The following is an 81121-nucleotide window of genomic DNA, read 5'->3' on the forward strand; positions in this document are numbered from 1 at the left end:
AGACCCCGGAAGGTCAGCGCCGTGCCGGGCTTCAGCGCCCCCACCATCACCGCGTTGCGCAGCCGGGCATAGGCATGCTCCTGGGTTGTCATGCCTTCGGCGGGCGGGATCTCGGGCAACGGGAAATCGGTCATCTGGGCCTTGGGATGCGGCGGTGCGGGGCACAATGGCCCGGGGCGGCGCTTGACTCAAGGAGAAATTCCTATCACAAACGGAAAAAGCTATCACAAAATATCAGGGAGTATCACAATGAAGCCCGAGGAGGCGACGGCCTGGCTGGCCGACCGACCCGAAATCGAGACGATCTTCGCCTGCATCTGCGACCTGAACGGCGTGATGCGGGGCAAGCGCGTGCCGGTCGACCAGGTCGAGAAGATCGTTTCCGGCGGGCTGCGGATGCCGCTGTCGCTTCTGGGCATGGATATCTGGGGCGAGGACATCGAGGGCAACGAACTGGTGTGGGACACCGGCGATGCCGACGGGCTGTGCGATTTCACCGGCCGGCCGCTGATCCCGGTCGACTGGACGGCGCGGCCGGCGGCCTTTGCGCAGCTGTGGATGCGGACCGAGAACGGCGAGCCGTTTCCGGGTGATCCGCGCCGCGCGCTCGCCGCGATCGTCGAGCGCTACAAGGCGCTTGGCCTGACGCCGGTGGTCGCGACCGAGCTCGAATTCTACGTCGTCGATCCCTCGAATGCCGCGCCGCAGCCGCCGTGCTCGCCGGTCACCGGCAAGCGGCTCGACAGTGACGGGGCGTTGTCGCTCGACGAATTGCAGCATTTCGACGCCTTCCTGAACGAGGTCTATGACGCCTGTGCGGCGCAGGGCATTCCGGCCGATGCGGCGATTTCCGAGAACGGGGCAGGGCAGTTCGAGATCAACCTGATGCATGTGGCCGACCCGCTGGAGGCGGCCGACGATGCGGTGCTGTTCAAGCGGCTGGTGCGCGGCATCGCCCGCAAGCACGGGTTCGCGGCGACCTTCATGGCGAAACCCTATGGCGACCGGGCCGGTTCGGGGATGCATGTGCATTTCTCGCTGGTCGATGCCGAGGGCCGCAACGTCTTCGACAATGGCGGCGAGGAGGGCACCGAGCGGATGCGCCACGCCGTCGCCGGTCTGATCCGGACGATGGCCGAGAACACGCTGGTCTTCGCGCCGCACGAGAACTCCTATCGCCGGCTGCTGCCGGGCTCGCATGCGCCGTCCTCGGTCGCCTGGGGCTATGAAAACCGCACCGTGGCGATCCGGATTCCGGGCGGCAGCCACAAGGCGCGGCGGATCGAGCACCGCGTGGCCGGCGCCGATGCCAACCCCTATCTGGTGCTCGCCTCGATCCTCGGGGGCGCGCTGCTGGGCATCGAGGGGCAGTGGGAGCCGCCGGCACCGATCCTCGGCGACGCCTATTCGCAGGTGATCGAGACCCTGCCGCCCGACTGGGCCTCGGCGATCGAGGCCTTCGAGAAGGGCGGGCATGTCGAGCAGATCTATTCGAAGCGCCTGCGCCGGATGTTCGTGCAGTGCAAGCTGCAGGAGCTGCGCCGCTTCACCCGCCACGTCACCGATTTCGAATACCACTCCTACCTGGAGGCCGTCTGATGAACGCCCAGCCCACCTTCCCGAACCACCCCTATGCGGGCAACGGCGCCCATACCGGCAGCTATTATGCCGCCTCGGCCAACCCCGCGCCGCTGCGGCCCGAGCTGGTGGGCACGCATGAGACCGACGTCTGTGTGCTGGGCGCGGGCTTCTCGGGCCTGTCGACGGCGCTGCACCTGGCCGAGAAGGGCTACAAGGTGACGGTGGTCGAGGGCGCGCGGATCGGCTGGGGCGCGTCCGGCCGCAACGGCGGGCAGATCGTGAACGGGCTGAACGCGAGCTTGCAGACGATCGGCCGGCGCTATGGCGCGGATGCGGCGAAGTTCGTCGCAAGCCTCGTCACCGAGGGCGGCGACATCATCCGCGAGCGGATCGCCACCTATGACATCAAGTGCGATCTGAAGCAGGGCAACGTCTTTGCCGGGCTGACGCAGGCGCACATGCGCGAGCTCGAGGCGCGGCGCAAGCTGTGGCGCAGCTATGGCATCGAGAGCCAGGAGATGCTGAGCCGCGACGAGATGCGCCAGCACGCCGCCTCGGACCTCTACACGGGCGGGATGATCGACCACAAGGGCGGCCACATGCACCCGCTGAACCTCGCCCTTGGCGAGGCGGCGGCGATCGAGCGGCTTGGCGGCACGGTCTTCGAGATGTCGCCGGTGATCTCGGTCGACACCGCCTCGGCGCGGCCCTCGCTGAGCACGGCGAAGGGCAAGGTCGTGGCGAAGGTCATGGTGCTGTGCGGCAACGCCTATCTCGGCCATGTGGTGCCGACGCTCGAGTGGCGGGTGATGCCGGTCTCGACCCAGGTGATGGCGACCGAGCCGCTTGGCGAGACGCTGGCGCGGCAGCTGATGCCGTCGGACGTCTGCATCGAGGATGTGCGCTATATCCTTGATTACTATCGCATGTCGGCGGACAACCGGCTCCTGTTCGGCGGCGGCACCGTCTATGGCGGCACCGATCCCAAGGACATCAAGGCGAAGCTGTGGAAGAACCTCGAGAAGGTCTTCCCGCAGCTCAAGGGCACGAAGATCGACTATGCCTGGTCGGGGAATTTCGCGCTCTCGTTCTCGCGCGTGCCGCAGATGGGCCGGCTTGGCGCCAATACCTATTTCGCGCATGGCTATTCGGGCCATGGCGTGACCGGCTCGCACACCTTCGGGCGGATCCTGTCCGAGGCGATCCACGGCGACCAGAGCCGCTTCGACATGTTCGCCAAGATGCCCTGGATCCCGTTCCCGGGCGGGCGGATGTTCCGCGTGCCCTATTCGGTCATCGGCTCGTGGTGGTACGCGGTGCGCGACCGGCTGGGCGTGTAAGGCGGCCGGTAGGGCAGGGGGGCAGGGCCCCCCGGCTGATTAGCCCGGGACCGGCATCTTGCGCGTGGCATCGGGCGACAGCACGGTCGCCACGATCCGGTCCCGGAACAGCTCGACATGGCGGGCGGCGACACGTTCGGCGCTTTCGGTATCCTGATCGCGGATGAAGGCGACCATCTCGCGGTGATCGGCAATGGTCAGGTCGAGATGGTGCTGCAGCCGCGCCTTGCTGCCGTCATGCTCGATGAAGCTGACATGTCCCACCCGCATCCCCTCGATCAGCGCGCGCTCGTAGGCGTGGTGCAGATGGCGCGAATGCGCGGCCTCGCTGATCGCGAGGTGAAAGCGGAAGTTCATCTCGTTGAGCGCATCGACATCGCGCCGCGGCGCGGCCTGTTCGAAGCCCTGCGCGGCGGCCTCGATCTCGCGCAGCTGCGCGGGGGTGCGGCGCAGCGCGGCAAGGGTCGTCTGTGACCGTTGCAGCAGGTCGAGCGATTCGAAGAAATCCCGCAGATCGAAGAGATTCATCGCCGCCACGCGCGAGCCGCGGCCGCGCACCGCCTGCACCAGGCCCTCGGCGGTGAGCCGGATCAGCGCCTCGCGGACCGGGGTCCGGGAGACTTCGTAGCGGGCCGAGATTTCCAGCTCGTCGAGATCCGAGCCGGGCTTCAGCTCCAGCCGCAGAATCGCCTGTCGCAGCATGCGGTAGACATGTTCCGCCCCGCGTTCCGCTGCCGGTTTCGTCGCCGCGGCTTTTTTTGCCATGTTCCCGCTCTCGCTGCACGCTTTCCAAGCGCTTGTATACAGCTGCGCATGTGCATTTTCCAAGATGGAATGGCGCGGAATGCAAGTTGTTGACAGCATCATATTATACAGTGTGTATTTTTATGAAATACTGGAAGGATGCATGATATGTCCGAAACTTGGACGATCGGCGTCGATGTCGGGGGCACGTTCACCGATCTCTGCGCCATCGAGAGCGGCAGCGGGCGCATTGCCCTGAACAAGGTGTCGAGCACGCCCGCCAACCCGGCCGAGGCGATCATCGCGGGGCTGGATGCGCTGGCGCAAAAGGCGGGGTTCGACCTTGGCGACGTCCGCGCCATCGGACATGGCACGACGGTGGCGACCAATGCGCTGATCCAGCGCACCGGCGCCAAGGTGGCGATGGTGACCACCCGCAATTTCCGCGATCTGGTCGAGATCGGCCGGCAGATCCGGCCGAAGATGTATGATCTGAAGGCCGATTTCCCGCCGCCGCTGGCGCCGCGCCACCTGCGTTTCGAGGTGAGCGAGCGGGTGGGCGCCGACGGTGCCGTGGTCGAGCCGCTGGACATGGACAGCGTCGATGCGGTGATCGAGGCGTTGCGCGCCGAAGAGGTCGAGGCGGTCGCCATCGCCTTCCTCTTCGCCTATCTCAACCCGGCGCATGAGCAGGCGGTGAAGGCGCGCATCGCGGCGGCGATGCCGGGCGTGGCGGTCTCGGCCTCGTCGGACGTGATGCCGGAATTCCGCGAATACGAGCGCTCGTCCACCACCTTGCTCAACGCCTATCTGCAGCCGGCCTTCGCGCAATATATGCGCACGCTCGAGCGCGAGGTCGCGGCGCGCTCGCCGGTCTCGAGCCTCGGGGTGAACCAGTCGAGCGGCGGGCTGATGTCGGTCGAGACGGCGCGCGAGTTCCCGATCCGCACTGCGATGTCGGGTCCGGCGGCGGGGGCGAACGGCGCCATTCACACCGCCCTGCAATCGGGCGTGGCCAATGTCATCACCTTCGACGTCGGCGGCACCAGCGCCGATGTGGCGCTGATCCGCGACCGCGCGATCGGGCTTGCCTTCGACCGCGACGTGGCGGGCTTCCCGGTCCGCATGGCGATGGTCGACATCAACACCGTGGGGGCGGGCGGCGGCTCTCTGGCCTGGTTCGACCGCGACGGGCTGATGAAAGTGGGCCCGGCCAGCGCCGGCGCCCGGCCCGGCCCGGCCTGCTATGGCCGCGGTGGCGATCAGGCGACGGTGACCGATGCCAATGTGGTGCTGGGCCGGCTGTCGACCAGCGGCCTTCTGGGCGGCGACATGTCGCTCGATGTCGACGCCTCCTTCCGCGTCGTGGGCGTGGTGGCCGCGCGGCTCGGCTGCACGGTCGAGACCGCGGCGCGCGGCATCCTGGACGTGATGGCCGCCAACATGGTGCGGGCGATCCGGGCGATCTCGGTCGAGCGCGGCCATGACCCGCGCGATTTCGTGCTGATGCCTTTCGGCGGTGCCGGGCCGCTGCATGCCGAGGCCTGTGCGCGCGCGCTCGGGATCCGGCAGATCCTGGTGCCGCTCTCGCCCGGCATCCTGTGCGCGCAGGGGCTGCTGGTCGCGGGGCGGTCGGAAAGCCTCGTGCGTTCGCAGCGCATCGCGCTGAACGCGGCGGCGGGGGCGGTGCTGTCGCGGCTGGCCGAGGAGATGCGCGCCGAGGCCGGGACCTGGTTCGAGGCCGAGGCCATTCCCGAAGCCGAGCGCAGCGCGACGCTGGTCGCCGACATGCGCTATACCAGCCAGAACTACGAGCTGCAGATCCCGGTCACCGGCGCGCTGACCGACCTTGACGCACTGAGGCAGGCGTTCTTCGAGGCCCATGCCCGGGCTTACGGCTTCTTCAACCCGGAGGACCCGGTCGAGGTGATGGCGCTGCGCATGACCCCGCAGGGGGCACGGCCGAAGATCGGCGCGCCGCCGCAGCGCGACACCGCCTCGCGCACGCCGCAGCCCAAGGCCCGGCGTCCGGTCTGGTTCAGCGGTCCGGCCGCGCTCGAGACCCCGGTCTATGACCGGGCCGAGCTGGCCGCCGGCGCCGAGCTGACCGGCCCCGCCGTGATCGACCAGTTCGATTCCACCCTGCTGCTGTTCCCGGGCGACGTCGCGCGTGTCGACGAAGCCCGCAACATCCTGATCACCCGCGGAGAGACCGAGCTTTGACCCTTCACGACACCCGCACCGCCTCTGCCGCCGCGCCGCAGGGCGGGCCCGATCCGATCACCGTCGAGATCGTCGCCTCGGCCTTCCGCTCGGTGGTGGACGAGACCTTCATCGCGCTGATGAAAAGCGCCTATTCGACCAACATCAAGGAACGCCACGACCATTCGACGGCGATCTGTGACCGCGAGGGGCGGCTGATCGTGCAGGCCGAGATGTCGCTGCCGATCCATCTGGCCTCGATGACCGGGCTGATGCAGGCGGTGCTGTCGCGCTATGCGCCCGAGGAGATCCGCGAGGGCGACATCTTCGTGGCGAACGATCCGCATGTGGCGGGCGGCACCCATCTGCCCGACATCAACTATGCCGCGCCGATCTTCGTCGAGGGCCGGCTTCTGGGCTTCGTGTGCAACATCGCCCATCACGCCGACATCGGCGGCATGGTGCCCGGCTCGATGGCCGGCGGCATGTCGGAGATCTATCAGGAGGGGCTGCGGATCCCGGTGGTGCGGCTGTTCCGGGCGGGCGAGCTGCAGCAGGACATTCTCGATCTGCTCTTGCTCAATGCCCGGATCCCCGAGGAACGCCGGGGCGACCACTTCGCGCAGATCGCCGCCTGCCGCCTCGGCCTGCGCCGGGTCGGCGAGATCGCCGGGCGCTATGGCGCGGCGCTGATCGAGCAGGTCTGGGCCTCGCTGCTGAGCCGCACGCATGCCCGGATGCGCGCCGCCATCGCCGGTCTGCCCGACGGCACCTATCGCTTCGAGGATGTGATGGACGATGATGGTTGCGGCACCTCGGACATTCCGCTCCGGCTCGAGATCACCGTGAGCGGCGACCGGGCGGTGTTCGACCTGCGCGGATCGGCACCGCAGGTGCAGGGCAACATCAACCTGACCCGCAACGCCGCCAAGGCCGCGGTCGCCTATGCGCTGCGCACGCTGCTGGACCCCGAGATCGCGAACAACGAGGGTATTCTCGAGTGCTGCGAACTGCTGACCGAGCCGGGCAGCATCGTCGACTGCATCGCCCCGGCGCCGGTGGCGCAGCGGCTCAACACCTCGCAGCGGCTGGTGGACGTCATCATCGGCGCGCTGGCCCCGGCACTGCCCGAGGCCGCGGTCGGCGCCGCCAATGGCGCCAACACCACCGCGGTGTTTTCCGGGATCGACCCGCGCAACGGCAAGCCTTATCTCTATCTCGAGACGCTCGGCGGGGGCGCCGGCGGGCGCAATGACCGCGACGGCAAGGACGGCGTGCAGGTGCATATCACCAATACCTCGAACCTGCCGATCGAGGCGATCGAGACCGAATATCCGCTGCGGGTGCTCAGCTACGGGTTCGTCGAGGATTCCGGCGGGGCAGGGCGCTATCGCGGTGGCGCGGGGCTGCGCCGGGTGATCGCGCCGGTGGATCACGACTGCACCTTCAACGGCGCGGGCGAACGGTTCGCCCACGCGCCCTGGGGGATCTTCGGCGGGGGTGCCGGGCGGCCCGGGCGCTTCGTGCTGAAGGGCGGGGCGGGGGAGACGGTGCTGGTCGCCAAGCCCTCGGCGGTGCCGCTGCGCCGCGATCAGGTCATCGTGGTCGAGACCCCGGGCTCGGGCGGCTATGGCCCCGCGGACGAGCGCAGCGCCGCGGCGGTGGCCGAGGACGCGCTGTCGGGCAAATACAGCCCCGGCTTCCTCGACCGGAACTATCCCGCGCAACGACGCGGATGAGCGCAGCCGGGGCGGTGGCCGCCGCCCCGGTTCCACCGAACACGAAAAACCAACAGGGAAATCGAGACATGCTGAAAATGCTGACCAAACCTCTTCTTGCCGGGGCGCTCGCCCTTGCCGCGCTGCCGGCCTGGGCGCAATCGGTCACCTGGGATCTGGCGAACGAATACCCGCCGAATTCGGTCCATGCGCAATCCGCCGACACCTTCATCGAGACGCTGAAGGCGGTCTCGGGTGGCGACATCGTGGTGACCGCGCATCACGGTGCGGCGCTCGGCTACAAGTCGCTCGATCAGTATGACGCGGTCGGCGACGGGGCGCTCGACCTTGCCTCGTCCTTCGCGACGCCGTGGTCGGGGATCAACCCGGTCTTCGTGCTGTCCTCGATTCCCTTCCTGGTGACCACCCCGGCCGAGGAACGCACGCTCTACGAGATCGCCAAGCCCTATTACGAGGCGGTGCTCGAGCGCGACAACCAGGTGCTGCTGTTCGCCACGCCCTGGCCGCCGAGCGGGCTGTGGGGCAACAAGCCGCTCGATTCGATGGAGGCGCTCGCCGGCGTCAAGCTGCGCACCTATGACGCGAATGGCACGATCACCTTCGGCAATACCCCCGCGACGCCGGTGCAGCTGAGCTGGGCCGATACCGTGCCGCAGCTCTCGACCGGGGCGATCGACGCGGTGCTGACCTCGGCCGATGGCGGCTCTGCCTCGCAGCTGTGGGAACAGCAGTCGCATTTCACCGAGGTGAACTATGCGATGCCGCTGCAATTCGTGCACATGAACCGCGATGCCTACGAGGCGCTGAGCGACGAGCAGAAGGCCTGGGTCGCCGAGGCGGCGAAGGCGGCCGAGGATTTCGGCTGGAACCTGCTCGCCGACCGGGTGTCGCAGAACTATGCCGAGATGAAGAGCCACGGCATGACCGTCGTCACCGATGTCGATCCGGCCTATATCGCGGCGCTGACCGAGGCGGCGAAGCCCGCGCTTGAGGAGTGGAAGGCGAAGATGGGTCCCGATGCCGACGCGATCCTGTCCGCCTTCGACGCGAAACGCGCGCAATGATGAGCGCGTCCGACACCCGCGACATCGCCGGCCGGAACCGGCCGGCGATGCTCTTCCAGCGCGGCGTCTATGCGCTGTCGCAGGCCGCCGCGGCGGTGGCGGCGCTGCTGGTCGTCGGCATGGTGCTGCACATCCTGTTGGAGATCGCGTTGCGGATGGTCGACCGCTCGACCTTCGTGCTGGACGAGGTGGTGGGCTATGCGATCGCCGGGGCCACCTTCCTGTCGCTCGGCTATGCCTTCGAGCATTCGGCGCTGGTCCGCGTCGGGCTGCTGGTCGACCGGCTGTCGGGCCGCCCGCGGCGGGCGCTCGAGACGATCTGCGGCCTCGCCACGCTGGCGGTGACCTCGCAGATCGCGCTGGTGATCGGCCGGACGGCGCTGCGCAGTTTCGAGCGCGGGCGCACCTCCAGCTCGGTCGCCGAGATCCCGCTCTGGATCCCCGAGGCGGTCTGCGCCGCGGGGATGACGATCTTCAGCCTCCAGGTCCTGGCCTGGACCCTGCGGCAGATCTTCGACCTGCCCGGCCCGGTGCCGCCGGGAGAGATCGACCCACTTCAGAACGACCTGTAACGACAGGCAGAAAGGGAATACATGGACCCGCTCGTTTCCGGCCTGGCCCTGATCGCGATGCTTGTCCTGACCCTCGGCAGCGGGGTCTGGATCTTTGCCGGGCTGCTGCTTGTCTCCTTCGCCGGCCTGCATTTCCTGGTCGGCATGCCGCTGGAGCGCGTCTTCACCATCGCCGGCACGATCACCTATCGCAGTGCTTCCACCTGGGAGATGGCGGCGGTGCCGCTGTTCATCTGGGTGGCCGAGCTGATCTTCCGCTCCTCGGTCTCGTCGCGGCTGTTCCGTGGGCTGGCCCCCTTCGTCGACCGGATCCCCGGGCGGCTCCTGCACACCAACGTTCTGGGCTGCACGCTGTTCGCCGCGGTTAGCGGCTCGTCGGCCGCGACCACCGCGACGGTCGGCAAGATCACCTCGAAGGAGCTGGTCGCGCGTGGCTATGACCAGAACCTTGCGGTCGGCTCGCTGGCCGGGGCGGGCAGTCTCGGGCTGCTGCTGCCGCCCTCGATCGCGATGATCATCTATGGCATTCTCGCCGAGGTCTCGGTCAGCCGGCTGTTCGCCGCAGGGGTGCTGCCGGGGCTGATGGTCTCGGGGCTCTATTCCGGTTTCATCATGCTGATGGCGCTGCTGCGCCCGGGCATCGCTCCGGCCGGGCATCAGGAGTTCGCCTTGCGCGACTATCTGCGGGCGGCGGTGGATCTGCTGCCGGTGGTGGCGCTGATGGGGATCGTTCTGGGCGCGATCTATTCCGGCATCGCCACCCCCTCCGAGGCGGCGGCGGTCGGGGTGCTGGCCGCCTTCGTGGTGCTGGCGCTGCTGCGCGAGCTGAGCTGGGAGCTGATCCGGGTCAGCCTGATGGGCACGGTGCGGACCAGCGCGATGGTCTGCATCATCCTGGTCTCGGCCTCGCTGCTCTCGACGACGCTCGGCTATCTGCACCTGCCGCAGGAGCTGGGCGCCGCGATCGGCGCGATGAACCTCGATCCGCTGGCGCTGATCGTGCTGCTGGCGGTGTTCTACCTGCTGCTCGGGATCTTCGTCGACGGGGTGGCGATCATCGTCATGACGCTGCCGATGACCCTGCCGCTGGTGACGGCGGCTGGATACGACCCGGTCTGGTTCGGTGTCTTCCTGGTGCTGATGGTCGAGATCGGGTTGCTGACGCCGCCGGTGGGGATCAACCTCTTCGTGCTGCAGGGGCTGACGAACTGGCCGCTCGGGCGGGTGGCGCGGGCCTCGGTGCCGTTCTTCCTGCTGTTCGGGCTGGCGGTGCTGCTGCTGGTGCTGTTCCCGCAGCTTGCGCTGTGGCTGCCGGACCTGCTTTACGGCGCATGACCGGCCCGCCGGGGCCCTCGTGGCCCCGGCGTGATCCCGTGCCGGGCGCGGCCCGAAGGCGGTTTCCGGCGGCGACCGGAGCGTGCCACCCAACCGGGCCCCATTGCTGAAACACGACAGGTTCCCGCGGCGCGCTCCCGTGCTTCGCTTTGCGGAGACGGGATGACGCCGCATCGCGAAGGCGGGGCGGCCCTGTTGTTTCCGAGTGCAGGGCGGACCTTGCTGTGATGCTTCCCGCGGCCCGCTCCGCTCCGGCCGGCGGCGACGGGGCCGCGGCCGATGCAACAGGGCACAGCTGACGCTGATCTGCGTCAGGTCTGACATCGAGATGAGAAATGGCACGAATCGCCTGCTGCCGGATCTCATCATCCTTGAGAAGGTCTCGTTCGTGTCACCCTGTTTCCGGCCTGGCGGCCCCCATACCGGCGCCATCCGCAAGAGTGCTGTGCGCGCGCGATTTTGTGGGTGATATGGGGGCGTACGATGGCTGATGTTTTCGGCACCAGCGGCAACGATACTTGGACCAACGACAATACCAACGACCGGTATTTCGGCGGCGACGGCAATGACACGATGACCGGCGGCAACGGCACGCAGGTGCTGTTTCCCGGGTCGAACCCCGCCGCCAATGGCGAGTGGATCTATGGCGGCAACGGCAACGACGTCTATTACGGCAATGGCAGCAATGACGTTCTGGTCGAATACGAGACCACCACCGGCCGCGACACGATGTATGGCGGTGACGGCAATGACACAATGTCTGGTGGTGCCGACAACGACTTCATGAGCGGGGACGCCGGCAACGACAACCTGACCGGCGGGACCGGCAACGACAGCATGCTGGGCGGCATCGGGAACGATTCCCTTTTTGGCGACGCCGGCAACGACACCCTCTACGGCGGCGATGACGCGGATTACCTCGATGGTGGGGCGGACAACGACACGCTCTACGGGGGTACCGGAAACGATACAATCGGCGGGGACACCGGGGACGATCTGCTCTTTGGCGACGACGGGGCTGATGTGCTCGCCGCTGGCATCGGGACGGATACGCTCTATGGTGGAACCGGCAACGACACGCTCTGGGGAATGGGCGGTGCCGACCTGGTCTATGGTGGGACTGGTAACGACCGGATCTACGGCGAAGATAACGATACGGTCACCGGATACAACGACAGCCTCTATGGCGATGACGGCAATGACAGCATCTTCGGTTACGGCGGCGATGACAGCATCGACGGCGGGAACGGCAGCGATTCGCTCGTCGGCGGCGACGGCAGTGACACCATCTTCGGGGATGCTGCGAGTGATACGCTGCCCGGCAATGACACGCTTGATGGCGGTGCCGGGGCTGATATCCTGCGCGGCGGCGCGGGCGATGACCTGGTCTATGGTGGCGCAGACAACGACAGCATGACCGGCAATGCCGGCAACGACACGCTCTATGGCGGCACCGGCGACGATGTGATCGACGGCGGCGATAGCCTCAACCCGACCGGCGATGACCTCGTCTATGGCGGCGATGGCAACGACACGATCTGGGGCACGGCCGGTTTCGATACTCTCTACGGCGACGCTGGCAATGATGTGCTCGATGGCGGCGATGATGCGGATTCGCTGCAAGGCGGTATCGGCGCGGATACGCTCTATGGCGGCGCCGGCAATGACACGCTCTGGGCCGGGACGGGCGACGGGGTCACCGACACCGCCGGGAACTCCCTCGATGGCGGCGACGGCAATGATTCCCTTGTCGGCGAGGCCGGCAATGACACGCTCTGGGGCGGGACCGGCGACGACACCCTCCTGGGCGGGAGCGGCGACGACAATCTCTTCGGTGAAGCCGGGGCGGACTCGCTGGACGGCGGCGATGGCAATGACACCGTGTGGGGCGGCGATGGCGCCGGCGGGCCTGACGGGAACGATACGCTCTCTGGTGGTGCCGGCGATGACATCATTCTTGGCGAAGGCGGCAACGACGTGCTGTCCGGTGACGCGGGCAACGACACGCTCTGGGGGGATGACGGCAACGACACGCTGACCGGCGGAACCGGCGACGACTACTTCGTCTGGGATGGCGCCAGCGATGATGTCATCACCGATTTCGGTACCGACAGCGGCGGACCCTACACCGATGGCAACCAGTCGAACAACGACTTCGTCGATCTGAGCGGCATCTTCAACGATGCGACGCTTGCGGCCTACAACGCGGCGAACGGCACGAATTTCGTCCAGCCGATCATGGCGATGAACCACGATCTGGCCGATGGCGTCATCAGCTTCAACGGCACCGACATGAGCGGGCCGACGCTGACCATGACCGGCATCACCGGCGGGCTGACCTGGGATCAGACCAATGTCGTCTGCTTCGCCTCGGGCACGCGGATCAAGACGCGGCACGGCGAGGTCGCGGTCGAGGATCTCCAGCCCGGTGCGCAGGTGCTGACGCTCGATTCGGGCTATCAGCCGCTGCGCTGGATCGGCGGGCGCCAGGTCGGGGCGGCGGAGCTGGTGCAGCATCCGAAGCTGCGGCCGATCCGGATCCGGGCCGGCGTTCTGGGGCTGAACCAGCCCGAGCGCGACCTGCTCGTCTCGCCCCAGCACCGGGTGCTTGTCCGTTCCCGCGTCGCCGAGCGGATGTTCGGCGAGGCCGAGGTGCTCGTCGCGGCGAAGCATCTGCTGGCCCTCGACGGGGTCGAGGTTGCCGAGGACGTGACCGAGGTGACCTATTGGCACTTCCTCTTCGACACGCATCAGGTCGTGTTCTCGAATGGTGCGGCGACGGAAAGCCTGTTCACCGGCCCCGAGGCACTGAAGGCGGTCAGCCCCGAGGTCCGCGAGGAAATCCTGGCGCTGTTCCCCGAACTCGCCCTCGGCCTTGGTGCCGAGACCGAGGCGGTGCGCCGCCTCGTCCCGGGGCGTGCGGCCCGGCAGCTGGCGGAGCGTGTCTTGCGCAACCGCAAGCCGCTGGTCGCCTGATCGCCCGGACACGGGCCACGCTTGCCGTGGCCCGCACCTTGCATGGATGGACTGCGAATGGATGTTGGCATCACCCTGGAGCGCCCTGACTACAGCCTGAAATCCGGGCCGGTGACGGTGGGCTGGTTCCTGCTCGAGGACAGCGGCTCGGCGGTGCTGTTCCCGCCCGAACGGCTGAGCAATCGGGGGGCGAACCGGACCCATGCAAAATCCGCCGCCCGCTGTCCCGGCGTGGTGCAGCTGGAAAGCCGGTATTTCGTGCTGCGCTGCCCCTATGATCTGCATATCGGCTTCGAACGCGATGCGCAGGGCGTCGCGCGGCTGGTCAACCGGGCAGGGCCGCAGGGCGCGGTGCGCGCCGGTAAGCTCGGCAAGATCCTGCATCTGGTGAACGAGGCGGAGTGGCGCTTTCCGGATCGCCCGACGGTCCAGCTCAACCTTGGCTATTGCTTCGCGGCCGAAGAGATCTGCTATGTCACGCAGCTCGACGCTTTCGCGCATTACCGCCCCACGCCGCTGCCCGGGACGATCTTCGGCGGGCGGTTCCCGATCCATGCCTGGGTGCGGCCGCTGATGTGGGCCTTTGAATGGCACGACACCGGCAAGGACCTTGTGCTCAAGCGCGGCGATCCGCTGTGCTATTGCCAGTTCGAGGCCGATGGCCCCGACCGTCCGATCCAGCTGATCGCGGTCGAACGCACGCCCGAGCTCGAACGCTGGGTCGCCTCGATGCAAGGGGTGGCCTCGATGATCAATCAGACCTTCAGCCTGTTTCGCGCGACGGAGCAGGCGCGTCCGGCGAAGCTGCTGGTGCCGAAGTCATGACGCGCTTTTGACGGCGACAGGTGAACGCTTGCGAGCGGGCAGCCCGGAGCCCGCTCGCCTTCAACTTCATTCAGCAACCAGAAGGTGAAACATGGCGACGTATGACATGTGGGCGTGGTACGGCATCGGGTTGGTGCCCCAGGTCGGCGACAATGATCTCCGGTCGGGTCTGAACGGGACGACCTATGCAGCGGGCGCGAACTTCGACTACTACCGCTACGGCGCCATGCAGATGATCGACGGGGACAATGACGGCACCCTGCGTGACAATGACGCCGATGACGGCTCGACCGCCGGGAGCGATCGGATCGTCACCCCGGACGGCGTCCCGCGCATCGTCAACGAAGTCGCACTCTACAGCAACAGCGTCCTCACCTACACGGATTTCAACGGCGATACCCAGACCTGGACGATGACGCTCACCACCTGGCAGCTCCAGAATGGCGATATGGTCTTCCGGATCAACAATGCGCTGAACGCCACCTGGCCGACGGATTTCTATCCGGGCAATATCGTGAGCATCCAGCTCGGCACCTGGAACGGTACCGAATACAGTGGCGGGACGATCTCTGCGAACATCGACAGTCCCGTCGTGCCGTGCTTTTCGGCCGGAACCCTGATCCGGACGCCGCGAGGCGAGGTCAGTGTCGAAACCCTGCGCTGTGGCGATCTGGTGCTCACGCTCGACAGCGGCGCGTGCGCGCTGTGCTGGATCGGGGCGCGTCATCTCGGCCCGGCCGAGCTGGAGGCCTGGCCAAATCTGCGTCCGATCCGGATCCGTGCCGGCGCGCTCGGGCCGAACCAGCCCGAACGGGATCTGGTCGTCTCGCCGCAGCACAGGGTGCTGGTCCGCTCGTCGATCGCGCGGCGCATGTTCGGCGAGGCGGAGGTTCTGGTCGCCGCCAAGCACCTGCTCGGTCTCGCGGGGGTCGAGATCGCCACGGATCTGGCCGAGGTGACCTATTGGCATTTCCTGCTTGACGGTCATCACCTCGTGTTCTCGAACGGCACGCTGACCGAGAGCTTCCTTGCCGGCCGGCAGGCGCTGAAATCGCTGCCCTCCGGGGCGCTCGACGAAATCGCGGCGCTTTTTCCAGAGCTCGTCGCCGCACCGCAGTCAGAGGCAGATACGGCGCGCAGGGCCATTGCCAGGTCCAGGGCGCAGCGTCTGGTCGAGCGGCATCAGCGCAACAACCGGGCCCTCATCCTCTGAGCGCGGGCCGCGTCCTTTGAGCAAACGCCATTTGCCGCGGCGGTGACCGGCGGCAGGGCCTTCTTCAGGGGGTCACGCGCTGCCCGGAGCCGGGCGGCCACCGGCTTCCGGGCGGTGAGTCCGGCCGGGCCGGCGCACGGCGGAAAACTCTTCTCCCTGCTGCGCCCCGGAGCGCGGTTTTCAGCTCCAAACCCGGGGGAGTTTGGAATGGCGACAGAGCGGCCCCGACTTTATCAATTATCTACAGATAAAGTCGTCATTTGGAGCCGCCATGTCCGGTCCCCGTTTCGCTGCCTTTGCCGGTTCCTGGAGCCGGCCGTCGAAGACCCGCGCGCTGGTCGAGGCCGCTGCCGCCCGTGCCACCGCCCGTTTCGGCGGCCAGGCCCATGTCTTCGATGTCGATGACCTCGGCCCCGGCTTCGGCGCCCTGCGCGAGGGCGGGGAGGCCGCGCTCGACCGCCATCGCGCGGCCTTCCTCGCGGCCGATGCGCTGATCGTCGCAAGCCCGGTGTTCAAGGGCAGCTACACCGGCCTTTTCAAGCATTTCCTCGACCTGATCGAGCCCGAGGCGCTGGCCGGCAAGCCGGTCCTGCTGGCGGCCTGCGGTGGCGGCGAGCGCCACGCGCTGGTGATCGAACACCAGCTGCGGCCGCTCTTCGGCTTCTTCGAGGCGATCACCCTGCCGACCGGGCTCTATGCCTCGGCGGCCGACTTCTCGGCGGCCGGGCTGACCGCCGGCCCGATCCTCGAACGCCTTGACCGCGCGGTGGCGCAATTCGCCCCGCACCTTCCCCACGCCCTTGCCGCGCCGTTGCGCGTGGCCGGCTGAGACCGGAGTTCCCGATGACCACCCAAGCGAAGAAACGCATCATCCTCAACGCCTTCGACATGACCTGCGTCGGTCATCAGGCGGCCGGCACCTGGCGGCATCCGTCGAGCCAGGCGTCGCGCTACAATGACCTCGAATATTGGACCAACCTCGCGATCGAGCTGGAACGGGGCGCTTTCGACAGCCTGTTCATCGCCGATGTCGTGGGGGTCTACGACGTCTATCGCGGCTCGGCCGAGGCGGCGCTGCATGACGCGGCGCAGGTGCCGGTGAACGACCCGTTCGGCGCGATCTCGGCGATGGCGGCGGTGACCCGCAACCTCGGCTTCGGCATCACCGCGGCGGTGACCTTCGAGCATCCCTATCTGCTGGCCCGCCGGCTCTCGACGCTCGATCACCTGACCAAGGGGCGCGTCGCGTGGAACGTGGTGTCGTCCTATCTCGACAGCGCGGCGCGCAACATCGGCCTTGACCGGCAGATCGGCCATGACGCGCGCTATGACCTTGCCGAGGAATACATGGAAGTCACCTACAAGCTGTGGGAGGGCAGCTGGGAAGAGGGCGCGGTGCTGCGCGACAAGGAGAAGGGGATCTTCACCGATGCCACGAAGGTGCACCCGATCCGCCACGAGGGCGAGTATTTCAAGGTGCCGGGCTTCCACCTGTGCGAACCCTCGCCGCAGCGCACGCCGGTGATCTTCCAGGCCGGGGCAAGCGCGCGCGGCCGCCAGTTCGCCGCGCGCCATGCCGAGGCGATGTTCGTGCTGGCGACCAGCCCCGAGACGGCGAAGAAGCTGACCGACGCGATCCGCGCCGAGGTGGCCGCGGCCGGGCGCGAAGCCGACAGCCTGAAGATTTTTGCACTGCTCACCGTCATCACCGGCCCGACCGACGAGGCGGCGCAGCGCAAATATGAGGAATACCTCGATTATGCCAGCGCCGAGGGGGCGCTTGCGCTCTATGGCGGCTGGACCGGGCTCGATTTCTCGACGCTCGATCCCGATCAGCCGCTGACTGCGGTCGAGAACGACAGCCTGCGCACCACGCTCGAATCCCTTGCCGCCGATGGCGAGGCCTGGACGGTGCGCGACGTAATCCGCAAGCGGTCGATCGGCGGGCTTGGCCCGGTGCTGGTTGGCGGGCCGCAGACGGTGGCCGATGCGCTCGAACGCTGGGTCGACGAGGGCGGCATCGACGGCTTCAACCTCGCCTATGCGATCACCCCGGCCTCGACCACGGATTTCATCGACTTCGTGGTGCCGGAGCTGCGCAAGCGCGGCCGCGCGCAGCAGGGCTATGCCCCCGGCACGCTGCGCGAGAAGCTGTTGGGCGATGCGGGCGGTCTGGCCCGCGACAGCCACCCCACCGCGCAGTGGCGCCGCCATTACATCGGCCGCGAGAGCGTCGCCGACGCCTCGCGCCCCTCGGCCTTCGAAGGGCTGGGCCATGTCTCGGAGGCGGCGGAATGAGCGCGCCCGAGATCTTCTGGTTCCTGCCCACCTCGGGCGACACGCGCTATCTTGGCACCTCGGACTTCGGCCGGGCGCCCGAGCCCGACTATCTGCGGGACATCGCCACCACCGCCGACCGGCTGGGCTATGACGGGATGCTGATCCCGACCGGGGCAAGCTGCCTCGACCCCTGGGTGGCGGCGGCGGCGCTGGCGCCGGTGACGCGGCGGCTGAAGCTGCTGGTGGCGCTGCGCACCTCGATCAGCGGCCCGACGGCGGCGGCGCGGCAGGCGGCGACGCTGGATGCGGTGCTTGGTGGCCGGCTCCTGCTCAATGTCGTGCCGGGCGGCGACCCGCGCGAGCTTGCCGCCGACGGCGCCTTCTTCAGCCATGACGGGCGGTACGAGAATGCCGGGGAATTCCTGACCGTGTGGAAGCGGCTGATGGCCGGCGAGACGGTCGATTTCGAGGGCCGGCATATCCGGGTCGAGGGAGCGCGGAACTTTCATCCCGGCCCGCAGCGCCCGCACCCGCCGCTCTACTTCGGCGGCTCGTCGCCCGCGGCGCATGCGCTGGCCGCGCAGCATGTCGATGCCTATCTGACCTGGGGCGAGCCGCCCGAGGCGGTGGCGCAGAAGATCGCCGACGTGCGCGCGCAGGCGGCGGCGCAGGGGCGCAAGCTGCGCTTCGGCATTCGACTGCATGCCATCGTGCGCGAGACCGAGGCCGAGGCCTGGGCCGAGGCGGAGCGGCTGATCAGCCGGCTCACCGACGATGACATCGCCCGCGCCCAGGCGAATTACGCGCGCATGGACTCGGTCGGGCAGGGTCGGATGGCGGCGCTGCACGGCGGCCGGCGCGACCGGCTCGAGGTGGCGCCCAACCTCTGGGCCGGGGTCGGTCTGGTGCGCGGCGGCGCGGGCACCGCCCTCGTCGGCGACCCCGACACGGTGGTTGCGCGGATGCGCGAGTACCAGGCGCTTGGCATCGAGACCTTCGTGATGTCGGGCTATCCGCATCTCGAGGAGGCGATCCGCTTCGCCGAACTGATCTTCCCGCGCATCGGCAAGGCTGCCGTCACGGAGCAGGGCACCAGCCAGACCGGCGGCGCCTTCGACGTGCGGGCGCGGGCCACTTCCTGAGGACAAAGCCATGACCTTTCCCGTCATCGACATGCGCTGCCGCCCGGCCTTCCTGCACGATTTCTTCGGCAGGACGCCCGGCACGCCCGACTTCGACACCGTGCGCTGGCTCAACCGCCGCGTCGGCACCCGCGGGCCGGACACCCATTTCACCCGTTCCGCGACCGAGGCGGGCTTTCTGGCCGAGATCGGCGACGCGGGCCTGACGCGCGCCGTGGTCGTCGGCCGTCACACCCCGACGCAGCATCTGCCGAATGACGAGATCGCGCGCATCGTTGCGCTCGATCCCGCCCGGCTGAGCGGCATCGGTGCGGTCGATCCGGTGTTGCAGGGGCCCGAGGGGGCGATCGCCGAGGCAAGCCGCGCGGTGGGGCCGCTCGGGCTGCGCGGCATCGACCTCGAGCCCGGTTTCGGCACGCCGCCGCGGCACCCCGACGATCCGGCCTATCTGCCGGTCTACGAATGGGCCGCGGCCGAGGGCGTGCCGGTCTTCCTGATGAGCGGGCCGACGACGCCGGCGCCGCGGTTCAACGACCCGGCCGGGCTGGCTGCCGTGGCGCGGCTGTTCCCGGCGCTGAAGATCGGCGTCTTCCACGGCTACTGGCCGAATGTGCAGGACATCCTCGGCCTCGCCTTCCGGCACGAGACGATCCACATCATCCCGGACATGTATCTCTTCCAGGCCGGCAGTCAGGCCTATGTCGAGGCCGCGAACGGCTGGCTTGGCGACCAGTTGTTGTTCGGCTCGTCCTATCCGTTCCGCCCGATCGGGCAGAGCGTCGAGGACGCGCTGCAGCTCGGCCTGCGCGAGCAGGTGCTCGGCCGGTTCTTCCACGACAACGCGGCGCGGCTTCTGGGCCTCGCGGCCGGCTGAAAGGGGAACCACGATGACTGACATCCGCTTTTCCGCACGCGATGCGCAGATCCGTCTGGCGCCCGCCCGCCGGCACGACATTCGGCAGCGGGCGATCACCGATCTGATCGCCTGGCGCGAAGCCGTGCCGGTCGGGGCCGTGGCATGAGCGCGGCCGCGGATCTGCCGGTGGTGGCGATCATCGGTGGCGGTTTCACCGGGGCGAGCACGGCCTTTCATCTGGCGCGCGCGCTGAACACCCCGGCGCGGATCGTGGTGATCGAGCCGCGGGCGCAGCTTGGCCAGGGGCTGGCCTATGCGACCCGCGACCCGAGCCACCGCATCAACGTGCCGGCCGTGCGGATGACGATGGACAGTGCCGCGCCGGGCGGATTGCAGACCTGGATCGAGGCGCAGCGGCCCGCGCTTTCGGCCGGGACGCAGCTGGCCACGGGCGAGCTTTTCGTGCAGCGCGGCCTTGTCGGCGAGTACGTGGCGGGGGCGCTGGCGCCGCTGCTGGCCGCGGGGCGGGTCGAGCATCTGCGGGCGCGAGCGGTGACACTTGCGCGCAGCACGCGCTTCACCCTCGGCTGCGACGACGGCCGCAGGCTGGTGGCCGATCTGGTGGTGCTTGCCACCAGCCATCCGCCGCCCGGCGTGCCTGCGGTCCTTGCGCCGCTCGCCGGTTCGGCGCGGCTGATCGCCGACAGCAGCGACGGTGCGCGGCTGCGCGCGCTGGCGCGGGACGCGCGCAACCTGCTGATCGTCGGCACCGGGCTGACCTCGGCCGACGTGATCGCCAGCCTCGACCGACAGGGCTTTGGCGGCCGGATCGTCGCGCTGTCGCGGCGCGGGCTGCGCTCGCGCGGGCATGCCTTCGGCCATCCCGACTCGCCGGCCGATTTCGCCGCCGATCCCGCCCGCACCGCGCTGGCGTTGCTGCGCCGGATCCGGGCGGCGGTGCGGGCGGATGCTGCGGCGGGCCTGCCCTGGCAGGCGGCGCTCGACAACGTGCGCCGCGACGGCCCGGCGATCTGGGCGGCGCTGCCGCCGGGAGAGCGCGCGCGGCTGGTGTGCCGGCTGCGGGTGTGGTGGGACGTGCACCGCTTCCGCATCGCGCCGCAGCTCGAAGCGGTGATCGAACGCCGCCTTGCCGAGGGGCGGCTTGCGATCGTGGCGGGGCGTCTGCTGTCGGCGCAGGAGAGCGAGGCGGGGATCGAGGTGCAGTGGCGCGGCCGCGGTGCAGGCCCCGGCCACGCGCGGTTCGATGCGGTGATCCTGACCACCGGCCCGGCGCATGGCGCGATCGTGCACGAGATGCCGCTCTTTGCCGCGATGGCCGCGGCCGGGCTGATCCGCGCTGATGCGCTGCAGCTCGGGCTCGATGTGACCGAGGGCTGCCGCGCCGTCGGACAGGACGGCAGGCCGGTGCCCGGCCTGTTCGTCGCGGGCCCCCTGGCGCGCGGGCATGTGGGCGAGCTGATGGGCATTCCCGAGGTGACGCAGCACGCCGAGCTGGTCGCTGCCCGTCTGGCGCAGGCGCTGGCCGCGCGGGTGCACCCGGTCACCCAAAGCGCCTGACCCGATCGAAATCGCCCGCCGGAGCGGGCGCCCGGCCGATCCCCCATGCCCGCCGGACCGGCCGGGCCAGACAGGAGACGACCATGACCTTGCATGACACCTGGGCCGAGATCCCCGACACCGCGGCGCTGAAGGCCCGGTTCCGGCCCGTCTTCGACCGCATCGCCGCGGGCGCGCTGCGCCGCGAGCGCAAGCGCGAATTGCCCTTCGAGGAGATCGGCTGGCTCAAGCAGAGCGGCTTCACCGCGCTGCGCGTGCCGGTCGACTACGGCGGGGCAGGGGGGGGCGACCTTCGCGAGAGGCCGGCGGGATCAGACCCCGCGCCGCTCAGCCGGCGCTGAAGCGCAGCGACATCTGTGCGCGATAGGGCGTGCCGGGGCGCAAGATGGGGGAGAGTGCGCCGCGCTCGGGCGGCATGTTCACCGCATCTGGCCAGGTCTGCGGCTCGAGGCAGATCGCATCCTGGCGGGCATAGGCGCGGCCGTTCTTGCCGCGCACCGAGCCGTCGAGCGCGTCGCCGGTATAGACCTGCAGTCCCGGCTGATCGGTGCACAGCGTCATCCGGCGCCCGGTCACCGGGTCGAACAGCTCTGCCTGACCGGCGTCGAGGCACAGGCAATGGTCATATCCGCCGATCACGCCGCTGCGCACCGCGGTCACCGGCAGGCGGCCGGTGCGGAAGTCGAAGGGGGTGGCGCCGACCGGCGCGGGGGCGCGCGGGATCGCGCGCGCGTCGACCGGCAGATAGCGCGAGGCCGCCACCGTCAGCCGGTAGTCGAGCGCCGAGCGCGGCCGCGCCGCCAGACCGCGCGCCCCGGCGAGCGCGAAGAAGCTGTGATGGGTCATCGCGACCGGCGTCGGCGCGTCGGTCTGCGCCTCGTGGGTGATGCTCAGCACTGCGGCGCCGGCCTCGGTGCTCAGGGCATAAGTGACGCGGGCATGCACCCGGCCCGGAAAGCCCTGATCGCCGGCGGGCGAGACGAGGCCGAGCCGGACCGCGCCGGGGCTTTCGGCCTCGATCTGCCACAACCGGCGGTCCCAGCCGTCGGGGCCGCCGTGCAAGGTGGTGCTGCCCTCGTTCACCGCAAGCCGCACCTCGCGCCCGTCGAGGGTGAAGCGCCCGTCGGCGATGCGGTTCGCGACCCGGCCGATGGTGGCGCCGAAGAAGCTGCGATGCGCCAGATAGCCCGCCAGCCCGTCGTGGCCCAGAACGACGTCGTCCGGTGTGCCCGTCCGGTCGGGTACGAGCAGGGCCTGCAGCGCCGCCCCGAAGGTGATGATCCGCGCCGTCACCCCGCCGGCGGCCAGGGTGAGGCGCTCGACCTCGCGGCCGTCAGGCAGGGTGCCGAAGGGCTCTCTCATCCGTCGAAGGCCTCGACCAGACGCCGCTCGCCCAGCAGGAAGATGTCGGCCACGAGCTGCAGCGGCGCCAGGTCGACCTCGGAGGCGCCGGCGGCGATCAGCTCGGCAAAGCGGGCGTAGAGGCGGGGATATTCCGCATCCCCGGCGGCGATCTGCGTCTGGCCGCCGACGCTCAGCGTCGCACCGCCATCGCTCAGCACGATCTCGGGCCCGTCGCAGAGCACCCGGATCTCCCAGGTCTGCGGGCCGGTCTGGCGCCAGTCGAAATCGGCCCCGACCGGCACGCCCGAGGCGGTGCGCATCCGGATCTGGGCGGCGATCGGGGTCTGGCGGTTGGCGGGAACCTCGAGCACCGCGGCCATCGGGTGCAGCCGTTCGGGCAGGATCTGCGTCACCACCGAGAGTGCGTTGATGCCCGGATCGAAGACACCGAGCCCGCCCGGCTGCCAGATCCAGTCCTGGCCCGGATGCCAGCGGCGCACGTCCTCCTTCCAGGTGATCTCGACCGCGCGGATCGTGGCCTGGGCAAGGCGGCGGCGCGCCTCCTCGACCGCGGCGGCGGCGCGGCTGTGCCAGGTGGCAAACAGCGTCACGCCGCGCGCGCGCGCCAGTGCGGCCAGGGTCTCGACCTCGCTGACCGAGGGGCCCGGCGGCTTTTCCAGCATCACGTGGCGGCCAGCGCGGATCGCCGCCGCGGCCTGGTCGAAGCGGCCCTGCGGCGGCGTGCACAGGGTGAGCGCGGCGATCTCCGGCTCGGCCGCCAGCAGGGCGTCGATATCGGGATAGGCGGGCAGGCCGTCGAGGCCGCCCGCGGGGTCGGCGATCGCCACAAGGCGCAGCGCCGGGGTGGCGGCGAGCGCCGGCAGGTGCTGCTTGCGGGCGATGGTGCCAAGGCCGGCGAGGCCGATCGGGGTGGGGGTCATCTGGGGTCTCCGTGCAGTCGGAAGGCGGGTTCCGGCCGGCCCTGCCGGCCGTCGGTGCGGCAGAAGGTGGCACCCGAAAGCGGCGCGGCGGTGAGGGCCTCGGGCGACAGGTCCTGTGTGGCCGAGGTGCAGAACAGCGTGCGGAAGTCCGGCCCGCCATAGGCGGGGCAGGTGACATGGGGGGCGGGCAGCGGGTCGCGCGCGCCGATCTCGCCGCTGGCCGAGACGGTCAGCACCGCCCCCGCCCCCCACAGCGCGATGCGCAATGTGCCATCGGCAAGCGTCACCGCGCCATCGGGCCAGAGCCCGGCGGCGGCGAAATCGACGAAGACCTCGGGCGCGGCGGCAGGCCAGCCCTGCGCGTCGAGCACGACGCGGAACAACAGGCCGCGCGCGGTGTCGGCGAAATAGCCCTGCGTCCGGTCCGGCGCGAAGCACAGCGCGTTCGGGATGGTGAGACCGGCCACGACCGGTCGCAGCCGGCCCTCGAACAGGCGGTGGATCGCCCCGGCCCCGGGGGCGGCGTCCTTCGCCATGGTGCCGATCCAGAACCCGCCCCAGGGGTCGGCACGGCCGTCGTTCGAGCGGGTCTCGGGGCGGTCGGCCTCGAGATCCGCCAGCCGTCGCGTGCACCGTCCGGCCGGGATGTCGAACACCGACAGCCCGGTTTCGGAGGCGATCAGCAGCCGGTCGTGGTCGATCCAGGCGGCGGCGGAACAGATCTCGGGCAGGGCCCATTCGCCGGTCTCGCCGGTTTCGGGCATGCGCGACAGCAGCCGGCGGCCGCTGACATCGAACCAGAACAGCGTGCCGCGGCCGGGGTGCCACAGGGCGCCCTCGCCAAGCGCGCAGATCCGGGGGTCGAACGGATCGCTCATGCCGGCCCTCCGGCCGCGTCATAGGCGACGACCACCGCGCGTGCCCGCGCCGCGACCGCATCCGCCGTCAGGCCGGGGGCATAAAGCGCGGTGCCGAGACCGAAGCCGTCGGCCCCGGCGGCCCGCCAGGCGGCGAAGTTCCCGGGCCCGGCTCCGCCCACGGCATAGACCTGCGTTGCGGGTGGCAGCACCGCGCGCAGCGCCCGCAGCCCCTCGGGGCCGGCCAGCGCGCCGGGGAACAGCTTCAGCCCGGTCGCGCCCGCGCGCAGCGCCGCGAAGGCTTCGGTCGGGGTGAACACCCCGGGCCAGCAGTCCAGTCCCTGCGCCACCGCTGCGCCGATCACCTGCGCATCGGTGTTGGGCGAGACGATCAGCCGCCCCCCCGCGGCGCGGACCTGCGCCACCTCCTGCGCCGTCAGCACGGTGCCGGCGCCGATGCGGACCTCGCCGCGCCCGGCAAAGGCCTGCGCCAGCCGCGCGATCGAGACCAGCGGCTCGGGCGAGTTCAGCGGCACCTCGATCGTCGTGATGCCGGCATCGACGAGCGCCTGCCCGACGGCAATGGCGTCGCCGGGCGGCAGCCCGCGCAGGATCGCGATCAGCTTGCGTGTCATGTCATTCCTCCGTTCCGGGCAAGGGCGAGGCCGCGGCACACCAGCGCCCCGGCCCCGATCGCGCGCGCCGCGATGCCCGCCTGTGCCAGTGCGTCGAGATAGGCCCGGGCCAGCGCCTCGGCGCCGATCACCACGCAGTCTTGCGCGGGCGGCTGCGCGGCAAGCTCGGCGCCGATCAGCAGGCCCGAGAGCCGCGCCCGCGCCGCCACCGGATCGAGCCCGGCGAGCAGCGCCTCGGCGCGCAGTGCGAAGAGCCCGGCGAGGCCGCCGCCGTCGAGCCCCTGTCGCACCCCGTGCCGGAATGCGGCCGGATCCGTGCCGGCCGGCGCGAGCGTCAGGCGCAGCACCGATTGCGTCGCGAGCAGGGCGAACAGCTCTCCGGTCATCCAGGTGGTGAAGCCGGTGACGAGGCCACCGGCAACGCGCACGTGTTTCGAATGCGTGCCGGGCAGGATCAGGGTGCCGGCGAAACCGGGTTCCTCGGCCAGAAACCCGGCGATCTGGGTTTCCTCGCCGCGCATCACGTCGGCGGGGGTGTGCTGGCACAGGCCCGGCACGATCTCGACGGCAAGGCGCGGATCGCGGGCGCGCAGGCGCAGTGTCTCGCCCGCGGCGACGGGCGGGCAGGGGACGGGGCGATAGGGCGCCTCGGCCCAGCCCTGCCGGGCGCCGACCATGCCGCAGGCGATGACCGGTGTCGTGCCGGGGCCGAGCCAGGGCCCGACGAGGCGCAGCAGCGCCGGCTCGAAACCGTCGGGCGCCAGGCTGGCCATGCCCTCGGCCGAGGCGGCCTCGGCGATCTGTGCCGTGCCGCGCATGGCGAAGGCGCGCAGCGCCGAGGTGCCCCAGTCGACCGCGATCCAGTCCGGCGTGATCCGCGCAGAAGCCATCGTGCTGTCCTGTCCTTGCCGCTGTGCGGCGGCCGGTGCCGGCCGGGGCGCCGCGCTCAATGCGCTTCCTTGCCGACCGCGTTGCCGCGGCAGCCGACGAGGAAGTCGAGGTCGGCCCCGGTCTCGGCGCCCTGCACATGGGTCTGGTGCAGCCAGGCATAGCCGCTTTGCGGCGCCTCCTCGGCCGGTCGCCACGCGGCCAGACGCGCGGCCAGCTCGGCCTCGGAGATGTCCAGATGCAGGCGCCGGTTCGGCACGTCGAGCTCGATCATATCGCCGTCGCGCACCACCGCGAGCGGCCCGCCCGCCGCCGCCTCGGGCGCGGTGTGCAGCACCACGGTGCCATAGGCGGTGCCCGACATCCGGGCGTCGGAAATCCGCACCATGTCGGTGATCCCCTTCCTCAGCACCTTGGCGGGCAGGCCCATGTTGCCGACCTCGGCCATGCCGGGATAGCCCTTCGGGCCGCAGTTTTTCAGCACCATCACGCAGGTCTCGTCGATGTCGAGCGCATCATCGTCGATCCGCGCCTTGTAATCGTCGATGTCCTCGAACACGACGGCGCGGCCGCGATGCACCAGCAGATGGGCCGAGGCCGCCGAGGGTTTCAGCACCGCGCCGTTCGGCGCGAGGTTGCCCTTCAGCACGGCGATTCCGCCCTGCGCGGTCAGGGGCCGGTCGGCGGGCAGGATCACGTCCTCGTTCCAGTTCCGCACCTCTTTCACCTCGTCCCAGATCGAGCGGCCGGAGACCGTCAGCGCGTCCTTGTGCAGGGTGCCGTTCTCGCCCAGGCGTCGGATCACCACCGGCAGGCCGCCGGCATAGAAGAACTCTTCCATCAGGTATTTGCCCGAGGGCATCAGGTTGACGATGGTGGCGACGTCGCGGCCGCAGCGGTCCCAGTCGTCGAGCGTCAGCTCGACGCCGACGCGGCCGGCAAGCGCGAGCAGGTGGATCACCGCATTGGTCGAGCCGCCGATCGCGCCATTGGTGCGGATCGCGTTCTCGAAGGCCTGTTTGGTCAGGATGTCCGAGGGTTTCAGGTCGTCCTTCACCATCTGCACGATGCGCCGCCCGGAGACCTGCGCCATCACCCGCCGGCGCGAGTCGACGGCCGGGATCGCGGCGTTGCCCGACAGCGCCATGCCGAGCGCCTCGGCCATCGAGGCCATCGTCGAGGCGGTGCCCATCGTGTTGCAGGTGCCCGAGGAGCGGCTCATCGAGGCCTCGGCCTCGAGAAACTCGGCCTGGGTCATCTCGCCGGCCTTCACCGCCTCGGAGAATTTCCACAGATGCGTGCCCGAGCCCACCCGCTCGCCGCGGAACCAGCCGTTCAGCATCGGCCCGCCGGTGACCACGATCGAGGGGATGTCGCAGCTTGCCGCCGCCATCATCAGCGAGGGCGTGGTCTTGTCGCAGCCGACAAGCAGCACTGCGCCGTCGATCGGCTGGCCGCGGATGGTTTCCTCGATCGCGAGGGCGGCGAGGTTGCGAAACATCATCGCCGTCGGCCGGAAGGTGTTTTCCGAGGCCGAGAATACCGGCACCTCGACCGGGAAGCCGCCCGCCTCCCAGACCCCGGCCTTCACCTTCTCGGCGAGTTCGCGCAGATGGCCGTTGCAGGGCGTCAGGTCGGACCAGGTGTTCAGGATGCCGATGATCGGCCGGCCGTCGAACAGATCGTGCGGGTAGCCCTGATTTTTCAGCCAGCCGCGGTGATAGATGACGTCGCGGGACTCGCCGCCATACCAGGCTTGCGAGCGCAGCGGGCGCGGCCAGGGGGCGGGGGTGAAGGAGCGGGCGGACATTGGGAAACCCTCCGGATCTTGCGGGGTTGTCTTACAGGGAGTGAACGACGGCGGGGCCGGTGGCGGGCGCCACCGCGAGCGGGTTGCGCAGCGGCAGGCCGAACTGCGGCGAGGAAATCTCGAACACGTCGCCCGGCTGGGCCGTCAGCTGCGCGGCAAAGCTGAGCGTGGCGGTGCCGAACATGTGCACGTGCAGATCGCCCGGGCGCCGGAACGGGGCGTATTTGAAATGGTGGTGCTCGAGATTGGCGATCGTGTGCGACATGTTCTCCTCGCCCGACAGGAAGGGCTGGTCGAAGATCACCGTATCGCCGCGCAGGATGCGCGAGCGGCCCTCGACATGCGCGGGCAGCGCGCCGAGCCGCAGCTCCGGGCCGAAGCTCGCCGGGCGGAGTTTCGAATGGGCGAGGAACAGATAGTTGATCCGTTCCGTCACATGGTCGGAGAACTCGTTGGCGAGGCTGAAGCCGAGACGGTTCGGCACGCCGTCGGGGCCGATCACATAGAAGCCGGCGATCTCCGGCTCCTCGCCGCCATCGAGGGCGAAGGCGGGCGAGGTCAGCGGGTCGCCAGGCGCCACGGCCTCGGTCCCGGGGCCCTTGTAGAACCATTCGGGCTGCACCCCGATCCCGCCCGCGGCGGGCTTGCCGCCCTCGAGCCCCATGCGGAACATCTTCATCGAGTCGGAGAGCTGCTCGCTGGTGCCGGCGTGCATCGCATCGCGCGTCGCCGCCGAGCCGAGATGCGTCAGCCCGGTGCCGCACAGATACATCCGCGCGGGCTCGGGGTGTCGCACCGGCACGTCGATCGCCCCGGCGGCGAGCAGCGCCGGCAGGTCCACCGTCTCGCCGCCCGCGGGCAGCAGATCGGCCAGGCCCGCCCCGGCCGCGATCGCCGCCTGGGCAAGCGCGTAGGTCGAGCTCAGGCCGGGCAGCAGCCGCGCCTGCGCGCCCTCGCGGACGATCACGCCGCCGGTTTTCAACTGGCTCAGGAAGGTCATGGCTCAGCCCTGCTTTCTCTTGTTGTAGACGTCGAAGATCACCGCGGAGAGCAGCACCAGGCCCTTGATCATCTGCTGGTAGTCGATGCCGATGCCCATGATCGACATGCCGTTGTTCATCACCCCCATGATGAAGGCGCCGACGACCGCGCCGATCACCTTGCCGGTGCCGCCCGAGGCCGAGGCGCCGCCGATGAACACCGCTGCGATCACGTCAAGCTCGAGCCCGTAGCCGCCCTTCGGCGTCGCGGTGTTCAGCCGCGCGGCAAAGATCAGCCCGGCCAGCGCGGCAAGGAAGCCCATGTTGACGAAGGCGAGGAAGGTCAGCCGCTCGGTCTTGATCCCCGAGAGCTTGGCCGCCTTGGCGTTGCCGCCGAGCGCGTAGATCCGCCGGCCGATCACCGTGTTCTGGGTGACGAAGGCGTAGATCAGCGTCAGCACCGCCATCGAGATCAGCACGTTGGGCAGGCCGCGGAAGGTGGCGAGCTTGTAGCACAGGAACAGCAGCGCGCCGATGACGACGAGGGTGCGCAGCCAGAACACGTTCGCGGGTTCGCTCACCGTGCCATAACGGGCCTCGCGCGCGCGCCCCTTCAGCCCGGTCCAGACGATCGCCACCGAGGCGATGACGCCGAGTGCCATGCACAGGAGGTTCAGGTTGCGCTCGCCGAACAGCGCGCCCGCGGCATTGGTCAGGCCGGTCGGGAAGATGTCGGGGACGAAGCCCGTCGACAGCATCTGGAAGGACATCGGGAACGGCCCCACCGACTGCCCGTTCAGCAGCCACAGTGAGGCGCCGCGGAACACCAGCATCCCGGCCAGCGTGACGATGAAGGACGGGATCTTCCAATAGGCGACCCAATAGCCCTGCGCCGCTCCGATCACCATGCCGAGCACCAGCGCGATCACGATCGTGACCGGCACCGGCAGGTGGTATTCGACGATCAGCACCGCCGCGAGGGCGCCGATGAAGCCCATCACCGAGCCCACCGACAGGTCGATGTTGCCCGAGACGATGACGATCAGCATGCCGAGCGCCATGATGATGATGTAGCTGTTTTGCAAGAACAGGTTGGTGATGTTGACCGGGCGCATCAGCGTGCCCGCGGTCACGATCTGGAAGAACAGCATGATCGCGATCAGGGCGACCAGCAGGCCGTAATCGCGCATGTGCGATTTCAGATAGGCCTTCAGCGCGCCGCCGTTCGAGACGGTCCCGGTGGATTGCATCGTCATTTCCTCACTCCGTGACGATGAGCGACATGATGCGCTCCTGATTGGCCTCGGAGGCGATCAGCTCGCCGACGAAGGCCCCTTCGTTCATGACATAGATCCGGTCGCACATGCCGAGCAGTTCCGGCATCTCGGACGAGATCATCACCACCGCCTTGCCCTGCGTGGCCAGGTCGTTGATGATCGTGTAGATTTCATACTTGGCACCGACGTCGATGCCGCGCGTCGGCTCGTCGAGGAGCAGCACCTTCGGCCCGGTGAACAGCCATTTCGCCAGCACCACCTTCTGCTGGTTGCCGCCCGACAGGTTGCCCACGGCCTGCATCACCGTCGGGGTGCGGGTCGCCATCGCCTTGCGATAGCGCTCGGCCACGGCGGTTTCCTCGGCCTCGTTCAGCACCCCGGCCCGCGACACCTCGCCGAGGTTCGCGAGGGTGTTGTTGAAGCGGATGCTTTCCTCGAGCACCAGGCCAAGCTGCTTGCGGTCTTCGGTCACATAGGCGAGGCCGGCGTCGATCGCCTTCGAGACGGTGGACAGGTCCCGGGGCGCGCCGTCGATCTGCACCTCGCCCGAGATGTTGCGGCCCCAGCTGCGCCCGAAGATCGACATCGCAAGCTCGGTGCGCCCCGAGCCCATCAGCCCGGCGATGCCGACGACCTCGCCCGCGCGCACGCTGAAGGAGATGTCGCGGATCACCCGCCGGTTCTGGTCCGGATGCCAGACGTTCCAGCCGCTGACCTGCATCGCCACCGCGCCGGGGGCGGGGTGGCGTTCGGGGTAGCGGTGCGACATGTCGCGCCCGACCATGTCGCGCACGATGCGGTTTTCGGACAGGCCGGCCGCCGCGTCGAGACGCGACACCGTGGTGCCGTCGCGGATCACCGTCACCGTGTCGGCGACATAGCGCACCTCATTCAGCTTGTGGCTGATGATGATGCAGGTGACGCCCTGCGATTTCAGTTCCTTCATCAGGTCGAGCAGCTTGCGGCTGTCATTTTCCTGAAGCGCCGCCGTCGGTTCGTCGAGGATCAGAAGTTTCACGTTCTTCGACAGCGCCTTGGCGATTTCGACGAGCTGCTGCTTGCCGACGCCGATGGTCTCGACGATGGTGCCGGGCGGGTCCTTCAGCCCGACCTTGGCAAGCAGCTCTTCGGTGCGGCGGAAGGTCTCGGCCCAGTCGATCACGCCGTTGCGGGCGCGTTCGTTGCCCAGGAAGATATTCTCGGCGATCGAGAGCTGCGGGATCAGCGCAAGCTCCTGGTGGATGATGACGATGCCGCGCGATTCACTGTCGTTCAGGGTGCGGAACTGCGCCAGGGCGCCGTCATAATGGATCTCGCCGTCATAGCTGCCGGCCGGGTAGACGCCGGACAGCACCTTCATCAGCGTCGATTTTCCCGCGCCGTTCTCGCCGCAGATGGCGTGGATCTCGCCCGTCGCGACCGAGAGGTTCACCCGGTCGAGTGCCTTGACGCCGGGGAATTCCTTCGTGATGTCGCGCATTTCTAGGAGGGTGGTCATGGTCCTGCTCCTGCCGGGCCCGGAGGCCGGAGGTGGAGGCTGCCCGGGACGAAGCCGGGCGGCCGGGCCGTCTCATTTCAGCTGATCGGCGGTGTAGTAGCCGGACTCGACGAGGATCTTCTCGTAGTTGCTGGCGTCGATTTCGATCGGCTGCAGCAGGTAGGAGGGCACGACCTTGACGCCGTTGTTGTAGGTCGTGGTGTCGTTCACCTCGGGCTGTCCGCCCTTCATCATCGCGTCGACCATCGAGACGGTGACCCGGGCAAGTTCGCGGGTGTCCTTGAACACGCTGGAATACTGCTCGCCCGCCTTGATCGACTTGACCGACTGCACCTCGCAGTCCTGGCCGGTGACGATCGGCATCTTCAGGTCGCCCGAGCCGTAGCCGACGCCCTTGAGCGAGGACAGGATCCCGATCGACAGCCCGTCATAGGGCGAGAGCACGCCGTTCACATGCTTTTGCGTGTAGGTGGCGGACAGGATGTTGTCCATCCGCGCCTGTGCCACCGCGCCGTCCCAGCGGAGCGTGCCGACCTTGTCCATGCCGGTCTGGCCCGAGCCGATCACCACATCCCCGGCGTCGATCAGCGGCTGCAGGACCGACATCGCGCCATTGTAGAAGAAGTAGGCGTTGTTGTCGTCGGGCGAGCCGCCGAACAGCTCGACATTCCACGGGTGCACGTCAGGGAAGCGCGCCTTCAGCCCGTCGACGAGCGAGCTGGCCTGGATCACGCCGACCTTGAAATTGTCGAAGGTGGCGTAATAGTCGACGTTGCCGCTGTCGCGGATCAGCCGGTCATAGGCGATGACCTTGACCCCGGCCGCCGCCGCATTGTCGAGTGCATTCGACAGCGTGGTGCCGTCGATCGCCGCGATCACCAGCACGTTGACGCCCTTGGTCACCATGTTCTCGATCTGGGCGAGCTGGTTCGGGATGTCGTCCTCGGCATATTGCAGGTCGGTGTCATAGCCCGCCGCCTGGAACTGCTTGACCATGTTGTTGCCGTCATCGATCCAGCGTGCCGAGGATTTCGTCGGCATCGAGATGCCGATCAGCCCCTTGCCTTCCGCCTGGACCTGCGAGGTCAGCGCCAACGCGCTGACGGCGAGCGCACCCGCCAGTTTGAGCAATTTCATCTTGTCCTCCCATGGCGGGGCCTCCTCGCCCCGCGTACCTCCCGCGCGGGAGGTATCTTGGGATACATCGGGAGTGACATGGCGTTCAAATATCAATACACGTAAAGAACATTCCAATAATGGTATGCTGCATGGCGGAATTTTTACAAAACATGCGTCCCGCGCAAAGCCGTCTTGTGCTGGAGGTCGCCACCCACGGCCAATTGCAGGTCGCGGCGGTGGTCTGCGGGATGACGCAGCCGGCCGCCTCGCGGATGCTGGCCGAGATCGAGGCGCAGCTCGGCGTGCGGCTGTTCCTGCGCACACCGAAGGGGATGGAGCCGACGCCGGAAGGTGCGCTGATCGCCCATCATGCCCGCCGCATCGTGCACGACCATGCGCTGATGAGCGCCGAGTTCGACGAGATGGCGGCGGGGCGGGGCGGGGCGGTGCGGGTCGGCGCGGTGACCGGACCGGCGCTCGGTCAGCTGGTGCCGGCGATCCGCTGGCTGAAGGCGCGCGCGCCGCAGATCGACGTGAGCGTGGAAGTGGCGCCCTCGGGCGTGCTGGTGCAGGCGCTCGAGCGGGGCGATCTCGATTTCGCGCTGGCCCGGCTGCCGCCGCGGGTCGACGACAGGGCGTTCGAGCTCGAGCCCGCGCGCGACGAGATCGTGCGGCTGATGGTGCGCGACGGCCATCCGCATCTGGGCCGCGGGCCGGTCTCGGTGCGCGACCTGCATGGGCTGCCGTGGATCTTGCAAGACCATGGTACGCCGATTCGCCTTGCGATCGACAGCGCCTTTCACGACGAGGGGTTGGCCTCGCCGGCCAATGTCATCACCGCCTCGTCGCTGCTGGTGATCGTCGCGCTGCTGCGCGAGACGGATTCGGTGGCGCCGATGTCGCAGGAGGTGATGGACCTGATGCTCGACCCGCCGGTGTCCGCCGGGTTCCGCCGGCTCGAACTGAACCGGCTGATGACGGTGGAGCCCTACATGATCTTGCGGGCGAAGGGGCGGACGATGCCGCGCGCCGCCGAGATGCTGTTCGACCGGGTGCGGGCCTCGATCCGTCAGTTCTAGCGCGGCCGGCTCAGCTGCCCGCCGGCAAGATCTTCAGCCGGGCGGCAAAGGCGCTGCGGCTGTGGTCGCGCGGCCCGGCACCGAGAATGCCCTCGGCCCCAGAAGGGCCAAGAAATCCTGCAACTCTTCCAGCGGGGCATGGAGGAGCGGTTGCAGACCTCTCGCCATGAACCCATGTGGTCAGACGGGTCAGCCCATTGGTGCCGATGGCGCAAAATGTGTGGGAGGCATTCCGCCAGCGCTCCGAAACCATCGGGTTCCGAGAGGAGCGGAAACCGCCGCTGCACCGGGGGCGTCCTCGCTGGACAGCCCCGCTGCAACCTCCCGCCAGAACCGGCAAAATGCTCACGCTGCCGGACTCGCGGCTGACCTGGCGAGGATAATTTGCGCCGGGGCGAGCGCGCAGACTTCCGTCTTCCTGTCGTCGACGACGCCCCCAGCATCAGGGTGTTGCGACGACCGGTTGAATCCGTCTGGTCCCGCATCAAGCCATTGGCGCGAACATAGCCTTCGCGGACTGGCGTCGCTGATGGATGGCGATAGCGAATTGTTGAGGGGATGAGCATCAGCCACCGTTTCAGGTGACGCGGAGGTTGTCTTGATTTTGGAGGCGCTGGCCACCCCAGCAGCACCATTCGCGCCATGGGAGGAGTAGCCCGTGAGGATGTGGGGGGAGACCGCACCTCAGCAGGGTTTGCATCTATCCCGGTCTGCAATGTGCGTCGAACGCCACAGGGAGCCTGTCAGATGGCCAACGGCACTGTCGGAACCGATACACTCACCGGCTCGGCCAATAGCGAGACGATTCACGGGTGTGGGGGGCAACGGCCTCATGGCCGGTAGCAACCTGACTTGCGGCGGCGCCGGTATGCCTGCCTCGTTGATGCCGTGGGCAATGCTCCTTTGTGCGGCCAGCGCGGCAGAGATGATCTGGAACTTGGAATGTTCAGTTTAGGGTTTGGGAGATCCACATGGCGAACATTTATGGCGGCCTTGGGAACGATTCCCTCAACGGGACTACCGGCAGCGATTCGATTTTCGCCTATGGCGGCGACGACACGGTCACCGGCGGCCTCGGCAACGATGTGATCGTCGGCGGCCTCGGCAACGACCGACTGTTTGGGGAGGACGGCAACGATTCGATTTGGGGTGAGGCTGGCAACGACACGATCGTCGGCGGCCTCGGCGATGACGCGCTGTTCGGGCAGGACGGCAACGATTCGATTTGGGGTGCAGTCGGCAACGATTCCATCATCGGCGGCCTCGGCGATGACGGGCTGTTTGGGGGGGACGGCAGCGATTCGATTTGGGGTGAAGCCGGCAATGATACGATCGGCGGCGGCGCCGGCAACGATTCCATCTATGGTGGGATCGGAAATGATTCCATCGACGGTAACGACGGCAATGATTCCATCGACGGGGGCGACGGCAGTGATTCGCTCCTCGGCGGAACCGGGGATGACACGATCTGGGGCGACGGCAACGATGCCCTCATGGTTGGGGATGACACCATCGACGGCGGGCTCGGGAACGATGTTCTGCGCGGTGGCGCCGGGAATGACTCCATCTTGGGCGGCGACGGCAACGATTCGATTGCCGGCAATCTCGGAAATGACACGATCTACGGTGGTCTCGGCGACGATTTGATCGACGGCGGCGATGTCTCTGACCCGATCAGCGACGATCTGGTCTATGGCGGCGACGGCAATGACACGATCTGGGGCTCTGCCGGCAATGATACGCTCAGCGGGGATGCCGGCAATGACACGATTACGGGCGGCAGCGGCAACGACACGATCTACGGCGGGACCGGCGATGATAATATCGACGGTGGCGATAACACCAACCCGCTGGGCGATGACCTCGTCTATGGCGGCGATGGCAACGACACGATCTGGGGCACGGCCGGTTTCGATACTCTCTACGGCGACGCTGGCAATGATGTGCTCGATGGCGGCGATGATGCGGATTCGCTGCAAGGCGGTATCGGCGCGGATACGCTCTATGGCGGCGCCGGCAATGACACGCTCTGGGCCGGGACGGGCGACGGGGTCACCGACACCGCCGGGAACTCCCTCGATGGCGGCGACGGCAATGATTCCCTTGTCGGCGAGGCCGGCAATGACACGCTCTGGGGCGGGACCGGCGACGACACCCTCCTGGGCGGGAGCGGCGACGACAATCTCTTCGGTGAAGCCGGGGCGGACTCGCTGGACGGCGGCGATGGCAATGACACCGTGTGGGGCGGCGATGGCGCCGGCGGGCCTGACGGGAACGATACGCTCTCTGGTGGTGCCGGCGATGACATCATTCTTGGCGAAGGCGGCAACGACGTGCTGTCCGGTGACGCGGGCAACGACACGCTCTGGGGGGATGACGGCAACGACACGCTGACCGGCGGAACCGGCGACGACTACTTCGTCTGGGATGGCGCCAGCGATGATGTCATCACCGATTTCGGTACCGACAGCGGCGGACCCTACACCGATGGCAACCAGTCGAACAACGACTTCGTCGATCTGAGCGGCATCTTCAACGATGCGACGCTTGCGGCCTACAACGCGGCGAACGGCACGAATTTCGTCCAGCCGATCATGGCGATGAACCACGATCTGGCCGATGGCGTCATCAGCTTCAACGGCACCGACATGAGCGGGCCGACGCTGACCATGACCGGCATCACCGGCGGGCTGACCTGGGATCAGACCAATGTCGTCTGCTTCGCCTCGGGCACGCGGATCATGACACCGGACGGCGAGGTGATGATCGAAGATCTTCATGCGGGCGATGTGGTCATGACGGTCGACAACGGCGCCCAGGAGATCCGCTGGATCGGGTCGCGCCACATCGATGCCGAGCGCCTTGCTGCCGAGCCGACACTTCGGCCGATCCGCATCCGCAAGGGCGCGCTCGGCGGCGGGCTGCCTGAGAGTGATCTTCTGGTCTCGCCGCAGCACCGCGTGCTGATCCGCTCGAAAGTGGCGAAGCGCATGTTCGGCGAAAGCGAAGTCCTTGCGGCCGCCAAGCAATTGCTGACGATCGACGGGGTCGAGGTGGCGCATGATGTGACTGAGGTGACCTATTGGCACTTCCTGTGCAGCCGGCACGAGGTGGTCTTTTCCAACGGCGCCATGACGGAGTCGCTTTACACCGGGGCGCAGGCGCTCAAGTCGTTCCCGTTTGAGGTCATCGAAGAGATCTTCTCGATCTTTCCCGAACTGAAGACCTGGGAGGAGGAAGCGTGCCCGGACGGCGCCCGCATTCTGTTGAGAGGGCGCGAGGCACGCAGCCTTGCAGAGCGCATCGCGAAGAACAACAAGTCGCTTCTTGAGGCCGCATGACAGCAACGTGGGGTCCAAGACGCTTCTGGTGCCGAAGGGCAGGGGACAGGCCGGCGCCTGACAGGCAACGTTTCGCCGCGCTCGGCCGCGCGACCGCTCCGGTATGAGCCGGTTTCCCACCATAGCGATCAGGACAACGCCGGCAGATCTGTCGGCTGCGATGGTATTCGGCGAGCGCAATTCCGGCACCAACCACGCAATGGAGCTGGTCCGGCGAAACTTTCCGGCGTTTGCCGACAGCCCGGGGGACAGGATCGGCCCTTTCGGCTTTCGCTACGGTTGGAAACACGCCTTCCCGCAGATGCTGGCCGCGCCGGTCACCACCCTCGCAATCGGGGTGTTCCGTGAGCCCGAGGCCTGGCTGCGCAGCATGCACCGGCGGCCGTGGCATGCGGACCCGCAGCTTCGCATCCTGCCCTTTCAGGCGTTCCTGCGCGCGCAATGGGTATCCCGGGCAGATGAGCTGAATTTCGGTCTCGGCGAAGACGACCCGGCCCTGGGGGCCGAGATGCAATGGGACCGCCATCCGCTGACCGGAGAGAGGTTCGCCAATATCTGCGCCCTGCGCACCGCCAAAAATGCCGGTTTCCTGTCTTTGCCGCACCGATTCGGCAATTGTATTCTGGTCAGGCATGAAGACGTGGCAGATGACCCGGAAGGGTTCATTCAGGCTATTTCTGAATGGTATGGTGTCCTGAAGGTGCCGGATTTCGAACCCGTTCCCCTGCGCCGCGGGCGCCAGAGCGAAGGGCTGTTCGCGGCGGGGGAATATGAGCCGCTAGATGCAGCGGATCGCGACTTTTTGTGGGGCCAGCTTGACCCTCAACAGGAAGCGACCTTGGGCTATCATCGCAAGGACGTGGCTCAGGGGACCGGACCCTTGCAACGTCGCGACAACCAACCGGCAAGACCCGCGAAGGCATCGGCGCAAGCCTCCGGTCTCACCCAAGCTGTGACATCCCAATTGCGATCACTGGCTGAGCGGGAGCCATCGATCCGGTCTCTGAGCCAGGCCTACAGGCTATTGGCGAAATGGCGCGCGCACTTGATCGAAAACACGCTGGTTCGGCGGCAGGGCACCGTGGTCGGGAGCGGTCCTTTCGCCGGAATGGAATACGGTATTGCCGCGACCGAAGGGGCGCGCGTCGCACGCCTGCTGGGCTGCTACGAGGCCTCTTTGGCGCCGATCATCAAAACCATCGTCGCGCGCGCCTATGATCTGGTGATCGATATTGGCTGTGCCGAAGGCTATTATGCCGTCGGTCTGGCCCGGAGGCTGCCCGGGGCGAAAGTGATCGCACGCGATGCCAGTCCGGCCGCGCGCGAGGCTTGCGCGGCGCTTGCTCGGCGCAACGGCGTGTTCGACCGCATCGAGATCGGTGGCGAATGGGGGCATGAGCATTTCGACATCTGCCAGAATGCCAGAAGCGTCGTTATTTGCGACATTGAGGGGGCCGAGGACGGCTTGCTGGACCCGTCCCGGGCGGTGGGTCTGCGTGACGCCGATATCCTTGTCGAGGTCCATGACTGCGATCGTCCCGGACTGTCGGATGCGATCGCCACGCGGTTTGCGTCCACCCATCGGGTGACGAAGCTTGCTCGGCGCATTGAAGCCGGCGTGCTGCCCGACTGGATGGAAGAACTCAGCGACCTCGATCGCCTGACCGCACTTTGGGAGTGGCGCAAAGGACCAACTCCCTGGCTATGGATGGAACACATTGAGTAAGGCCAGCCGAAACGCCGCCATTTGGTATGCTAGCGATGGCTATGATCCCGGCACGAACGGGGTCAACGGACGCCGCATGGTGGGCGAGTCATTCCTCAAGGGCTTCTTCCGCCATGCCGATGTGGATGAATTTGTATCCCTGACACAGGGGCACAGCGGCAGAAAAGACTTTGCCCTGGTCAAGGATCGGTATGCTCCCACGAAGCCTCACCGCGCCGTATTTCACGGCCAGACTCCCCAAATCGCACCGGTCGGAACCCTGTATTTTCCTGCTCCGAACTTTTCCGACCTTTGTTGGCAGCGCCAAGCGTTCGGGATGAATCGCTATTCGATCTGCGGGCTCACGCACACCACCGCGACGCAGATGGTCATGCGCGGTTTTTTCGATCTCCGGGCGGGACCGCAGGCCGAGTGGGACGGCGTGATCTGCACATCGCGCGCGGTCCGTGCCGCGACGGTTCGCAACATTGAGATCGCCGAGGCTTTCTTGCGCAACCGCTTTGGCAGCGTTCCGCCCCGCCCGCAACTGCCGGTCATTCCACTTGGCATCAACAGCGACGATTTCACTGCTGACGCGCAGGCCAGGGCGAGCCTGCGCGAACAGATGAAATGGGATGAAGACGATATCGCGGTGGTCACGATCGCGCGGCTGCTGCCTTACGGCAAGTTCGATCCCGGCCCCCTGTTCATCGCGCTGCAAAAGGCACAGGAGCAGCTGGGAAAGGAAAAACGGCTGCATTTCATCGCCTGTGGCATCTTCGGTGACAGCCACAGCGAGACGGTCTTCAACAATTGTGCGCAAAACCTGATGCCGTCGGTCACCTTCCATCATCTGCCCGGTGACGACCCGGTCTGCCGCAAGCAGACGCTGTCGGCCGGGGATATTTTCGCCTTTTCGATCGACAACATTCAAGAGACCTTTGGTCTCTCGCCGATCGAGGCAATGGCCGCGGGACTGCCGGTGGTGGCCTCGGACTGGGATGGGATGCGCGACACCGTTTCACCCGATGTTGGCATCAGGGTTCCGACCCGCAGTGTCGGAGCCGACGCCAGCCAGCCAGAGGCGGCAGGCTACCTGTCTGGCGAGTTTTCCTATGCGCAATATGGCAACCGGCTCTCCATGCTGACCCAGATCGACCTGCGCCAGATGACCGAGGCTTTCGTTGCGCTGGCACGCGACGCGCAAATGCGTCGGCGCATGGGCGCTGCCGGAATGCGTCGCGTCAAAAACGAGTACGATTGGAGCGTGATTGTCCCGAAGCTTCAGGACTTCTGGGAAGAGCTGAATTCCATTCGCCTGATCTCGGGCAATCCCGAAGGCAGAGGCTCACACCATAATCCCGTCGGTACGGCGCCAATGGATATCTTCGGAAACTATCCGACGGTGCTCGCAAACCGTTCGGATGACAGGATGGTTGCCGTTGGCGATGCCGCCCGTCTCAAACTGATTTTTGAAGTGCGCCGCTATGACAGGTTGGGCTGGCCCGCTGAGAAAATGTCAACGCTGGAAGGAGCACTGGCGGCGCTGATCGCACGTGGCGCATCAGGCGGCACGATAGATGAACTGGCGGCCGATCTCGGCTGGAACAAACTCACGGTCGAGCGTTGCACGCTGTTTCTGCAGAAATATGGATTGGCGGAATAAAGGCTGCAGGCACGACTGATCTGGGGCGGTCACCTCATCAATTCCGCCAGCATTCCGACGGTCAACGGGCCGGCTCCGGGCCTGGGTGACGGATCACGACCGCATGCGCCGGCTGGTCGAAATCCATCAGCGAATTGAAATTCAATGATCTTGTTCAGGTTCGGCCACGGCGATGTCCAGGAAATGGTTGTCGGGTGGGCAAGAAACGGGCCCGAATGGTCATCATTTCAGTGGTCGGACAGCCAGATCAGCCCAAAGGCATCGTGATCCGTATAAGCAAGAAAGTGTATTTTTGCGATGCACACAAGAAAATCTTGTGGAACCCCACAACCCATTGAAAAAATGGACATCGGCAAGGGCTGATCTAGTGGGTCATTTTATGTAGGGCAGGGCGCCTAGACACAAGACGCATAATCTGCGCGCAAATTTGCACAACTCTACCTCCGGTTGCACCACGGCACGAACGCACGACCCGTGCCGCCGCCCTTCTTAGGGTCCGGGCGGCGCTTACAGGTCTCAGGCTTGGGGGGAGACATATCGAGCGCGCGCGGCTCTTCACGCCGCGACGGCACCACGCGCTGAACTGCGGCGGGAGCCGCCGAGCGTGTGGCCTCCTGTTCATCCGCCAGCCGCGCAATCGACAGCGCGCGCCGCCGAGGAAGAGACGAAACAACCACATCGGGCAGTGTATCAGCAAGCACCCGATGTGCGCGCGCGACACGAAAGGTCGAGCGCGCGGAACCGTCGTTGCGGTCCCGCGTCAGATCGCGGGCCAGCCGCTCGCGAGGATTGCGCCGTCTCATATCTTACCCTCCAAGTCACTGAGCCGAATAATACCATCAGGAGCATCTTGGAGCAACCGCTCCACAAAATCTAGTTGTCTCAGGCGATCGCCGCGCATCATATCGGCCTTCTGCTCAGAAATACGCTGCGAAAATTCCTCATCCGCGGCGCGTTGCTCCTCCAGCGGCAACGCCTCGCGCCAGTCGCGCTCACGCTGCAACGCCTGTTTCTCAAACGACCGCCCGACCCACTCGGACATTTTAGGAAGATCATCGGGGCTCGTGGTAATCGCGTTGAGATAATCCCGGCGCGTCGCGCCGGTCATCAGATAAGGCTTGTCGCGGCTACCGCCCGGGGGAAGATATTCGAACGACGAGGGCAGAACGCCCAACTCCCGCGCCCTGGCGGCCTTGCGTGCAAACCACTCGGCGCCAAGCGCCGGCTTCTTCGAAAGCGAGAACCACGCATTGTTCTTGTCCTCCTGAAGCAGATATTTGCACACGTACCGCGCGGATTTTTCAGAGGCGGACCAATCCACCTTAATGTGGCCATGAGGCCACTCGCGAATGTGAACCATTCGCTTTTGCGGTATCTCGCGACAGAAGGGACCATCATAAGAACCGTAAACGGGGACCGGCCCGCGATCCCCGAGCGGTTCAAGATGCTGGAAAAACAGGATCGCATGAAAATGCGCTCTGTCCCGAAGTTCACCATATTCACCAGAGACGAGATACCTAACTTTGTGACCCGCCCGGCGAAGCAACTTCATAAAAAGCTGGAAATGACGCGGATACAGCACTTTATCCGCGAGATCATCACGCGGCGCATAGGTCAAGCTCACCGTCGCACAAATCTGCGACACCGACGCTTCGGCCATACAGCGCGCCACGTAGTCATTCACCCGATTTTGCCTGCACCGCCAGCATTGGCGGCAGGCCACGGGTTGTTGCTCCCATTTCGGCCCGCGTTGAACCCAAACATAGTTCGGAGAAATACACATTTTCGGTCCCGTTCTTGGCGTGTCACTAAAAGGGTATGTGCATCAAGTAAGCATACCCCGCCCCGCGCCTCTCTGATCGAGAGGCGCGGGGCTGCATGGGGGCGCATCGCTAGCGCTGACGGTTCCTGCAAGCAGGAAAAAACCATTTCCCATGCGGATTTAGGGGTCTGGAAGACCCCACCCCCTTGCGACTGCGCCCCCGCCCGTGCGGGGGCTGTCGCTAAAAAAGAGCGCAAAAGGCCCAGCGTAGCGCGCTTAACAGACCGGAGAAGCCGGGCTAACTACGACACAGGCCTACGCTCAAATGGATAAGACAGGACTGCGCAAACGCGGGGCGGCTTCCGCCCCGCTTCTTTATTTGCGCAGATCACAGAACAGCCGTAGCGGCTCCGCCGCTGCAAAATGCAACGACAGCACATAGAAGAGCCCTCGGCTTGAAGCAGGCTACCGATACCGGGCAAGAATGGCCCGGGGTGTCAAATGCACCATGGGACCGGCCTCGATTTCACGAGTCCGTCGCCGATAGTCGGTGATTTCCCAATGGGCAGGGTCCCAAGAGAAGCGATCGCCGGGGCCGTCATTGCCGCCCCATGTCAAGCTCAGCTTCTCGGCCTTCTTCAGCGGCGCGTTGACGCGATCAAGCGCCAGACGGCCCAACACGCCGAGGAACTGCCATTCCTGCGGCGTGAGTTGCCAATGGTAAACCCCGTGGACGATATCGACGGCCTCACCGATGCAATGCGCAGAGCGCGGCCACGGCGCCTTAGAAGCACCGTCACGCACCGCCTTCACCTGTTGCTCGCGCGTCCGAAAGGCGCTGTGCACATAGAGCGGCACGCCGCGCTTGCGCGCGAGTTCAACGAAGGCAGCGGCCCACCGCATCAGACGCGGGTCACAATGCTGCCAATCGGCCCGGCCATATTGCCGCAACGCGGCATCCGTGAGGATGAAGCCGGGAGCCTTCAGACGTTCCGGAGCGGCCCAAGTAGGACCGTCCTGAGGATCATCAAGAAAGCGCAGGTAGGCCTGCGCAGGATCGGGATTTTCGCGCTTGGCAGACCGGAAAAGGTCTTGGGGCGTCCGAAGACGCCCCCCGACATACTCTTGCCACCAGCGCGTGAGCACTTGGCCGGGCCTCATTCCTCGCCCTCCACGGAAACGGCGCCGTCGCCTGCGCCATCATCATCGGCGGACGCCACCGACTGCGCAGCCGGCGCCAGACGCGCCTTGCGCTGCTCGGCGCGGATCTCCGCAATCGACGCGCGCCGGGCAAATTCGAGCTCACGCAGCGCCCGCCGCACTTCCATGACGGTGCCGCTCTCATCCGGCAACCGGTCGATATTGGTGAAGACCTCACCGACAGCCGGAACGGCGGTCCGGCTTTCGACCTGGCGGAACACGCGCAGGCCTTTCAGCCCCTCAGCGCGGAACGTCCCCGCGTCCGAAACCTCGAGGTCGAACGCCGCGCCATAACCGGCGAGGGCTTCGACCCCTTCGCAGGTGACGAAGAGCGCGGCGGGCGCCGAGAACCGCAGGCACAAGCGCCCTTTCGCGAACGGGATTTCTGCATTGGCTTTGACCTCATTCCAACCGAAAACGTCGAATTTCATGTGAACCTCCTCAGACGCCAGCCGAAACGACAGCGTCGTAATCGTCGGAGTTCTCGGCGAGCACGTCGCCAATCTGCGTCAGGCCGACGATAGACACCGAATGACGCGCGACGAACTCGAAAGCGTCGGCGGTCGTGTCGGAAAAAACGTCATGCGGGAAATCCGCCGGCGCGAGATAGTGCGTCGCCGAGAATGTCGGATTGACGATTTCCGTCTGCCAGATCGCGGCGCGGTTTTCCGTCCAGCCCGCGCCCGGCGTGGCCTGATAGAAAACACCGCCCAGCCGGGTGAAATCCCGGTTCCACACGTCATTCATCGGCTCATAGCCGTAAAGCTGCCCGGGCTGCGCATGTTTGGCGTCGACGCGGCGATTTTTCACCAGATCGACCGGTTCGACGCGCTGAACATCGCGCAGAGCATTCGGGAACTGATCGAAGTTGTTAAAGAACAGCCACTCGTCAGTCATCCGTTCGTCAATCCGCTCGGGCAGAACCTCGACGGTGACGATCACCACGCCGCCCACATCATTGCGCGGAACGTTCAGCGACAGCGACGCCGACGCGAGGCCCTGCGTCACCGACTGGTCAAGATTTGCCGCATCCGTCGCAAAACGCTCGGCAAAGTCCACCGGCACCCGCTTGCTATCCAGCAACCACGGGCGCTTGAACTGCTCATCGGGCACCGACAGCCCCATCATCAGCAGCGCAACGAGCGTGTCGTCATTGTCGAAACCCGTCGCGTCGTTCCCGGCGTAGGCCGTCCGCAGTTTGGCAAACGCCTGCGTCGTGCGTGCCTTGTCGATATCCGCGAGCGACACGCCCAAAGTCTGACCGGCCATTTCGGCCCACACCTCAGGATAACCGCTGGCATTCTCGCGCAAATAACGCTCGGTGTTGCTGTCATTGAAGCCGCGACCGGTCGCGTAAGTCGCCGTCTTCCCACCGGTTTCCTTCACCGACACACCGAGAGCGATCGACCCGCCGTCCGCACGCTGGCCGATACCCGTAACCGGCAGGCGACCGGCGATCACGTCGAGATCGAGGGACCCGACGACGAGCGCCCGCTCATAATCCGGCACGACACGCGAGAACCGGGGCGACGGCCAGAACGCAGGCGGAAGCGACGTCGCCTGTGCAAGGTCTTCCACCGCATATTTCCGGCGCGGCAAACGCGACGAATGCGCGGCCAGCCGGAAATTGTAGACCAGATTGAAAGCGTCGATGAGATCGGTGTTCATCGACGCGCCGGTGAAGCCATGCAGACCGAGCGTCCGATACAGCGCGGACGCATAGACAACGTCGCGCGCCGTGCCGCTCAAAACGTTGAAATACGGCGGCGGCATGCGATCCGCCGCACCAAGCGTTTTGATCGCCTCGCCGGTCATCGCGTGCATCAGTTCATCGCGGCCCGAGAACTGCGGAAACGCCGATTTGGGCACGAACCACGCCTGAAAATTAGCGGTGACGCCGTTCAGCAGCGGCTTCGGCATTTCGGCCAACTGCACATCGACGCCGACGCGCCCCGAGGCGCTGTCACCCGGCAGCAGCGGGAAATAGGTCACGGGCACGACCACACCGGCACGACCGCTCGACATGGTCACCGCGCGGTCAATGCGGGTGGACGGCGAAAAAGAGACCGGCGTCGTGGATTGACGGGACATAGGGTTTCCTTTCGTGGAAATCAGCGAAACCGCACCGTCGCCCCGGTCTGAACCGAGTGGCGACGATAGAACGGATTGTTCGAGGAGTAGTGATAGGGGCGGGCCTCAGTAGAGGCATTACGCGGCTCTTGCGCGTAATAACTTCCCGTCGATTTTCATCACGGGAACGCCCTGTGCTTTCAGCTTTTTGGCTTCGGCAGCAGTGAACATACGGCCAAGCGTAGTCACCACAGCATCGCCAGATGCGGCAATGCCGCCAACGCCAGAGATAACTTCACCCCCGGCGTCCTCGAAAACTTGACCACTGGACGTAGCGCCGGACCCGACAAAGGTCTTGCCAAACAAACGAAAAGCCGGAATGCCCGCCTTATTGGCGACCGTTACAGGGTCGTTGTCAGCGCCGACAGCATACCCATCAGGGAAGCGAGCAGGCACACCCAAAGAAACACTCGCAGCATCAGAACCCCCCGCTTGCCCTCGGGGTCGGACATTACCGACAGCCGAGCCACCGGGCAATACCGTAACGGCGGTGCGCCCGAGAGGCGAACCGCCGCCGATGGCGCCGGCAGCGCTGCCCGGCGCATAGGCAACACCCGACCGGGCCTGTTCCAGCTTGAGCTTGGCGAGATCAAGATTCAGTTGATCCGCCTCGCGCTTGATCGCCCGTTCTTCACGGGCTTCCGGGGACAGCGCGTCGAGGCCGGCCGAGATCATTTCGAACGACGCCAGCGGCGGCCCCGAGCTACCGCCACCGAGGGCACCACCCGGCTGGCCATATTGCAGCATGGTCAGCGGATTGAAGCCATAGCGCTCGGCAGCCTGCCGGGCGCCCTTCGCCTGCGAATTGATATTCGACGCGGGAGACGCGGACTTTTTCTTACCGAAAAGCCCGCCGATACCGCCCAGAATACTGCCGATACCGCTCAGAGCACCGCCGGCGGATGCAAGGCCTGCAAACATGCTCACCTCCGGATCGGGCCGCGCACCGAACCGGCGCGACGAAGAGGCGGGGGAGCCGAGGACCGGCGCGCCTGCGGAATGTCCGCGAAAAACGCGCGCAGCTTCCGGCACAGGTCTGCCGGGCTAATCCAGAACATATCGCACGCGAACTGCGCCGCCTGCGGCAGGTCGGCGTCAGGATCGAAGATGTATTCTTCGGGCCGCGTGTAGCGCAGAAGCCACAGCAAGGCGTCTTCCAGCGTCGAAACGGAAAGCGGGGCGTGCATCACAGCCCCCCAACGCCAGCGCAGAACGGCGCGTGGAACTCAGGGAAAGTCATCGCCAGCAGCGTACCGAGCACGCCCAGAAGCGGGGGAAGAGCCACCCGGAGGGTGGAAAACGAAAAGGACTTCAAAAAAGCCTCCTAGGGTTACGAGCCGAACCGGCTCGCCCCTAGATAAGCACAAGGCGCATAAGCAAGATTATGTCAAGATTGAGCCGGAATCAGGTCGGCGCTGAGCTCGTGCAGGCGCTGCGTGATCGCGTGCATCTTCTCGATCTCGGTGGGGCTGAACGGACCCGCGCTGCGGGTGAAGCCGGAGATCGAGCGGTCGCCCGCCGGGCCCACGGCACAGGTCAGCCCGTTGCGGATGCCGTGTTGTGCGGCCTCGGCCAGGATGCCGTCCGGGTCCTCGAGATCCTTCCACAGCACCGAGCCGGTGTGGTGGAAGCCCCACACCACCACCGGGTCGCGCAACATCATGCCCATTTCGCTGTAATGGTCGATCCAGTCCTGCGCATAGGTGCGGAACAGCAGGCCCGGCCGGGTGAAGCGGATATGCAGCGCGAGCGCATAGCCGGTGTCGCACAGCTCACCCAGCTCTGACAGGATCGCGTCAAGTTGTGCTTTGTTTCCGGTTCCCATGTCCTGATTTCCGCTTTAGGTTGTCGCGCGCAGCGGACATTTCCGTCTGCCGCGAAAGATATTGAGCGCATTTTGCGAGCGCAAGCTGTTTGCCGGGCCAATGAACCTGTCTAAAAGTCGAAACACGCTGGAACAGATCGCCCCTGCGGGTTTCTACGTGGCGCTGCGCGTGGGGTATTCCTTCCCGGAAGAAGAGCTGAACGGTCTCGATCCGGGCTGGATCGAGACGTACACCCAGCTGGGTCTCGTCATGCAGGATCCGTCGATGCGGTGGGTCTATGCCCATAACGGGGCGGTGCGCTGGTCTGAGCTCGAGCTGCCAGATCCGGCCGGGGTGATCGGGCTGGCGCGCAAGGCGGGGCTGAACTGGGGCGCGACCGTCGCCTTCTGCCGGCCCGAGGACGCCGGGCGGCGCAGCTATGCGATGCTGTTCCGCGCCGATCGCAATTTCACCCAGGACGAGCTCGACGCGGCCTATGCGCTGCTTCGTGACCTGCATCTGGGGGCCGGGCGGGAGGCGGGGCCGGCCCTGACCGAGGCCGAGCTCGAGGCGATCCGGCTGCGCGCGGGCGGCAAGCTGCTGAAACAGATCGCCGCCGAGATCGGGATCTCGGAAAGCGCCGTGAAGGCGCGTCTGGCCTCGGCCTGCCGCAAGACCGGGGCGAAAAATGCCATCGAATTGCTCTCGATTGCCACCACGAGGCGAATGATCTGAGCACAGGCACCCCTCAAGGGTGAAAACGTTGCCCAATCGTGCTTCAGCTTGCCTATCCAGAAGGAGGCAAGCATGGAAAACATCACTTTCAAATTCGCCGATCTGCATCGTCACGGTCCGGCGTTCTACGACTTCCTGCGGCTGCGCAAGGAGGTCTTCGTCGACGAGCTCGGCTGGGACGTGCCGCATGACGACGAGGTCGAGATGGACCAGTATGACACCCCCGTTGCGCATTACTCGCTGGTGCTGTCGGGCGGGGCGGTCGTGGGCGGCGCGCGGGCGATGTCGACCGAGGCGATCTGGGGCCCGAACACCTACATGCTGCGCGACGCGCATCGCGGCAAGCTCGAGCATATCCCGCCCACCGTGCTGCCCGACGAGATCGCCTCGCCGCAGGTGTGGGAATGCACGCGGCTGGTGATCTCGTCGCGGCTGACGACCAATGACGAGCGGCGCACCTGCTTGCGGCTGATCGTCGACGGTCTGGTCGAGCAGGCCCGCGCGCGCGGTGCCGAGACGCTGATCTGTCTGTCGTCGCATGCGCTGATGCGGACGCTGCGCCAGCTCGGCTACGAGGTCACCCGGATCGGGCCGAGCTATCGCAACGACGAGGACGGGCGGCTCTATGCGGTGCTGGCGATGCCGGCCGAGTTCTCGACCGCGCGGCGCGAGGACTGGGCGCCGGCGCATCTGCCGATCGCACCCGCCGCGACGATCGCGGCGCGTGCGGTCTGAGACCGGCAGGCGGGGGGGGGGGCGGTCCCTTCCCCGCTTGCGGCCCTTGACAGCGGGCGCGGCACGGTCTCACCGTCGCCGCCATGTTCGGCTTTCGCGATATCGAGATCATCCGCGCCATCGTGCGCCACGGCGGCTTCCGGGCGGCCTCTGACGCCACCGGGCTGGCGCAATCGGCGATCTCGCGCCGGGTGCACCACCTCGAGGACCGGATGAAGATCACCATCTTCGAGCGCGACGGCCGTGGCGTGCGGCTGAGCGCGGCGGGGCGGCGCTTTTGCGAGGAGGCCGAGCTGCTGGTGGCGCAGCGCGACCGGATCCTCGGCGAGCTGACGCAGGGCCAGATGGCGGGCGTGGTGCGGCTTGGCGTGGCCGAGACGATCACCCACACCCTGTTGCCGCGGCTGCTGACGGCGCTGCGGGCGCGCCATCCGCTGCTGCGCTTCGAGATCTCGGTCGACACTTCGGACCAGATGGCGCACGAGCTGAGCGCCGACGGGCTCGATGTGGCGATCATGCTGCGCGACGAGGCGCCGCGGGGCATGGTGCTGACCGCACTGCCGCCGGTGAGCCTTGGCTGGTTCTGCTCGCCCGCGCATTTCACCCTGCCGCGGCCGGCGGGGATCGACGATCTTGCCGCGCTGCCGATCGTGTCCTTCCCGAAGACCACGATCCCGCACCGGCGCGTGCTCGATCTGCTGACCCCGGTGCGGCGCAAGGTGGCCGAGGTGCATGGCTCGGCCTCGCTCGCCACGGTGCTGCATCTGGTGGCGCAGGGCTTCGGCATCGGCACGATCCCGCATGACATCGTCGCCTCCTGGCCCGATGCCGGGATCGAGGAGATCGAGGTGACGCCCGAGGCGCGGCTGCCCGATCTGGAATTCGCGATCTGCTACATGCCCGAGCGCAACGAGGAGATCGGCCGCGAGCTGACCCGGGCGGCGGTTGCCGCCTCGGTTGTATGATCTCAAAAACAGATCAATACTGCGCATGACTGAACTCTTGATCTAATCGGTCGCCTTGCGGAATCTTCTCCGATCCGAAGGAGACCCGAGATGACCGATCAAGACGCCCTGCTGTCCGACCCGCGTGCGCTGCGCGCCGAGATCCGTGCGGGGCGGTTCGAGCGGCCGACCGCCGGCTTTGGCGGCGATGCGCTGCAGGCCAATCTGGTGATCCTGCCGGCGCCCGAGGCGGCCGAGTTCCTGCGCTTTGCCCAGGCGAACCCGCGCCCCTGCCCGCTGCTGGCGGTGAGCGAGCCGGGCAATCCGGCGCTGGACCTGCTCGGCGCCGGCATCGACCTGCGCCACGACCTGCCGCGCTATCGGGTCTGGCGCCATGGCGCGCTGGTGAGCGAGCCCGCCGACATCGCCGATCTGTGGCAGGACGATTTCGTCGCCTTCGCGATCGGCTGTTCGTTCAGCTTCGAGGATGCGCTGGTGCGCGCCGGCATCCCGGTGCGCCATCAGGCGGCCGGCCGCAACGTGCCGATGTATCGCACCTCGATCCCGACCCGGCCGGCCGGGCAGTTCTCGGGCCCGCTCGTGGTGTCGATGCGGCCGATGCCGATGGCCGACGCGATCGAGACGGTGAAGATCTGCGACCGCTTCCCGCTGGCCCATGGCGCGCCGGTGCATATCGGCGACCCCGCCGCGATCGGCATCGCCGACATCACCCGCCCCGATTACGGCGACGCCCCCGACATCCGGCCGGGCGACGTGCCGGTGTTCACCGCCTGCGGCGTGACCCCCCAGGCGGCGATTGCCGCTGCCCGCCCCGCCCTCGCCATCACCCACGCCCCGGGCTACATGCTCGTCACCGATATCCCGGCGGGCGCCGCCTGGCGGGAGCTGACCGGCGTGGGCATGGCGCAGTAACCAACAACAAAAGCACCCCAACAGGAGAGACCCGATGAAGAAGATGATCGCCGCATTCATGGCCGGCACCCTGCTCGCCGCCCCCGCGATGGCCGAGGAACAGCTCTCGGTGGTCGGCAGCTGGAGCAACCTGCCGCTCTACAAGGCCTTCGAGACCCCGTTCTGGACCGAAAAGCTGCCCGGGATGACCGGCGGCGCCTTCACCGCGCAGCTGACCAGCTTCGACCAGATGGGCATTGCCGGCGCCGACGTCTACCGGATGCTGGGCGACGGTGTCTTCGACATCGGCGCGACGGTCGCCGATTACACCGTGGGCGACGCGCCCGAGCTGGAAGGGCTCGACGTGCCGTTGCTCGCCACCACCGCGGACGAGGCGAAGAAACTGGTCGATGCCGCCCGCCCGATGGTCGCCGACATCATGCGCGCGCGCTTCAACGCGCAGCTTCTGGGCATCGCGCCCTATCCGCCGCAGGTGGTGTTCTGCCGCGGCGACGTCACCTCGCTGGCCGGTCTCAAGGGCAAGAAGGTGCGCGGCTCGGGCCGGATGACGACGAAATTCCTCGAGGCGCTTGGCGCCGAGGGCGTGAACATCGCCTTCTCGGAAGTGCCCGGCTCGCTCGAGCGCGGGGTGATCGACTGTGCCGTGACCGGCGCCGGTTCGGGCTATTCGGCGGGCTGGTGGGAGGTCTCGGACCACCTGCTGACGCTGCCGCTTGGCGGTTGGGACCCGGTGGTGATCGCGATGAACGCCGATCGCTGGGACGGGCTCTCGGCCGAGGAACAGGCGACGCTGGAAAAGGCCGTGACCGAGGGGCTCGAGACCCCGGCCTGGGCCGCGGCGCAGGGCGGGCTCACGACCGACATCGCCTGCCTGACCGGCAAGGGCGAGTGCCCGGCGGGCAAGGCAGCCTCGATGACGCTGGTCGAGGCGACCCCGGCCGACATGGCGCAGGCGCGCCAGATCCTGACCGAGGTCGTGCTGCCCGACTGGGCCGGCCGCGCCGGCAAGGACTGGGTCGCGCGCTGGAACGACACCGTCGGCGCCGCCGCCGGCGTGACGATCGCGCAGTAACGGCGGGGCGGGCGCGATGGTCGCGAAACTGCACGGCGCGCTTTTGCGCGCCAACCGCCTCGTCGCGCTCGTCCTGGGCGCGGCGCTGATCGCCACGGTGCTGTTCATCCTGGTCGATGTGGTGCTGCGCAAGCTGGGCGCGGGCTCGCTTGGCGGCTCGGACGAGCTCTCGGGCTATGTCATGGCCGCGGTCGCAAGCTGGGGCCTCGCCTGTGCACTGGTCGAGCGGGCGCATGTCCGCATCGACGTGCTGCGGCTGCGGCTGACCGCGCCCGGGCGGGCGCTGCTGGACATCTTCGCGATGATCGTCACCAACGGCATCGTGCTGCTGATCGCCTGGCATTGCTGGCCGGTGCTGGAAAAGACGCTGGCACGCGGCTCGCGGGCGAACACCCCGCTCGAGACGCCGCTGTGGATCCCGCAGGGGATCTGGTTTGCCGGCTGGGCCTGGTTCGCCGTCAGCGCGACGGCGCTGACGCTGATCGGGCTCGCCTATTTCCTCTCCGGCCAGCGCGCGCGCTTCGATGCGACGCTGGGCCTCGGATCGGAGCTTGACGCATGATCTGGACCGTTGCCGTTTCGCTTCTGGGGCTGATGGCCCTGTCGATCCCGGTGGGGATCGTGCTCTTCGTGCTGGGCATCGGGGTCGGGCAGTTCTATTCCGCCTTCCCGCTGCTGCGCGGGCTGGGCCAGGTGGTCTGGTCCTCCTCGGCCTCGGCGACGCTGATCGCGATTCCGCTCTTCGTCCTGCTGGGCGAGATCCTGGTCCGCGGCGGGGTGGCCGCGCGCACCTATGGCGCGCTCGACAAATGGCTGAGCTGGCTGCCGGGCGGGCTGGTGCACGCCAATATCGCCACCGCGACGATGTTTTCGGCGACCTCGGGCTCGTCGGTCGCGACCGCCGCCACCGTCGCTACCGTGGCGATGCCGCAGGCCGAGCGGCTGAACTATGACCCGAAGCTCTTCTCGGGCGCGATCGCCGCGGGCGGCACGCTCGGCATCCTGATCCCGCCCTCGATCAACCTGATCGTCTATGGCTTCCTGACCGAGACCTCGATCCCGCAGCTCTTTTCGGCGGGGCTGGTGCCGGGTGTGCTGATGGCGCTCGCTTTCGTCGCCGTCACCGCGGCGATCTGCGCGGTGCGCCCCGATCTGGGCGGCCCGTCGCGCCGCTTCAGCTGGGGCGAGCGGCTGGCGAGCCTGGTGCAGCTGGTGCCGATCGTGATCCTCTTCACCGTGGTCATCGGCTCGATCTATGCCGGCTGGGCCACGCCCACGGAATCGGCGGCGATCGGGGTCGCCATCGCGGCGCTGATCGCGGTGGGGCTGGGCGAGGGGCTGAGCCTGCGCACCCTCGGCGCTGCGCTGATCGGCACGGTGCGGATCTCGGCGATGATCATGCTGGTGATTACCGGCGCCTATTTCCTGAACTTCGCGATGACCTCGGCCGGGCTCGGGCGCGAGCTTGGCGCGCTGATCCGCGACTCGGGGCTCTCGCCCTTCGGCACGCTGCTGCTGGTGGTGGCGCTCTATCTCGTGCTCGGCTTCTTCATCGAGACGCTGTCGCTGATGGTGGCGACGATCCCGATCGTGGTGCCGATCATCGCCGGGCTTGGCTATGACAAGGTCTGGTTCGGGGTGCTGATGATCGTGCTGATCGAGATGGCGCTGATTACCCCGCCGGTCGGGCTGAACCTCTTCGTGGTGCAAAGCACGCGGCGCAGCGGCACGATGAACGAGGTGATCCTCGGCGCGATCCCCTACGTGCTGGTGATGCTGTGCATGATCGCGGCGCTGATCGCGCTGCCGTCGCTTGCGCTCTGGCTGCCCTCCCACCTCTGATTTCCTGAAAGGACACCCCATGCGTTTCCTCAACGGCGAGTCGCCGATCGACCTCGATTTCTCTCATCTCGTCGTTGCCGGCTGGACCGGACGCGACCAGAAGGCCATCGCCCATCACATCGACGAGCTTGCGGCGCTTGGCGTCGCGCCACCCTCGGCAACGCCGCTTTACTACCGCGTTGCCGCCGCCACGCTGACCACCGCGCCGCGGATCGAGGTGGTGGGCACGGGCTCCTCGGGCGAGGTCGAGCCGATGGTGGTGCAGCATGGCGCGCGCCGTTTCCTCGGCCTTGGCTCCGACCACACCGACCGCGCGCTCGAGGCGCATTCGGTGGCGCTGTCGAAGCAGGTCTGCGCCAAGCCCTGCGCCGCCGCGCTCTGGCCCTGGGAGGAGGTCGAGGACCGTCTCGACCGGCTGGTCTGCGAAAGCTGGATCTGCGAGAACGGCAGCTGGGTCGCCTATCAGGCCGGCACGCTCGCCTCGATCCGGCCGCTGGCCGAACTTGCCGCCGGGGCGGGGCTGAACGTGCTGGGCGTCGACGGGCCGGTGGCAATGCTGTGCGGCACCTTCGGCGCGATCGGCGGGGTGCGGCCGGCCCGCCGCTTCCGGATGCGGCTGAGCGACCCCGACCGCAACCGCGCGATCGGGCATGAATATGAAACCATCGTTCTGCCCGAGGTGGCCTGAGATGAGCGCTTTCCTGACCCGCGTCGAGGACGCGATCGCCCGCACCGAGGCCCTGCCCGCCGCGACCCGCCGCGCGATCTTCACCGAATTCACCCCGGCGCGGATCCGTGCCGAGGCGGCCGCGCTTGCGGCGCGCGCCGCGGCGGGCGAGGCGATGCCGCTTTTCGGCACGCTGATCTCGGTCAAGGACCTTTACGACGAGGCCGGGCAGGTCACCGGCGCGGGCTCGCGCCTGCTGGCCGAGCGCGGCAGCGTGGCCGCCGTGGATGCCGTCGTCGTCGCCCGGCTGCGCCGCGCCGGCGCGCTGATGTTTGGCCGCACCTCGATGTCGGAATTCGCCTATTCCGGCGTCGGGCTGAACCCGCATCACGGCACCCCGGAAAGCGCGCTGGCGGCCGGGGTGATCCCGGGCGGCTCGTCCTCGGGCGCGGCGGTGAGCGTGGCGCTTGGCCTATGCGACGCGGCGCTTGGCACCGACACCGGCGGTTCGCTGCGGATTCCGGCGGCGGCGAACGGGCTGTGGGGGCTGAAGCCGAGTGCGGATCTCATTGACGCGACCGGCATCTTCCCGCTGGCCGGCACCTTCGACAGCGCCGGCGCGATGGCCGGCACCGAGGCCCTGCTGCGGCAGGTGACCGAGGTGATGGCGGGCGCCCCGCTCGACGCGCCCGCGCCCGGCCGGCTGCGTCTCGGCCTGCCGACCGGCGCCTTCACCGAGGGTCTCTCGCCCGAGGTCGCCACGCTTTTCGCCGCCGAGACCGCGCGGATCGCGGCGCTTGGCCACGAGATCGTGCCGGTCGAGATGGCCGAGATCGGCGCCGGCATCGGGCTGAACAAGATCATCGTCGCGGCCGAGGCGCTGGCGATCCACCACGCCGATCTTGACCGCCTGGAAACGGTGGGCGACCCGCGCGTTCTGTCGCGCATCCGCTTCGCGCTGACGCTCACCCCTGGGGCGCTCGACGCGGCGCTGACCGAGCGGGCGCGGCTTGTGGCGCTCTTCGAGGCGCGGATGCAGGGGCTCGATGCGCTTCTCGTGCCGACGCTGATGCAGCTGCCGCCGATGATCGCCGCGGTCGAGGCGGATTTCGACGCGCTGAACGCGGCGATGCTGCGCAACACCTCGCTGGTCAATCTGGTTGACGGTTGCGCCGTGGCGCTGCCCACGCCGGGGGCCGAACCGCGCTGGTCGATGACGATGCTGGTGGGCCGCAAGGGCGCCGATGCGGCGCTTCTGGCCGCGGCGCGCGCAATCGCGTGAGGCGGCGATGACCGAGGACGCGCCCCTCTCGCCCGAGTTGCTGCCCGCCGGCCCCGACGGGATCGAGCTGCGCTTTGCCCGCCGGCCCGAGCCCGCGGCGATGGCGGCGGTGCAGGTGCTGGCGGCCGAGATCGCCGCGGCCCCGCCCGAGGGGCTGCGCGAGCTGGTGCCGGGGCTCGTCTCGGTGCTGCTGCGGCTTGACCCGGCGGCGGTGGCGGCGGTCGGGCCGGGGCTTCTGGCGCGCGCCCGCGCCATCGCCGCGACCCGCCCGGCGCTCCCCGCCCCCACCCGGCGCTGGACGATCCCGGCGGCCTTCGGCGGTGCCGAGGGGCCGGATCTGGCCGCGGTGGCGGCGCGCCTTGGCCAGAGCGAAGCGGCCGCCGCGGCCGAGATCTGCGCGGCCGAGCTGCGGGTGCTGACCATCGGCTTCGCCCCCGGCCAGCCCTATATCGGCCTGCTGCCCGAGGCCTGGAACCTGCCGCGCCTGCCCGAGCTGACGCCCAGCGCGCCGGCGGGCGCGCTGGTCGTCGCGGTGCGGCAGCTGGTGCTCTTCGGTGCCACCTCGGCGACCGGCTGGCGGCAGGTGGCGCAGGTGGCCTTCCGCCCGTTCCGCCCCGAGCGGGCCGAACCGATGCCGCTGCGCGCGGGCGATGCGATCCGTTTTGCCGCTGCGCCTGCCGATCAGATCGCGGCACTTGCGGGCGATCCGCAGGGCCTTGGCGGGGCCCGGCTGGAGGTTCTGGCATGAGCACGCTCACCCTTCACCGCGTCGACGGCATCGTGACCGTGCAGGACATGGGCCGGCCCGGCCATCTGGCGCAGGGCCTGTCGCGCGGCGGCGCGGCCGACCGGCTGGCGCTGATCGAGGCGGCGGCGCTTCTGGGCGCGCGTGCACCGCTTGCCGGGCTCGAGATGGCCGGCGCCGGCGGGGTCTTCTCGGGCGATGCGCCGATGCGCGTCGCGCTGACCGGCGCGCCGATGGCGGCGACGCTGGACGGTGTGCCGCTGCGCTGGAACGCCACGCACCGGATCGAGCCGGGCGCACGGCTGCGCATCGCCGGGGCCGAGGCCGGGGTCTATGGCTATCTGGTGCCGGCGGGCGGGCTGGCGACGCCCGACTGGCTGGGCAGCCGCGCCGCGCATCTGGCGATCGGCATCGGTGCGCCGCTGACCGCGGGCGCGGTGCTCGCCGTGACCCCCGATCCCGCGCCCGAGACCGAGGCCCGCGTCATCGCCGTGGCGAACCGCTTTCAGGGCGGCACCGCGCGGCTGATGGACGGGCCGCAGACCGGGCTGTTCGACGCCGAAACCCTCGACGCCTTCTGCACCACCGCCTTTCGCCGCGGCACCCGCGGCAACCGGCAGGGCGTGCAGCTGAGTGCCGGGGCGCGCTTTGTCTCGGCCGAGGCGGCGGGGCTGGCCTCGGACCTGATCGGGCCGGGCGACGTGCAAAGCACCGGCGACGGCGTGCCCTATGTGCTGCTCGCCGAATGCCAGACCGTCGGCGGCTACCCGCGCCTTGGCACGGTGGTGGCCGAGGACCTGCCGCTGATCGCGCAGGCGGCCCCGGGCACGGTCTTGCGCTTTCGCCGCGTGGGGGCCGAGGAGGCCGCCCGCGCCTGCCGCGACGAGACGGTGTTGTTGCGCGAGGCGGCGGCGCGCTGTAGCAGCCTCGTGCGGGACCCGGCATTGATCCCGGACCTTCTGTCCTATCAGCTGATCGGCGGGGTGACCCGCGGCGACGACCTGGAGCAAGACGATGCGCGTTGACCTGAATGCGGACATGGGCGAGGGCTTCGGCCCCTGGCGGATGGGCGACGACGCGGCGCTTCTGGGCGTGGTGACCTCGGCCAATATCGCCTGCGGCATGCATGCGGGCGACGCGAATGTGATGGCCGGGGTGATGCGGGCGGCGGCGGCGCAGGATGTGGGCATCGGCGCGCATCCGGGCTTTGCCGATCTGCAGGGCTTTGGCCGGCGGCGACTGAAACTGTCTGCCGAGGAGCTGGCGAACCTTGTCGCCTATCAGCTCGGCGCGGCGCAGGGCATGGCGCGGCTTGCCGGCACCCGGGTGCGGCATCTCAAGCTGCACGGGGCGCTCTCCAACATGGCGGCCGAGGATGCGGCGATCGCGCGCGCCTGCTATGGCGCGGCGGTGGCGCTCGATCCCGGGATCATCCTGGTCGCGCAGGCCGCGACCGCGATGGAGGCGGTGGCGCGCGAGATCGGCGCGACCTGGGTCGGCGAGATCTTTGCCGACCGCGCCTATAATGACGACGGCACGCTTCTCGACCGCAGCCGCCCGGGCGCGGTGCTGCACGATCCGGCCGAGGTCGGCCGGCGCATGGAAGAGATGATCCGCGCCCGCGCGATTATCACCGCCAGCGGCCGCCAGCTGCCGGCCCGCATCGACACGATCTGCGTGCATGGCGACAGCCCGGCGGCGGTGACGATGGCGGCCACGCTGCGCGCCCATCTCGAGACGGCGGGGATCACCGTCACCCGGTTCTGAGAAAACGCCCCCCGGCGCAGCGGCCGGAGGGCGCGGGGTCACGCGGCGGGGCGGGCGGCGGCGATCGCCGCCTCGATCACCCGGCGGTCGCCGATGTGATTGGCCAGCAGCAGCGCGAGCTTGGCCCAGACCTTCAGGCTGTCCTCCTCGCTCAGACCCTCGTGCAGCGCGACGAGGGATTGATAGAGGTCGTCGTGCCCGCTCAGATTGGGCGTCAGGGTCAGTGCAGACATGCGTCACCTTTCAGCAGGGCGCCGCGGGCGCGCGACAGCGCGGCGGCGATGGCCTCGGTCGTGGGGTGCTGCCAGCGCGCCGCCACATATTGATCGGGACGCACCAGCGTGGCGCCGCCTTCGGGCAGCGCGAGCCGCTCGGCCGCAAGGCCCGAGACCTCGAGCCGCATGAGCCCCTCGGGCGCCGTGCCGTCCCAGCCGTGGGAGATCAGCACGAAATCGTCGCCAAGCGCATCGAGCAGCCAGCCGTCTTCCAGCGGTGCATCTAGCACCGGGCTGCCCGGTGGCACACCGCCCGCCCAGGTCTCGGCATCGGGGGTCGAGAGCAGCGAGGTGGGATAGCTGACCGCGGTCGAGAGCCGCCCCGAGTTCACGAAGGGCCGCGCGAAGGCATGCTCGCCCGCCAGTTCGAGCACCGCGTCGCGCAGCGCCCGGCTGGCCGTCGATTTCGGCGTCAGGAAATCGGTCGAGCGGGTCGAGTTCAGGATGTTCTCGTCCGCCGTGGCGATCGCCTCGTCGTTATAGGTCTCGATCAGCGCCGCATCGGCCGCGCCGCGCAGCACGAGGTCAAGCTTCCAGCCGAGGTTGTCGATATCGGCAAAGCCGCCGTTGCAGCCGCGCGCGCCGAAGGGCGAGACCAGATGCGCGGAATCGCCGGCGAAGATCACCCGCCCATGCACGAAGCGCGCCATGCGCCGGCACTGGAAGGTATAGACCGAATACCATTCGCGTTCGAAGGCGACACCCTCGCCCAGCATGGCGCGCACGAAGGGCTCGACGTTCTCCGGGCGGATCGCCGCCTCGCGGTCGATGTTCCAGCCGAGCTGGAAATCCAGCCGCCAGACGTCATCGGGCTGGCGGTGCATCAGCGCCGAGCGGCCGGGGTTGAACGGCGGGTCGAACCAGAACCAGCGTTCGGGCGGCATCTCGTGCGTCATCCGGATGTCGGCAATGAGGAAGTTGTCCTCGAACACCCGGCCCTCGAAATCGAGGCCCATCTTCTCGCGCACGGTCGAGCGCGAGCCGTCGCAGGCGATCAGCCAGCCCGCATGAAGCCGATAGCCCTGCCCGCCCGCGGTCACATCGAGCGTCACGCCCTCGGGTCCGGGGGTCACGTCCTCGACCGCATGGCCCCAGCGGATCTCCACATTGGGCAGCTTCGACACTTCGTCGAGCAGGTAATCCTCGACGTAATATTGCTGGATGTTGACGAAGCCCGGACGCTTTTGATCCTTCACCGGCAGCATGTCGAACTGATAGACCGGCGCGTCGTCGCCGCCCCAGAACACCTTGCCGATGTTCCACACGACGCCCTTGTCGGTCACCGCATCGCCCGCGCCGAGCCGGTCGAGAATGTCGAGCGATCGCTTCGAGAAGCAGATCGCCTTCGAGCAATGCGCGACGAAATCGAGCCGGTTCAGCACCGTCACCGCATGGCCGCGCCGGCCGAGGTCGAGCGCCATCGCCAGGCCCACGGGCCCGGCGCCGACGATGACCACCGGCGCGCTGTCGGTGTCGGTGGCCGGCGCCGGGGTGGCGCCAATCTCCTTGTAGACGGGAATTCCCGCAACGTTTGCCATGATCTCCTCCCTCGTCCGCGCTCAGCCCTGCAGCTTCGCCCAGACCTCGCGGTCGCGCTCGGCGGTCCAGATCCGCGGGTTCTCGATGCCGTCGAACTCGTCCCACAGGCGCTGCACGTCGAAGGGTAGGCAGTGCTCGAAGATCGGCCATTGGCCGAAGTCGGGGGCGAGCGCGGCATGGGTCGCCTCGAACGCCTCCTTCAGCGTGCCGCCGGCGCGGTGCACGGGGCCGACATTCTCGATCATGCCATTGAGGAACTTGCGGGTCTGCTCGACCGCGGCATCGGTTTCCGCGACGCCGCGCGCCACCGCGCCACGCCCGCCGATCAGGTTCTCGGAGCGATACGCCTTGACCGCGTCGAGCGTCTTCGTCGCCCAGTCGAAGTGATAGGCGTCGCCGGTGTAGAGCGCGGCCTTCGCCTCGACGAGGTCGCCCGCGAAGAGGGTCCGGGTCTTGTCGTGCCACACCACGATGTCGCCGCCGGTATGGCCGCGGCCGAGGAAACGCAGATCGAGCGTGCCGCGGTCGCCGCCAAGCGGGATCGAGTATTCCGTGTCGAAGGTGATCGTCGGCCAGGTCAGCCCGGGCACCTCCTCGGCGTTCTTCGCCAGTCGCGGCATCCGGCCGAATTCGCTTTTCCAATCCTCTTCGCCGCGTTCGGCCACCAGATCGCGCGAGGCATTCGACATGATGATGTCGCCCGCCTCGAAGGCCGAGGCGCCGAGCACCCGCACCGCGTGGTAATGCGTCAGGATCAGATAGCGCACCGGCTTGTCGGTCTGCTCGCGCAGGATCTTCAGCCAGTCGCGCGAGGCCGAGGGGGTGGCGCGCGATTCGATCGCGACGAGGAAATCCTCGCCTTCGATCGCGCCGACGTTCGGGTCACCCTCGGCGGTCAGCGCATAGACGCCGTCCCCCAGGATTTCCAGCGTATCGGTCTTGAGTTCGGTGTCGGCCGAGGATGCGAAAGGTTTCGTCATGGGTCTCCCTCCCCTTGATTTCTTGCGTTCTCACGCTCAGGATCGTTTCTAGGGAAACGAAATCGGGCCGTCTGTCATCAGATCTGAGGACAGGCCCGAAAGGGAGGATCGGATGCAGACGGCGGGGTTGATCGACCCGGACCGGGCGGCGGCGTTGCTTGAGGCGCGCGACCCGGCCCTGTTCGCCGAGCGGCTGCTCGAGCTTGCGCATTCAGCGGCCGGGGTCGAGGAGCTTTTCGCCTATCGCGTGGGTGACGGCGCGCCGCAGGCGCTGGCCTCGTCGAGCGGGCTTGGCGATGTGCGCGAGCGGGCCGAGGCCTATGCGCGGCGCTTCCATGCCTCGGACCCGGTGGCCGCGGCGCGGCGCGCGGCACGGCCCGGCAGCGGCTTTGCCTGCCGGATTCCGGCCGAGGCGATCGAGCTTGGCGCCTATCGCCGGCTGTGTTTCGAGCGGCCGCGCTTTGCCGAGAAGATCTGCTTCGGCTGGCGCAAGCCCGAGGCGACGACGGTCGTCACCTTCTATGCCCGTTCGGGCGGCGCCGCGCCCGACATGGCGCAGCTTGGCGCGCTGGCGCAATTGGCGATCACCGGGCTCATGCGCAACGCCGCGCCCCAGGTGCCGCTGGTCGAGGAGGTCGAGCGCCGCCTTGCCGCCGCCCACCCCTCCCTCACCGGGCGCGAGCGCGGCGTCTGCGCCCGCAGCCTGACCGGCGAGACCGCGCGCGAGATCGGCCAGGCGCTTGGCCTCAGCCCGGCGACCGTGCTGACCTATCGTCAGCGCGCCTATCAGAAGCTCGGCCACTCCAAGGCGCACGATCTGCTGGCGGCGGTGATGGGCTAGCCGTTCACCCGGGGGTTGATTCTTCGGCCGGACCGGGGCAAATGTTGCATTTGAAACAGTTTTCGGAAGTGGCCGGGGCCCGTCATGCGTATCGAGGCGTTCTTTCCCTACAGGCTGGCCGTGGTGGCCGAGGCCTTTTCGCGTCAGCTGGTGGCGGTCTATGGCCGCGAATACGGGCTCTCGCGCGAGGAATGGCGGCTGCTGTTCCTGCTCGAGGATGCCGGCTCGCTCGATTCGCTGCAGCTCGCGCAGCGCACCTCGCTCGACAAGGTGCAGGTCAGCCGGGCGGCCTCGCGGCTCGAGGAGAAGGCGCTGATCACCCGCACCGTGCTGGGCTCTGACCGGCGGCTGCGCAATTACGCGATCACCGAGGCCGGGCGCGACCTCTTCCGCCGCGCCTTCGATCGGGTCGGCGCGCGGGCGGACGAGATCCTCGAGGCGATGCCGGCGCGCGACCGGGCGGCGCTCGAACGCGGGGTCGCGGCGCTGGACCGCGCGATCGCCCGGGTCACCGAGCCCGAGACCGGCCACGGCACCGCCTTCCCGCGCCCGGGCCCGATCGAGGATTAACCCTCGCCCGCGAGCCGGGTCAGCGCCGCGGCGAAGGCCTCGGCACCGGGGCCGAGTTCGGCGCAAAGCTCGGCCTGGAATCGCGCCGCGATCGCGCCAAGCCGCGCCATCAGCGCCTCGCCCTCGGGGGTCAGTTCCAGCACGATCAGCCGCCGGTCGGTCTCGTGTTCCGACTTGCGCAGCCAACCCGCCGCCTCGAGCCGCGAGGCGGCCCGGCTGACCACCGACTTGTCGAGGGCGACGCGCTCGTGGATGTCGCGTACGCTGACCGAGCCCGAGCGCGCAAGATGCGCCAGCACCCGCCATTCCGGGATCGTCAGCCCCGCCTCGGCCTCGTAGAGCGCGGCGAATCGCCGGCTGACCCGCGCCGCGGCAACGCTGAGCCGATAGGGCAGGAACCCGTCCAGATCGAAGCTCATCGGCCCCTCCTTTTGCCGCCAGATCAGCAGAAATTCGTTGCACAAACAACGACAAATGCGCGGGCCGCGAAATCTCCGTTGACATCGTTGCATCAACAACGACATGTTCGTTGCAGAAGCAATGACTTTCATCTGCGAAGGGAGGACGTGGAATGACCAGCCAGACGCTGCCCACGGGCATGATCCGCGCGACCGGCACGACCGGCACGCACGAGGGCTACATGCCCGGTTTCGGCAATGACTTCGAGACCGAGGCCCTGCCCGGCGCGCTGCCGCAGGGGCAGAACAGCCCGCAGAAATGCAATTACGGCCTCTATGCCGAACAGCTCTCGGGCACCGCCTTCACCGCGCCGCGCGGCCAGAACGAGCGCACCTGGTGCTATCGCATCCGCCCCTCGGTCAAGCACACCGGCCGGTTTGCCGAGATCGACGTGCCCTATTGGAAGACCGCGCCGAATGTGGTGCCGAAGGTGACGAGCCTTGGCCAGTATCGCTGGGACCCGGTGCCGATGCCGGCCGCGGGCGAGGCGCTGACCTGGATCACCGGCATGCGCACGATCACTACCGCGGGCGACGTGAACACCCAGGTCGGCATGGCGAGCCACATCTACCTCGTCACCCGCTCGATGCAGGACGAATATTTCTTCTCGGCCGACAGCGAGCTGCTGGTGGTGCCGCAGGAGGGCCGGCTGCGGTTCTGCACCGAGCTCGGCGTGATCGACCTCGAGCCCAAGGAAATCGCCATCCTGCCGCGCGGCCTCGTCTATCGGGTCGAGGTGCTGGACGGCCCCGCCCGCGGCTTCGTGTGCGAGAATTACGGCCAGAAGTTCGACCTGCCCGGCCGCGGCCCGATCGGCGCGAACTGCCTCGCCAACCCGCGCGACTTCAAATGCCCCGTCGCCGCCTTCGAGGACCGCGAGGCGCGTTCGCGCGTGGTCATCAAGTGGTGCGGCAGCTTCCACGAGACCTGGATCGATCACAGCCCGCTCGACGTCGTCGCCTGGCACGGCAATTACTGCGCCTACAAATACGATCTGCGCACCTACAGCCCGGTGGGTTCGATCCTGTTCGACCATCCCGATCCGTCGATCTTCACCGTGCTGACCGCGCCCTCGGGTCAGGAAGGCACCGCCAACATCGATTTCGTGCTGTTCCGCGAGCGCTGGATGGTGGCCGAGCACAGCTTCCGCCCGCCGTGGTATCACAAGAACATCATGTCCGAGCTGATGGGCAACATCTATGGCATCTATGACGCCAAGCCGAAGGGCTTCGTCCCGGGCGGCATGAGCCTGCACAACTGCATGCTGCCGCACGGGCCCGACCGCGCCGCCTTCGAGCATGGTTCGACCGAGCCGATGGTGCCGGTCTATCAGGCCGAGACGATGCAGTTCATGTTCGAGACCCGCTTCCCGCAGCACCTGACCGCCTTCGCCGCGACCGAGGCGCCGATGCAGGACGATTACATCGATTGCTGGGACAGCCTCGAGAAGAAGTTCGACGGCACCCCCGGGGTGAAGTAAACCGCGCAGCTCGCGAGACATCAATCGAACGGCCGGGCGGCATTGCTGCCCGGCCGTTTTCCGTCATCCCCTTGCAGCATTGACGGGAAACGCCGCTCCGTCCCGGGATTTCGTTTCATGTGACACAAGTTTTTCGTCATTTTGCGGCCAAAATACATCTTTGACGGTTGCAAATGAAACAAGTCGTGGTAAGGATTCGGGGCAGTGACACGGCCTGCGCAACTTCGCCGCGGGCCTGTCCGGGGGGATCATAAGACAGGAGACGGATGGTGCCGACGGTGGAGAAGCCGTTGCGCAGCTGGATTGCGGCTGCCAACGAAGCGGGATGCGATTTTCCGGTGCAGAACCTGCCCTACGGGGTGTTTTCGACCGCAGGCACGGCGCCGCGCTGTGGCGTGGCGATCGGGGACCGCATCCTCGACCTCGCCGCCTGCGAGGCGCGCGGCCTGATCGACGCGAAGGGCGCCTTCGCGGAACCGGCGCTCAATGCCTTCATCGCGCAGGGCCGCGCCAGATGGGCCGAGATCCGCGCCCGCCTGACCGAGATCCTGGCCGAGGGCGGCGACGAGACCGCGCCCACCGTGGCGATGTCTGACGCCACCCTGCACCTGCCGGTCAAGGTCACCGAATTCACCGATTTCTACGCCTCGAAGAACCACGCCTTCAACGTCGGCGTGCTGTTCCGCGGCCCCGAGAACGCGCTGCCGCCGCAGTGGACCCACATGCCGATCGGCTATAACGGCCGCGCCTCGTCGGTCGTCGTCACCGGCACCCCGATCCGCCGCCCGATGGGCCAGGTGAAGGGCGAGACGGGGCCGGTCTGGTCGCCCTGCCGCCGGCTGGATCTGGAGCTTGAACTCGGTGCCATCGTCGGCGCCGACAGCCAGATGGGCGAGCGCGTCAGCGTCGCCGAGGCTGACGAGATGATCTTCGGCTATGTGCTGCTGAACGACTGGTCGGCGCGCGACATCCAGGCCTGGGAATATGCGCCGCTGGGGCCGTTCCAGTCGAAGGCGCTCGGCACCACGATCGGCGCCTGGATCGTGCCGCAGGCGGCGCTCGAGCCCTTCCGCTGTGCCGGGGCCGAGCGGGTGAACCCGCTCCTGCCCTATCTGCAGGAGGACAAGCCCGGCTTCTTCGATCTGACCATCGGTTGGACGATGAACGGCGCGCCGATGGGGCGGACGAATTACAACGTGATGTATTATTCGAGCGCGCAGCAGCTCGCCCATCACACCGAATCGGGCTGCCCGATGCGGGTGGGCGATCTGCTCGGCTCGGGCACGATTTCGGGGCCGACGCCCGACCAGACCGGCGCGCTGCTCGAGATGACCCAGGCCGGCAAGCTGCCGGTGACGGTGAACGGCGAGAGCCGCACCTTCATCGAGGATGGCGACGAGATCGGCCTTTACGCCTTTGCCGAGGGCGAGGGCTATCGCATCGGCTTCGGCCCCTGCACCGGGCGGATCACGCCCGCGAAGGCCTGACGATGACGGTGCAGGTCCCGGTCACCGATGTCGTTCTCTACGACTACTGGCGGTCCTCGGCCTCGTACCGGGTGCGGATCGCGCTCGGGCTGAAGGGCGTGCCCTTCGCCCGGGTGCCGGTCGATCTGGTGGCGGGCGCACAGCGCGCCCCCGCCCATCTGCGGATCAATCCGCAGGGGCTGGTGCCGGCGCTGGCGATCGATGGTCATGTGCTGACGCAATCGCTCGCGATCCTCGAATATCTCGAGGAGACCCGCCCCGCCGCGCCGCTCCTGCCCGAGGGCGAGGAGGCGCGCGCCCATGTCCGCGCCCTGGCCCTCGCGCTTGCCTGCGAGGTGCATCCGGTCTCGAACCTCGGCGTTCTGGCCCGGGTCGAGCGGCTGGCCGGCCCCGAGGCGCGGGCAAGCTGGAACCGCGACAACATCGAGGCGGGGCTTGCCGCCTTCGAGAGGATGCTCGACCATCCGGGCTTCACCGGGCAGTTCTGCCACGGCGGCACCCCGGGCATGGCCGACTGCACGCTGATCCCCCAGCTTTACAACGCGGCCCGCTGGGGGGTGGGCTTCGATCACCTCGCGCGCATTTCCGCCGTGGCGCGGTCCTGCGCCGCGCTGCCCGCCTTCGCGGCCGCGCACCCCGATCAATTCGACCCTTCGCGGGAGGCGAAGGCCATTCAGGGAGAGACCCGATGAAATCGCTGAAACTGGCGCTTGCGGCGCTGCTGCTCACCTCGGCCCCGGCGCTGGCCGAGGAACTGATCATGTCGTCCTGGCTGCCGCCCAAGCACCCGGTCGTGGTCAACGCCTTCAAGCCCTGGGCGGCCGAGGTCGAGAAGGTCACCGACGGCCGCGTCACCGTGCGGATCATGGGCAAGCCGCTCGGCAGCCCGCCGGCGCATTTCGACATGGCCCGCGACGGCGTGGCGGACATCACCTATGGTCTGCATTCCTTCACCGAGGACAACCGCTTCAACCGCGCCCGTCTGGGCCAGTTCAGCTTCCTCGGCGATGACGCGATCGCGAATTCCAAGGCCTATTGGAAGATCTATGGCGGCGAGCTGAACGCGGCCGAGGAGCACAAGGGCACCCATCTCCTCGGCCTCTTCATGCACGGCCCGGGTCTGCTGCACAACAACAAGCGCAAGATCGAGACGCCGGCCGATTTCGCCGGGCTGAAGCTGCGCGTGCCGGGCGGCTATGTCGGCGATCTGGTCTCGGCGCTTGGTGCGACGCCGCTCTTCATGTCCTCGACCGAGGTCTATGAGAAGCTGTCGCGCGGGGTGATCGACGGGGTGGCCTTCACCTATGAATCGATGACCGCCTTCAACCTCACCGACTACATCAAGTATTCGATGACCGTGCCCGGCGGCATCTACAACACCACCTGGTTCTTCGTGGTGAACGAGGCGAAATGGGAGAAGATCTCGCCCGAGGACCGCGCCGCGATCGACGCGATCTCGGGCGAGGCCTTCGCCGAGCGCGTCGGCAAGGCGTGGAACGACGCCGACGCCAAGGCGCGCGAGGTGATCGGCGACAAGGTCGACTTCTACGAGGCCTCGCCCGAGGTGCTGGCCGCGATGAAGACCGAGGCCGACAAGCTGGAGAACAGCTGGGCGGCGACGCTGGGCGACGGCTATGACGGCAAGGCCGCCCTCGCCGAGTTCCGCAAGATGACCGGGGTGACGCTGGAATGAGCGGTCAGGCCCAGGGCGGCGCGGAGGACGCGCCGCACGACATGATCCCGGGCCGCACGCCGCATCGGCACACGGCCTGGTATCGGGCGCTGGCGGTGGTCGCCGCGGTGCTGATCGCGCTGATGATCGCGGTGACCTGCATCGACGTGGTGGGGCGGTATCTCTTCAACCACCCGTTCGGCGGCGCCTATGAGCTGACGCAGATCCTGCTGGCGGCGCTGGTCTTCGTGGCGCTGCCGCTGACCAGTGCCGACGGCGGCCATGTCGAGGTGGACCTTGCGCTCCACCTCTTCCCGCGGCCGGTGCAGCGCGGGCTGGGCCGGCTTGCCGGCCTCGTCTCGGCGCTGGCGCTCGGCTTCTTCTGCTGGCGGCTTGCCGGGCTTGGCCTGACGCAGCTGCACGAGGGCACGCGCAGCTCCTCGCTCGCGCTGCCGATGGCGCCGCTTGCCTTCATCGCGGCCGCAAGCTGCGGCTTTTCCGCGCTCGTGCTGATCCTGCGCCGGGAGGACTGAATGACCATTTCCCTGATCGCCTTCGCCATCCTGCTGGCCATGGTCTTTTTGCGCGTGCCGATCGCCTTCGCGATGGCGATCGTCGGCGGCATCGGCTTCGGCATCCTGCGGGGCTGGGAGCCGGCGGGCGCGATGGTCGGCAACGCGGTCTACGAGACCGGGCTGAACTATTCGCTGTCCGTGGTGCCGCTCTTCATCTTCATGGGCAACGTGCTCGCAGGATCGGGCATCGCGCAGGGGCTGTTCGCCGCCGCCGACCGGATCTTCGGCCGGATGCGCGGCGGGCTCGCGATGGCGACGGTGCTGTCGTGCGGCGGCTTCTCGGCGGTCTGCGGCTCGTCGCTCGCCACCGCGGCGACGATGTCGAAGGTGGCAATGCCCTCGATGCGGCGCTTCGGCTATTCCGACAGCCTCGCCACCGGCGCCATCGCCGCGGGCGGCACGCTCGGCATCCTCATTCCGCCCTCGGTGGTGCTGATCCTCTTCGGCCTGCTGACCGAGGCCGACATCGGCAAGCTTTTCCTCGCTGGCATCATCCCGGGCGTGGTCGGCATCCTCGGCTATCTGCTCGCCGTGATGGTCGCGGTGCGGCTGAAGCCCGATCTGGCGCCGAAGGTCGGCGAGGTGCATCCGATGACGCGGCGCGACGTGATCTCGGTGCTGGCGGTCACGGCGCTGTTCGTCTTCATCATGGTCGGCATCTATGGCGGGCTCTTCACGCCGATCGAGGCCGCGGGCATGGGCGCCGCCGCCGCGCTGGTCATCGCCTTCGCCACCGGCGGCATGACCCGCAGCGCGCTCTGGACCGCGTTTCTCGACAGCGCCACCGCCTCGGCGATGATCTTCGCGATCATCATCGGCGCCGAGATCTTCAGCAATTTCGTCACCTTCGCCGGCCTGCCCGACAGCCTGTCGGAGATGGTCGACGGCTTGGGCCTTTCGCCCTGGATGGTGATGCTGCTGATCGTGGCGATCTATCTGGTGCTCGGCTGCTTCCTCGAGAGCCTGTCGATGATCCTGCTGACCGTGCCGGTGTTCTATCCGGTGATCTCCAACCTCGATTTCGGCATGGCGGTGCTGAACGACCCCGAGGCGGTGGTGACCTGGTTCGCGATCATCGTCGTCGTGGTGACCGAGATCAGCCTGATCACCCCGCCGATCGGGATGAACGTCTTCGTGCTGCGCTCGGTGCTGCCCGATGTGCCGCTGCGCACGATTTTCCGCGGCGTCTATGTGTTCTGGGTGTCGGACATCCTCCGGCTGGCGCTGATCATCTTCGTGCCCGGCCTGTCACTCTGGCTGGCGCATTAGCGCCCTTCTGACCGCGGGCGGGCCCGTCCGGGGCCGCCCGCGCGCCGCTCAGTCCGCGGCAATCAGCGCCTGCAGATCGTCCTCGTTCAGCGTTTCCTTCTCGAGCAGGGCCCGCGCCGCCCGTTCCAGAAGCGCGCGCTTGTCCCCCAGAAGACGGACGGTCCGGTCAAAACTCTCGTCGATCAGCCGCTTCACCTCCTCGTCGATCAGCGCCGCGGTCTCGTCGGAATAGTCGTGCTGTTCGGCGAAATAGGGGTCTTCCGCGCCCATCATCGACTGGTGGTCCCGCTCGAGCGTCACATGGCCGAGCTTCTCGCTCATGCCGTAGCGGGTGACCATGGCGCGGGCGATGTCGGTCGCCTTCACCAGATCGTCCGAGGAGCCGGTCGAGATCTGGTCATAGATCACCTTTTCCGCCGCCCGCCCGCCCAGCAGCACCGCCATCTTGTTCTCGAGCTCGGTCCGGGTCATCAGGAAGCGGTCCTCGGTCGGGCGCTGGATCGTGTAGCCAAGCGCCCCCACCCCGCGCGGAATGATCGAGACCTTGTGCACCGGATCGACCCCGGGCAGCGACATCGCCACCAGCGCGTGGCCGATCTCGTGATGGGCGACGACGTCGCGCTCCTTCGGGTTGAGCAGGCGGTTGCGCTTCTCCAGCCCGGCGACGATCCGTTCCACCGCGTTGTTGAAATCCTCCATCGTCACCGCATCACCGTCGCGGCGGGTGGCCAGAAGCGCCGCCTCGTTGACGAGGTTAGCGAGATCGGCGCCGGTGAAGCCCGGGGTCAGCGCCGCGATCTGCTCGGCCGAGACGTCCTTGGCGAGTGTCACCTTCTTCAGATAGAGCGCGAGGATCTGCAGTCGCCCGACCTTGTCGGGGCGGTCGACCAGCACCTGCCGGTCGAAGCGGCCGGCGCGCAGCAGCGCCGGGTCGAGGATCTCGGGCCGGTTGGTCGCGGCCAGCAGCACCAGCCCCGAGGACGGGTCGAACCCGTCCAGCTCGACCAGAAGCTGGTTCAGGGTCTGCTCCTTCTCGTCATGCCCGCCCGACAGCGGCCCGATGCCGCGCGCCCGGCCAAGCGCGTCAAGCTCGTCGATGAAGATGATTGCCGGGGCTTTGGTGCGGGCCTGCTCGAACAGATCGCGCACCCGCGCCGCGCCGACGCCGACAAACATCTCGACGAATTCCGAGCCCGAGATCGAGAAGAACGGCACTCCCGCCTCGCCGGCGACGGCGCGCGCCAGCAGGGTCTTGCCGGTGCCCGGCGGCCCGACCAGCAGGATGCCCTTCGGCATGTGCCCGCCAAGCCGGCTGTAGTCCTTCGGATTTTTCAGGAAATTGACAATCTCGACAAGTTCCGCCTTGGCCTCGTCCACCCCGGCGACGTCAGCGAAGGTGACGCCGGTGTCGGACTGCACGTAGACCCGCGCCTTCGACTTGCCGATCTGCATCAGCCCGCCGCCAAGCCCGCCCTGCCCCATCCGGCGCAGCATGAAGATCCAAACCCCGAAGAACAGCGCCGTCGGCGCCACCCAGGAGAGCAGCTCGGACAGGAAATTGCTCTGCACCTCGCCGCTCACCACCACGCCCTGCGCCTGGAACTCCCGGGCGAGGTCGGGCTCGACCCGGGTGGTGATGAACATCGGCTTGCCGTCCCGGGGCGCCTTGTACTTGCCCTGGATATACTGGTCCGAAACCGCGACCTCGGCGATCTTGCCCGCCTGCAGCTCGGTCTCGAACTGGCTGTAGGGGATCTGCTCGATCTGGGTGCTGCCGGCGTAGAAATACTGAAAGGCCGTCAGGAGGGCGAAGGCGGCCACCCAGTACCAGACGTGGAATTGCGTCGTCTTGTTCATGCCCGGTCTCCGTTTCGGTTCGTGCCATGCTATCCCCGTTGCCGCGTTTCCCGCCAGAGTGCAGGTGCCGAATCCGGACCCCGATCAGGGGGGTGCGCGGAAAAGAGGCGGGGGGGGCCCGCCCCTCCTGTGCTGCAACCCTTCCGCCCCTTGCCGGCCCCCGGCCCGGCCTGTCCGGTTTTGCGTGGGCGCATGACGGGCGCCGCGTCCGGCTGGCGGCGGCGTGCTGTGGCGCCGCAGAGCGGCCCTTGACATCGGCCGGCCCACAAATGTAACGATCGGTCCACAATAAACCGATCGTTACAGGATTTACCATGCTCAGATTCTTCACCCCCGCCCTGCCCGCGCCGCGCCCGAGGACGGTTCTGCTTGCCGGCGCGGGTGGTTTTCTGGCGATCGCCCTGCTGGCGCTCCTGACGGACCAGCTTGCCGTTTCGCTGCTGATCGCACCGTTCGGCGCCAGCTGCGTGCTGCTGTTCGCCGCGCCCGCGGCCCCGCTGTCGCAGCCGGTCAACGTGATCGGCGGTCATTTCGTGGCAACCCTGACCGGGCTGCTGATGCACGCCTGGCTGCCGCCGACATGGTGGGGCATGGCGCTTGCGGTCGGGGGGGCGATCGCGCTGATGGTCGTGCTGCGCGTCACCCATCCGCCGGCCGGGGCCGATCCCCTCGTCGTCTTCGCCACCGCGCCGGGCTTCGGTTTTCTCTTCATCCCGGTGCTGGCCGGATCGGTGATCCTGGTGGGCGTTGCCCTGCTGTTCCACCGGCTCAACGGCACCGACTATCCGACGGCGGCGCGGTGATGGCGCGCAGCTATCTGGAACGGAGCGATCTCGTGCCGCAGCTTGCCGAGATCTTCCGGCGCTACGGATACGAGGGGGCCAGCATCGGCGTCATCGCGAAAGAGACGGGGGCGGGCCGGAGCAGCCTCTATCACTTCTTTCCCGGCGGCAAGGAGGAGATGGCCGATGCGGTTCTGGCGCAGATTTCCGACTGGTTCGAGGCCAATGTCTTCGCGCCGCTGACGCAGAAGCCGGCGCCACAGGCGCTGGCCGAGATGGCCGCTGCCGTCGAGGCCTATTTCCGCTCCGGCCAGCGCATCTGCCTTGTCGGCGCCTTCGCGCTCGACGACGTGCGCACCCGCTTTTCCGGGCGGATCGAAAGCTATTTCGCCCGCTGGGGCGCGGCGCTGGCAGAGTGCCTGCAGCGGGCGGGGTGGCCCGAACCCGAGGCCCGGCAGGAAGCCATCAGCATTCTGGCGGCGATTCAGGGCGGCATCGTCCTGACCCGCGCCTCGGGCAATGCAGAGGCGTTCCGGAGTGCTCTTGCAACGGCGCTGACGCGGGCCGGGCGGGCCGGAACCGACGCAACCGGGGCATGAACCGGGGGCTGCGCCGGACCCCTGCGGAGAGGTCGCCCCCCATGCCCGGTGCCGGTTTTGCCGGCGCGGGTCAGCGCGTCAGGCGCAGCCGGGCCAGGCGCAGGATATCGGCCTGACTGCGCGCCCCGGTCTTCTGATAGAGGCTGCGGATCTGCGCCCGGATCGTCTCGCGCGAGAGCTCGGCCTGGTGCGAGATCTCGGCCGGCGACAGCCCCGCCACGATCCCGCGCGCCGCGCGCCGTTCGGCCGGCGTCAGCCGGTATTCCAGCGCAAAGACCTCCTCGTCGAACAGCTCGGTCGTGTCCAGCCCGTCGATCAGCACGATCAGCGAGATCCCCTGAAACAGCAGCGAGATCCCCTGCCGGGCGAGCCGGATCAGGGTCAGCCGCACCCCCGGCAGGGCCAGCGTCATCATGTCCGGCCCGCGATAGGCCGGTGACAGCATCGACTTGACCTGCGCCTCGACCCCGCCATCACGCATCAGCAGGCGCTGCCGCTGCACCCGGAACGGCGCCTGCCGCTGGCGCAGGAAGGCCTCGGCCCTGGCGTTCATCGTCTGAATGGCGCAATCGCGACCAAGGACGATCACCCCGAGGGCCGAGCTTCCCATCAGCCGGGCCTCCAGGCTGTCCGGCGCGACCGTGCCCTGACGCTGGTAGAATTGCGTGGCCCGGTGCAGATGCGGCGCCAGTTCCGTCAGCCTCCGGGCCATCTCCCGGCGGATCAGGTCGTCGTTGCGCTCGCTCATCAGCGTCAGGCTGAAGTTCCAGGCCCCCTCGGTTCCCAGCTTGAGGCCGGCGGAAGACTGGATTCCGTTCGGCCGCAGCCAATCGTTGAAGATCTCGCTCGCACGCAGCTGGTCGGTGGGCACCAGCTCGGTATCGGCATAGCCAAACCCGTCCCTGCGCAGCGCCAGCGATTGCTGCAGCACGTTGACGCCGCAGAAATGGGCGCCGTAATCGTCGATCGCCGGGGTGTCGAACCCCGCCTGCAGCGCCACGCCGCTTTCGTCCGGGCGCTGCGTGTTGAACATCTGCATCGCCGCCTTGCCGGAGGGGATGCCACAGACCAGTTCATCGAGGAAACGCTGCCAGTCCTGCTCCCCCAGCATCGCGGCATAGATGAGGTCGATCAGCTCCGCCTGCCGTTCCCTGTCCTGTCGGTCGCTACTGGATCGCACTCTGTTCACGACGGCCCTAGAGATTGTCTGCCTCGAGTGGCAGGTTGTAGAGCGTCTGGCCGGCAAGTTCCATCGAGCCGCGCAGGGTTCTTGCGTAAACCGCGCAGTTTAGGCGGTTTACCGCCATTTTGGAGCTCACCTCAACCAGTTCGGCCTGCCGGGTGTAGAATTCCTCCTCGTTGTCGAGCAGGTCCGAGACCGAGCGCTTGCCGAGGTCGAAATACTGGCTGCGGTAGAGATCGCGCGTTTCCGCCAGAAGCGCGATCTGCCGTTTCAGCATCTCCTGCCGGCGCGCCCCGGCGGTGATGTCGCGCAGTGCCTTGCGCGAGGACAGGCTGGCGTCGCGATCGGCGGAGTCGAGCGCGGCCTCGGCCGCGTCGCGGGCATTGCGCGCAACCGAGGCCCTGGCGGTCAGCGCGCCGCCTTCGAGAAGGTCCGAGCTCACCCCGAGATTGATCCCAAGCCCGGTCGAGGTGTCGCCCGTGCCGAGCCGGGCCAGCGGCGACACGGTGATCTTCGGCACCCGCGCCTTCTGCGCCTGTTCGAGGTCGATCTCGGCCTTGGCCATCCTCAGCCGGGCGATGCGCATCTTGTCGGTCTCGCCGCGCAGCGCACAGCCGCCGCGGAACTCGGGGACCGCACCGCCGGCGGATTGGCCGCTGCGCCGCTCGAGCTGTTCGCGCGCATCGGCCAGCGCAAGCTCGGCGTCCTGCACCAGGAACGCCGCGTTCTGGACGCGCTTTTGCGTCTCGAGCAGATCCGGCGCGGTCGTGGCGCCGATCTCGACCCGCTCGGAGACGAGCTTCTGCAACTCGGTCATCGCGGCAAGCTGCCTCTTGTAGACCGCCAGCGCCTCGGTGTTCATCCGCACCGCGTCATAGGCCTCGAGCAGTTCGACCGCCGCGTCATCCACTGCCTTCTGGAAGGTGATGTAATTGATCTGCAGATCCATGTCGGCCGAGGTGACGGCACGCTTGGTCTTGCCGAAATCCATCAGCAGTTGCGACACATTCATCCGCAGTGCCGGGTCGCCGTCGCCGGCCGAGCCCGCGCCGCCGCCCACCGTCATGCCGAGCGCCGGAAAGAGCGCGCCGCGCTGCACCCGGACCTGATCGGCGCTTGCGGCGACGGAACTGGCCGCCTCGCGCACGTCGGGGTGCAGCAACAGACCATTGCGCACCACGTCTTTCGCCGCCCGCCCCTGTGCAGGGGCGAGCGGCGGCATGCCCTTCGCGCGGGCGATCAGCGCGGCCTCGGTGCCATCGGGCGCTGGCAGGCTGCAGCCCGCCAGCGCCAGCAGGCAGGAGCCCAGAATGGCGGTGCCGCGCAGGCCCGCTTCAGCGAAGAGTTTCATCGAATCTCAGTTCTTCTGGCCGACCACGATGTCGGCGCATTGCGGCCGGCGCCAGGCAGTGCCGGAGACCTTCTGCGCGGCGTCGAAATAGACGCGGTACTGGCACACCAGCGTGCTGCGGCGGTCCTTGGCGGGCAGGCGGATGTCGAAGTCCCACGAGCCGTCCTGATTGGCCGAAACCGGCTTGCCGGCATAGCGCACGAGCGCCGCCTTGTCCTGGCCGAGCGCCACCTTGCGCATCTGCTGCGCGCTGCGCGCGGTGCCGCTGCGGGCGTATTTCTCGTCCATCTCGGCATAGTTGCGCTCGACGTTCGAGAAACCCGCATCCGGGGCGACCACGTTCAGACCCGAGATTGCCCCGGCCCCGGCGGGCAGCGCGAGGCCGATCAGGGCGGCGGCAAGGAACTGGCGGCAGGCAAAAGAGACTCGGTTCATTTCAATGTCCTCTTGTGGATCGGGCAGACAGCGCCCGGCATCGTTACTGGGGGTTACAGTCGGGGTGGTCATCGTTCGCGCAGCGCTTCGCGGGCGCGGTTGAAGGGCTTGATCAGATATTGCCAGACGGTCTTCTCGCCGGTCCGGATGTCGACCGTGGCGATCATGCCGGGCACGATCGGGAACACCGTCCCGGCCTTGTTCGTCAGATGATCGCTGTCGGTGCGGATATAGACCCGGTAATAGACGATCTCGGGTTTCACCTCGTCGCGCACGGTGTTCGGCGAGATCGTCGCGACCGCACCCTTCATCCCGCCGAAGATCGAATAGTCATAGGCCGAGATCTTCACCAGAGCCTCCTGGCCGGGGTGAATGAAGGCGATGTCGCGCGGCGAGATCTTCGCCTCGATCAGCAGCTGGTCATCAAGCGGCACGAGGGTCATCAGATTGCCGTTCGGCGGCACCACACCGCCGATGGTGGTGACCGCGATGTCCTTGATCACGCCGCGCATCGGGGCACGGAAAGTCAGCCGCTGCAGCTGGTCCGAGCGGCCACGCACCACCGAGGACTGCACCTCGGCCTCGGCATTGGCGTTTTGCAGCTCCTCGCCGGCCTTCACCAGCCGGTCGGCCTTCAGGTTGGCGATGTCCATCTCGGTCTTCGCGGCCTCACGTTCGAGGCTGATTAGCTCGACCCGGCTCGAGGCGCCCGAGGATTGCAGGCTGCGGGTGATCTCAAGCTCCTGCCGCACCAGCGCGAGCTCGTGCGTCATCCCGGCCAGCGCTTCGGTCATGCCGTTGCGGCGTGCGGTGAACAGGGCGGTTTCGTTGCGCTTCAGGTCATCGTGCCCATCGAGCTCGGGCGGGAAGGAGATCGCCTCCTCTCCGGCGATCTCGGCGCGCAGCCGTGCCGCCGTGGCGATGGCGGCGTAATACCTGGCTTCGGCCTCCTCGACATTCGAGGCCGAGCGGGTCGGGTCGAGCCGCGCCAGCAGCTGCCCCTCGTCGACCACATCGCCCTCGTGCACCGCGAGCGAGGCGATGATGCCGCCGTCGAGCGACTGGATCACCTGCTCGCGCGAGCTCGGCACCACCGTGCCCGCGCCACTCGAGACCTCGGTCAGCGGAAACACCCAGGCCCAGACGAGAAACAGGGCGACCGCAGCGGCCAACACCCGGACGGTGCGGGTCTGATGGCGGATCACGGCGTCGGTTCCGGAAACTGCAGTCAGGCTCATGCGGCACTCCTCGGTGCGCGCAGCCGGGTCAGCACGGTGTCGCGCGGTCCGTTCATCACCACCGCGCCGGCGTTCAGCACCAGCACCCGGTCGACCGCCGACAGCGCCGCCAGCCGGTGCGTGGCGATCACCACGCCGATCTTCGGATCGAGCCGGCCGAGCAGCGCGATGAACTCGCGCTCGGCCACCTCGTCGAGTGCCGCGCTCGGTTCGTCGAGCAGCAGCACCCGCGGCCGGCGCAGCAGCAGCCGCGCGATCAGCAGCCCCTGACGCTGGCCGCCCGAGAGCCCGGTGCCGCCCTCCTGCACCTGATGGTCGAGTCCGTCCCGCAGCCGCCGCACCAGATCGAGCAGACCGAGCTCGCCCAGCACCTGCACGATCTGCCCGTCCTCCACCCCCGGCGCACCGAGCGTCAGATTCTCGCGCAGCGTGCCGTAGAACAGCCGCGCGTTCTGACCGAGATAGCCGATGTCGCGGCGCACGTCGGCCGGGTCGATCAGGCCAAGTGTGATGTCGTCGAGCCGGACCTCGCCCGCGAGCGGTGCGATCAGCCCCGCGAGCCCCGCGAGCAGCGTCGATTTGCCCGAGCCGTTGTTGCCGAGGATCGCCAGCCGCTCGCCCGGCGCGATCTCGAGCCGGCCCACCTTCAGCACCGGGTCGTCAGCGGCATAGCCGAAGCTTGCATTCGCCAGCGAGAACGCCCCGCGGATCGCCGGCAGATGCACCCGGCGGGCGAATTCGGGCGTGTCGACGGGCAGCGCCATCAGCTTGTCGAGCGAGTCGCGGGCGATCTGCGCCTGTTGCCAGCGGTTGAGGATCTGCGCCACCGAGCCGAGCGGGGCCAGCATCCGCGACGACAGGATCGAGGCCGCGACCAGCACGCCCGAGCTGATCTCGCCGGCGATCACCATCGGCGCGCCGAAGAACACCACAACAGCGAAGGCCCCGCCCTGCACGCTCTGCGCCCAGCTCGACAGCCGCTCGACCACCGTTCGCAGCTCCATCGCCGAGGTGGCGCAGGCCTCGTTGTATTGCATCCACTGGTTCTGGAACCGGGCCTCGGCCTGCAGCGCCTTGATGTCATCGACGCCCTGCACCGCCTCGACCAGCATCGCGCTGCGCAGCGAGCGCTCGCGCATGTTGGCGCTGGCGAGCGTGCGCAGCCTGCCCTGCGCCAGCAACCCGGGCAGCACCAGAGCCACCGCCGCGGCCAGCGGAATCCACACCAGCCCGCCCGCCAGATAGGCGAAAAGCACGCAAAACAGCGCGAAGAACGGCACGTCCGCAATCGCCGCGATCGTCGTCGAGGTGATCATCTCGCGCACATGGTCGAGTTCGCGGATCTGGGCGATGAAGGTGCCCGTGGCCTTCGGCCGGCTGGCCGTGGTGACCCGCAGCGCATGGCCGAACACCAGATCGGAGATCGCCAGATCCGCCCGTTTGCCCACGGCATCGGTGATGTAGCCGCGCAGCACCCGCAGCGCGTAGGAAAAGGCCACCGCCAGCATAACGCCGCCGAACAGCACCCACAGCGTCGGCAGCGACTGGCTCGGGATCACCCGGTCATAGACCTGCATCGAGAAGATCACCCCGGCCAGCGCCAGAATGTTCGACACCGCCGAAGCCAGCAGGATCGTGCGATAGGGCCGCAGATCGCCGGTGATCAGCTTGCGCAGCCAGTGCGGGTCATGCGGTGCGATATACAGATCGACCCGCGCATCCGGCGCCGCGGCGACCGGGCGCAGCACGAAGAGCCGGCAGAGCCGCCGGCTCAGCTCGGCGCGCGGCAGCGGGGTGATGACCCCGCCATCGCTGCCGAAACTGACGCCGAAACCCTCGGTCGTCTCGGTCTCGATGACGCCGACGCTGCCGTCGTCGAATTCCGCAACCAGCGGCAGGCGCAGCGCGGTGACGGCGCCGGCATCGGCTGCGGTTTCGGCCAGCGCGAGCCCGGCATCGCGCGCAAGCGCCTGCAGTTCCAGCGCCGCGCCACGCCAGTCCGCCTGCCGCTTCAGATGCTCGGCCGAGGCGCCGATCCGGTAATGGCCGGCCACGCGCAGGATGCAGGCGACCCAGGCCTGGCCCTGCTGTGCGGCCCGCGGTGCCGTCTGCGGCACGTTCTCGTCCTCTTGCGTCATGTCTCGCATTGCGCTTTCCGTCGATCGTTCCACAACATCGCCCGGGGCACCTCAGCCGCGGCCGCTCCGAAAAGCGCCGCGGCAGATGCGCCCGGGTGTCGGGTGGTCGCGATCAGTAATGCGACGCGGTCTTCAGCGCGCTGTCATCCCAGATCGAGGTCGTGTCGGCGTAAAGCGCAACTGTGCTCGAGCTGTCGGCGGGCGAGGTATCGGTCGCCTCTGTCGACGTCGCAAAGGAGGTCGCAGCGAAGGCCGAGAACCCGCTGGCGGTCGGGGTCGAGTTGACCGTGAACTCGATGGTCGAGCTTTGCGGCGCGTCGGTCCCGTCCTGTGCGGTAGCGGTCACCAGCACGTCATAGGTTCCGGCCGGAATGTCGAGAGTCAGATACGAGAGCTGCACCGCTCCGGGGCCGCCGGTCACGGTGATCGTGCCGCTGCTGTCCGCAACCGCCGTGCCCGTGCCGGTCGTGCCGTCGGCATAGACGACGTCGTAGTTCAGCGTCGCCCCCTCGACCAGCCCGCTCACCGTCATCGTCAGGCTTTCGGAGCCGTCGGTGTCGGTCAGATTGGCGCCGACCCCGGTCAGCGGGATCCCGCTGCCCTCGGTCCCGGTATAGCCGTAATCCAGCCCGTAGAAGCCGTTGCCGTCGGCATCCGACCCATCGTTGAAACTGCCCAAAGACAGGTAGTTGTAGCTCGAGATTGCATTCTGGACGTCCGACAGGTTGCCGAACAACGGCACCTCGCTGCCATTGTCCGCATTGACGATCGAGAAGTCGTAGTTCCCGACGCCGACCGCGTTATGCAGATAGAGGTCGAAGGTATAGAACCCGGTCTCGGTCGCGGTGAAGTTGCCCGCCGCGACCGGCCCCGTCCAGCTCGAGTGTCCCGAGGCCAGATCGCCGATCACGATCGTGCCGCTGTCGTCGACGGTGCCCGCGAATGCGTAGCTCGATCCCGCTTCGAGATAGACATAGCCGGTGATCAGCTTGGCCTCATAGGTCGGCAGCGTGCCGCCGCTGATCGAGGTGGTTGTGCCGATCGTCGCTGCGCCCATGTCATTCGCAACCAGATAGTCGATGGCGTTCACGAGATCTGCGGAGTCCGCGCCGTAACCGCCGTTCTTTTCCAGGTCCCAGGTCGTCGTTCCGTCGCTGACGGAGGTGACACCCGACCAGCTGTAGGTGCTGAAGCTGGTGCCGCTGATGGTGAAGGTGAGCCCGTCCGTCGCCGTCGGCATATCGGTAACCGGGGCCACGCTCACCTGCGCCGTGGCGGTCGACCCGTCGCTCAGCGTGTAGGTGAGCGTGGTCTCGCCGCTGTAGTTCTCGCTCGGCGTGTAGGAGATCGCGCTGCCGCCGCCGGTGATCGTGGCGATCCCGTTGCCGATGCTGACCGAAGTCACCGTCAGCCCCGAGCCGGTCTCGCCGAGCAGATCCGCAACGGTGAAGCTCGCCACGGTATCCTCGGTCGCGGCCAGAGGCGCGAAGGTGCCGGTATCATCGGCGGTGCCGGTGTTGCCGGCCGGATCCTCGACCGAGGCCTCGACGGTATAGCCGCCCTCGGCGAGATCGGCGGGCACGTCGACGCTGTAGCTGCCGTCGGTGCCGACGGTGGTGGTGAAGGTCTGGCTGACATTGTCCGAGCCGGTGACGACGAGGGTCACGGTGCTGCCCGCGGGCGCATCGGTCGTGCCGGTGATCGTCGGCGTCGGATCGGTGGTCAGCGCGGGCGCATCGACGGTGATCGACGGCGGCGTGGTATCGACCACCCCCGCGTCATCGGCGGTGCCGGTGTTGCCGGCCGGGTCCTCGACCGAGGCCTCGACGGTATAGCCGCCCTCGGCGAGATCGGCGGGCACGTCGACGCTGTAGCTGCCGTCGGTGCCGACGGTGGCGGTGAAGGTCTGGCTGACATTGTCCGAGCCGGTGACGACGAGGGTCACGGTGCTGCCCGCGGGCGCATCGGTCGTGCCGGTGATCGTCGGCGTCGGATCGGTGGTCAGCGCGGGCGCATCGACGGTGATCGACGGCGGCGTGGTATCGACCACACCCGCGTCATCGGCGGTGCCGGTGTTGCCGGCCGGGTCCTCGACCGAGGCCTCGACGGTATAGCCGCCCTCGGCGAGATCGGCGGGCACGTCGACGCTGTAGCTGCCGTCGGTGCCGACGGTGGTGGTGAAGGT

At 67.8% G+C, this 81121-nt stretch carries 73 protein-coding genes (1 of these 73 running past the window's edge); 43 read left to right on the top strand and 30 right to left on the bottom strand.

Translation table 11 applies throughout. The features are described 5' to 3' along the window. On the bottom strand, window positions 1-134 hold the beginning of the coding sequence (locus EOW65_RS10205; protein WP_128149109.1) for a GntR family transcriptional regulator. 547 nt of this gene lie to the left of the window's left edge; only the first 134 of its 681 coding nucleotides appear in the window; its start codon is at window positions 132-134; its stop codon lies beyond the left edge, outside the window. Between the two features lie 115 nt (window positions 135-249). On the opposite strand from EOW65_RS10205, the gene EOW65_RS10210 reads away from it, so the two are divergent. Both EOW65_RS10210 and EOW65_RS10215 read left to right on the top strand, forming a co-directional pair. Continuing rightward, window positions 250-1599, top strand: a complete 1350-nt coding sequence (locus EOW65_RS10210; protein ID WP_128149111.1) for a glutamine synthetase family protein — start codon at window positions 250-252, stop codon at window positions 1597-1599. Then, the gene (locus EOW65_RS10215; RefSeq protein ID WP_128149113.1) at window positions 1599-2921 is read left to right on the top strand and encodes an NAD(P)/FAD-dependent oxidoreductase; all 1323 of its coding nucleotides are present in this window, start codon (window positions 1599-1601) and stop codon (window positions 2919-2921) included. The genes EOW65_RS10210 and EOW65_RS10215 overlap by 1 nt, the downstream gene beginning before the upstream one ends. Window positions 2922-2960: 39 nt before the next feature. Here the strand turns inward: EOW65_RS10215 and EOW65_RS10220 are convergent, their stop codons facing one another. After that, window positions 2961-3686: a GntR family transcriptional regulator gene (locus tag EOW65_RS10220; RefSeq protein WP_164880056.1), complete on the bottom strand. Its 726-nt coding sequence runs from the start codon at window positions 3684-3686 to the stop codon at window positions 2961-2963. A gap of 147 nt (window positions 3687-3833) precedes the next feature. On the opposite strand from EOW65_RS10220, the gene EOW65_RS10225 reads away from it, so the two are divergent. The 15 genes from EOW65_RS10225 to EOW65_RS10290 all read left to right on the top strand — a co-directional run bounded on the left by EOW65_RS10225 (window position 3834) and on the right by EOW65_RS10290 (window position 21788). Further along, window positions 3834-5888 (top strand): hydantoinase/oxoprolinase family protein, encoded by a 2055-nt coding sequence (locus EOW65_RS10225; RefSeq protein ID WP_128149117.1) that lies wholly within the window; start codon window positions 3834-3836, stop codon window positions 5886-5888. Then, a complete protein-coding gene (locus tag EOW65_RS10230; RefSeq protein WP_128149119.1) occupies window positions 5885-7606 on the top strand; it encodes a hydantoinase B/oxoprolinase family protein in 1722 nt (573 codons plus the stop codon). Before EOW65_RS10225 ends, EOW65_RS10230 begins: the two co-directional genes overlap by 4 nt. A 68-nt stretch (window positions 7607-7674) precedes the next feature. Further along, window positions 7675-8670, top strand: coding sequence for a TRAP transporter substrate-binding protein (locus tag EOW65_RS10235; RefSeq protein ID WP_164880057.1), 996 nt, complete (start codon window positions 7675-7677; stop codon window positions 8668-8670). Further along, entirely contained in the window at window positions 8670-9242 is a 573-nt protein-coding gene (locus tag EOW65_RS10240; RefSeq protein WP_164880058.1) for a TRAP transporter small permease subunit, read from the top strand. Before EOW65_RS10235 ends, EOW65_RS10240 begins: the two co-directional genes overlap by 1 nt. Window positions 9243-9263: 21 nt before the next feature. Continuing rightward, entirely contained in the window at window positions 9264-10577 is a 1314-nt protein-coding gene (locus EOW65_RS10245) for a TRAP transporter large permease (protein WP_128149125.1), read from the top strand. 483 nt (window positions 10578-11060) lie between these two features. Continuing rightward, complete coding sequence (locus EOW65_RS10250; protein WP_128149126.1) at window positions 11061-13553, top strand: Hint domain-containing protein; 2493 nt, start codon at window positions 11061-11063, stop codon at window positions 13551-13553. 42 nt (window positions 13554-13595) lie between these two features. Continuing rightward, window positions 13596-14378, top strand: coding sequence for a hypothetical protein (locus tag EOW65_RS10255; protein ID WP_240664622.1), 783 nt, complete (start codon window positions 13596-13598; stop codon window positions 14376-14378). A 91-nt stretch (window positions 14379-14469) separates the two neighbouring features. Then, window positions 14470-15591 carry a Hint domain-containing protein gene (locus tag EOW65_RS10260; protein ID WP_240664624.1) on the top strand — a complete coding sequence of 374 codons (1122 nt, stop codon included), beginning with the start codon at window positions 14470-14472 and terminating at the stop codon, window positions 15589-15591. A gap of 271 nt (window positions 15592-15862) precedes the next feature. Then, window positions 15863-16420, top strand: coding sequence for an NAD(P)H-dependent oxidoreductase (locus tag EOW65_RS10265; RefSeq protein WP_128149130.1), 558 nt, complete (start codon window positions 15863-15865; stop codon window positions 16418-16420). Between the two features lie 14 nt (window positions 16421-16434). Beyond that, entirely contained in the window at window positions 16435-17889 is a 1455-nt protein-coding gene (locus EOW65_RS10270; RefSeq protein WP_128149132.1) for an LLM class flavin-dependent oxidoreductase, read from the top strand. After that, window positions 17886-19013, top strand: coding sequence for an FMNH2-dependent alkanesulfonate monooxygenase (ssuD, locus tag EOW65_RS10275; protein WP_128149134.1), 1128 nt, complete (start codon window positions 17886-17888; stop codon window positions 19011-19013). Before EOW65_RS10270 ends, ssuD begins: the two co-directional genes overlap by 4 nt. A 10-nt stretch (window positions 19014-19023) precedes the next feature. Beyond that, window positions 19024-19887, top strand: a complete 864-nt coding sequence (locus tag EOW65_RS10280) for an amidohydrolase family protein (RefSeq protein ID WP_128149136.1) — start codon at window positions 19024-19026, stop codon at window positions 19885-19887. Between the two features lie 13 nt (window positions 19888-19900). Continuing rightward, window positions 19901-20035, top strand: coding sequence for a hypothetical protein (locus EOW65_RS20385; protein WP_276319601.1), 135 nt, complete (start codon window positions 19901-19903; stop codon window positions 20033-20035). Next, window positions 20032-21447 carry an FAD/NAD(P)-binding protein gene (locus tag EOW65_RS10285; RefSeq protein ID WP_128149138.1) on the top strand — a complete coding sequence of 472 codons (1416 nt, stop codon included), beginning with the start codon at window positions 20032-20034 and terminating at the stop codon, window positions 21445-21447. Before EOW65_RS20385 ends, EOW65_RS10285 begins: the two co-directional genes overlap by 4 nt. Window positions 21448-21530: 83 nt before the next feature. Next, complete coding sequence (locus EOW65_RS10290; protein ID WP_206364052.1) at window positions 21531-21788, top strand: hypothetical protein; 258 nt, start codon at window positions 21531-21533, stop codon at window positions 21786-21788. Here EOW65_RS10290 and EOW65_RS10295 read toward each other — a convergent pair. The 10 genes from EOW65_RS10295 to chvE all read right to left on the bottom strand — a co-directional run bounded on the left by EOW65_RS10295 (window position 21775) and on the right by chvE (window position 32814). Continuing rightward, window positions 21775-22809: an aldose epimerase family protein gene (locus EOW65_RS10295; RefSeq protein WP_128149140.1), complete on the bottom strand. Its 1035-nt coding sequence runs from the start codon at window positions 22807-22809 to the stop codon at window positions 21775-21777. The two genes, EOW65_RS10290 and EOW65_RS10295, sit on opposite strands and share 14 nt — an antisense overlap. Further along, on the bottom strand, window positions 22806-23732 hold the full coding sequence (locus EOW65_RS10300; protein ID WP_128149142.1) for a Gfo/Idh/MocA family protein: 927 nt from the start codon (window positions 23730-23732) through the stop codon (window positions 22806-22808). The genes EOW65_RS10295 and EOW65_RS10300 overlap by 4 nt, the downstream gene beginning before the upstream one ends. Then, window positions 23729-24610: an SMP-30/gluconolactonase/LRE family protein gene (locus EOW65_RS10305; RefSeq protein WP_128149144.1), complete on the bottom strand. Its 882-nt coding sequence runs from the start codon at window positions 24608-24610 to the stop codon at window positions 23729-23731. The genes EOW65_RS10300 and EOW65_RS10305 overlap by 4 nt, the downstream gene beginning before the upstream one ends. Further along, window positions 24607-25224: a 2-dehydro-3-deoxy-6-phosphogalactonate aldolase gene (locus EOW65_RS10310; RefSeq protein ID WP_128149146.1), complete on the bottom strand. Its 618-nt coding sequence runs from the start codon at window positions 25222-25224 to the stop codon at window positions 24607-24609. The genes EOW65_RS10305 and EOW65_RS10310 overlap by 4 nt, the downstream gene beginning before the upstream one ends. After that, window positions 25221-26114 carry a 2-dehydro-3-deoxygalactonokinase gene (locus EOW65_RS10315; protein ID WP_240664625.1) on the bottom strand — a complete coding sequence of 298 codons (894 nt, stop codon included), beginning with the start codon at window positions 26112-26114 and terminating at the stop codon, window positions 25221-25223. The genes EOW65_RS10310 and EOW65_RS10315 overlap by 4 nt, the downstream gene beginning before the upstream one ends. A gap of 56 nt (window positions 26115-26170) precedes the next feature. Continuing rightward, window positions 26171-27922, bottom strand: a complete 1752-nt coding sequence (araD, locus tag EOW65_RS10320) for an L-arabinonate dehydratase (RefSeq protein ID WP_128149147.1) — start codon at window positions 27920-27922, stop codon at window positions 26171-26173. A 31-nt stretch (window positions 27923-27953) separates the two neighbouring features. Further along, window positions 27954-28922, bottom strand: a complete 969-nt coding sequence (gene araD1 / locus EOW65_RS10325) for an AraD1 family protein (RefSeq protein WP_128149149.1) — start codon at window positions 28920-28922, stop codon at window positions 27954-27956. A gap of 3 nt (window positions 28923-28925) precedes the next feature. Beyond that, window positions 28926-30158 (bottom strand): multiple monosaccharide ABC transporter permease, encoded by a 1233-nt coding sequence (mmsB, locus tag EOW65_RS10330; RefSeq protein WP_113901155.1) that lies wholly within the window; start codon window positions 30156-30158, stop codon window positions 28926-28928. A gap of 4 nt (window positions 30159-30162) precedes the next feature. After that, entirely contained in the window at window positions 30163-31677 is a 1515-nt protein-coding gene (mmsA, locus tag EOW65_RS10335; protein WP_128149151.1) for a multiple monosaccharide ABC transporter ATP-binding protein, read from the bottom strand. Between the two features lie 72 nt (window positions 31678-31749). Further along, complete coding sequence (chvE, locus tag EOW65_RS10340) at window positions 31750-32814, bottom strand: multiple monosaccharide ABC transporter substrate-binding protein (RefSeq protein ID WP_113901157.1); 1065 nt, start codon at window positions 32812-32814, stop codon at window positions 31750-31752. A gap of 152 nt (window positions 32815-32966) precedes the next feature. Here chvE and EOW65_RS10345 point away from each other — a divergent pair, with 152 nt between their 5' ends. The 4 genes from EOW65_RS10345 (at window position 32967) to EOW65_RS10360 (ending at window position 40587) form a co-directional block, all read left to right on the top strand. Continuing rightward, window positions 32967-33875, top strand: coding sequence for a LysR family transcriptional regulator (locus EOW65_RS10345; RefSeq protein WP_164880059.1), 909 nt, complete (start codon window positions 32967-32969; stop codon window positions 33873-33875). Between the two features lie 971 nt (window positions 33876-34846). Next, complete coding sequence (locus EOW65_RS20390; RefSeq protein WP_128149155.1) at window positions 34847-37216, top strand: Hint domain-containing protein; 2370 nt, start codon at window positions 34847-34849, stop codon at window positions 37214-37216. Between the two features lie 103 nt (window positions 37217-37319). Further along, on the top strand, window positions 37320-38942 hold the full coding sequence (locus tag EOW65_RS10355) for a class I SAM-dependent methyltransferase (protein WP_128149157.1): 1623 nt from the start codon (window positions 37320-37322) through the stop codon (window positions 38940-38942). Next, on the top strand, window positions 38935-40587 hold the full coding sequence (locus EOW65_RS10360) for a glycosyltransferase family 4 protein (protein ID WP_128149159.1): 1653 nt from the start codon (window positions 38935-38937) through the stop codon (window positions 40585-40587). The genes EOW65_RS10355 and EOW65_RS10360 overlap by 8 nt, the downstream gene beginning before the upstream one ends. A 799-nt stretch (window positions 40588-41386) precedes the next feature. On the opposite strand, the gene EOW65_RS10365 is transcribed toward EOW65_RS10360, so the two are convergent. The 7 genes from EOW65_RS10365 to EOW65_RS10395 form a co-directional block, all read right to left on the bottom strand. Further along, entirely contained in the window at window positions 41387-42271 is an 885-nt protein-coding gene (locus tag EOW65_RS10365) for a rolling circle replication-associated protein (RefSeq protein ID WP_128149161.1), read from the bottom strand. Between the two features lie 543 nt (window positions 42272-42814). Beyond that, the gene (locus EOW65_RS10370) at window positions 42815-43495 is read right to left on the bottom strand and encodes a M15 family metallopeptidase domain-containing protein (RefSeq protein ID WP_128149163.1); all 681 of its coding nucleotides are present in this window, start codon (window positions 43493-43495) and stop codon (window positions 42815-42817) included. Between the two features lie 11 nt (window positions 43496-43506). After that, a complete protein-coding gene (locus EOW65_RS10375) occupies window positions 43507-43980 on the bottom strand; it encodes a hypothetical protein (protein ID WP_128149165.1) in 474 nt (157 codons plus the stop codon). A 10-nt stretch (window positions 43981-43990) separates the two neighbouring features. Beyond that, window positions 43991-45640, bottom strand: coding sequence for a hypothetical protein (locus EOW65_RS10380; protein ID WP_128149167.1), 1650 nt, complete (start codon window positions 45638-45640; stop codon window positions 43991-43993). A 117-nt stretch (window positions 45641-45757) separates the two neighbouring features. Further along, complete coding sequence (locus tag EOW65_RS10385; RefSeq protein WP_128149169.1) at window positions 45758-46600, bottom strand: hypothetical protein; 843 nt, start codon at window positions 46598-46600, stop codon at window positions 45758-45760. 2 nt (window positions 46601-46602) lie between these two features. Beyond that, complete coding sequence (locus EOW65_RS10390; RefSeq protein ID WP_128149171.1) at window positions 46603-46866, bottom strand: hypothetical protein; 264 nt, start codon at window positions 46864-46866, stop codon at window positions 46603-46605. Between the two features lie 200 nt (window positions 46867-47066). After that, entirely contained in the window at window positions 47067-47504 is a 438-nt protein-coding gene (locus EOW65_RS10395; RefSeq protein WP_128149173.1) for an autoinducer binding domain-containing protein, read from the bottom strand. Between the two features lie 100 nt (window positions 47505-47604). Between EOW65_RS10395 and EOW65_RS10400 the strand changes: the two genes are divergently transcribed. The 12 genes from EOW65_RS10400 (at window position 47605) to EOW65_RS10455 (ending at window position 58206) form a co-directional block, all read left to right on the top strand. Next, entirely contained in the window at window positions 47605-48219 is a 615-nt protein-coding gene (locus EOW65_RS10400; RefSeq protein WP_128149175.1) for a helix-turn-helix transcriptional regulator, read from the top strand. Window positions 48220-48291: 72 nt separating this feature from the next. Continuing rightward, a complete protein-coding gene (locus EOW65_RS10405) occupies window positions 48292-48954 on the top strand; it encodes an acyl-homoserine-lactone synthase (RefSeq protein WP_128149177.1) in 663 nt (220 codons plus the stop codon). Between the two features lie 83 nt (window positions 48955-49037). Beyond that, window positions 49038-49919, top strand: coding sequence for a LysR family transcriptional regulator (locus EOW65_RS10410; protein ID WP_128149179.1), 882 nt, complete (start codon window positions 49038-49040; stop codon window positions 49917-49919). 90 nt (window positions 49920-50009) lie between these two features. Further along, window positions 50010-50831, top strand: coding sequence for a putative hydro-lyase (locus tag EOW65_RS10415; RefSeq protein ID WP_128149181.1), 822 nt, complete (start codon window positions 50010-50012; stop codon window positions 50829-50831). 34 nt (window positions 50832-50865) lie between these two features. Further along, entirely contained in the window at window positions 50866-51903 is a 1038-nt protein-coding gene (locus tag EOW65_RS10420; protein WP_128149183.1) for a TRAP transporter substrate-binding protein, read from the top strand. 16 nt (window positions 51904-51919) lie between these two features. Next, on the top strand, window positions 51920-52465 hold the full coding sequence (locus EOW65_RS10425; protein WP_128149184.1) for a TRAP transporter small permease subunit: 546 nt from the start codon (window positions 51920-51922) through the stop codon (window positions 52463-52465). Next, window positions 52462-53745, top strand: coding sequence for a TRAP transporter large permease (locus EOW65_RS10430; RefSeq protein WP_128149186.1), 1284 nt, complete (start codon window positions 52462-52464; stop codon window positions 53743-53745). Before EOW65_RS10425 ends, EOW65_RS10430 begins: the two co-directional genes overlap by 4 nt. 19 nt (window positions 53746-53764) lie before the next feature. Beyond that, complete coding sequence (locus tag EOW65_RS10435) at window positions 53765-54433, top strand: DUF2848 domain-containing protein (protein ID WP_128149188.1); 669 nt, start codon at window positions 53765-53767, stop codon at window positions 54431-54433. 1 nt (window position 54434) lies between these two features. Continuing rightward, window positions 54435-55694: an amidase family protein gene (locus EOW65_RS10440; RefSeq protein WP_164880060.1), complete on the top strand. Its 1260-nt coding sequence runs from the start codon at window positions 54435-54437 to the stop codon at window positions 55692-55694. Window positions 55695-55701: 7 nt separating this feature from the next. Continuing rightward, on the top strand, window positions 55702-56442 hold the full coding sequence (locus EOW65_RS10445) for a carboxyltransferase domain-containing protein (RefSeq protein WP_164880061.1): 741 nt from the start codon (window positions 55702-55704) through the stop codon (window positions 56440-56442). Then, complete coding sequence (locus EOW65_RS10450; protein WP_128149194.1) at window positions 56439-57464, top strand: 5-oxoprolinase subunit C family protein; 1026 nt, start codon at window positions 56439-56441, stop codon at window positions 57462-57464. Before EOW65_RS10445 ends, EOW65_RS10450 begins: the two co-directional genes overlap by 4 nt. Next, on the top strand, window positions 57454-58206 hold the full coding sequence (locus tag EOW65_RS10455) for a LamB/YcsF family protein (RefSeq protein WP_128149196.1): 753 nt from the start codon (window positions 57454-57456) through the stop codon (window positions 58204-58206). The genes EOW65_RS10450 and EOW65_RS10455 overlap by 11 nt, the downstream gene beginning before the upstream one ends. Window positions 58207-58244: 38 nt before the next feature. Here the strand turns inward: EOW65_RS10455 and EOW65_RS10460 are convergent, their stop codons facing one another. The 3 genes from EOW65_RS10460 to EOW65_RS10470 are packed head-to-tail and all read right to left on the bottom strand — an operon-like array spanning window position 58245 to window position 61000. Then, window positions 58245-58439: a DUF2783 domain-containing protein gene (locus EOW65_RS10460; protein ID WP_128149198.1), complete on the bottom strand. Its 195-nt coding sequence runs from the start codon at window positions 58437-58439 to the stop codon at window positions 58245-58247. After that, window positions 58427-60019, bottom strand: coding sequence for an FAD-dependent oxidoreductase (locus EOW65_RS10465; RefSeq protein WP_128149200.1), 1593 nt, complete (start codon window positions 60017-60019; stop codon window positions 58427-58429). Before EOW65_RS10465 ends, EOW65_RS10460 begins: the two co-directional genes overlap by 13 nt. A gap of 21 nt (window positions 60020-60040) precedes the next feature. After that, window positions 60041-61000, bottom strand: coding sequence for an MBL fold metallo-hydrolase (locus tag EOW65_RS10470; RefSeq protein ID WP_128149201.1), 960 nt, complete (start codon window positions 60998-61000; stop codon window positions 60041-60043). 112 nt (window positions 61001-61112) lie between these two features. Between EOW65_RS10470 and EOW65_RS10475 the strand changes: the two genes are divergently transcribed. Further along, window positions 61113-61841: a LuxR C-terminal-related transcriptional regulator gene (locus EOW65_RS10475; protein WP_128149203.1), complete on the top strand. Its 729-nt coding sequence runs from the start codon at window positions 61113-61115 to the stop codon at window positions 61839-61841. A gap of 84 nt (window positions 61842-61925) precedes the next feature. Continuing rightward, complete coding sequence (locus EOW65_RS10480) at window positions 61926-62411, top strand: MarR family winged helix-turn-helix transcriptional regulator (protein ID WP_128149205.1); 486 nt, start codon at window positions 61926-61928, stop codon at window positions 62409-62411. On the opposite strand, the gene EOW65_RS10485 is transcribed toward EOW65_RS10480, so the two are convergent. After that, window positions 62408-62830 (bottom strand): MarR family winged helix-turn-helix transcriptional regulator, encoded by a 423-nt coding sequence (locus EOW65_RS10485; protein WP_128149207.1) that lies wholly within the window; start codon window positions 62828-62830, stop codon window positions 62408-62410. The two genes, EOW65_RS10480 and EOW65_RS10485, sit on opposite strands and share 4 nt — an antisense overlap. Before the next feature lie 152 nt (window positions 62831-62982). Between EOW65_RS10485 and hmgA the strand changes: the two genes are divergently transcribed. From hmgA to EOW65_RS10515, 6 genes are all read left to right on the top strand, one after another. Next, window positions 62983-64350, top strand: coding sequence for a homogentisate 1,2-dioxygenase (hmgA, locus tag EOW65_RS10490; RefSeq protein WP_113901183.1), 1368 nt, complete (start codon window positions 62983-62985; stop codon window positions 64348-64350). Window positions 64351-64616: 266 nt separating this feature from the next. After that, a complete protein-coding gene (fahA, locus tag EOW65_RS10495; RefSeq protein WP_128149209.1) occupies window positions 64617-65837 on the top strand; it encodes a fumarylacetoacetase in 1221 nt (406 codons plus the stop codon). Between the two features lie 2 nt (window positions 65838-65839). Further along, window positions 65840-66529 carry a maleylacetoacetate isomerase gene (maiA, locus tag EOW65_RS10500; RefSeq protein WP_128149211.1) on the top strand — a complete coding sequence of 230 codons (690 nt, stop codon included), beginning with the start codon at window positions 65840-65842 and terminating at the stop codon, window positions 66527-66529. Next, complete coding sequence (locus EOW65_RS10505; RefSeq protein WP_128149213.1) at window positions 66526-67530, top strand: TRAP transporter substrate-binding protein; 1005 nt, start codon at window positions 66526-66528, stop codon at window positions 67528-67530. Before maiA ends, EOW65_RS10505 begins: the two co-directional genes overlap by 4 nt. After that, window positions 67527-68042, top strand: a complete 516-nt coding sequence (locus EOW65_RS10510; RefSeq protein ID WP_128149215.1) for a TRAP transporter small permease — start codon at window positions 67527-67529, stop codon at window positions 68040-68042. The genes EOW65_RS10505 and EOW65_RS10510 overlap by 4 nt, the downstream gene beginning before the upstream one ends. Then, window positions 68043-69353: a TRAP transporter large permease gene (locus EOW65_RS10515; RefSeq protein ID WP_128149217.1), complete on the top strand. Its 1311-nt coding sequence runs from the start codon at window positions 68043-68045 to the stop codon at window positions 69351-69353. 48 nt (window positions 69354-69401) lie between these two features. Here the strand turns inward: EOW65_RS10515 and ftsH are convergent, their stop codons facing one another. Beyond that, window positions 69402-71210, bottom strand: a complete 1809-nt coding sequence (ftsH, locus tag EOW65_RS10520; RefSeq protein ID WP_128149219.1) for an ATP-dependent zinc metalloprotease FtsH — start codon at window positions 71208-71210, stop codon at window positions 69402-69404. A 314-nt stretch (window positions 71211-71524) separates the two neighbouring features. On the opposite strand from ftsH, the gene EOW65_RS10525 reads away from it, so the two are divergent. Together EOW65_RS10525 and EOW65_RS10530 are read left to right on the top strand one after the other, a co-directional pair. After that, window positions 71525-72013, top strand: a complete 489-nt coding sequence (locus tag EOW65_RS10525) for an HPP family protein (protein WP_128149221.1) — start codon at window positions 71525-71527, stop codon at window positions 72011-72013. Then, window positions 72013-72591 (top strand): TetR/AcrR family transcriptional regulator, encoded by a 579-nt coding sequence (locus tag EOW65_RS10530; RefSeq protein ID WP_128149223.1) that lies wholly within the window; start codon window positions 72013-72015, stop codon window positions 72589-72591. Before EOW65_RS10525 ends, EOW65_RS10530 begins: the two co-directional genes overlap by 1 nt. Before the next feature lie 70 nt (window positions 72592-72661). On the opposite strand, the gene EOW65_RS10535 is transcribed toward EOW65_RS10530, so the two are convergent. From EOW65_RS10535 to EOW65_RS10560, 6 genes are all read right to left on the bottom strand, one after another. Further along, window positions 72662-73780, bottom strand: a complete 1119-nt coding sequence (locus EOW65_RS10535) for a helix-turn-helix transcriptional regulator (RefSeq protein WP_164880062.1) — start codon at window positions 73778-73780, stop codon at window positions 72662-72664. Between the two features lie 7 nt (window positions 73781-73787). Next, window positions 73788-75125: a TolC family protein gene (locus tag EOW65_RS10540; protein WP_128149227.1), complete on the bottom strand. Its 1338-nt coding sequence runs from the start codon at window positions 75123-75125 to the stop codon at window positions 73788-73790. A 6-nt stretch (window positions 75126-75131) separates the two neighbouring features. Continuing rightward, a complete protein-coding gene (locus EOW65_RS10545; RefSeq protein ID WP_128149229.1) occupies window positions 75132-75560 on the bottom strand; it encodes a hypothetical protein in 429 nt (142 codons plus the stop codon). Between the two features lie 68 nt (window positions 75561-75628). Next, a complete protein-coding gene (locus EOW65_RS10550; RefSeq protein WP_128149231.1) occupies window positions 75629-76798 on the bottom strand; it encodes an HlyD family efflux transporter periplasmic adaptor subunit in 1170 nt (389 codons plus the stop codon). Further along, window positions 76795-78936 carry a type I secretion system permease/ATPase gene (locus tag EOW65_RS10555; RefSeq protein ID WP_128149233.1) on the bottom strand — a complete coding sequence of 714 codons (2142 nt, stop codon included), beginning with the start codon at window positions 78934-78936 and terminating at the stop codon, window positions 76795-76797. The genes EOW65_RS10550 and EOW65_RS10555 overlap by 4 nt, the downstream gene beginning before the upstream one ends. Before the next feature lie 112 nt (window positions 78937-79048). Next, window positions 79049-81121 (bottom strand): Ig-like domain-containing protein (locus tag EOW65_RS10560; protein ID WP_164880063.1); only part of this gene is annotated, 2073 nt, incomplete at its 5' end.

The organism is Paenirhodobacter ferrireducens (genome assembly GCF_004022265.1).
GTDB classification, from domain to species: domain Bacteria; phylum Pseudomonadota; class Alphaproteobacteria; order Rhodobacterales; family Rhodobacteraceae; genus Rhodobacter; species Rhodobacter ferrireducens.

Excerpts from the sequence above, each read along its gene's own strand:
- EOW65_RS10445 (WP_164880061.1), top strand. The coding sequence starts at position 55,702 with ATGACCGAGGACGCGCCCCTCTCGCCCGAGTTGCTGCCCGCCGGCCCC.
- EOW65_RS10555 (WP_128149233.1), bottom strand. The coding sequence starts at position 78,936 with ATGACGCAAGAGGACGAGAACGTGCCGCAGACGGCACCGCGGGCCGCA.
- EOW65_RS10250 (WP_128149126.1), top strand. The coding sequence starts at position 11,061 with ATGGCTGATGTTTTCGGCACCAGCGGCAACGATACTTGGACCAACGAC.
- EOW65_RS10220 (WP_164880056.1), bottom strand. The coding sequence starts at position 3,686 with ATGGCAAAAAAAGCCGCGGCGACGAAACCGGCAGCGGAACGCGGGGCG.
- EOW65_RS10510 (WP_128149215.1), top strand. The coding sequence starts at position 67,527 with ATGAGCGGTCAGGCCCAGGGCGGCGCGGAGGACGCGCCGCACGACATG.
- EOW65_RS10455 (WP_128149196.1), top strand. The coding sequence starts at position 57,454 with ATGCGCGTTGACCTGAATGCGGACATGGGCGAGGGCTTCGGCCCCTGG.
- EOW65_RS10355 (WP_128149157.1), top strand. The coding sequence starts at position 37,320 with ATGAGCCGGTTTCCCACCATAGCGATCAGGACAACGCCGGCAGATCTG.
- EOW65_RS10405 (WP_128149177.1), top strand. The coding sequence starts at position 48,292 with ATGGAAAACATCACTTTCAAATTCGCCGATCTGCATCGTCACGGTCCG.
- EOW65_RS10530 (WP_128149223.1), top strand. The coding sequence starts at position 72,013 with ATGGCGCGCAGCTATCTGGAACGGAGCGATCTCGTGCCGCAGCTTGCC.
- EOW65_RS10435 (WP_128149188.1), top strand. The coding sequence starts at position 53,765 with ATGCGTTTCCTCAACGGCGAGTCGCCGATCGACCTCGATTTCTCTCAT.
- EOW65_RS10375 (WP_128149165.1), bottom strand. The coding sequence starts at position 43,980 with ATGAAATTCGACGTTTTCGGTTGGAATGAGGTCAAAGCCAATGCAGAA.
- EOW65_RS10410 (WP_128149179.1), top strand. The coding sequence starts at position 49,038 with ATGTTCGGCTTTCGCGATATCGAGATCATCCGCGCCATCGTGCGCCAC.
- EOW65_RS10235 (WP_164880057.1), top strand. The coding sequence starts at position 7,675 with ATGCTGAAAATGCTGACCAAACCTCTTCTTGCCGGGGCGCTCGCCCTT.
- EOW65_RS10225 (WP_128149117.1), top strand. The coding sequence starts at position 3,834 with ATGTCCGAAACTTGGACGATCGGCGTCGATGTCGGGGGCACGTTCACC.
- EOW65_RS10305 (WP_128149144.1), bottom strand. The coding sequence starts at position 24,610 with ATGAGCGATCCGTTCGACCCCCGGATCTGCGCGCTTGGCGAGGGCGCC.
- EOW65_RS10345 (WP_164880059.1), top strand. The coding sequence starts at position 32,967 with ATGCGTCCCGCGCAAAGCCGTCTTGTGCTGGAGGTCGCCACCCACGGC.
- EOW65_RS10400 (WP_128149175.1), top strand. The coding sequence starts at position 47,605 with ATGAACCTGTCTAAAAGTCGAAACACGCTGGAACAGATCGCCCCTGCG.
- EOW65_RS10415 (WP_128149181.1), top strand. The coding sequence starts at position 50,010 with ATGACCGATCAAGACGCCCTGCTGTCCGACCCGCGTGCGCTGCGCGCC.
- ftsH (WP_128149219.1), bottom strand. The coding sequence starts at position 71,210 with ATGAACAAGACGACGCAATTCCACGTCTGGTACTGGGTGGCCGCCTTC.
- ssuD (WP_128149134.1), top strand. The coding sequence starts at position 17,886 with ATGAGCGCGCCCGAGATCTTCTGGTTCCTGCCCACCTCGGGCGACACG.
- EOW65_RS10525 (WP_128149221.1), top strand. The coding sequence starts at position 71,525 with ATGCTCAGATTCTTCACCCCCGCCCTGCCCGCGCCGCGCCCGAGGACG.
- EOW65_RS10475 (WP_128149203.1), top strand. The coding sequence starts at position 61,113 with ATGCAGACGGCGGGGTTGATCGACCCGGACCGGGCGGCGGCGTTGCTT.
- EOW65_RS10545 (WP_128149229.1), bottom strand. The coding sequence starts at position 75,560 with ATGAACCGAGTCTCTTTTGCCTGCCGCCAGTTCCTTGCCGCCGCCCTG.
- EOW65_RS10285 (WP_128149138.1), top strand. The coding sequence starts at position 20,032 with ATGAGCGCGGCCGCGGATCTGCCGGTGGTGGCGATCATCGGTGGCGGT.
- chvE (WP_113901157.1), bottom strand. The coding sequence starts at position 32,814 with ATGAAATTGCTCAAACTGGCGGGTGCGCTCGCCGTCAGCGCGTTGGCG.
- EOW65_RS10300 (WP_128149142.1), bottom strand. The coding sequence starts at position 23,732 with ATGACCCCCACCCCGATCGGCCTCGCCGGCCTTGGCACCATCGCCCGC.
- EOW65_RS10540 (WP_128149227.1), bottom strand. The coding sequence starts at position 75,125 with ATGAAACTCTTCGCTGAAGCGGGCCTGCGCGGCACCGCCATTCTGGGC.
- araD1 (WP_128149149.1), bottom strand. The coding sequence starts at position 28,922 with ATGACCTTCCTGAGCCAGTTGAAAACCGGCGGCGTGATCGTCCGCGAG.
- mmsB (WP_113901155.1), bottom strand. The coding sequence starts at position 30,158 with ATGACGATGCAATCCACCGGGACCGTCTCGAACGGCGGCGCGCTGAAG.
- EOW65_RS10425 (WP_128149184.1), top strand. The coding sequence starts at position 51,920 with ATGGTCGCGAAACTGCACGGCGCGCTTTTGCGCGCCAACCGCCTCGTC.
- EOW65_RS10460 (WP_128149198.1), bottom strand. The coding sequence starts at position 58,439 with ATGTCTGCACTGACCCTGACGCCCAATCTGAGCGGGCACGACGACCTC.
- EOW65_RS10550 (WP_128149231.1), bottom strand. The coding sequence starts at position 76,798 with ATGAGCCTGACTGCAGTTTCCGGAACCGACGCCGTGATCCGCCATCAG.
- EOW65_RS10210 (WP_128149111.1), top strand. The coding sequence starts at position 250 with ATGAAGCCCGAGGAGGCGACGGCCTGGCTGGCCGACCGACCCGAAATC.
- EOW65_RS10255 (WP_240664622.1), top strand. The coding sequence starts at position 13,596 with ATGGATGGACTGCGAATGGATGTTGGCATCACCCTGGAGCGCCCTGAC.
- EOW65_RS10485 (WP_128149207.1), bottom strand. The coding sequence starts at position 62,830 with ATGAGCTTCGATCTGGACGGGTTCCTGCCCTATCGGCTCAGCGTTGCC.
- EOW65_RS10265 (WP_128149130.1), top strand. The coding sequence starts at position 15,863 with ATGTCCGGTCCCCGTTTCGCTGCCTTTGCCGGTTCCTGGAGCCGGCCG.
- EOW65_RS10440 (WP_164880060.1), top strand. The coding sequence starts at position 54,435 with ATGAGCGCTTTCCTGACCCGCGTCGAGGACGCGATCGCCCGCACCGAG.
- EOW65_RS10450 (WP_128149194.1), top strand. The coding sequence starts at position 56,439 with ATGAGCACGCTCACCCTTCACCGCGTCGACGGCATCGTGACCGTGCAG.
- EOW65_RS10280 (WP_128149136.1), top strand. The coding sequence starts at position 19,024 with ATGACCTTTCCCGTCATCGACATGCGCTGCCGCCCGGCCTTCCTGCAC.
- maiA (WP_128149211.1), top strand. The coding sequence starts at position 65,840 with ATGACGGTGCAGGTCCCGGTCACCGATGTCGTTCTCTACGACTACTGG.
- EOW65_RS10480 (WP_128149205.1), top strand. The coding sequence starts at position 61,926 with ATGCGTATCGAGGCGTTCTTTCCCTACAGGCTGGCCGTGGTGGCCGAG.
- EOW65_RS10245 (WP_128149125.1), top strand. The coding sequence starts at position 9,264 with ATGGACCCGCTCGTTTCCGGCCTGGCCCTGATCGCGATGCTTGTCCTG.
- EOW65_RS10310 (WP_128149146.1), bottom strand. The coding sequence starts at position 25,224 with ATGACACGCAAGCTGATCGCGATCCTGCGCGGGCTGCCGCCCGGCGAC.
- EOW65_RS20385 (WP_276319601.1), top strand. The coding sequence starts at position 19,901 with ATGACTGACATCCGCTTTTCCGCACGCGATGCGCAGATCCGTCTGGCG.
- fahA (WP_128149209.1), top strand. The coding sequence starts at position 64,617 with ATGGTGCCGACGGTGGAGAAGCCGTTGCGCAGCTGGATTGCGGCTGCC.
- EOW65_RS10380 (WP_128149167.1), bottom strand. The coding sequence starts at position 45,640 with ATGTCCCGTCAATCCACGACGCCGGTCTCTTTTTCGCCGTCCACCCGC.
- EOW65_RS10290 (WP_206364052.1), top strand. The coding sequence starts at position 21,531 with ATGACCTTGCATGACACCTGGGCCGAGATCCCCGACACCGCGGCGCTG.
- EOW65_RS10385 (WP_128149169.1), bottom strand. The coding sequence starts at position 46,600 with ATGTTTGCAGGCCTTGCATCCGCCGGCGGTGCTCTGAGCGGTATCGGC.
- EOW65_RS20390 (WP_128149155.1), top strand. The coding sequence starts at position 34,847 with ATGGCGAACATTTATGGCGGCCTTGGGAACGATTCCCTCAACGGGACT.
- EOW65_RS10430 (WP_128149186.1), top strand. The coding sequence starts at position 52,462 with ATGATCTGGACCGTTGCCGTTTCGCTTCTGGGGCTGATGGCCCTGTCG.
- EOW65_RS10215 (WP_128149113.1), top strand. The coding sequence starts at position 1,599 with ATGAACGCCCAGCCCACCTTCCCGAACCACCCCTATGCGGGCAACGGC.
- EOW65_RS10240 (WP_164880058.1), top strand. The coding sequence starts at position 8,670 with ATGAGCGCGTCCGACACCCGCGACATCGCCGGCCGGAACCGGCCGGCG.
- EOW65_RS10270 (WP_128149132.1), top strand. The coding sequence starts at position 16,435 with ATGACCACCCAAGCGAAGAAACGCATCATCCTCAACGCCTTCGACATG.
- EOW65_RS10295 (WP_128149140.1), bottom strand. The coding sequence starts at position 22,809 with ATGAGAGAGCCCTTCGGCACCCTGCCTGACGGCCGCGAGGTCGAGCGC.
- EOW65_RS10395 (WP_128149173.1), bottom strand. The coding sequence starts at position 47,504 with ATGGGAACCGGAAACAAAGCACAACTTGACGCGATCCTGTCAGAGCTG.
- EOW65_RS10470 (WP_128149201.1), bottom strand. The coding sequence starts at position 61,000 with ATGACGAAACCTTTCGCATCCTCGGCCGACACCGAACTCAAGACCGAT.
- araD (WP_128149147.1), bottom strand. The coding sequence starts at position 27,922 with ATGTCCGCCCGCTCCTTCACCCCCGCCCCCTGGCCGCGCCCGCTGCGC.
- EOW65_RS10505 (WP_128149213.1), top strand. The coding sequence starts at position 66,526 with ATGAAATCGCTGAAACTGGCGCTTGCGGCGCTGCTGCTCACCTCGGCC.
- EOW65_RS10465 (WP_128149200.1), bottom strand. The coding sequence starts at position 60,019 with ATGGCAAACGTTGCGGGAATTCCCGTCTACAAGGAGATTGGCGCCACC.
- EOW65_RS10315 (WP_240664625.1), bottom strand. The coding sequence starts at position 26,114 with ATGGCTTCTGCGCGGATCACGCCGGACTGGATCGCGGTCGACTGGGGC.
- hmgA (WP_113901183.1), top strand. The coding sequence starts at position 62,983 with ATGACCAGCCAGACGCTGCCCACGGGCATGATCCGCGCGACCGGCACG.
- mmsA (WP_128149151.1), bottom strand. The coding sequence starts at position 31,677 with ATGACCACCCTCCTAGAAATGCGCGACATCACGAAGGAATTCCCCGGC.
- EOW65_RS10515 (WP_128149217.1), top strand. The coding sequence starts at position 68,043 with ATGACCATTTCCCTGATCGCCTTCGCCATCCTGCTGGCCATGGTCTTT.
- EOW65_RS10390 (WP_128149171.1), bottom strand. The coding sequence starts at position 46,866 with ATGCACGCCCCGCTTTCCGTTTCGACGCTGGAAGACGCCTTGCTGTGG.
- EOW65_RS10420 (WP_128149183.1), top strand. The coding sequence starts at position 50,866 with ATGAAGAAGATGATCGCCGCATTCATGGCCGGCACCCTGCTCGCCGCC.
- EOW65_RS10260 (WP_240664624.1), top strand. The coding sequence starts at position 14,470 with ATGGCGACGTATGACATGTGGGCGTGGTACGGCATCGGGTTGGTGCCC.